Raw genomic sequence first — 88,075 nt, 5'->3', positions numbered from 1 at the left:
CGGTCCGGCGGCTCGGTCGCTTGAGTGGTACTCGGTTCCGGACGCCGGCCGCTGCGGGCGGACACCCCCCACCCCGTCCCCTACGCGCCGTCGGAGACTGCAGGTGCGTCCACCGTCCCCATCCAGGGGAGCGGGGGCCGTGCGCGTCCGAAGGTGCGTCCATCGTCCCCGCTCAGGGGTGCGGGGTCGTGCGCGTCCGAAGGTGCGTGCACCGTCCCCACTCAGGGGTGCGCGGGGCCGTGTAGGTCTGAAGATGCGTCCACCGTCCCCACCCAGGGGCGCGGGGAACTGCGCGATCAGCCCCCGCCCCGAGTGCCTCGAAACGTGCGTCCATCGTCCCCACTCAGGGGTGCGGGGGCCGTGCGCGTCCGAAGATGCGTCCACCGTCCCCACCCAGGGGCGCGGGGAACTGCGCGACCAGCCCCCACCCCGAGTGCCTCGAAACGTGCGTGCACCGTTCCCACTCAGGGGGGCGGGGAACTGCGCGGTCAGCCCCCGCCGGGTCGCGGGCGACGGACAACATCGCGAGGGTGTCAGGCGGTACGGCGGCGTAGTAGGCAGAAGGCGGCTGTCGTCGCGAGTGCGGTGAGAGTCAGGATGATGCCGGTTTCGGCGAGGTGCATCGGCCAGAACTGGGACGGGGAGTGGTAGGTGCCGTCGCGGGTCAGCCACAGGTCCTCGGGCGGCCAGCCGTTGTTCACCGTGGGCCAGAAGTCCTCGCCGTACCGCTCGATGGTCTGGTTGAGGACCACCATCACGGCGACCGAGACCGCGAGGGCCGGCAGTGACCGGCGTAGGGCCAGCCCGGCGAGGGTGCCGACGGCGAGGGCGCACAGGCCGTACGCGACCACGGCGGGGCCGCGCGCGGCGAACACGTCCGGGTAGCTCCAGTTGTCGGTCATCAGGTTCCGGTGCGCCGACCAGGCCCAGCGGTAGACCGGGACGAACACCGCGCCGCCGACCACGATCAGCAGGGCCGGCACGGCGAGCTTGGCGGCCAGCCAGCGGGTGGGTGTGACGGACTGCGTCCAGGCCAGCCGGGCGGTGCCGGACTCCAGTTCACGGCCGATCAGCGCGCCGCCCGCCCAGGCGGCGACGGCCCAGAAGCTGTAGGAGAAGAAGGTGCTGATCCAGCTCATGGGTGCGGCGTAGTCGCCCGCCTCCGTGAGGCCGCAGAAGGTCCCGCCGTTCCGGAGACAGGCCGCCTGGGTCTCGTACACCGAGTCGGCGGTCACCTCGGTCAGCCACACCAGGTAGCAGGTGGTGCCGAGGACGAAGACGGCCCAGACGATCAGGGCCGTCCGGTGCAGCCGCAGCACGGTCCGGACGAGCCCCTTGGGCGCGACGGCTGAGGGGGCTGAGGGGGTGGCCCGGACGGTGCTCATACGGCGGCCGCCCGCCTGCGCAGCACGGCGAACGCGAGGGCGACGGCCACGGCGGTGAGGGCGAGCAGGACGCCGGTCTCCAGGAGCTGGCGGGGCCAGTAGTCAGGGGAGGGCAGGTACTCGCGGGTGAAGCGGACGATGTCGTGCTTGGCGAGGCAGGTGTTGTTCGTGTAGCAACCGGGGTCGCTGATCTCGGCGCCCGTGGAGGTGATTGCCGAGCTGCGGGAGTGCAGCTCCGGCTGCTGGTAGCGGCCCTGGAAGGGCCAGTGGTTGCCTCGGAACGCGTACACCAGGAAGTACGCGAAGCCGCTGAACGCGAGTGCGGGCAGTGTGCGGCGGACGGCCAGGCCTATGAGTGCGCCCAGGGCGAGTCCGAGCAGCGGGGCGGCGACGGTGGCCGGGCCGAGGGAGAAGTACAGGGAACGCGGGCCGATGCCGGCGATCAGCAGGTTGCTGTGGGCGGACCACAGGTGCCGGTACAGGAGGGTCAGGAGGCCTGTGCCCACGATGATGAAAGCCGCGGGGACGGCGAGTTTGGCGGTGAGCCAGCGGGCCGGGGTGACGGACTGGGTCCAGGCCAACTGTGCGGTGCCGGACTCCAGTTCACGGGCGATCAGAGGGCCGCCGGCGAACAGGGCGATGGCGAAGGAAGCGAGGGTGATGAGGGTGTCGGGGTCGTAGAAGAGGTCGTTGTACGCGCCCGAGGTGAAGTAGAGGAGCGGGTCCGAGGTGTAGGCGGCCTCCATGACTCCGCCGCCGTAGCCGAGCTTCTCCAGCTTCCGCGCGGTGGCGTCGGCGCCCGGGCCGGTCAGCCACAGCAGGAGGCCCGCGGTGAACGTCACGAAGGCGAGCCAGATCCACAGGGCGGTGCGGTGCAGGCGCAGGACGGTCCGGACGAGGCCGGGCGTCGCGTGCCGCGTCGCTGAGGCGGGGGCCTTTTCGAGGGTGGGGGCGCTCATGCCGTCACCGTCTCGGGGGTCAGGGTCGTGCTGGGGGTGAGCAGGGCGGGGGCCTGCGGGGCGCGGAGGTGGGCGAGGAGGAGTTCCTCCAGGGAGGGGGTCTCGGTCGCCCAGCCCTCGCCGACCGGGCCGTCGCGGCGGATCAGCGCGGTCAGGCCGCGGCCGGCCGTACGGGACTCGATGACGGTGTGCCCGGCCCGGGTGAGGTCGGCGGGGGTGCCGCGGCCGGTGACCAGGGTGTGCACGGCGAGCAGGTCGTCGATGCCGCCGCCGAGCCGGACCCGGCCGCCGCCCAGGAGCAGCAGGTGGTCGCAGGCGTCGGCGAGCTCCGCGACGATGTGCGAGGACATCAGGACGGTGGTGCCGCGGTCGGCGGCGTCCGCCATCAGGGTGCCCATGAGTTCGTGCCGGGCGAGCGGGTCGAGGTCGGCCATCGGCTCGTCGAGGAGCATCAGGTCGGGCCCCTTGCCGAGGGCGAGTGCGAGTGCGACGCGGGTGCGCTGGCCGCCGGAGAGCCCGCGGATGCGGGAGCCCGGGTCGAGGTCGCCCTGCTCGACGATCCGGGCGGCGCGGGCGGCGTCCCAGCGGACCGGGTTGAGCTCGGCGCCCATGCGCAGGGTCTCGGCGATGGTCAGCTGGGGATACAGCGGCTTGTTCTGGGCGAGGTAGGCGATTCGGTCGCGGGCCTCGCCGGGCGTCCCGCCGAGGACGGTGAGGGTGCCGGCGGTCGGCCGCAGCAGACCGGCCGCTATGGCGAGGAGGGTGGACTTTCCGGCGCCGTTGGGGCCGACCAGCGCGCTGATGCGGCCCGCGGGGAGCCGGAAGGAGCAGCCGTCGAGGGCGGCGGCCTTCCTGCCATACCGCTTGCCCAGGCCGGACGCCTCCAGGGCGGTGGCCGGGGTGGTGCTGGTGGAACTCACTGGTCCCCCTTCGGGAAGTGCTCGTCGAGTACGGCGGTGAAGAACGCGTCGACGTCCTCGCGCCCGAGGCCCGCGGACCGGGCGCGCCTGGCCCAGTCGTCGAGTTCGGAGCGCAGGGGGGTGTCGGCGGTGTGTGCGCCGGCGCCGAGTGTTCTGCGGACGAAGGTGCCGAGACCGCGGCGTGCCTCGACCAGGCCCTCGCGCTCCAGTTCGCGGTACGCCTTGAGCACGGTGTTCGGGTTGATGGCGGTGGCCTCCACGACCTCGCGGGCGGTGGGGAGCTTGTCGCCGGGTTCGAGCAGGCCGAGCCGTAGGGCCTGCTTGGTCTGCTGGACGATCTGCAGGTAGGTGGCGACGCCGGAGCGCCGGTCGATGCGGTACTCGACCACGCGGAACAACCACCCTTTCACTAATTGAGTAGTGAAAGGGTGGTGGAAGGTGGCCGTGAAAGTCAAGCGTGGTTTCGTGAACCGGTCGGCAGGGGTCGTCCGATGAAAGGGCGTGAGGGAAACGAGAAGCGACGGGGATCTGCTGCGGGCCATCGCGGCGGACGGGGACCGGCGTGCCTTCGAGGAGCTGTACCGGCGGTACGCGCCCTGGCTGCTCGCGCGGCTGCGGGGGCGGTGCGCGGACGCGGGGGTCGTCGACGACGTCGTACAGGAGACGTTCCTCGCGGTGTGGCGGGGGACCGCGCGCTATCGCGAGGAGGGTGACGTGGCCGGGTGGCTGTGGCGGATCGGTTCGCGGCGGCTGATCGACGCCCTGCGCGGCGACGGGGCGCGGGGACGGCTCCGCCAGACCCTGTCCCGGCTCCGGCACCGGGACGAGGCGTCCGCTGAGGAACGCGTGCTCGCGGGGGTGGAGCACGGAGACCTCGCGGGCGCCCTCGTCCAGCTGTCACCGGAGCTGCGGGCGGTCCTGCAGGCGACGGTCATCGACGGACTGACCACCCGCGAGGCCGCCGTCCTGCTGGGCATCCCGCCCGGCACGGTCAAGACCCGGGCGATGCGGGCCCGCAAGCAGTTGAGGGAGGCGTTGGCGTGAGTACGGATGTACGACCGCGGGGCGGCGTCGTCAGGCTGCGCGCCGGTGGGGGCTGGTCGCGCCCGCGCGGCGGTAGCCGCAGATTCAATACAGCCCCGCGCCCCTGGGGGGTCGGGGGTGCCGGTGTCGGCATGCGCGGCGGGCAGGACTGGCTCACGACCCGACCGCAGAGCCGTGTGCAAGACCGACCGCAGGCACGATCGAAGGAGGTGGCGGCATGACCTGGCATGTGGCCGAAGAAGATCTACGGGCTTACGCCCAGGGTGAGTTGGCCGGTCCTCTGCTCTGGTCCGCCGACACCCACCTCGCCGCCTGCGCCGAGTGCCGGGGGGTGCTCGGCGAGGTCACCGACCCGGTCGCGCTGGACGCCGGATGGGAGCGGCTGGACGCCGAACTGGACGCACCCCGACCGGGGTGGTTCGAAGCGCTGCTGACGCGGGTCGGGATCGCCGACCACACCGCGCGGCTGCTCGCGGCCACGCCGGTGCTCCGGCGCTCCTGGCTGGCGGCCGTGGTGTTCCTGCTGCTGGCCACGGTCGGCGCGGTGCACACGGCAGGCTCACCCACCCTGTTCCTCGCCCTCGCCCCGCTGCTGCCCCTGGCGGGCGTGGCGCTGTCCTACGGCCCGGCGCTCGACCCGACCTACGAGATGGCCGTCGTCGCCCCCATGCACGGCTTCCGGCTGCTGATGATCCGCACGCTCGCCGTGCTGGTCGCGGGGCTCGGCCTCAACGGGCTCGCCACCCTCGCCCTGCCCGGCTACGGCCTGCGCGCGCTGGCCTGGCTGCTGCCCGCCCTCGCCCTCACCGCGACCGGTCTCGCGCTCACCCCCCGGCTCGGCCCGGTGCTCGCGCCGTCCCTGGTCGGCGGCGCCTGGATCGCCGTACTGCTCGCCGCGCAGGCCGCGCAGCAGACGGCCGCCGACCCGCTCGCACCGTTCACCGCGGCCGGGCAGGGCGTGGCCGGGACCGTCGCCGCGCTCGCCGCCGGGCTGCTCTTCCTCCTCCGTGACCGCTTCGACCTCTTCAACGGGAGCGCCGAATGACCGCCACCGTCTCCGCCTCCGGGCTCCGCCTCCGCTACGGCGGCACCCGCGCCCTCGACGACGTGTCGCTGCGGCTCACGCCGGGCGTCACCGGGCTGCTCGGGCCCAACGGGGCCGGAAAGACCACCCTGTTGAGGGTGCTCGCCACCGCCGTGCCCGCCGACCGGGGCGCCTTCACCGTCCTCGGCCACGACCCCGGCACCTCGCGCGGCCGCCAGGAGGTCCGCCGCTCGCTCGGCTACCTGCCCCAGACCCCCGGCCTCCACCCGGACTTCAGTGCCTTCGAGTTCGTCGACTACGTGGCGATCCTCAAGGAACTCACCGACCGCACCGCACGCCACCGCGAGGTGCGCCGGGTGCTGGACGTGGTCGACCTCGGGGATGTCCGAGGCCGCCGTATCAAGAGGCTGTCGGGCGGGATGCGGCAGCGGGTCGCCCTCGCCGCCGCCCTCGTCGGCGACCCCGGCTTCCTCGTCCTCGACGAGCCGACCGTCGGCCTCGACCCCGAACAGCGCATGCGGTTCAGGGAGATGATCGCCCAGGCCGGAGAGGGCCGTACCGTGTTCCTGTCCACCCACCAGACCGAGGACGTGGCGATGCTCTGCCACCGTGTCCTGGTCATGGCCCGCGGCCGCATCCTCTTCGAGGGCACCCCCGCCGACCTCACCGCCCGCGCCGCCGGCCGGGTGTGGAGCAGCACCGAACGCGCCCCCGACGCGAAGGCGGGCTGGCGCACCGGCACCGGCTCCTTCCGCAACGTCGGCGACCCGCCCGCCGGCGCCGACCTCCTCGAACCCACCCTGGAGGACGGCTATTTGCTCACCCTCGACGACGCGGGCACGGACGCGGAGGTGGCGGCCGCATGAGCCTGGCCATGGAGACGGCGGCCGAGCCCGCCGCCGTGCACGAGGACGCTCCGGGGAGCTCCTGGGCGGCCGTGTTCGCGCTCGCCCGCTTCGAGACACGCGACCTGCTGCGGTACATCCCGGTGCTGGTGACCCTCCTGCTGTACGTCGGATACACCGCCTGGACGCTGTTCCACACGAAGGAGGGCATGGACGCCTTCCCGGCGCTCCAGGACACCGACCGCGGCACCCAGCCCGGGCCCCTGCTGCTGGGCATCGCCCTGTTCGTGTGCGTCAACCGGTGCACGCTGCGCTCCCGTCGGCGCGGTACCGACCGGCAGTTCGACGTGCTGCTCATGGAGCCGTGGCGGCGGACCGTCGCGCACGTCCTGTCGGTCGTGCCGTTCGCCGTCCTGACCGCGCTGGTCGTGCTCGGCGAGTTCACCCGGCAGGCGCTCCGGCCCGGCGCGGTGGGCCACGGCTCACCGGCCGAACTGGCCGTCGGCCCCCTGTACGTGCTGCTGTGCGGCGCCTTCGGCGTGCTGCTCGCCCGGCTGGTCCCGACGACGTTCGCGGCGCCGTTCGGCGTGATCGGCTTCTTCGTCCTCAGCGTCTTCATCTCCGTGGGCACGAACGGCGCGGAGTGGTCACGCTGGCTGTCACCGATCGTGGGCGAGGAGGGCGGCAACACGGTGCTCCCGTCGGATCTCATCGGCCGCCCCGCCGCCGGGCACGCGCTGTATCTGACCGGGCTGATCCTGCTGTTGGCGCTCTGCGCGGTCCTGGCGAGCGGCGGCCGGACGGCGTACCTGAAGGCCGGGACGGTGGGTGCGCTCGCGCTGACGCTGGCCGGGGCGGTGGGCCAGTCCGGGGGCGTGTCACCGGAGTTGACCGCCGCCCGGGAGCGGGCCACGGTCTCCCCGCAGAAGGACCAGTCGTGCGTGAAGCACGGAGGCTCGACGTACTGCGCCTTCCCCGAGTGGACCGGCCGCGCGGGCACCTGGGCGGGTGTCGTGGACCGCGTCCAGTCCCTGGCCGGCGGCACCGCCGCAGAGCAGCCGCTTCTCGTACGGCAGCGGATCGATGCCCGTTACGGCCTGACCGGCGACTCGGCGCTCGACCCGCTCACCGCGCCGCACCAGGTGACCGTGGGCACGCGGTGGGGCGGCAACCGGGTCCCCGAGTTCGCGGTCGCCGTCGGCTATGTGCTGGTCGCCGGTGACGAGTCCAGGGGCGGTGAGCTGTGCGACGGCCGGGTGGTCACCGCGATGTGGCTGGCCCTGGGCGGGGGCACCCACCCGATGACCGACCTCGCCGACGTCCGCATCGACGACAGCGTCACCGGCTCGGCATCCGTTCTCGCCCCGACCGACGGGCTGTCCATGTCGGCCGGACAGACCGATGTCGTACGGGAGTTGCTGCAACGGCCGCGGGGCGAGGTGACGGCTTCCGTGAAGCAGCACTGGTCCGAGCTGACCGCTTCGGGAGTCTCGACGGCCCAGGTGGCGCGCGTGCTGGGCGTCGACGTACCGAAGGGGTCGAAGGACTGTGCCGAGGAGTGACAGTGGAGCCGAGCGGGGGACCGCGGCTCACCAGGCGCGGGCGGTACGGGGAGTGAGCGGGGCGCTGGTGGTGGCCGTGGCCCGCACCATGCCGTGGCGGGCCGTCGGTGCCGGGGCGGTCGTAGGGGTGCTGGTCGTCGGTCTGCCACGGCTGCTGTCCGGGCCGCCCGACACGTGGCTCGGCCTCAGCCTTCTCCGGGCCGCCGCCCTCGTCTTCGCCCTCGGGCTGACCTTCCTCCTGGACGACCCGGCCCGCGGGCTCACCGCCCCCGTCCCCACCCGGCGTTGGATCCGGACCGGGCTGCGGGCCGCGCTGGTGGCGCCGGTCGCCGCGCTGTGGTGGACGGCCGTGCTGGCCCTGCTGCCGCGGCAGTCCCGTCCTCCCCTCGGGGCGATCACCCTGGAGGCCGCGGCGACCGCGGTCCTCGCCCTGGCCGCAGCGGCCGTCGCCGTCCGCTTCACCGACGAACCCGAGCCGGGCCCCTCGGTCGCGGCGGCCCTGCTGACCCTCGCGGTCCTCACCCCGACCCTGCTGCCCACCCGATGGGACCTGTTCGTGGCGGTGGCGGACCCGCACTGGGAGGCGGCGCATGTGCGGTGGGCCGTGGTGCTGGGGTGCGCGGTACTGGTGTGGACGGCGTGTGCGCCGGAGCCGCTGCGCGGCAGGGTGCTGCGGAACGGATCGAGGCCCGGGCCCTCCTTCGAGCGGGGGACGGCACCACCCCCACGGTCCGGTGCGTGAGGGCGTGTTCGACCTCCCCCGCCCTGTGACCCCGAGCGGGCGCTCCCGGTCGGCACCCCTCGATCGACAGAGCCCTCGGGCGTCGATCTAGAATCGCCCTGCCCATGCCGTGCAGCCGCTGTCGTGCCGAGATGCCCAGCATGCGCTGAAGTCGTGGCAGGGCGAGGTGAACGGGGAACCCGGATGGGCGGGGGCGGCGAGCCGTCGACAGGGACGGCCCAACTGCGGGCGCAGATGGGCGCGTTCGTACGCGGTGAAGGGAATCCGCAGGCGCTTGTCGAGGCCGCCCGGGGCGCGGAGCTACTGCTCCCCCTGCTCGGTGAGGGCGCCGTGTGGAGTGCGGAACTGGACGGCATTCGCTGGCTGTTCGCGTTCACCGGCACCCATGAGATGCATGCCTTCCTGCAGCAGAAGTGGGAGGCCGCAGAGGCCGGTGAACTGCCCGCCGAACTGGCCCGGTACGCACGCTACCTCCGTGTGAACGGTGAGGAGCTGCTGCACGAGCTGCTTCCCGCGCTGGTGGGACAGGACCGGGTCCCGACGGGGGTCGTGGTGGATGTGTCCTCCGGACTGCGCGCCTTCCTGCCACCGGTGTCCGGGATCGTCCCGGACGGGATCGCGCTCGACCAGCAGTCCGTCGCCGACGAGGAGGGTGGTGCCGCGTGGTGAGCGGTGGTGGTTACGGGGTCGACCCGCAGATCCTGAAGCAGGTGTCCAAAGGCATCAACGACGCGCTCGACGAGCTGAAGAAGATCACGGACGCGACCGGGGCGACCACGGGTCAGGGTTTCTCCGATCTGTCCCTGCCCCCGAACGCGATGGGCCACTCCGCCGCCTCCCAGAGGCTGGACGACTTCGCCGAGCGCTGGGGCTGGGAAGTCCAGGCGCTCCTGGACGAGGGCAACGAGGTGGCCGGGACGCTGGATCTGAACGCCGGCTACTACCACGAGGCGGAGGAGTACGGCATGGGCGTCGTCAAGGACGTCGTGCTGGCCGGGACCGCGGATCCGTCGCTGACCTCGCAGGACGCGGAGAAGATGTCCTGGAGCCAGGTGGGGGACAAGGCCGGGGACACCTACCGCCCCGACTACTCCATGGCCAGTTTCGAGAACGCCTCCGAGGAGAGCCGGAAGAACCTCTCCGCCACCTGGACCGACGTCACCGAGACCGGCACGGTCGGCACCGAGATCGGGGCGGTGAGGGCCGCTGCCTCCCCGGCCTTCGGCGGTGACGACGACGGGCAGGACTCCGGCGTCGCGGCGAAGGGCAAGTGATGGGCTTCCTCGACGACTTGGACGGCGCCACCCAGGGCCTGCGCGACACCTTCGCCGACGGGGCGCAGTCCGTCACCCACGGCACGTCGGAGCTGCTCGACGCGGTCGGCGCACACGGCTGGGCGGACAAGGCCGACGGAGCCGGCTCCTGGGTGGTCGACGGACTGGGTGCCCGGACCCGCGAGCTGGAGCTGGACGAGACCGACGACCCCGCCCTGCTGGTGCACGGGGACGCGGGCCGGATCCGTGCGTCCGCGGGGCAGTTGAGGAAGCTGGGGGCGGCCTTCGAGCGCACCGGCCTGGCGCTGCGGAAGATGGACCCCGAGGACTGGCACGGACAGGCCGCCGACCGCTTCCGCGAGAAGGTGCGGACCCATCCCGGACGCTGGCTGAAGGCCGCCGACTCGTTCGAGGGCGCGGCCACCGCGATGGACCACTACGCCCACACCGTCGAGTGGGCGCGGGGGCAGGCCCGCGAGGCGGTCGAGCGGTGGAAGCAGGCCCAGCGGCAGACCGAGGCGGCCAGGGCGCGGTACCGGCGCGAGGCCGATGACTACGCACAGCAGATCCTCGCTCTCCAGGTCGCGGGTCTGTCCGGCGGCAAGGACGGGCAGCGGCCTCCGCAGGAGCCCGGACCGTTCCACGACCCCGGGGCCGAGGGCCGCGACTCCGCGGAACACCTGCTGGAGGCGGCCCGCAGGGAGCGCGACAGCGAGGGCGCCCGACTCGCCGAGAAGCTCGCCCGCGGCACGGACCAGGCGCCCGCCGAGCCCGAGGGCCTGGATCGGCTCAAGCGCGAACTCGGCAACACGCTGAAGAACCAGCTGGTCGGCGCCGAGCACAAGCTGGGCGGCGTCATCAAGACCGGCACCGGCATGCTGCGCCTGGCCCGCACGGTCAACCCCCTGGACCCGTACAACCTGACGCACCCGGCCGACTACAGCACCAACCTCACCGGCGTCGCCCGCGGCCTGGTGCACTCCGCCAACCACCCCACCGAGCTGGTCAAGGGCATCGTCGGCGAGGGCTGGAGCACCGACCGCAACCAGGCCATGGGCGCCTTCGCGACCAACTTCGTGGGTGGCGGAGGCGCCGTCGCCAAGGCCGGAGGCAGGGCCGCCGCCCACGGCATGGAAGGCGCCGTCGCCAGGGACACCGCCAAGACCGTCGGCCAGGACCTCGCCGAGGACACCGCCGGAGCCGTCAAGCATGTCGACGACGCCTCCGAGGCGGCCGGGAAGCTCGACCCGGACGACCCGCGCAGTCTGCCCGCGGCCGTCGAGAAGAACATCGACATCGACGGCATGACGCACCAGCCGGTGTGGCGCGAGAGCCACGAACCGCTGTACCGCAACGACAACCGTCATCCCGGGGAGATCTTCGAGCAGGGCTTCCATCCATGGGACCCGTCCAACAACGACCTGTTCGGCTACGTGGAGGGCAACCACAAGTCGGCCTTCGTGGGCACCACCACGGATCCGGACGCGAACTGGGTGAAGGGCTACCGGTACGAGATCGACGCTCCCGGCGGGATCGACGTCAACCAGACCCTGCCGAACAACAAGTACGCCGACACCGACAAGGAGATCGCCTTCGCCGGAGGCATCGACCGCAAGCACATCAAGGGAGCCTGGGAGATCTCCCGCGACGGGACCAAGGGAGAATGGGTGCCCAACCCCCACTACGAGCCGCACGTCCCCCGGACTCCCACCCCCGAACCACCGCCCGCCAGTCGACTGCCCCAAGGATGGACCCGATGAGTGGCCTTGTCCCCGACCACTTCGACATCCTCGCCTTCAACGGCGCCTGGCAGACCGACGCGGTGCTGCGCTGGGAGGGCGACGACCGCGAGCACGACTACACCGTGACCGCCGAAGGCCCCTGGGGGCGGTTCTCCGGCCGGGCGGGTGACTGCTTCGAGGCGCTCGTCCGCGTCCGTGAGCAGCTCGAACCCCTGAGGTGGTTCCTGGGGGTCAACGGTTCCCGGCGCGACACCTGGCCTTCCGGGATGTGCCGTGGCATGGGCGGTTTCCTGGTGTACCGCCTCAGCCTCGTCGCGCCGCTCACCAGCGCCGACCGCATCCAGACGTTCCACCCCGCACCCCGCGAGACGCTGGCCACCATCGCCGAGCAGACCGCCTTCGAGAAGTACTGGCAGACCCTGTGACCATTCCGCCCGCCTCCGCGCCCGCCGTCCCTCCGGTCACCGAGGCCCTGCGCGCCCAGGCCGCACGGCAGCGCGGCGGCTACGTGTACGCGATCGACCCGTACTTCGACCCCGCCGGCACGGTTCCCCCGTACGGCATCGTCGGCGGCTGGTCCGTCGACCCCTTCGGGCAGCTCGTCTCCTTCACGCACAACCCGAAATACCGCCCGTCGCCGGTCGCGCTGGAGTTCCCCGCTCCGCCCACCGCCCTGGACGCCGCCGTGCAGCGAGCGGTCACCGGATACGGCAGCGAGGCGGAACTGCTCACGGCGTTCCGCGACGCCACGCTCCTCCTGTTCGCCGAGGAGGGCCAGGACGGCCTCTACACGGTCGTCGAGGACGACGGCAGCCGCTACGTCCCGGCCTTCACCCACCCCGACCACGCCCCTGACACATGGCACCAGTGGCGGCAGGCCACCGGCCACTTCCTCGCGGCCGCCGGACTCCCGGTCCGGCTCAATCCCGGACACCGCATCAGCCTGACCATCCCGGCCGAGGCAGTGGCGCGGCTCGTCGCAGGCGCCACGCCCGGCGAAGCCGACCCGGACCCCGGCACCCCGCCGTTCCGCGTCGACCTCACCCCCGGCGGACGACCCGCGGTGTACGCACGGCTGATCGGCACCTGCACGATCACCGGCCTCGACACCTCCGACGCCGAGCACGGACCGCCTCTCCAAGAGGCCCTGGCCATGCTCCTGCTCCACCGCGAAGGCGTGCACCCACGAGTCCTGGCCTCCGGACTGTGGCCTCGCGGTGTGACCGAGGATGTCCGTGATGCCTTCGTCGCACGTCTGCGAGCCTGGCTGGGAACCGACCCCGACGGAACCCCGCGGCTCGGTAACGGCACCGACGGCCTGCTGGCCCTCGCGCCCTCCGTCGTCTCCGACCTCGACGTGCTCCGCACCCTCCACCACGAGGCCACCGCGGGCAGCGGCTCAGGCAACGCACCGGTACGGGAACGCCTGCTCAGCGACGCCCTGTCACTGGTCCGCGGCCCCCTGCTCAGCGACCGCCCGGAGGGCCGCTACACCTGGCTCTCCCGCGAGGCCGTCGTGGGCGAGCTGCCCGTACTGGTGGCAGACGTCGCACTGGCTCTGTGCGCCCACCACCTGGAAGCCGGCAATCCGGCGTCGGCGCTCGACGCCCTCAACACGGCCCTGACCGCCGCACCGACGGACGAGCGACTGTGGAACGCACTCCTGCGCGCCACACACGCCACAGGCGACCAGGCCGCGCTCGAATCGGCGGCAGTCACGCTCATCGCCCGCAACCACGAGGTCAGCGGGGGTGCCCAGGGCCTCCCTCCCCGGACCGAGGCCCTCCTCGACGAGCTCTTGCCGTCCTGGCGTCACATCCAGGCCGCTGCCGACTGACTCCCCCTGAAACCGGCGGAGTTCACGTCTCCGTGCGGTACATCAGGTCCGTCTCGTACGTCGTGAAGCCGAGCCGTTCGTAGACCGAGACCGCCGCCTTGTTGTCGGCATCGACGTAGAGCATCGCCGTCGGCAGGCCCTGCGCGGCGAGGTGGCGCAGGCCGATCGTGGTGAGGGCCTTGCCGAGGCCGCCGCCCTGGGTGCCGGGGCGGACGCCCAACACGTAGACCTCGCCGAGCTGTTCGGCCGCGTGGACCTTGGTCCAGTGGAAGCCGATCAGTTCGCCCGCGCGGAAGGCGAGGAAGAAGCCCGCGGGGTCGAACCAGGGCTGGGACGTGCGGTCGTCGAGGTCGCGCTGGGTCAGGGAGCCCTGTTCGGGGTGGTGGGCGAACGCGGCGGCGTTCACCGCGAGCCAGGCGGTGTCGTCCTCGCCGGGGACGAACGCGCGGACCGTCACGTCGGCCGGGAGCACCGGGTCGGGCAGCTCCAGGCCGGTCAGGGGGCGCCGCATCTGCCGTAGCTCGCGGAAGAGGGTGAGGCCCAGGACCTGGGCGAGATGGCGGGCCGCGCTGTGGCCGCCGTGGGCCCACACCCGCAGCCGCTTGCCGGAGGCGGCGAGGAGGGCCGAGCCCAGGGCGCGGCCGTGGCCGTGGCCGCGGTGGGCGGGGTGGACGACGAGCTCGGCCGCCGGCGCCTCCACCGGGTCGGTGTCCTCCAGCTGGGCGTAGCCGGCCAGCTCGCCGCCGATGTTCAGGAGCAGATGGGACACGCCGTCGCGGGGGCCGCCCCGCAGCTGCAGCCTGCCCTGTTCGGACACCGCCTGCTGGCCGTCGGCCTGCGCGGCCTCGGTCAGCAGCGCGAGGACGGCCTCCGTCTGCTGCGGGGAGAGCGCCGAAAGGGTCTCGATGGAGCGGGAGATGCCGGGGCTTGCGGTGTCGTCGCTGGTCATGGCTACGAGGGTAAGGGGAGATACGGGCAAAGCGGCGGCAAAGAAGCAACCAGGATGTAACCATGAAACCCCTGTCGCGCTACGCGCGTTGACCCTAGGCTGCGCCGGAACGGGGCCACTCCCAGCACTCTCACATCCGGAACACAGGGGGGCGCATGCCAGCCATGTCCCAGCAGCAGAGCCGCAGACGTATGTACCGACTCGTGGCCGCGGCCGCCGGTCTCGCCACCGTCGGCGCCCTCGCCGCCGCACTGCCCGCGGGCGCGCACGACAGCAACCACGGCAAGCCGCTGCCGAGCCGCTACCAGGACGTCCAGCTGCTGTCGTTCAACGACCTGCACGGCAACCTGGAGCCGCCGTCCGGCTCCTCCGGCCGGGTCACCGAGCTCCAGGCCGACGGCACGACGAAGACGATCGACGCGGGCGGTGTCGAGTACCTCGCCACGCACCTGCGCGAGGCCCGCAAGGGCAACGCGTACTCCGTCACCGCCGCCGGTGGCGACATGGTCGGCGCGTCCCCGCTCATCTCCGGTCTCTTCCACGACGAGCCCACCATCGAGGCGCTGAACAAGCTCGACCTCGATGTGACGAGCGTCGGCAACCACGAGTTCGACGAGGGCGCTGTCGAGCTGGCCCGCCTCCAGAACGGCGGCTGTCACCCCACCGCCGGCTGCTACACCGACAAGAAGTTCAAGGGCGCCGACTTCCCCTACCTCGCGGCCAACGTCCTGGACGAGAAGACCGGCAGGCCGATCCTCAAGCCGTACTGGGTGTGGAAGAAGAAGGACGTCAAGGTCGGCTTCATCGGCGTCACCCTGGAGGACACCCCGGGTGTCGTCTCCGCCGAGGGCGTCAAGGGCCTGAAGTTCAAGGACGAGGTCGAGACGATCAACAAGTACGCCAAGGTGCTGCAGAAGCAGGGCGTGAAGTCGATCGTGGCGCTCATCCACGAGGGCGGGCAGCCGGCCTCGGGTTCGTACAACTACAACTGTGACTCCCCGGGCGCCGGCGACGGTATCTCAGGGCCGATCGTCGACATCGCGAAGAACGTCTCGCCGTCCGTGGACGCGCTGGTCACCGGCCACACCCACGCCGCGTACGTCTGCACCATCCCCGACCCGTCGGGCAAGCCTCGCATGGTCACCTCGGCCGCCTCCTTCGGCCGCCTCTACACGGACACCACGCTGACCTACGACCGCTTCACCGGCGACATCGCCCGTACGGCCGTGAAGTCCGCGAACCACGTGGTCACCCGGACCGTCGCCAAGGCGCCCGACATGACCGACCTCATCGGCAGGTGGAACACCCTCGCGGCACCCATCGGCAACCGCGCGATCGGCTACATCTCCGCCGACGTCCCGAGCACCGGCACCGAGTCCCCGATGGGCGACCTCATCGCCGACGCCCAACTCGCGTACGGCAAGGGGCTCGACCCCGAGACCGACCTCGCGCTGATGAACCCGGGCGGGGTCCGGGCGGGCCTGACCTACGCGGCCAAGGGGACCGAGGGCGACGGTGTGGTGACGTACGCCGAGGGCTTCACCGTGCAGCCCTTCTCCAACACCGTGAACCTCCAGGACTTCACCGGCGCCCAGCTCCTCAAGGTGCTCCAGGAGCAGGTGAGCGGATCGAACACGGCCTCGCCGAAGGTCCTGCAGCCGTCGGCGAACCTCACGTACACGCTCGACCTGACGAAGACCGGCGCGGAGCGGATCGTCCTCGGCTCCGTGAAGCTGAACGGCGCTGCCGTCGACCCGGCGGCCACCTACCGCGTCGCGACCAACAGCTTCCTCGCGGGCGGCGGCGACGGCTTCACCACGCTGGGCCAGGGCACGAACGACCTCGTCGGCGGCGACGACCTCGCCGCCCTCGTGGAGTACCTGACGGCCAACTCGTCGGCGAGCGGCCCGATCGCACCGCCGGTGGCGAACCGGATCACCGTCGTGAGCTGAGTCGCACACACCGGGCAGAGGTTGCGGGTGGGGGGCGTGCGCATGATCGGATGGATCGATGCGTTCCCCCCACCCCACACCTGCGCAGCCCCATCCGTACTCCTACGAAGAGCCTGGACAACCGGCCCCGCCGAACCACCGCCGCAGTCGTCGGCGCCCTCGGCGGGGCCGCGTCGCGTTGAAGGCGGTCGCCTCCCTGGCCGTGCTCGCCGCCTTCCTCACCCTCGCCGACCGCTGGGCCGTCCTCTACGCCGAGCACAGGGCCGCGGACACCCTCAAGGACCGGCTACGGCTGACCGCGGCGCCCGAGGTGGAGATCGGCGGCTTCCCCTTCCTGCCCCAACTCGCGGGTCGGAGCCTGGACTCGGTGAAGGTGACCGTCCCGGACGTGGCCGCCGACCGGATCACGCTGGCCTCGGTGTCGGCGACGGCCCACGACGTACGGCTCGACGGCGACGGGCCGACCTCCGTGCGCGGACTGAGCCTTCCCGAACTGCACGGGGACGCCCTGCTCTCCTTCGCCGACATGGACCGTGAACTCGGCGCGTCCCAGGTGACGTTCAGGGAGGCGGGCCACGACCGGGTCGCGGTGCGCGGCACCTTGCCGGTCGCCGGGCACGATCTGCGGCTGCGGGCCGATGTGCGGGTGGCGCGGGACGGGGAGCGGGGTGTCGGCACCCGGATCGGCGGCATGCGCCTGGACATCGGCGACCTGGCGACCTACCGTCCGGGCAGCCGTGCCTCACAGGGCCTGCATCTGACCCGCGAGTCCGCCGCCGAAGTGGCCCGCGAGACGCGCAGGGCGAGGGCCGTGCTGGCGGTCCCGTCGGTCGTGCGGGCGCTGGGCGTGCCCGACTCCACCGTGCGCGAGGCGCAGCGCTCCGACACCGCGCTGTCGCGCCTGACCGGTCGCCCGGAGTTCGTACGGCAGGCCATGCGCCTCAACCTCCTCGACCTCGCCCTGGCCCACCCCGAGCTCCTGGAGCGCCTGGGCCTCGACCCCGCGCTCCTCGACGCCCTCTCCCGGCTGACCCGCCCGGTCCTGGCCGACCGGCTCTCCCTCGGCTTCCAGCTGCCCGAACCACCCAGCGGCGACCTGCGGCTGCGGGGCGTGCACGTCGAGAAGGACGGCATCCGGGTGCGGATCGAGGGCTCTGGGCTGGCGGTCGGTCCGTAGGTCCGCAGACGTCCGCCTTTAAGCTCTGGGTCAGCCCGGATCTGGTCCTGCGCCGCTGAGCGAACGCCGGTGCCGTCGTCCCCGCCCGGGGCACGTCAGGACGCGGTCGGCGTCCAGTCGCCCAGCCAGTCCGCGATCTCCTGGCCGGTGGCCTGCGCGTCGGTCAGCTGCGGCCGGTCGGCGGAGGCCGCACCCGAGCCGGCGCCGGTGTTCTTGTACTCCGCGAACCGGTCGTCCTTCCAGGAGAAGCCGCTCATGTCGGTCCACGGCGTGGACCTGATCGCGGCGCTCAACGACGTGTTCCGGACCGTCGTCTGCGGGTCGAGGCTCGCGTCACCGCCGGCGTGCCAGGGGCGGCCCAGGTAGAAGCTCGCGGAGGAGACGTCCCCGTTCACCGTCGAGTTGGCGATGAGGATGCCCTTGCGGCCCGCGGCGGTGCTGGGCGCGGTGATGTACCCGGCGGAGGTGCCGTTCCAGCGCTTCTTCAGCGTGATGACGGACTTGTCGATCACCGCGGTGGCCCGTCCGAAGATGAAGTCGACGTTGCCGATGACATAGGAGTTGGTCATGTAGACCCGGCCCAGCTTCTCCTTGGCCGCGGTGTCCACGAGCAGCGTGTCCTGGTCGCCGCTGACGATGACCCCGTCGAGGAACACCTTGTCGGCGGCGGTGCGCAGGGCGACCGCCTGGCCCGCGATGTCCTGGTGGGCGCCCTCGTCGAAGTCGTTGGAGATCGTCAGGTTGCGGGCCTGGAAGTCGTCGGCCTCGACGGCGACGGTGGCACTGCCGCCCGTCCCGTAGGTGCCCGATCCGTCGGGCTTCTGTGTGCCGGACGCGTTGTTGTAGACGATCACCGTGTCGTTACGGCTGCCGCCGGACCCCTGGATGGTGACGTGCGGCTTGTTGGACGGCACCTTGACGAGTTCGCGGTACGTCCCCGGCTTCACGGAGATCACCACGCGGGAGGGGTTGTTCGCCGGTACGGCGTTCACGGCGGCCTGCACGGTGGAGTACTGCCCGCTGCCGTCCTTGGCGACGGTGAGCGTGGTGGCCGCCGCCGCCTTCGTGGTGGCCGTCGTACCGATGGAACTACGGGGCCCGGCACCGGACTTGAGGAGAGCGGGCACATTGGCGGTGGCGTCGGGCGTGTAGGCGTAGTACGTCTTCGGATCGAAGGCCGTACCCCCGCTCTCGTTGCGCCCGCTCGTCCCGACGAACGTGTTGCCTTTCTGGACGACGGTCGCGGTGCTGTCCTTGATGACGGGGTTCTTGATGCCCTGGAAGTACGAGTTCTCCAGCACCATCTTCGTCGCGCCGCGCGAGTAGTTGCCGTAGGCGGAGTTGATGTCCGTCCCGGCGACGTCCTCGAGGAAGTTGTTGTAGAGGTGTGCGTGGGCGGCGTTGTCGGTCGAGGGGTTGCGCTGCTCGGTCTCGCGGATCCAGTTGTGGTGGATGGTGATGTCGGTGACGACGTTCTCCGTCCAGCCGATGCCGAAGGCCTTGTTGTCCTGGCTGAGCTTGTTCCAGGAGACCGTCACGTACGTGCTGTCCTTGCGGACGTCGATGAGCCCGTCGGCCATGTGGCGCAGGTCGTTGTGGTCGATCCAGACGTGGTGGGCCCCGTCCATCTGGATGGCGTCGAAGTCGTGTTCCTTGTCGTTCCACACGCCCTGGTAGGCGTCCCGGATGGTGAGGTTCCGGATGATCACGTTGTGCACGCCGGACCCGAGGAAGAAGCCGCCGCCGACGATCTGCCCGGAGGTCCCGGACCCGACGATGGTCTTGTTCGACTGGACCTTGATCTCTTTCCCGACCGGGTTCATGGTGATGGTCGCCGCGACGACGATGACGTACGGCTCGCTCGCCGTCGCGTACTTCTCCAGGTCGGCGAGCGTCTTCACGGTGACGATCTGACCGTCCCGCCCGCCGTAAGTCCCGTTCTGCCCGAGCGCGTTGACGGAGGCGAAGCCGTCCGCGGTGGCGGTGGCCCAGGCGGGGGCTGCGGCGGTGGTGGCGGCGGAGGCCTTGGGCTGGGAGCCGGGGAGGAGGCCGTAGCCGAGCCCTCCGGCGGCCGTCAGGGCGAGGGGAACACCGAGGGCGAGAGCGGTGGTTCGGCGTCGTCGATGCTGGGCCATGGGGGGAATCCGTTCCGTGCGGGGGGTAGGGACCGCAGAGCAGTCGCCGCCCCCCGCACGGAAGGTTGCCGCCCGAACCGGCCTACTTCGCGCAGGACTTCGGGTCGAGGTTCTCCTGCCACTTGTCCTCACGGCCGTCCGGCTGCCCGTTCGGCAGGAGCTTGTCGGAGACGCCGTCGATGTAGTACCCGTACGAGTAGACCGTCTTCCAACTCGCGTCCCGGCCACGCCAGGTGTGCGTGGTGACCTCGCCGTCGCCCTTGTTCCACTGGTAGTCCTCGACGTAGAACACCGGGTTCACGCGGACCACGCGCTGGTACGGCGTCCAGGTCGTCGCCACCTGGGTGCAGGGCGGTATCGACTTCTCGCTGCGCCGCTCGAAGGACGAGCTCTTCTCCCAGCCCCACTCGTAGCCCGCGCTGCCGCCGACGGTGCCGGAGAAGATGCTCTTGGCCAGCGAGAGGCTGATGCTGGCGCCGACGCTCTTCTTGGCGAACGTCTTGGTGCTGTACCCGCTGACGAAGGTCACCTTGTCCTCGGTCGTGCCGTGGTTGCCGGTCCACTCGGAGGTGCGCACGGGCTCGCCCTTCACCGACCACGTCGACGCCTGCGCGTATCCGCACCAGCCGCGGAACGTCTCCCACGGCCCGGCGGGCATCCACAGCCCGATGACGTCCCGCAGGTACTCGTCCCGGGTCTTGAACGCGCCGGTGTCGACGTTGTACGCGCCGTAGACGCCGGTCAGGCTGCTCTCCTGGCTGCACAGCCGGTCCAGCATCACATCGGTGTTCCCGGGGTCCACGCCCCGGACGTTCTGCGCACCGCCGGGACCGGCGGCCTGCGCGGTCCCGGAGCCGGCCAGCACACCGGCCAGCGCGAGGGCCGTGGAGGCGGCAACGAGGGCTGTTCTCTTCAGAGTTGACGTGCGGATGAATCGCATGGGGGTGGCTCACTCCCGAGTGCTGAGCACAGGTGCGTGGGGGCACCTGTCTGACAGCGCTGGAACATGGCAGAGAACCCGCGAGTAGGGTCGGAAGTGCGTGAGGGGTGACAGGACATTGACAGAAAGCGGTCCGATCTTGTCGCCCTTTGCCCGTTCTAGGGTGCCGGGCTCTCCGGCGGCGGAATCGGGGCCCCCGGCAGTCGTACGGTCGCGATCGTGCCGCCGCCCTCGGCGTGGTCCAGCGTCACCTGGCCGCCGGCCTGTTCGACCGTGCGGGCGACGATGGAGAGGCCGAGGCCGGAGCCGGGCAGGGCACGGGCGCTGGGGGAGCGCCAGAAGCGGTCGAAGACGTGCGGGAGTTCCTCGGCGGGGATGCCGGGGCCGTGGTCCCGGACGGTCAGCACACCGCCGCTGAGCTGCACCTCGATGGTGCCGGCCGCAGGGCTGAACTTCACCGCGTTGTCGAGGATGTTGACCACGGCGCGTTCCAGCGCGGCCGGTTCCGCCCGCGTGAACCAGGGTTTCAGCGAGGCGTTGATCGTCAGCTCCGGTCCCCGCAGTCGCGCCCTGCGCAGGGCCGACTCCACGGTGTCATCGAGGGACACCACCTGCACACGCTCACCGCGCTGCCCCTCGGACCGCGACAGCTCCTGCAAGTCCCCTATCAGGGAGGCCAGTTCGGTCATCTGCGCCTTCACGGACGCGAGCAGCGCCTTGCGGTCGGCCTCGGGGATGGGCCGGCCGGTCTCCTCGCTGCGGGTGAGGAGTTCGATGTTGGTGCGGAGGCTGGTGAGCGGGGTGCGCAGCTCGTGACCGGCGTCGGCGATCAACTGCTGCTGGAGCTCGCGGGAGTTGGCGAGGGAGGTCGTCATCGAGTTGAAGGACCTTGAGAGCCGGGCGACTTCGTCCTCGGCGGCGTCCTCGACGGGGATGCGGATACTGAGGTCTTCGGTGCGGGCCACCTGTTCGACGGCCTCGGTCAGTTTGTCCACGGGGCGCAGGCCCGCACGGGCGACGGCGAGACCGGCCGCGCCGGCGCCGAGGACTCCCACGCCGGATACGAGCAGGAGGATGAGGGCGAGTTCGTTGAGCGTGGACTGGGTGCCTTTGAGCGAGGTCGCGACCATGAGGGCGGCCGGCTGCGAGGTGACGGTGTCGATGCCCTTGTAGACCGTCAGGACCCGGACCGCGTTGCCGTCCGCGTCGGTACCGTTGCGGTAGATGCCCTTGTTGGGGTCGGCTTCCTTGATCACGCTCTTGTCGGAGCCGGTGACCTTGACCGTGCCTTCGGAGTACCGGGGGACGCAGGTGGTGCCGTTCTGCCTGACCAGCTGCACATAGCCGTTCCGCGGCTGGAACTCGTCCTTGCCGGTGTCGCTTTCCTGCGAGGCGCCGGCGCACACGATCACCCCGTCCGGGCCCACGCCACGTCCGAGCATCTTCTCAAGGTCGTTGTTCACCTGCTCGTACAGCTTCCCCTGCACGATGAACCAGCAGGTCACCGACACCGCCGCCACCGCGAACGCCACCGCGGCCGCCACGAGCAGCGCCAGCCGCGACCGGATCGGAAGCGACCGATAACGCCGTAGGACCCTGTTCACTCCGCCCCGCCCTGCCGCAGCACATACCCCACGCCCCGGACCGTGTGCACGAGCCGCGGTTCGCCGCCCGCCTCGGTCTTGCGGCGGAGGTACATGACGTACACGTCCAGCGAGTTGGACGAGGGCTCGAAGTCGAAGCCCCACACCGCCTTCAGGATCTGCTCGCGGGTGAGGACCTGGCGCGGGTGGGCCATGAACATCTCGAGGAGGGTGAACTCGGTGCGGGTCAGCTCCACCGGCCGCCCCGCCCGGGTGACCTCACGCGTCGCGAGATCCATCCGCAGGTCGGCGAAGGTGAGCGCCTCGTCGTCCTCGGCGGACCCCGCACCGGCCGCCGCCGCGTACGAGCTGCGTCGCAGCAGGGCCCGGACCCGGGCGAACAGCTCGTCCAGCTCGAACGGCTTGACCAGGTAGTCGTCGGCGCCCGCGTCGAGCCCGGTGACCCGGTCGCCGACCGTGTCGCGGGCCGTCAGCATCAGGATGGGGGTCGTGTCACCCGCGCCGCGGATACGGCGGGCGGCCGTCAGCCCGTCCATGCGGGGCATCTGGATGTCGAGGACGACCAGATCGGGCTGGTAAGCGGTCGCCTTGTCGAGGGCGTCCGCGCCGTCCACGGCGACCTCCGTGTCGTAGCCCTCGAAGGCGAGGCTGCGCTGGAGTGCTTCGCGCACCGCCGGCTCGTCGTCGACGATCAGGATGCGCTGGGGGTCACGGTCGCCTTCGGCGGGGCTCATGGCTTCGGATTCCTCGGGTGCGGTGGGACGACAGGGGGCTGAACGGTCTGAGCGTTTTCAGCCTCGCACGGTTCCCGGCCGGTGCGTGATGGGCGGAGTGCTTCAGCCGCGGGCGGCGGCACGCCGACGGCTGCGGGTGGCGGTCACCCCGCGGTGGGCCACCGCCACGGACGCCACCTCGGGCGCCCGCGTCACCGGCGGGTGCAGTGCGTACGCCACCTCGAGAGCCAGGGCGAACCCGGCCGCGTCCGTGCCGGCCACCGTGTGCGAGACCTGCTTGATCATGACGTACTCCTTACGAGGGTCGGGGTGTCAGCTGTCGGCGCCGCCGGCCCGCAGGGTGGCCAGGTCGGACTTGACGGTGTTGATCGGGATGGAGAAGCCGAGTCCCGCGCTTCCGGCCGTGGAGGAGTCCGAACCGGCGGAGTACATCGCCGAGTTGATGCCGATGATGTTGCCGTTCATGTCGATGAGCGCGCCGCCGGAGTTGCCCGGGTTGAGGGACGCGTCGGTCTGGATGGCCTTGTACGTCGTCGTGGACGAGCCGGTGTCGCCGTTGAACTGCCGGCCGCCGAACTCGAACGGCCACTGATCGCCGCCGCCCTGGCCCTGGCCCTGACTCTGCCCCTGGCTCTCCTCCGTCGCGACGGTCACGTCCCGGTTCAGGGCCGAGACGATGCCGCTGGTGACGGTGCCGGTCAGGCCCTCGGGGGAGCCGATCGCCACGACCTCGTCGCCGACCTGGACGCCGTCGGAGTTGCCGAGGGTGGCCACGGACAGGCCGGAGGCGTTCTCCAGCTTGATCAGGGCCAGGTCCTTCTTGCTGTCGGTGCCGACGACCTTCGCGGTGTAGGTCTTGCCGTCGCTGGTGCTGACCTTGACGGAGGTGGCGCCGGAGATGACGTGGTTGTTGGTGATGATCTCGCCGTCGCTGGTGATGATCACGCCGGACCCGGTGGATTCACCGGCGTTCGAGGTGGCGTTGATCTCGACGATGCTCGGGCTGACCGCCTTGGCGACCCCGGAGACCGTGCCCTTGGCGGAGGACGGCACCACGCTGGTGCTGGTGCTGCTGGAGGAGGCGACCGTGTCGTTGCCGGTCAGCTCCTGGATGCCGTAGGCGGTGCCGCCTCCTATGGCCGCGGCGACGATCGCGACGGCGGCGAGGAGGGCGAGGGGGCCGCGGGTGCGCTTCTTCGGCGCGGGCTCCGCCGGGATCGCGGTGAGGAGTGCCGTACCACCGCCGTCACCACCGTAGGAGCCGCCGTAGGTGTTGCCGCCGCCGTACGCGGCCTGCGGGGCCGGAGCCGCCGCCTGCGCGGGCTGCATGGGGGGCTGGGCCGGCGGGGGCGGCCACTCGGGGTTCACGGGCGACGAAGCGTGCTGCTGCTGGGCGCCCTGGAGGGGGTTGTCGTACTGCTCGTACTCGCCGTCGCGGCGGAAGCTCTCGGTCATGACAGAAAGCTTGTCCCGCGACCATGAGAGCTCCCTGAGTGCTCCCTGAGAAGCCCGGCAGAACCTCGTATGCCCGATATAAAGGCGCCGCTGGCCTTTGGCGGGAGGTTCTCAGACGCCCTTGAGGGAACTCACTCGCAGCCGCAGGAGCGCCGCACGACCAGCTGCGACGGGAACACCTTCAGCCGCTCGCGACGGGAGCCCGCGACCCGCAGACCGTCGTCCAGCACCAGATCCACCGCGGCCCGGGCCATCGCCGACCGGTCCGACGCCATCGTCGTCATCGGCGGGTCCGCGAGCGCCGCTTCCTTGATGTCGTCGAACCCGATGACGGCCAGCTCCCCCGGCACGTCGATCCGCAGCTCGCGCGCGGCCCGCAGCAGGCCGATCGCCTGGTCGTCGGTGGAGCAGAAGAACGCCGGCGGCCGCTCGGGCCCGGCCAGCACTCCCAGTGCCACCTGGTAGGCGTCGTAACGGTTGTACGGCGCCTCGAAGAGCCGCCCCTCGGTGGAGATCCCGGCCGCGTGCATGGCCCGCCGCCAGCCCTCGACGTGGTCGGAGACCGGGTCGCCGACGGAGGGGGTGTCGGCGGTGCCGCCCATACAGGCGACGTACGCGTAGCCGTGCCCGAGCAGATGCTCGACGGCGTTCTGCGCGCCGGTGACGTCGTCGAGGACGACCGCCACGTCGTCGATCGCCTCCGGTCGTTCGTGCAGCAGTACGACCCGCGCGTCCCATGCGTCGATCTCGGCGGCGGCGTTGTCGTTCAGGGCGTGGGAGACGAGGATCAGCCCCGAGACCCGCATCCCGAGGAACGCCCGCAGATAGTGGACCTCGCGCTCGCCGATGTAGTCGGAGTTCCCGACGAGCACCATTTTTCCGCGCTCGGACGCGGCCTGTTCGACCGCGTGCGCCATCTCCGCGAAGAACGGCTGGCGCGCGTCCGGCACGATCAGGCCTATGAGATCCGTGCGCCGGGACGCCATCGCCTGGGCGACCCGGTCGGGCCGGTAGCCCAGCTCCTTGATCGCGGCGAGGACACGCTCGCGCGTGGCCGGGGCGACCGGCCGGGGTCCGTTGTTGATGACATAACTGACTACGGCGGTGGACGTTCCCGCCAGTCGCGCCACATCATCCCTGGTTACCTTGGCCACGCGCGGAGTCTACGCGGATGGACCAGCTCTGGGCAGGGCGTGCAGGAGCGCCCGTGCCCCCGCGAAGGCCTACCGGTAAGTACGCCTGTGCGGGAGCCATGCCCAGCCGGGAGCCCGCTATGCCTCGGCCGGTACCTCGGAGGCGTCCAGGGCGGCGCTCTCGTCCGTCTCGTCCGGGTTTGCCGGGATCGCGGCACCGGAAGCGGCGGCCTTCGCCTTGGCCTCCTCGCTCGCGGCGGCCCCGCCCTTCTCGGGCGTAACGAATCGATAACCGACGTTGCGGACGGTCCCGATCAGCGACTCGTGCTCGGGGCCGAGCTTCGCGCGCAGCCGTCGTACGTGCACGTCGACCGTGCGGGTGCCGCCGAAGTAGTCGTAGCCCCAGACCTCCTGCAGCAGCTGTGCGCGCGTGAAGACGCGGCCCGGGTGCTGGGCGAGGTACTTCAGGAGCTCGAACTCCTTGAAGGTGAGGTCGAGGACCCGGCCCTTGAGCTTGGCGGAGTAGGTCGCCTCGTCGACCGACAGGTCGCCGTTGCGGATCTCCATGGGGGAGTCGTCGTTGACGATCTGCTGGCGGCCCATGGCGAGACGCAGACGCGCCTCGACCTCGGCAGGGCCGGCGGTGTCGAGAAGGACGTCGTCGATGCCCCAGTCGGCGGTGACGGCGGCGAGGCCGCCCTCGGTGACGACGAGGATGAGGGGACAGCCGGGTCCGGTGGAGCGCAGGAGCTGGCACAGGCTGCGGACCTGGGGCAGATCGCGGCGTCCGTCGATGAGGATGACGTCCGCGCCGGGGGTGTCGACGAGGGCGGGGCCCTCCGCCGGGGCCACACGCACGTTGTGCAGGAGCAGGCCGAGGGCCGGCAGCACCTCCGTCGACGGCTGGAGGGCGTTGGTCAGGAGCAGCAGAGAACTCATAAGTCTGGTTCCTCCTCGGTCCCGCGAGGGTCGTAGCTTTCGTATACGGGAGATCCGAAAGCACAAAAGGACCCGGGGGCTGCGTTGCCCGAGTCCTCTTCCGAGGAGAATAGCCCACATGAGCATGGATCCGGCAGGTCGTGTGGCGCGTTCCACGGAGCGTCCGCACTCTGAGACGCGCAGAACTGCACCTATACGGACGTTTCTGTGCACTGCCGATGGCGTGACGATCGATTCCGTATACGATCCGCCGGCCGCCGTATACGACGCTTCCGCGTCACCTTCCCGTATCCCGGTGTTCGTGGTCGCGCACGGTTTCACCGGCGATGTGGATCGTCCTCATGTTCGCCGGGTGGTCGAGGCGTTCACGCGGTACGGGGCCGTGGTCACGTTCTCCTTCCGCGGCCACGGAGCCTCCGGCGGGCGTTCCACGGTCGGCGACCGCGAGGTGCTGGATCTGGCCGCCGCGGTGGCGTGGGCGCGCGGACTCGGCCACACGCGTGTGGCGACCGTCGGCTTCTCGATGGGCGGTTCTGTGGTGCTGCGGCACGCGGCGCTGTACCGGCCGGACGGCGGTCCGGGCGGCGGTCCGGACGGGCCGGGGCGCGAAGGGCACACGGACGCGTACGCGGACGCGGTGGTTTCGGTCAGTGCACCGGCCCGCTGGTACTACCGGGGTACGGCCCCTATGCGAAAGCTCCACTGGCTGGTGACCCGCCCCGCGGGCCGCGTGGTGGGCCGCTACGGATTCCGTACCCGCATCCACGACCGCGAGTGGGACCCGGTCCCCCTCTCCCCGGTCGAGGCGGTCCCGAGGATCGCCCCCACCCCCCTGCTGATCGTGCACGGCGACCGCGACGGCTACTTCCCCCTCGACCACCCCCGGATGCTTGCGGAGGCCGCCGGCGGCCACGCCGAACTGTGGATCGAGCCCATGGGTCACGCCGAGCACGCGGCCGACGACGAGCTGCTGGGCCGGATCGGGGACTGGGCTGTCACAGCGGCCGGTTAGCCTGGCCCCTGTACACCACCGATCGATTGAGGAAGCGGATGCCAAAGGTCACGGTGCGCTACTGGGCCGCCGCGAAGGCCGCGGCCGGTCTCGCCGAGGAGCCGTTCGACGCGGCCACGCTCGCCGAGGCGCTGGACGCGGCGCGCGAGCGACACCCCGGCGAACTCGTGCGCGTCCTGCGGCGATGCTCGTTCCTCGTCGACGGTGACCCCGTGGGCACCCGCGGACATGAGACGGTACGGCTGGCCGACGGCGGCACGGTCGAGGTGCTTCCGCCGTTCGCAGGAGGGTGACGATGACGAACCAGCCGTACGAGGGCTACGACCAGTACCCGCAGCAGGGCTGGCCGGCCCACGCCCAGCAGGGCTACGACGAGCAGCAGGCCGCCCAGCAGTACACCCAGCAGTGGCAGGGCCAGACCTGGGAGACCCAGGTCCACGCACCGCTCCCGGCCCCCACGGACCCGGCGTACGCCCAGCAGCAGCCGCAGGTCCCCGAGCCCACGCCCGGCGACGGCTACGGCCCCGCCACCGTCGCCGGGAACCCCCGGGTCACGGACGCCCAGCGGGCCCGTCTCGAAGGCCGCTCACCGGTCATCGAGCCCGGCATGCAGCCGGCGGCGCTCACCGCGCTCCTCGGACTGCTGCTCGCCGGAACGGCGGCCGTCGGGTCGTACGCCCTTCTGATCCCCCTCGTCGCCCTCCAGGCCGTCACCGCGGCCGGCTGGTTCCGGCTGAACGGCATGTGGCCGGCCCGGCAGGGCATCGCGCTGGCGTTCCTCGGAGCGCTGGCGGCGGACGCGGTGCTGCTCGTCGCGGGCCGGTCGAACGGGCCCGCGGCGATCCTCGGCACGCTCGGCGTCTGGGTCCTGCTCAGCCTGGTCCTCCAGCTCCGCTCGCACGCCGACGCCGACGAGCGGATGTACGGCCTGATGGCGACCGTCGCCTCGGCGGCACTCGCCATCGTCGCGACCGGATACCTCGCGGCCGACCGCGACGCGGTCTCCGTGGGCGCGGCCGCCGTCGCCGTCGCCGTCCTGGCCCGCGCGCTGCCGCTGCCGACCCCGGCCTCCGTGGTGGTCTCCCTGCTCGCCGCGGCGGGCGCGGGCATCGCGGTCGGCGGGATGACGGGCCTCGGCGCGAAGGGCGCGCTGCTCGGCGCGGGCGCCGCGGTGTGCGCCCTGATCGGCCACCGCGTCGCGAGCTACGACTACCCGTCCCGCTTCGTCCACTTCACAGCAGGCGTGGCCCTGCCCCTGTCCGCGGCGGCCCCGGCGGTGTATGTGCTGGGGCGGGCGATCGGCTGAGGCCAGGGGGCTCCGCCCCCTGGACCCCCGCTCCTCGAACGCCGGAGGGGCTGGAGGGTGCGAGTTACTGCCGCCGCTTCTTCCCGTCCAGTTCGTCCCACCAGTCGTCGGACTTCGGGTCGCCGGAGGGGTCGTCCCACCAGCGGTCGTCGGGGCCGCGGCGGTTGGCGGCCATCGCGGCGAGCGGGGGGATCACCATGGCCACCACGCACATGCCCACGGCCACCGGCATCGACCAGAGCCGTACGACTCCCCAGGCCAGGACGAACAGCCCGATGCAGGTGCCCATCATGGCGAAGTAGACGTGACGCCGTCGTGCCAGCATGAGTCCAGCGTAGGCCCGGAAAGGCCGGAGGGCCGTACCCCAGGACAGGGGTACGGCCCTCCGGTCGAGCTGGATGCCTCAGACCGCGATCGCGACCTCGGCAAGGCCGCCCTGCTGGGCGACGACCGTGCGGTCCGCGGTGCCGCCCGGAACCAGGGCGCGGACGGTCCAGGTGCCCTCGGCCGCGTAGAAGCGGAACTGGCCCGTCGCGGAGGTCGGGACCTCCGCCGTGAACTCGCCGGTCGAGTCCAGGAGGCGGACGTAGCCCACCACAGGCTCGCCGTCACGCGTCACCTGTCCCTGGATCGTGGTCTCACCGGGCTTGATCGTCGAGGCGTCCGGGCCGCCGGCCTTCGCTCCACACATGTCTTCTCCAAAAGAGGGGTCTGACCGGAAGGAAGGCCGGTCGGGTGGGACTTGAGGGTCTTACTTGTTGGCGCCGAGCTCGATCGGGACGCCGACGAGGCTGCCGTACTCGGTCCAGGAGCCGTCGTAGTTCTTGACGTTCTCGACACCGAGCAGCTCGTGCAGCACGAACCAGGTCAGGGCCGAGCGCTCACCGATGCGGCAGTACGCGATGGTGTCCTTGGCGAGGTCGACCTGCTCCTCGGCGTAGAGCTCCTTGAGCTCGTCGTCCGACTTGAAGGTGCCGTCGTCGTTCGCGTTCTTCGACCACGGGATGTTGCGGGCGGACGGGACGTGGCCCGGACGCTGCGACTGCTCCTGCGGCAGGTGGGCGGGGGCCAGGAGCTTCCCGCTGAACTCGTCGGGCGAGCGGACGTCGACCAGGTTCTGCGAACCGATGGCCGCCACCACGTCGTCACGGAACGCGCGGATGGACTTGTTCTGCGGCTTGGCCTTGTAGTCGGTCGTGGCGCGCTCGGGCACGTCCTCGACCAGCTCGCGGGCGTCCAGCTCCCACTTCTTGCGGCCGCCGTCGAGAAGCTTGACGTTCTCGTGGCCGTACAGCTTGAAGTACCAGTAGGCGTAGGACGCGAACCAGTTGTTGTTGCCGCCGTAGAGGACCACCAGCGTGTCGTTGGCGATGCCCTTCGCCGACAGGAGCTTCTCGAAGCCCTCCTGGTCGATGAAGTCGCGGCGGACCGGGTCCTGCAGGTCCGTGGTCCAGTCGATGCGGATCGCGTTCTTGATGTGGTTCTTCTCGTAGGCGGACGTGTCCTCGTCCACCTCCACGATCGCGATGTCGGCGTTGTCGAGGTTGGCCTCGACCCAGTCAGCGTCGACCAGGACGTCGCTGCGGCTCATGCTCTTTCTCCTCCGGGGCAGTTGCGGCGGGGCGTGCGGAAGGGTGCGCGGGGCGCACGGATGCCTGGGAGTCCAGGGCGGGGGATGCGGAGGCCGGTGCCGTCCGCTCAGAAGGGGCGACAGAGCATGGCGGCGACGCGGCACAGGTCTACTGCCCGCCGCTTCGTGAGATCCGCCTGTCGCTTCATAGTGGTCGATCGTAGGGACGGACATACCGGCATGTCACCGGTGTGTCGCATGCTGAGACGCGATCGTCCGGGATGTGGGATCAAAAAGCCGCCCGGGCCGTGTCCCCACGGTTCCCGGGCGGATGTACTCGTCATCACATCTACGGGGCGGACGTCACCGTCTCGCCTGTCGGACCTACGGCGTCCGGCCCGACGCTCGTCCTACCCTGCCAGCTTGACGTTCGAACCCCGCACCGTGATCTCCACACCGTTCGCACCCGCCTCGACCTTGTCGAGCTTGATGCCGCCGGGCAGACCCTCGATCTTCTGGTCGAAGTCGGTGATCGAACGGACGTCGGTGTCGGCGAGGGTGATGTTGCCGAAGCTGGGGATCGAGTCGGCGCGCACCCGGACGGTGTCCCCGTCGACGACGGAGACGGTGCCGAGCACCGAGACGGGCTGCTTCAGGGCGCTCACCTCGATGTCGACCTTGATCTTGCCGTTGCCGCCGTCGGACAGGCCGACGACCCTGGCGGTGACACCCAGCGGAAGCTGCGTCTCCTGGGACTTGGCGGCCTTCAGCAGCTGGTCGTAGGCGATGCTCGCGGTGCCGGACGCGGTGGAGGCGGTGGCGGAGCTGTAGTCGCCGGAGAACGCGACGCCCTCCATGGCGGCGTTCAGGTCGTCGATACGGATCGTGCCGCCGCTGGTACCGGTGTCCGCGTCGTAGTCCTTCATGCCGACCTCGACGTCGTCGAGTTCCCCGCCCGCGACCTGGGTCAGGAACGGGAACCCCTTGATGTCCACGCTCGGCGTCGTCGTCAGCCCCTCCTGCGTCTTCAGCCGGTCCGCCACCTCGCCCTCCGCGAAGTGGACCGCCAGACGGTCGGCGGCGACGAACAGCCCGCCGAGAATCACGGTGATGATCAGAAGTATTCGCAGGGCGCGCATGCGGTGGGTCCCCCAGGGGCGGCGGTCTTGTCGACGGACGGGTGGCCTTGCAGCGTGAGACTAACCCCGCCGGGTAAGGGACCCCGCGAATTGTCGATCAGCTGTGACAGGAGGTGCGGGCCCGGTGTCCGCGAGACTCTCCACCGTGGTGCTCGACGCGCGGGACGCGCACGAGCTCGCCGGGTTCTACCGGCGCCTGCTCGGATACGTCGTCCGCAGCGAGGAGCCGAACTGGGTACTCATCGGTCCGCCGGCCGGCACCGAGGGCACGTCCCTGTCGTTCGAGACCGAACCCGCGTACGTCCCGCCGGTCTGGCCCACCCGCGACCCCGGTGACCAGCAGATGATGCTGCACCTGGACATCGAGGTCGATGACCTGGAATCCGAGACCGCGCGGGCGCTGGCCGAGGGGGCGCGGCTCGCCGAGTACCAGCCCCAGGACGACGTCTGCGTGCTCTACGACCCGTCCGGGCACCCCTTCTGCCTCTGGACCCGGACGCCTCAGTAGACGAGCGCCTGCGTCCCGTCGGCGAGTGCCTCCTGTACGAACACCTGCGCCCCGGCGATCCGTACGCCCTCGATGACGTCCTTCTCCGTGATGTCCCGGCGGGCCGCGCACTGGGTGCACAGGGTGAGCCGGCCGCCCGCGATGATCGACTCGAGCAGATCGGGCAGCGGGGCCGCGTGCGGCAGTTCGAACTCGGCGGCCCGGCCCGGCAGGGCGAACCACGCGGACTCCCCGGTCAGCCACAGCGAGACGTCGACCCCGCTGGCCACGGCCACCGCCGCCACCGTGAACGCCTGCGAACAGCGCTCGGGGGCATCGGCACCGGCGGTCACCTTGATCACGAGCTTCTTCGCCATGCGGGCAGCGTAGTGCGTACGGCGTCGAAATCCCGGCCGGCGGGTGTCGGTCCGCGCTGACGGGGCCCGGGTCGTGAGCGTTGCCGATGTGGCCTGATCGTGATCAACCTGCCGTACAACTCTGGGCGTTGACCAGGAGTCTCTTGTGGAGCGCGCATACGGAATGCGCGCTTCACGCCTTGTGAGGGACCCATTGGAAGTGCCCGAAGAGACAGCCGGTGTGCGCCGCCGGGGTCGTACGACACTGCTGATCGCCGCCGCGGCCGTACTCGGTGTCGTCGCCGGGAGCTGTACCGGCTACCTGATCCAGGCAGACCGGGAGCCGACGAAGCTCGCCTCGCTCTCCCAGCCGACGCTCACCCAGGCCAAGGGCCCGGCGCCGGAACCGCTGCCCGCTTCCCAGGACCGCCGGGTGACGACCGACGGTGACCTGCGCAAGCTGCTGCTGAAGAAGCCGGCCGGAGCCAAGGACGGCGCCTGGGTGACCGCCGACCGCTGGATGACGCTGGCCGAGACGGCGGAGACGTACGACGGACCGGACAAGGCGTTCAGCTCCCTCATCTCCCAGGAGTTCCGCCGCGCGGCCGACACGGGCTGGCAGATCGGCAGCACCTACAACGTCGAGATCCGCCTCGTCCAGTTCCGGCAGGAGGAGGAGCTGGAGGCCTCCGACGCGGTCGACAACGAGAACGAGTTCGAGGACTCCGAGGCCGGCACCAAAAGCTGGTCGGTGCCGGGGGACGTGAGCGCCATGGCGTACGTCCACACGAAGCCGGAGACCAAGGCGGGCTACCTGCCGGAGTACAAGGCCGAGGCCGTCGCCCGGCGGGGGGACGTCTTCATGAAGATCTTCGTCTGGGACACCAAGCCCATTCCGAAGGCGAAGATCATGGATCTGGCCGAGCGGCAGGTGAAGAAGCTGTGAGCGAGAACCAGAACGAGCACGAGAACGAGAACCAGCAGGTGGGTGACGTCGGCCCCGCCGAGCTCCCCGCCTCCAGCGAGCCCATCGACTCCGTCGAGCCCGTGACGCCCGCGAAGAAGCCGGTCCGCCGTGGCCGTATCGCCACGGTGGCCGGGTCCGTGGCGCTGGCCCTGGCGGTCGTCGCGGGCGTCGGCTGGACCGCGGTCACCGTCGACGGCGCCGACCGCGACGCGGGCGACCCCGTGTGGGAGTTCCCCAAGGCCGGTGCCGACGAGGCGAAGGCCGCGCCGGCGACGGGGCTGTCGGCGATGCTCGTGCCGTACGACGCCGGCGGGTGGAGCCGGGGGCCCGACATCGGGGAGTACGGGAACGACGTCCAGCTCGACGGTGACCAGGCCACCGCCCTGCGCAAGGAGTCGCTGAACGGTCTGCCCCGCAGCCGGCGCAAGGCGCTGGAGAAGCAGATCGACAAGCAGCGCCTCACGGGAATCGCGATGCGCAGCTACCTCAGCACCGACGAGCTCGCCCCCGTCTACACGGACGAGGCCTCCGCGGTGACCATCCAGCTGATGCAGCTGGACAACAAGGCGGCGGCGCGGGGGATCGCGGAGTTCCAGAACGAGTTCTTCGACGCGTTCGACTCCGCCCTGCGTGACGGGCCCCGCATCGAGGGCCACAAGGACGCCCGCTGCTTCCTGCTGCCGAACGACGCCGACGTGAAGCTGGACACGATGTACTGCTCCGCGCTGCAGGGCAACGTCCTGGTCAGTCTCACCGCGGACAGCGGGAAACCGATGCGGCAGAAGGGCATCGCGATGCTCATGGGCAAGCAGCTCGACCGCATAGCGGAGCCGGGGGAGTCGGTATGACCGAGCGGACAGAAGAGAAGACCGACCAGCCCGAGAGCTCCGGCCTGCCCGAGCAGAGCGCGCCGCAGGAGCCGGCACTCGCCCCCGCCCCCAAGGACCGCCGCGTCCTGCGGGCGACCCTGCGCTGGACCGCCGCCGTGCTCACCTTCGCGGTGGTCGGGGCGGGGACGGCGTACGGGATCACGGGGATGGCGCGGACGGATGTACCGGGGCTGTCGACGGAGTCGGACGGGCGGTGGGATTACCCGACGCTGACGAAGCCGCCGTTGCCCTCCGGCAGCCCGGGACCGCTCGCCAAGGACAACAAGGCCGGCAGCCACTACGCCGACCTGCGTTCCCTGCTGCTGCCCGCGCCCAAGGGGGCGACCCTCGACAAGGCGCTGCGCGGAACCGACGGCTGGCTGCCGACGAAGGTCCTCCTCGCGGAGTACGCGCAGAAGGCGGACCGCGAGGAGCTGGGGCAGAAGCTCTCCGACAACGGTCTGCGGCACATCGCGGCCCGCGGCTGGACCACCCCCGACGGCACGCGCACCCGGATCTACCTGCTGCAGTTCGACACCGCCGCAGTCGTCGACGACCTGTGGAGCGGGGGCATCGTCCAGCTCGGCGGTCCCGGCTACGACCTGCGCGGCGCCCCCGACTCGACCGCCGACGACGAGTTCCCGACCGCGGCCCGGATCGAGGACATCAGCGCCGCCGCCTACGCCGAGTCCAAGCCGTACGGCACCGAGCAGGTCCGCCATGCCTACCTGGGCGCCGGCGACGTCCTCGCCCTGGTCGTCCAGTCCCGCAAGGGCTCAGCGAACCCCGTCCCCTTCCACCAGACGATGACCCTCCAGAGCCAGCTGCTGGACTGAGGAGACCTCGCACGGTTCCCCGGGTCCCGGCCGCGTAAGCTGGGGCCCGGCCCTGTGTACATGTACCGCACCACGCTCATCCGAGGAGCACCCCGTGGAGATCTTCTTCGAAGCCCTGCTGGTCCTGGTCTGCGTCGGCGTTCTCGCCTTCGCCGGACTGACCGTGAAGAAGCTGTACCAGGGCCAGCGCTGACCCCCGTCGAGGAACTGCCACTCATGATCGAGATCCCGTCCGACCTCCACAAGGACCTCCTCCCGCTCGCCTTCCTGCTCGGCAACTGGGCGGGCGCGGGCGTGCACGACTTTCCGGGCTCGGAGAAGTGCAACTTCGGCCAGGAGGTGACCTTCGGCCATGACGGCCGGGACTTCCTGGAGTACCGCTCCCACACCTGGGTGCTGGACAACGACGGCAACAAGATCCGCCCGCTGGAGACCGAGCACGGCTTCTGGCGCATCGACGCCGACCGCAAGGTCGAGGTGACGATGGTCCGCGACGACGGCGTCGTCGAGATCTGGTACGGCGAGCTGGCCAAGCAGAAGCCGCAGATCGACCTGGTGACGGACGCGGTGGCCCGTACGGCCGCCTCCGGCCCGTACAACGGCGGCAAGCGGCTGTACGGCTACGTCAAGAGCGACCTCATGTGGGTCGGCGAGAAGCAGACCCCCGAGGTCGAGCTGCGTCCCTACATGTCGGCGCACCTGAAGAAGGTCGTCACCCCGGAGGAGGTCGAACGCTGGGCGAAGGCCCTCCCGGACGACATGCCGGACGACGGGATCGCGTTCTTCAAGTAGTTCTAGACTTCCCGGTGTGGTGAGCACCGATTGGAAGAGCGACCTCAGGCAGCGCGGCTACCGGCTGACGCCGCAGCGTCAGCTTGTCCTCGAAGCTGTGGACACCCTGGAACACGCGACCCCCGACGACATCCTCATCGAGGTGAGGAAGACCGCGTCGGGGGTCAACATCTCGACGGTCTACCGGACGCTGGAGCTCCTGGAGGAGCTCGAGCTGGTCAGCCACGCCCATCTCGGGCACGGGGCGCCGACCTACCACCTCGCCGACCGCCACCACCACATCCACCTGGTCTGCCGCGACTGCCAGAACGTCATCGAGGCGGACGTGAAGGTGGCCGCCGAGTTCACCGCGAAGCTGCGTGACACCTTCGGTTTCGAGACCGACATGAAGCACTTCGCGATCTTCGGCCGCTGCAAGGACTGTTCTCTCAAGGCTTCAACTACCGAGTCGTAGGCTGGACACATGAAGAGCCCCCTGCTGTCCCTGCCCGGCGCCGTCCCCGCCGAGGGCGTGGACGAAGGCGTGGCCGCGCACTACGGCGACCTGTTCCGCGAACAGCGCGCCCTCGCCGCCGGCACCGGTTTCGTCGACCTCTCGCACCGCGGGGTCGTGTCCGTCAGCGGTGACGACCGTCTCAGCTGGCTGCACCTGCTGCTCACCCAGCACGTCAGCGACCTCCCCACCGGCCAGGCCACCGAGGCGCTGGTCCTCTCCGCACACGGCCACATCGAACACGCCCTGTACCTGGTGGACGACGGCACCACGGTCTGGGCGCACGTCGAGCCCGGCACCCAGGGCGCGCTGATCGCCTACCTGGAGTCGATGAAGTTCTTCTACCGGGTCGAAGTCGCCGACCGCACCGACGAGTTCGCGGTCGTGCACCTGCCGGCCGGTTCGATCGCGGAGGTACCGGAGGGCGCCGCCGTACGCGAGATGCCGTACGGTCGTGATCTCTTCCTGCCGCGCGCCGACCTGGAGTCGTTCGCCGGGAAGTCGGGTCCCGCGGCCGGTCTGCTCGCCTATGAGGCGCTGCGTGTCGAGCACCACCGCCCGCGTCTCGGCTTCGAGACCGACCACCGCACCATTCCGCACGAACTGGGCTGGATCGGTACGGCCGTTCACCTCCAGAAGGGCTGCTACCGGGGGCAGGAGACCGTCGCCCGCGTCCAGAACCTGGGCAAGCCTCCGCGGCGCCTGGTCTTCCTGCACCTGGACGGCAGCGAGGTGCACCTGCCGCCCGCCGGGACCGACATCCGCCTCGCGGACGAAGGGCCCGACGGCCGCAAGATCGGTTTCGTGACGACGTCCGTACGGCACCACGAGCTCGGCCCGGTGGCGCTCGCCCTGGTCAAGCGGAACGTACCGCCGGACGCGCGGCTCGTCGTCGACACGACGGCCGCGGCGCAGGAAGTGGTCGTGGAGCCGTAGTGGCGCCGTAGTACGCGGTCACGTGCCGGAGCAGTTCTCGCCGCCCTGGTCGAGCGTCACCCACACCGAGTCCTGGTGGACCGTGTCGGTGCCCGGCGGGAGGCGGGTGCCGACCAGGCCCGCCACGTCCGCGCCCGGGTCCGCCGGGACCAGTTGGACGCCGCCGTAGGTCCTGGCGCCGAGCAGGTAGTCGGAGGTGGCGTCAGGGACGAGTACCGCGGCGATCTCGAAGCTCGCCCCCCGTTGCGCCGGGAAGTCGCCGATCTGCGGGCAGGCGTCCCAACTCGACGGACCGGCAGCCCCGTTGCCCTGCCTGACGATGTGGGCCCGGCCCAGCAGGTACAGAGCGGCCTCGCCCTTTTTGTGGCTGACCAGCCACAGGCTGTGATGCGGCGGGATCACCGCGACGCCGTAGACCTTCTGGTGGTGCTGGACCGAGGCGGCCTGCTGCGGGTACCGGATCTCGACGGAGGCCGTGCGGGCGGCGGACGGCGACGGCGGCACCGTCGGCTTCTCCTCGTCGGCTGCTCCGCCGAGGCCGGCGAGCGCGGAGACCACCGCCGCGATTCCGGTCAGACCGCCGAGAGCGGTGATCAGGAAACCGGTCAGCAGTACCGTGCGCGGGATGCTCTGCGGTCCTGACAACGTTTCCCGGCCGGCGTCGGAAGGTGCGTCGGGGTCGTGGGCGTGGTCGTGTTCCTGAGGTTCCTGGGGTTCCTGTGACGTGATGTGTGTACGCATGCCGTGTCCTGACTTTCCCCGTCGTGAGCGCCCCGCCCCCCGTGCGGGGCGCTCTCCATGTCCAGGGTGGGCCCTTCCGGGAAACACAGGGCGTGTATGCCGTTGACAACCCATAATTTGGCAACGGGCAGCGATCGTACGGACACGGGGAGCAAGTGTTCGGCGAACGAGGTGACGACATGCCCCGGGGGAGGCGCCATGACACCGGAAGAGGAATTCGCCGAGGCGCTGCGCATGCGCAGAAAGGCCGCCGGACTCTCGCTCGGCGACCTCTCACGGCTCGTCAACTACAGCAAGAGCTATCTCAGCAGAGTGGAGAACGGCGGCCGGCCGCCCGGCCCCGCCCTGGCCCAGGAGTGCGACACCGCCCTGCACGCCGAGGGCGAGCTGCTGGGGCTGCTGCCGGAGCGAGCTGATCGGGTTGAGCGGACTGACCGGGTTGAGCGGTCCAAGCGGCCCAGTCGGACTGGTCGCGCTGATCCAGTGAAGCGGCCCGCCGCCGACCCGGCCGACCTCGCCACCGGCGACGGATTCGGCGCCGAGTTCGACCAGTTGATCCGGCGCGGTGACGCCCGCCATCTCCTCGGCGACATGTACGAGGCCGGCCGCCTCTACCTCGCGGCCTACCGGGCCGCCGGGGGCGACGACCTGGCCCGGGCCCACGCCGTGGTGCGGTGCGCCCGCCGCTGGTCGGACCCGGGCCAGGTCGACCGGGACCTCCTCGCGCGCATCGACGAGAGCCTGCAGGCGCTGGCCGGCCGCGAGGACCTCCCGGCGGTGGAGCTGCGACTGCGCCTGACCGCGCACCGCGCCAAGAAGCTGGTCATGGGCGTCGGCGACGACACCGCGGTCCCCGGGGCCGAGCCCGGCACCAGTGTGGGGCGGGCCCGCGGAGTCCTCAGGGAGCTGCGGGACCGACTGCCGGGCATCAGCGCGGAGACCCACTGCGAGGTCCTCACCGAATGCCGGTGGGCCCTCTACGACTTCGCCCCCGCCGGCGAACTCCTCGCGCTGTCGGCCGAGTTACGGGACGTGGCCACCCGCTCCCGTTCGATGTACTTCATGGGCGAGGCCCTCGTCGCCCTCGCCATCGACCAGTTGCGGGTGGGCCGCGTGACCGCCGCCGACGCGACCGTACGACGCCATCGCGAACACGCCGCCCACCGGCACAGTACGCTCGCGCGCTGGCAACAGGGCACGCTGGACGCTCTGATGAACCTGTGGCAGGGCGAGTTCGCCGCCGCCGAGGAATGGATACTCGGCGAGTCCAGGACGATCGCCGAGGCCATGGAGACCGACCTTTCGGTGCCCGCCGACACCCTCAGCCAGACCTGCCTCGGCCAGGCCTACTGGCTCCGGCACGAACAGGGCCGGATGGCGGACCTGTTCGGCTCCCCGCTCATGTCCGGCGTCCGGCGCCGCGACTACTTCCCGGTGTGGCGGGCGGGCCTCGCCCTCGCCCTGTGCGAGACCGGCCGTCACGAGCAGGCGGCCGACCAGGTGCTGTCCTTCGCCGCGGACACCGGGGGGTTCACCAGGTTCCCGCCGAGCGGCTGGGCCCTGCCCACGGCGGCCGTACTCGCCCAGACCTGCGCGGAGTTGGCCGCGCGGGACGTACGCCTTCAGGAGTTGCTGCCGTACGTCCCACCCCTGCGCGCCCTCCTGGACGCACACCCCGGTGACCTCGTGCTCGCGGGCTGGCCGACCGTCCTGCTGGGGCCCGCCGCACGCTTCAGCGGACTGCTGGCGCTGGTCGCGGGGGAGCCGGAGACCGCGCTCGGGCACCTGCGCCGCGCGGTGCGGCTGGCCCAGCACTCGCCGGCGCAGATGGCGCGCCTGCGCCTCGACGAGGCCCGCGCGCGGCTGCGGGCGGACTCCGTCGCGGTACGGGCCGGTGCTCGCGGCCTGGCCAGGACCGCGCTCACCACGGCCGGGGAGCTCGGCATGGCGGCGGTGGCCCGGGACTGCCGGGAGTTCCTGCTCACCTGCCCGGAAGAGGGGTGACGGGTGACACCCCCGGCCGGGCCGTGACGCGTCACATCTCCAGAAGCACCGTGAAGGGACCGTCGTTCGTCAGGGACACCCGCATCTGGGCGCCGAAGCGTCCGGTGGCCACCGTCGCCCCCAGTGCGCGCAGTTGGGCGACGACCTCCTCGACGAGGGGCTCGGCGACATCGCCGGGGGCGGCGGCGTTCCAGGTCGGGCGGCGGCCCTTGCGGGCGTCGCCGTACAGCGTGAACTGGCTGATCACGAGCAGCGGGGCGTCGATGTCGCTGCACGACCTCTCGTCGTGCAGCATGCGTACCGACCAGAGTTTGCGGGCCAGTTGGGCCGCCTTCTCCTTGGTGTCCTCGTGGGTGACCCCGACCAGGACACACAGTCCCTCGCCGCTGATCTCCCCGACCGTCTCACCGTCGACGACGACGCTCGCGCCGTCCACCCTCTGCACCACTGCACGCATACGACCATCATGCCGGGCCCGCGGAACGGTACTGCGCGCGGGTTCGTTTCTGATCCTTAACCCCCCATCTGGGGCTGTTCAGGGCCGTTCGGGGGCACTCGGTCACATAGCGGCCACTTGGGGTGGCACGATGCTTCCACACGCCGGTCGAGGGGACGATAGAGGCGCATGAGCACACCGAGTACCGGGCAGCATTCCGGGCCCGTCCGCGGGGCAGGCCCCGAGACACCGCGATCGCAGGGCGCTGCCCGCGGGGCGAACCCGGAGTCCCCCCGACCACCCGCGCAGCGAACGGACAGCCACCTGCTGCCCTCGGAGCCGCCCGAGCACGCCCTCCCCACGCTGAGCCTGCCCGAACTGCGCACCCTGCGCCGGGACGCCCAGCGGGACGAGGCGGACCTCAGCTATGTCCGACGGCTGCTGCAGGGCCGTATCGACATCCTCCGCGCCGAACTGGCACGCCGTTCCCCGACGGGGGCGGGGGCCTTTCCCGACGCCGGCGAGGGGCCGGTCGTCGCGCGGCTCCCGGAGATCCTCACCGACGCCCCCGCCCGCCACCGTTCCTCGGCCCGCCACGTCACGCTGGGCACGCCGTACAGCGAGGAGTACCGGCTGCTGGCCGCGGAGATGCTCGCCGAGGTCGAACTGTCGGACCTCGACGCACGGACCGACCTGGAGCTGAACACCGCGATGGGGCGACTCGTGCGGTACGAGCAGCAGGTGTCCGGGCGACGCCAGCGGCTGCAGCGGACGGCGGACGAGTGCAGCGGGGAGATCACCCGGCGGTACCGGGAGGGGGAGGCGCAGGTGGAGGACCTGCTGACGTAGGGCGGCGAACGGGGCGACTCCAGCGCCGGGAATGTGCTGACCCCGGCGCAGGCAATCCGATGGCCACAGCGCCGGGAGCGAGCCGTCCACAGCGCTGCCAACGAGGCGGCGGGCGCGGCGGACGAGGCACCCGTAGCGCCGAAAACGAGGCGACACCTCACCCTCGCCGACCTACCGTGACCCCATGAGCGACCGAGCCGACATCGACGTCCGTCCAATCACCGAGGCCGAGTTTCCCGAGTGGCTTCGGGCGGTGCACGCCGGATTTCTGCGGGGACCGGTCGTTTCGGAGGCGGAACTGGAGGCGCGGAGGGGGCAGTTCGAGCCCGGTCGGTACCTCGGTGCCTTCGAGGGGGATCGCTGTGTGGCGACCTTCCGGTCCTTCGCGCAGGAGGTCACGGCGGTGGGCGGCGGGTTCGTGGCCGCCGACGCGATCACCGGTGTCACCGTGACCGCCACCCATCGTCGGCGCGGTCTGCTCACCCGCATGATGAACGGCGACCTCGCCGTCGCGAAGGAGCGCGGGGACATCGTGGCGACGCTGATCGCCGCCGAGTACCGGATCTACGGCCGCTACGGCTTCGGCCCCGCCACCTCGGCCGCCGAGTGGACGGTCGACATACCCCGTACCGGCCTCGACCGGCGTGGGCCGGACCTGCGGGACGGCGGCCGTATCGACCTGGTGGGCCCCGACGACGTACGCAAGCTCGCCCCCGAACTGCACGACCGGATGCGCCGGGTCACGCCGGGCGCCGTCAGCCGCGGTGACTGGTTCTGGCAGATCGAGACGGGGGTCCTGCGTGTCGACCCGAAGTGGACCGAGCCGTACTTCGCGGTGTACCGGGCGGCGGACGGGACCGTCGAGGGGCTGGTGGCGTACGAGGTGGACGACAAGTGGGGTGACGCCAAGCAGCCGTTGAACACGGCGAGTGTGCGGGGGACGCTCACCTCGACGCCGGCCGCAGAGCGGGCCCTGTGGCACTACCTGTGCTCGATCGACTGGGTCACGCAGGTCAAGAGCGGCCCGCTCGCTCCCGACGCCCTGCTCCCGCACCTCCTGCCCGACGCGCGCGCGGCCAGGATCACCACGCAGGCGGACTGGCTGTGGGTGCGGCTCCTGGACGTCGTACGGGCGCTGGAGGCGCGGACCTACGAGGCCGAGGGCGTGCTGGTGCTGGAGGTCGTGGACCGGGCCGGACTGGCCGGTGGCCGGTACCGGCTGGACGCCTCGCCCGACGGGGCCTCCTGCACGCCGACGACGGAGAGCGCCGATCTCACGCTGGACGTGGGGGAGTTGGCGGCGCTCTGGCTCGGTGACGAGTCGGCGGTGCGGCTGGTGGCGCTCGGGCGGGTGCGGGAAGAACAAGCGGGCGCCGGCCGGAAGGCCGACGCCCTGCTGCGTACATCCAGGCGTCCTTGGTGCCCGGACATGTTCTGAGGTCTCCTTCCTGCCGACGACGGCTGACTGTTCATCCGTAGCGGTGCTGTTCAGTTGTGACTGTGCTGGTGAAGCTCTTCGGTTGTCGGTGTTCAGTTGTGGCTGTGCAGACCGACCGGGCTCCCGGCTCCCCTCCGGAAGGGAGCCCGATCAGCCGGATTCCGGGCCCGACGGGGCGGGCGTCATCCGGGCATCATCCGGACTGGGCGAGCAGCATCACGAGGATGACCGCCCCGATGCCACCGATCGCGACGTTCTTGGACTTGATGCCGGCGGTCAGTGCGACGAGCGCGACGATGCCCATCGCACCCCACTTCCACTGGACGAGTGCCTCGAAGCCGACTGCGAGGGCGGCGATGGCGACAGCGACGAACGGCATGACGGTCCCCCCTTCGGGACGGTGGCCCCTGTCGGCCGCCGAGTTGGCCAACCCTGGGAAGGTTTGACCATGTTTCTCAAGGTTGCTCAAGTTGGCGACCAACTTCACTGTACTTATCTCCGCTTGGATGCGGCTCATAACCACCTTCCGGTGAACTGCCCAAAGATGGCGAGAAGTTGTAGTGTTTGGCCGTGGACCCGACACACACCTCCGTCAATGGACGGAAGAGGTCACAGCGGCCACATACGTCACACGAGGTGGCCGACGAACTCCGCGCCCGGATCCGGTCCGGCACGCTGCGGCCAGGTCAGCGCATGCCCACGCAGGCGCGGCTGGCCGACGAGTTCGGCGTCGAGCGCGGGGTCGTACGGCAGGCGCTGCACCTGCTGCAGGCGGAACACCTGCTCACCAACGTGTCCAAGGGAAGCCCGGCGACCGTCGCCCCCGACCTGGGCGTCCATCGGGCGCTCACCGGCCCCGCGGCCACGCCGCAGCCCACGACGGTCGCCCTCGGCCCCCGGATCGCCTCCGCCTTCGCGGCCCCGCACGTCGAGATAGAGGCACTGTGCCTGACGTCGGTGTCCCTCAACCTCGCCATCGGCGAGGGGCTGCGCCAGATCCACGCCGGACGGCTGAATCCGGCCAAGATCGACGTGCGTGTCCTGCTGCCGGGCCGGGACATCGACCTCGCCTTCCCGGTTCCGGTCGAGGGCCGCACCGACGACGGCCCGGTCCACGAGCGCTGGCTGGCCCAGCGCAACGCCCAGGGCCAGGTCCTGAGGCACAACCTGCTCGCGCTGCGCGCCACGCACGGCATCGACGTACACGTCTCCTTCCGCGCCCTGCCCTTCACGCCACCGGTGAAGCTCTACCTGCTCAACGGCGAGGAGGCGCTCTTCGCCTACTACACGCTGTCGCGCAGCAAGGCGGAGATCGACCACGAGCCCATGGAGCTCTACGACTCCGCCGGCACGCAGTCGATGCTGTTCGCCTTCGAGCAGGGCGCCGGCCTGCGGGACACGACCTTCGTGGAGCAGTCCCACCTCTGGTTCAACGCACTGTGGGAGACGATCAGTTCGGAGTTGGAACTCACGAACTGATGTCTCCCACACCGGCTGACGGATGCGCTTTTCACTCACAGGGCCGGTCCCGCGACCAGCAGGGCGAGCACGACCGCTCCGGTCGAACTGATCGCGGGGTTCTTGGCCTTGATGCCGATGGTGAGCAGCAGCATCCCGATGATGCCGCTGGCGCCGTACTTCCACTGCAAGGTCTGCTCGACACCGACTACGAAGACGGCGGCGAGGAGGGCGAGGGCCGGCATGTTGGTTCCTCCTTCGGGCTTCCGGGCGGACAGGGCGGGCGCGGAGGTAAAACTTCGACCAACTTAACCAAGTTGGTTACCAACTCTGACTATGTTGTCCCCACTTGGTGGTGGTTGATAAACAACTTCCGTACAACTCCCCATAGATGGATTGGAGTTGTAACGTTTGGTCGTGACCCAGGAGAACGTGGCAGTGAACGGCAGCAGAAGGCTCTCGCCCCAGGAAATCGCCGACACCCTGCGGGAACGCATCCGCGGCGGTGACCTCAAGGCGGGCGACCGCCTGCCCACCCAGGCCGAACTCGCCGAGGAGTTCGGAGTGGAACGGGGCACGGTCCGCCAGGCGCTGCGCGCACTGCAGGAGGACGGGTTGCTCAGCAACGTGAGCAAGGGGAGCCCGCCGCGGATCGCGGAGCGGGTACCGGTGACGGGTGAGCCGCAGCCGACGATGGTCGGCCTGGCGCCCCGCCTGTCGGAGGCGTTCACCGCCCCGCACGTCCGGATCGACGCGGCCTGCCTGACGGCGGAGACCCTGATGGTGGCCCTGGGCGAACCACTCCGACTCATCCACGAGGGCACCATCCACCCCGAGTCGATCGACGTCCGCATCCTGCTGCCGTCCCGGGACATCGCCCTGGCCTTCCCGGTCCCGGTCGAGGTTCTCGACGACGACAACCCGGTCCACCAGCGCTGGCTGACCCAGCGCAACGCCCAGGGCCACGTCCTGCGCCACAACCTCCAGGCCCTGCGCTCGTCCCACGGCATCGACGTCAACGTCAGATTCCGTGCACTGCCGTTCACACCGCCGGTGAAGCTGTATCTGCTGAACGGCACGGAGGCGTTGCTCGCGTACTACATGGTCACGCGCCGCGAGGAACTCTCCGACAGCGGAATGCTCGACATGTACGACGTCCTGGGCTCGGCTTCCCTTCTCTTCTCCTTCGACGAGAACGCCGGCCAACGCGACGCCGCATTCGTGGAGCAATCGCAGAAGTGGTTCAACGCCCTCTGGGAAACCATCACCACGGACCTGACACTCTCCTAGTGACTCCTCAGAAGACGCACACTGAACCGGTGACAGCAGAGACAGCACGACTCGCATCACTGGTCGCCTCCGCCCGGTACGTGCTCTGGGACATGGACGGGCCGATGTGCCGGTTGTTCGCGGGGTATCCGGCGCACGAGATAGCCGATGAACTGGTCCGGATGATCGACGGGTTGGGCATGGGCGCACTGCTGACCAAGCAGGAACGATCCGGCGACGATCCGCACGTGGCGCTGCGGGGTGTCCATGAACGGCATCGCGGAAGCGATCTGGTCCTCGCGCTGGAGGAATGGCTCACCCGGCGCGAACTGGAGGCCGTCCCCAAGGCGATGCCCACTCCGCACGCCGATCCGTTGATCAGGACGTGGTCGACGTTCGGCGTCAGGTTCGCGATCACCACCAACAACGCCGCCCTCGCGGCGACGGCGTACGTCGAGAGCCGTGGGCTGACCGGCTGCTTCCCGTACATCTACGGCCGTACGCCGAACCTGGATCTGATGAAACCGAACCCGCACTGCCTGGAAGAGGCCATCAAGGCCATGGGAGCCGTGCCATCGGCCACGCTGATGATCGGCGACGCGGACACGGACCTCCTGGCCGCACAACAGGCGGGGGTGTCGTTCCTCGGCTACGCGCGTAACGAGGACAAGGAGCGGATCCTGAGGCGTGCGGGCGCAGAGGTGGTTGTGCGCTCGATGGAGCAGATCTTGGACGTCCTGCGCAGCCTTCCCTGAGCTGTCGGCTGCACCGCAGGCACGTAACCGGTCCACCATGCCGTCCACTCCCCGTCCACTTCGATGAAGCTGATCAAGTACCGGTCCAATTGGACTGGCTTCTGTGAATGTGGTTGTGCCCTGGCCGGTTGATCGACTAACCAGCCTGTCAAATCTGGTCTGTTGGATCGGCAGATTTGACTGCATGCGGACCGAAACCGGTTTGAGTGGCCGGTACTGGAGGTACCGTCGCGGTGTGAGCGAAGAACGCGGCAAAGGAGCCAGCATCCTGGCAACGCTGCGGTCCCGTATCGCCGATGGCGAGTACCGGCCGGGCTCCAACCTGCCTGCGCAGCGTGCTCTGGCCGAAGAATTCGACGTCTCGCGCGACACGATCCAGCGTGTTCTGAACGAGCTGAGGATCGAGGGCTGGATCGAGTCCCGCCGGGGCAGTGGCTCGAAGGTCCGGGTGACGCTCCCCATACACGTGACGACGCAGACCAAGGTGCCGCCCGGCCGCATAGCACTCGGACCGTTTGTCGCCCGAGCCTTCGCTCAGCCAGTTGTGGAGCTGGACGTCTTCACCTTCACCTCGGAGAGCCTCGACACCCACATGCGGGTGCAGGCCGAGGCGATCCGTAGTGGCTTGATCCCTGCCCCCGAGCGCATCGCGCTCCGGATACTGCTGCCCTCGGACGAGATCGAGCTGCCGTATCCGCGGGCGAGGACGCCAAAGGACCCCGAGGCTGACGTGAAGGAGCTGAACAGGATCCTCCAGGCTCGGACTCGGGAGATCATCCGTCGGCATACTTCCTCTCTCCGCAACGCCCTGCGCAATCTCCAAAGCGACGGATTCGTGGCCGACGTGGAAGTGAAGGTCCGTGAGGTCCCGCTCGTTCCGACGCACAAGCTGTATTTGCGGCGTGGGGTCGAGGGGCTGCTCGGCCCGTACAAGATCGTGGAGCGCACGATCCTGATGGACGACGACACCGAGATCGACGCCTGGGACGTCCTGGGGCTGGGATCTACGTTGATACGGCTCGCTCATGACGAGGGTGATCCCAACGCCATCGGCTCCGTGTTCATGCAAAGCTGGCAAGACTGGTTCGATTCCTGTTGGCACCGCTACGACCCGTCCTGATTGCGTTGCTGTTCGTTACAATTCTCGAACGGTGTGAAGCCAAGGAGTGAAGTCTGTTTCAACTGGGTAGCCAGTTCTGAATAACCGCCCGACTCGGGACACTTGAGCACTACAGTGTGGTCCCTCTGTTGCTGCGCATAAAAATCGGAGGCGCCGCATAGTTGCTCAGGAGTGCCCGTGGGTAGTCCGTCCGGTCCCGCTACCGCGTTCGCGGGGCGGGCGGCCCGTGAGGCGCTCGGTGAGCTCGTGTCTCGTGCCAAGGCCGCCGGAAGGCGTACTCGTGGGCATCACAACCTGAACTACGTTGTTCCGGCCCCACCCTGGCTCGAAGCGCTGGTGGACCATGAATTCGTCATGGTGCGTCAGCGTCAGCGATCTGCGTTGCCCGTGGTGATCCGCACATGGCAGGACGAAGCGGAGATCCTCAAGGCGATCAGTGGTGCCCTTCCGCATGTACCGCGATGCCTACTGAAGTACGGCGACGTCGCGCTCATGAGTTACGTGGACGGCGTCCCCCTGTCGAGCGTCTGCCCGAACGGCAAGCCGGTGGACCAGCATCTGGTCCGGGCTCTGGCCGAACTGCTGGCGGACATGACACAGGTCGGCCGAAAAGAACTGCCGCCCCTGCCGCAGTCCTGGCCCCGCTCCAGCCGTGACAGCCGGGCCTTTCTGCGTACGCTGGCCCTGTCCACGGAAACACAGGTCCGCCAGCGCAACTGGGACAGGTTCGGTGGCCTGTTCGCGATGCTCGGCATCCCCGAGGACGCCATGGTGCGCTTCGCGGAACGTGTGCCCGCGATGATCAGTCGCCCGTTCAGCCTCCTGCATACAGACCTGCACCGCGACAACGTCATCGTGTCCTACGAGGCAGGGCCCCCGTTGATCTGCGTGGACTGGGAACTGGCCACCTACGGCGATCCGTTGCACGACCTCGCCACCCATCTTGTGCGCATGCGCTATCCAGATGACCAGTGGGACGAGGCAGTCGACGCGTGGCGGTCGGCGATGATGGAACGTCGTGCCAAGGCCGTCAACGGTCTGGAGCGCGACCTGCGGCACTATGTCGCCTTCGAGCGTGCCCAGTCGGTCTATCCGGACGTGATGCGCGCGGCGACCTCCCTTGGTGAATCGTTCGATCAGAGGGACCTGGACGCCGCGACCGAAGCGGTGTTCTGGGCGCTGCAAGCGGCCGAGGAGCCGCTGCGACTGAAGAACGTTCCGGACGAGAAGGCCATTGAGCGCATTCTCTTCCGCTGGAACGTGTCGCACGGCAAGCGCCACAGCCGTGACCGCGCGGTGTCATCGATCTCATGGATCCGTGATGATCGGGTCCCCGAACATCCGAAGTTCCCTGAGTCCGCAGTGCAGGAGGCCCTCTTCGAGGAGGGCGCCGCCTCGGCCGACCGGGTGTTCAAGGGAACGGCACACCTCAGTACCGCGGTGCGGGTAGAAGGGGTGTCTTACCCGGTGATGGTGCGGCGCAAAGTGGGTGCCGGCAGCCCCCGGGAGCGTCGGTTCCTGAGGGAGCACGCCGTGCTCCGGGCGATCGAGGATTCGGGTGTGGCGGTGCGCGCGCCACGCGTGCTGGCGTTGGGGACCAGCGAACTCGGAGACGAGTTCACCATCCATTCCTTCGAGGGGGCGAAGGGGGCGATCCGGTCACCCGAGCACCCTGCTGGTGGTCTTCTGCCGCATGAGGCGGACGACCTCGTGCAGCAGCTTCACGCCCTCACGCAGGTCGATTGCGCGAAGTTGACGGAGGACTCGTACACACCGGACTCGGGGTTCCACGAGCAACTGTGCGACGAGCTGATCCGCATGGTGTCGGATCTACCGAAGGAGACCCTTCAGTTGGCGGGGCAACTCGGGCTTCCGAAAAGCAGCTTCCGCCTCGAACAGATCCTCGGCCGGCACAAGGTGACTCCTCGACGTGCCGTACTCCTTCACGGAGACCTCAATCCGTGGAACATGATCCGCCGCGAGGACGGCACGGGACTGACCCTGATCGACTGGGAGATGGCCATGGTCGGCGATCCTCTTTACGACCTCGTCCGCCACATGCACCTCACCCCTACTCTCCCTGAGATCCGAACGCGCCTGTTCGACCGGTGGTCGCAGCTACTGCCGGAGGATTGCACCAGGGGTTGGGATCTCGACTGGCGCGTGTACCGCTGGATCGAGACCGTTCGTTCGGCCTACGTGGACCTGGACCGGCTGGTGACCAGGGACAGCCTCGAAGCTCCCAACGTCGCTCGTGCGGTGGACACCTACGCCATGACCTTGACCGCGGCGACCGCGACGCTGGGACTCGAGGCCAAGTCGACGGTCAACCCCTTCCTCACGCTCGCGCTACCGCATGCGGAGCAGGGGAACGTGACGGCCGAGATCTACGCCGAGGCGTGACGAAGAAGTCGGCAGGCAATTCGGTCCAGTGGACTGGCTACCGCCGCAAACTGGGTGCCCTGGCTTCTGCGCCAGGCCGAGTTGCCTGAAACCGGTTTGGTATGTGACGGGTAGCGGTAGGGGCGGCGTGTGAGTACCGGGAGTGTGGCTGACGAAGGCGGCCGGAAGTTCCAGGAACTGAAGAGCGCCTTGCTCGCGGACATCACAGAGGGCGAGTACGACGAAGGAGCCCTTATGCCGTCGCAGCGCGATCTCGCCGCGAGGTATCAGGTGTCACGCGACACCGTCCAGCGGGTGCTTCTGGTCCTGGTTCGCGAAGGCTGGATCGAGGCGCGTCAGGGCAGGGGCGCGGTGGTGCTGCGCACACAGACGATGAGGTCGAGTGCTCGCAGGTACCCTGTCGCGCGACGCGTGACCCTCGGACCGCTCATCGCTTCGGCATTCACCGCGCGCGATGTCGTACTGGACGTCTTCACCCTCACGTCGGAGGTCCTCTACACCCACGTGCGGGCACAGGAGGAACTCATCCGGGCCCGGGAGATCCAGCCCACCACGATCACCATCCGCATGCTGGTGCCGTCTGACGACCTACCACTGCCCTTTCCGTACGCGCCGGACGACCGGGCTGACGACAGGCCGCAGGAGCGCCTTCAGGGCATCAGGAAGTACCACACGGACAATCTCGTCCGTCGCCTCCAGGAGCTGGACAGGGACATCGACGGGCTGCGTGCCACGGTGGAGATCCGCCGGGTCCCTCTCGTGCCCTACTCGAAGCTCTACCTCTTCAACGGGGCTGAGGTGGTGACGGGGCCGTATGTGCCCTCCGAGCGGCCTATCACTCTCGATGACGGAACCTGCCTGGACGTCGTCGATGTCATGGGCTTCGACTCCACGTTGACCCATTGCGCCAAGGACGCCGACCCGGACTCCCAGGACTCGCTGATCGTGAGCAGTTGGCAGAGTTGGTTCGACTCGACGTGGCGGCTTCTGGCGACGTAACGAAGTGGGCACGGGGTTGTCAAGAGCTGCGGCACGTCCCGGACATGTTGGGCAGGTCTCGTCCCAAAGGACGCACCATGGCCATGCGAAGGGACGCGTCCCGCTATCGTGTGCATCCATTTGCCTGGATAGGCATCGTTTTCGATGCTTAGAACTAGCATTTCAGGAGCATCAGTGGCGATCGGAGCCTGGCCTGACCGCGGGGGCGAAGTCCGGAGTGCCGTTCTCTCGGCGTTTCGCCGGAACGGATATCTCTCTGAGATCTCCGTGGGAGCCCTGGTCGCCTCCCCCGGGGTCGCGGCCGACGTCCTGGCCAAAACCTGTCCGAACGACAAGCCGGTCGATTCCCTGGTCATCGCCGTACTGACCCGGTTCCTGGCCCAGTTGCCCCTCGTGCGCAAGGAGGTGCTGCCCGCGCTACCGACCGAGTGGCCGCGTAACGAGAGGGGCAGCAGGGAGTATCTGGACACGCTTGTTCGGTGTACCAGGCAGCGGATGCTCGAACCCAACTGGACTGCTCTTGGCGGGCTGTTCGCGGTGCTGGGCGTGCCCGGTGACGCCTTGGAGCGATTCGCCGAGCGGGTTCCCGCGATGGCCCGCCGTCCTTACGGGCTCCTGCTGACGAACCTCGGTCGGGACAACACCGTCGTCCTGGAGGGTCCCAGGCTCTCGGTGGCTCGTCTCGACTGGACCTCCGCGTCGTATGGTGACCCGTTGTCCGGACTGGCCGGCCATGTGGTGCGGATGCGTTATCCCGAGGACCAGGTGGACGAGGTCCTCCAGGAGTGGGCTCGCGAGATGCAGCGCACGAAGCCGTCGGCCGTCAGAGGTCTCGGCCGGGACCTTGGGTACTACCTCGACTTCGAGCGCATCCACGCCGGTTACGAAGATGTGATCCGGGCGGCGAAGTCGCTTGGCGACTCGGTCGAGGACTCCCTGCTGACAGCAGCGGCCGACGACATCGGTACGGCTCTGGAGCGCACGGCCAGCCTGTTCGGGATGTCCGAGGTGCCGTCCGAGAAGGAGATCGCGGATGCCCTGTACCGATGGCAGACGGCACGTATCGCGTGGGAGTCCGGAGAGTTGCCGGCTGTGCGGTTCCAGTGGCGGCGCGACAAACGGGTACCGGAGCGGGACGACTTCCCGCCCGAGCTGGTACGTCGTGCGCTGGCGATGGAGGGCCGCGCCCCGGCCGACCGGGTCTTCCGCGGGACGGCGCATCTCAACGCCGTCGTCCATCTGGAGGGCTGTGCGGACCCCGTGGTGGTCCGTCGGGAGACCTCGGCCGCGCCTCGACGTGAGAAGGCGTTGCTCACGGAGCATGCCGTCCTCCAGGTCATCGAGCGGTCCGGCGCGCAGGTCCGGGCGCCGCGCATCCTGGCTCTGGGGTACGACGATCGTGGGCGACACGTCGCGATCCACACGTACGAAGGACCCGGGGACGGGGCTCCTCAGCACCCCGTGGACGGGTTGTTGCCCGCCGAGGCGGACGAACTCGTCGATGGACTCGCCGCGCTCGCAAAGGTGGACCACTCGTCCCTGCCGGGCGGCGGGCCAACGGCCGACTTCTACGGCTGGCTGACCGCGCGTCTCGCCGATTTCGTCGACGAACTCCCCGCCGAGACCCTGGCGGCAGCCAGAGAAGGGGGCCTGCCGAACGGTGACGTGCTCCGGCAGATCCTCGGCCGCTACAAGGTGATGGAGCGTGCCCCCGTCCTGCTGCACGGCGACCTCAATCCCTGGAATCTGGTGCGTGCAGGGCGCCAAGGAGGACTGACCATCATCGACTGGGAGATGGGGATGATCGGTGACCCCCTCTACGACCTGGTCCGCCATCTGCATCTGACGCCGACGACCACCGAGATGCGAACGCGGATGTTCGAACGCTGGAGCAGGAAGCTTCCTTCCGAGTGTGTCGAGGGCTGGGAGCGGGACTGGCGCGTCTACCGCTGGATCGAGCAGACACGGTCGGCCTACGTCGACCTGGACCGGATGACCACAGGGGCCGCACTCGGTGTCCCGAACGTACGGCGGGCCTTCGACGCGTACGAGATGACCCTCTCGGCAGCCACGGGCTCGCTGGGACTGCGCAGACGGGTCGCGTCGCGAGTCCCGCCCCGCTCAGGGAGCCCTGACCCCGGTCCCCGCACCGGTGCGTAGGCTCGCCCCATGACCGAGCCCAGCCTGCGTGAGCGCAAGAAGCAGCAGATGTACGAGTCGGTGTCGGGGATCGCCGTCGGGCTGTTCCTGGAGAAGGGGTTCGACGCCGTCTCCGTTGCCGAGGTGGCCGCCGCCGCGGAGATCTCCAAGCCGACCCTGTTCCGGTACTTCCCGGCCAAGGAGGACCTCGTCCTTCATCGGATCGCCGATCACGAGGACGAGGCGGCGCGGGTGGTGGCCCAGTCGCAGGAGGCGCCCCTCGTCGCCCTGCGGCGGCATTTCCTCGACGGGCTCGAGCGGGAGGATCCCGTCACGGGGCTCAACGACCACCCGAACGTCCTCGCCTTCCACTCGCTGCTCTACGGCACCCCCGCCCTCGTCGCCCGTGCCCACGGCCACCTCGAGCGGCAGGAGGCCGCGCTCGCCGAGGCTCTCGGCGGGGACCTGGACGCTCGGCTGGCGGCCGGGCAGATCATCGCCGTGCGGCGGGTGCTCGCCATGGAGAACTGGCGGCGGATCGCGGCGGGGGAGTCGGTGGAGGACGTGCGGGGGGACGCGGTGGCGGCGGCGGAGAGGGCGTTCGGTTCGCTGGAACGCGCGCTCACCGCTTATGGGGCCCGGTAATAAATTTAACTCGGTTACGTTATTCGGTACGCTTGGTGGAATGACCTCCACCGAGCCCGGTCTCCGCCAGGAACTCCACCAGGAACGCGCGCACCACGACCTCTGCCGCGCCGCCCTCGCCGCCATGGTCGACGGCGCGCAGGAGCGGGTCGTCGTCGGCGAGGACGTATCCGCCTCCGGGGCCGACGCCGAAGTGCTCGGGTACCAGTTGCGCAGTCAGGCCAAGGAGATGCGGGAGCTGCCCGAAGGGCCTTTGTTCTTCGGGAAGTTGGACTTCGACCGCGGGGAGCACGGCGGGCAGGGTTACCACCTCGGGCGGCTGCGGATCAGCGAGCATCCCGCCGCCCCACCCCTAGTCGTCGACTGGCGGGCCCCCGTCTCCCGCGCCTTCTACCAGGCGAGCCCGCAGGACCCGCAGGGCGTCGCCGTGCGGCGGCGGTTCGGGTGGGCGCCGGGCAGCAAGGGGGAGTCCGCCGACCTCACCGGGCTGGAGGACGAGCACCTGAGCAGGGGGGAGTCGGGGCCGAGCGCCATCGTCAGCCGTGAGATCGAGCGGCCCCGCGTCGGACCCATGCGGGACATCGCCGCGACCATCCAGCCCGAGCAGGACACGCTCGTACGAGGGGACCTCGCCGTTTCCGTGTGCGTCCAGGGTGCTCCGGGGACCGGCAAGACCGCCGTCGGGCTGCACCGGGCCGCCTATCTGCTGTACACCCACCCGCAGCGCATCCGGCGTGGCGGCCTCCTCGTCCTCGGGCCCAACCGGACCTTCCTCTCCTACATCTCCCAGGTCCTTCCCGCGCTCGGCGAGACCGGCGTACGGCAGTCCACGCTCCACGACGAGATCGCCCGCCATCCGGTCAAGGGGACCGACAGCCGTGCCACCGCCGTCCTCAAGCACGATCCCCGGATGGCCCAGGTGCTGCGCCGGGCGCTCTACGCGCGCGTGTCGACCGAACAGGTCAACTCCCTGGAGATCAAGGACGATTCATACCGATGGCGGGTCGGCGCCGGTGAACTGGCGCGGATCGTGGCGGACGTACGGGAGGAGGAACCGCCGTACGGGACCGGGCGGGAGCGTGTGCGCGGTCGTGTGGTACGCGGTGTGCAGTTGCAGGCCGAGCGACGGGCCGGGCCGCAGAGCGGGGCGTGGGTGCAGCGGGTCTCGCGGTCCCGGGCGGTCGGGGCCTTCCTCGACGTCGTGTGGCCGAAGGTGCGACCCGAGGAGCTTCTGGCCGAACTCCTCACCGACCAGGCCGCGTTGGCCGGCTCCGCCGACGGGATCCTCGACCGCGACGAGCAACGGACCCTGCTGTGGGCCAAGCCGCCTCGGTCGTGGAGGTCGGCGCGCTGGTCGGCCGCGGATCTCGTGCTGCTCGACGAGATCGCCGGGCTGATCGAGCATCCCGAGGGATACGGCCATCTCGTCGTCGACGAGGCCCAGGACCTGTCGCCGATGGAGTGCCGGGTGATCGCCCGCCGGGCCCGTTTCGGGTCGCTGACCGTGCTCGGCGACCTGGCGCAGGGGACCACGCCCTGGGCGGCCCGCTCCTGGGACACCGTCCTGCGTCATCTCGGCAAGCCGGACGCGGCCGTCGTGCCGCTGACCATCGGGTTCCGGGTGCCGCAGGCGGTCGTAGGGCTCGCCAACCGACTCCTGGAGAGGCTGGACGTGGAGGTGCCGGCGGGGCGGTCCCTGCGCGGGGACGGGGAGTTGAGGGTGCGGGAGACGGGCCCGGGTGAGCTGGCGGACGCGGTCGTGGCCGCCGTACGGGACTCCCTCGCGTACGAGGGGTCCGTCGGGGTCGTCGCGGCCGACGCCGACGTGGAGGGGGTGCGCCAGGCCCTCGACGCGGCCGGGATCGCCTTCGCCGGGCCCGACGAGCTCGGGGCGCGGGTGAGTGTCGTACCGGCCGGTGACGTCAAGGGACTTGAGTACGACCATGTCGTGGCCGTCGAGCCCGCCGCGATCGCGGAGGCGGAGGAACGCGGACTGCACCGGCTGTACGTCGTGCTGACCCGGGCGGTGTCGCGGCTGGAGGTGGTGCACGGGCGGCCGTTGCCGTTCTAGCGCGACGGCCGCCCGCGGCCGCGTGTCAGGCGCCGGTGAGGAGCGGGATCAACTGCTCTTCCTCGTACGACAGATGGGCTTCAAGCTCGGTCGTCAGGCGGTCGACCTCCGTGCGTACGGAGGCGGGGTCCGGGTCGGTGAGCGCGGCGCGCAGCTTCTCCACCAGGGCCGCGATCCGCTCGTGTTCGGCGCGCAGGCGGTCGAGGACCGGGAGCGTTCCGGGGTGGCGGTCGGCCAGGAACGGGAACATGGCCAGGTCCTCACCGGTGTGATGGTTGTGCAGTCCCTGGCAGAACGTCAGGCAGTTCACCCGGAGTTGGGCGCCCAGGGTCGATCCGCCCTTCTCGTACGCCGCCATCTCCTGGCGGATCAGGGTGAGTTCGCGGCGGAAGGCGTCGTGGACGAGCTTGATGGCCTCGCCCGGAGAGGAGGCGTTGATGTTCGGTGGGCCGGGGCGGGAGATCTCGTGCAGGGCGACCACGGGGATGGCCCGGTCGGTCTTCTCCTGGTACGCGGCCCAGCCGCGGTCCGCCTCCACGGCCCGTGCGAACGCCTGGTCCCGCTCCTCGCCGGCCAGTGCGACGGCGTTCGCCTCGTAGGTGAACACACCGCTCTCGACGGTGACTTGAGGGTGTGCGACGAGGTTGCGGTACCAGTCGGGATGGCGAGGGGAGCCGCCCGCAGAGGCGATCACGAGGATGCGGTCGCCGCCGTCGGGAAGGTAGCCGACGGGGGTGGTGTGCGGGGTGCCGGTGCGGGCGCCGGTGGTGGTGAGCAGGATCAGGCGTCCGCCTTCGAAGGGGCCGCCGACCCGGCCGTGGTTCGCGCGGAACTCCTCGATGATCTGCCGGTTGAAGTCGTGGATGGGGTGGGGCACTCTCACTTCTTTCTCTCGCTGGTCTTCATGGAGGCGAAGGCGGAGAGAAAGGGGCGGGCTCCTGGCCCGCCCTGGCCTCATTCAGAGGCCGGGAACCCAACTCGCTCACGGCACAAGGCCGACCCGGCAGTCATGTGGGCACGGTAACGTCCGGGGCGTGATCGAGACCACCGAGTTTGCGGACATCCCCACGACCACTCTGGCCGATCTGCTGGGCCGCGAGCGCGTCATGGACATCGAGATCCGGCCGCTGTGGGGGCCGGTGCCGAGAGTCGCGGGGCCGGCGTTCACCGTACGGTGCCCTCCCGGCGACAACCTGATGCTGCACGCGGCGATCCACCGGGCGGAGCCCGGCTCGCTGATCGTGGTCGAGTCGGGGGACCTCGACTACGCGCTGGCGGGCGGAAACGTCTGCGCGGTGGCCCAGCGCCGGGGGATCGTCGCGTTCGTCGCCGACGGGCTGATCCGCGACCTCGCCGAGGTGCGGGAGGCCGGCTTCCCCGTGTTCGCCCGGGGCGTCATCCCGATCCCAGCCGCCAAGAAGGCCGTAGCGCCGCTGGGTGAGCCGGTGCGGTGCGGTGGGGTGCGGGTCGAGGCCGGTGACGTGGTGGTCGCCGACGAGGAGGGGGTCGTCGCCGTCCCCGCGGCGCGTCGGGCCGACATCCTGACCGCCGCCCGCGCCAGGCTGGCCGAGGAGGCCGCCGAGACGCTCGACGAGTGGGAGGCCGCGCACCGGGCCCGCGTCGACGAGCTTCTCGCGGCGGGCGGATTCGAGGGCTGACCGGCCTTGACACTGCTCTTCCTCGACGTCGACGGGACGCTGCTGCCGTTCGGGGCGGGACCGTATCCGGTGTACGAACCAGTGCCCGGGCCGGTGTTCCCGCTGTCCGGGACCGGCACCGGTCATCCGCTGCTGAACCGCGTCGACCCCGCACTCGGCGCCCGCCTCACGTCGCTGGGCTGCGAGGTGGTGTGGGCCACGACCTGGATGGACGATGCCGTCACCTGTCTGGCGCCCTGGCTCGGACTGCCCCGGCTCCCGCTGGTGGACTGGCCCGGATCGGACGAGGAAGAGCCTGCCGGTCTGCACTGGAAGACCCGTTCCCTCGTCTCCTGGGCGTCCAGCCGCCCCTTCGTCCGGCTCGACGACGAGATCACCAGAGCCGACCGGAACTGGGTGGCGGCCCACCATCCCGCTGAGGCTGATCGAGGAGTGGCTCGGCGCACGGTAGGGCGATATCGGGTGGTCGGCCCGGGCCCGTTCCCCCTACGGTCGCTCGCATGGCTGACGAGGGCTTCACTCACCCGCGGCTCGCCGCGATCTACGATCCGCTCGATCCCGGTCGCGGCGACCTCGACGCCTATCTCCGGATGGCGGAGGAGTTCGGGGCCAGGCAGGTGCTGGACATCGGCTGTGGGACAGGGGTGTTGGCGTTGCTGCTGGCCGCACGGGGGATCGGGGTCGTGGGTGTCGACCCCGCACTGGCCTCGCTCGACGTGGCCCGGAGGAAGCCGGGCGCCGAGCGGGTGCACTGGATCCACGGTGACGCGACCCGACTCCCCCCGCTGAGCGTCGACTTGGCGACCATGACGGACAACGTCGCGCAGCAGATCGCCGCATCGGATGCCTGGCGGAAGACACTGCGGGGCGCTCACGCGGCACTACGGCCCGGCGGGCGGCTGGTGTTCGAGACGCGGGACCCGGCCCGGCGGGCCTGGGAGGAGTGGAACCGGGAGCTGACGTACGCCGTGACGGACGTGCCCGGTGCCGGGGTGGTGGAGAGCTGGGTCGAAGTCACCGCGGTGGAGGGGCAATTGGTGTCGTTCCGGTGGACCTATGTGTTCGCCGCGGACGGACAGGTGCTGACCTCGGACTCGACGTTGCGCTTCCGGGAGCGGGAGGAGATCGCGGCGGAACTGCTCGCGCAGGGGTTCGTCGTGGAGGACGTATGCGATGCGCCGGACCGGCCGGGCAGGGAGTTCGTGTTCGTGGCGCGGCGCCCGTAGCGGTGGTGGCGGGGGATGTCACATTCGCGCGGCCGCCGGTGTCTTCATGCCGAACCGGTCATCATCCAAGGAGGACACCATGGCGCTTCGCGTTCCGAAGGCCGAGCTCGCCCCCGAGCTCAGGGAAAGCATGATTCAGCAGTTCGGTGCCGTGTTCGAGCCCGCCGAGGTGAGCTGGCACAACCCCCAAGTCGTCGAGGCTGCGGGCGAGTTCGGGGAGAAGGTGCGTGCCTGGGACACGGCCGACGAGAGCCTCAAGACCTTCGCGCACATGGCCGTCGCGGCACAGGTCGGATGCAGCTGGTGCCTCGACATCAACTACTTCCAGGCGCAGAACCAGAAACTGGACCTGACCAAGGCCAGCCAGGTGCCGCGGTGGCGTGAGTCGGAGGTGTTCACGCCGCTGGAGCGGGACGTGCTGGAGTACGCCGAGGCCATGACGGACACGCCGCCGACCGTCACCGACGAGTTGTCGGAGAGGCTGCTCGACCGGCTCGGCCCGGCGGCACTGGTCGAGCTCACGGCGGCCATCGCCTTCGCCAACCTGTCGACCAGGAACAACACGGCCCTCGGTATCACCTCGCAGGGCTTCTCCGACGCCTGCGAGATCCCGTTGGTCATGGGCCCCGGCTCCGGTGCGGCACCGTCGGCATGACCGACCCCTTCGTCACCCACCGCAGCCTGCTGTTCACCGTCGCCTACGAGATGCTCGGCTCGGCGTCCGACGCGGAGGACGTGCTCCAGGAGTCCTGGCTGCGGTGGGCGGACGTCGACCGCTCGCAGGTGCGGGAGCCACGGGCGTACCTCGTCCGGATCGTCACCCGGCAGTCGCTCAACCGGCTGCGGACCGTGTCCCGCAGCCGCGAGGACTATGTCGGTGAGTGGCTGCCGGAACCGCTGCTGACCAGCCCCGACGTCGCCGAGGACGTCGAGCTTGCGGAGAGCGTCTCCATCGCCGTGCTGACGGTCCTGGAGACGCTCGGGCCCACCGAACGCGCGGTGTTCGTCCTCCGCGAGGTCTTCGACCTGCCGTACGGCGAGATCGCCGAGGCCACGGGGAAGTCGGTGGCCGCGGTACGGCAGATCGCTCGGCGGGCCCGTGATCATGTGGCGGCCCGACGGCCCCGGGTGCGGGTGAGCCGGTCGGAGCAGCGGGCCGTGGTGGAGCGATTCCTTCTCGCACTGCGCACCGGACAGTTGCAGGAGTTGATGGAGGTCCTCGCACCGGATGTGGTCATGATCGCCGACGGCGGCGGGCTGGTGAACGCGGTGCTGGTGCCGGTCCACGGGGTCGAAACGGTGGCGAAACTGCTCGCGCGCGCCAACCAGTTGGTGGTCACGTTCGAGGCGACGAGCGTGTGGCTGAACGGCGAACCCGCGGTACGGCTCGACTTCGACGGCGAGACGTCCACGGTGAGCCTCGCGGTGGAGGACGGGCGGATCACCCGGATCTACGTGGTGAGAAACCCCGAGAAGCTGTCGCGACTGGACGAGCCGGCCGAACTCAGCAGGTGAGTGAGGTGTCCGGCCGCCCGCACCGACGACAGCGCACGGCCCCGACCGGGCGAACCGGTCGGGGCCATGCGCGGTCACTCGGCCCGCATCACCTGGCGGGGTGGATGCGCGGGTGGATGTCCGGGTGGGTCAGCGGCGGGAGCCGTCGCGGTCGTGGCCGTTGTGACCGTCGTGGCGGTCGTGGCCACGGTGGTGGCGGCCCCAGGACTCGTCGTCGACGAAGCGGCCGTGGTCGTTGCGCAGGGTGGCCGTGTCGGAACGGTCGTCCCACACGTAGTCGCGGCGGTCCTGGAACAGGTCGGTGGCGGTGTCGTGACCCTGGCCGGTGTGGATGCGGACCGTGGCGCGGCCGTCGAGACGGTAGTGGTGGAAGGTGTAGGTCTGACCGTCCTTGTTCCTCAGGGTCCAGCCGTCGAGGTTGACCGTGCGGCGCGTGGTGTTCTTGAGCTCCACCCACTCCTTGTTCAGCGAGTGCCGCGAGCGGTCGTCACGCCCGGGAGAGTCGTACTGCACCGCGCTGATCTCCACCTTCGCCCGCTCGGGCCGGGCGTGGTCGGCCGCCGACGCCGGCAGCGCCACCGCCCCGACGATGGCGGCGGCGGTGAGAGCCGCGGCGGAGATGCGACGGGCGGTCACAGTGGAAGAAGACACAAAGCCCCCTGGCTGTACGAGCACCCACCTGTCCCGGGCCCTGACAGCGGACCGGGTGGAACGGGTTGGTGCGGTGTGCGGGTGGCGGCCGGTCGGCCGCGCCCTCACACCATGGCCGCGTCGTGCAGGTTGTGAAAGCAATACGGGCGCTCCGTTACCGTTCGCCCATGTCGTTGTAATTCTCGTGTGTAACGTCCATTTATGTGGCGAATGCGCCAGGTTGACGCTCCTGCGCTCCGGCAACCCTTATGGGCCTTGATCCGAAGTCTCCGACCGCCAGTCCGCGCCACCCTGGTCCCAGCTGGATCGTCACCCGAAAGTGAGTAACAGGGAGGCGGATGGTCCCGCTGCTCGGCCCGCGCGAGCGTCATGGGCGGGCAGATGCCCGGCGGAGGAGCTCGGTGCGATCGGGGGCGAGGAGGAAGGGCAGCAAGGCTCGCAGAGCGGTGGCGAAGGCGCGGACACGAAGTGCGGCCAGCCGGGCGCTGCTTGCGGTGCCGGGCAGATGGTTGACGGCTCCGAGGCCGCACTCGGCGTAGAGCTGAGCAAAGTCTGCGCGGGCCTTGGGGCCGGAGTCCCTCAAGGCGTAGACGCTCGCGAGCACTTCGGCTTCGTTCTTCCAGAAGTAGTGGTAGACGGTGATCCGCAGGCCGTGACCGGCAAAGTCGAAACCGCCCTCGATGTCGTGGGGCCCGGCAAATCCCGCGTCCGTCAGGAACCCGAAGACCTCCCGCCCGAGCCGGCGGACCGCTTCCTCCGGCGTCTCCCGCTTGCCCATCCAGCCATCGTCCGGCGGACCGGTCGCCTCCGCCAGACCCGGGAAAGGCATGGGAAAGGCATGGGACGAGCAAGCCGGTATCGAGAGCGTGCCTTGCCCCGTCTCGGTCGACCCGAGCCATCGCGAGGCAGCGGGGCCGGCTCCTTGACCTCGAGCAAAGTCGAGGTCTTGGCGTGCCGTGGACGTGATCAACGGCTGACGACAGGGAGAGATGACGATGATCCTCGTGACCGGCGCGACCGGGAACATCGGGAGTGCCTTGCTGAGGGGGTCGGCCCTGTCCGGTGCCGCACCTGTGCGAGGTCTCACCGTGCTGTGGGACAGGTCTCGTTCCCCGAGGGGGTGGAAGCCGTTGAGGGCGATCTCGCCCAGGTGGAGTCCCCTGAAGGCCGCGTTGGAGGGGGTGCGCTCGCTGTTCCTCTCACGCCGTTGGTCGTGTTGCCTCCGGCAGGGGTGTCCGGTCGCGCCTGGAGGGTGGTCCCTCTCCCAGGAGGCGCTCACCAACACGCGCAAGCACGGCGGACCGACACGTCGTGTGACACCTACGGCTTGGCCGACGAGGTGACCGGCGATCCGGCTGGGATCGCGGAGTCCGGCACCCCCGCGTAGTCGGGCAGCTCGACGCCGTTGATCGCGCGCCCGACCAGCTCGGTGAACCATTCGCCGGCGAAATCAGGGCGCGGCTCGGCGTCCGGCCCGGGGACCTCGCGGCTGCGGGCGTTCAACCGGCCGATCTCCTGGTTGGCCTCGACGAACGAGCGCATCCGCGCCTCGTAGCGGGCGAACCCGGCCTCGGGGTCCCAGCCGGCAGCGGCCAGCTCTCCGGCCAGCAGGTAGGCACCGACCAGGGCCAGCCCGGTGCCCTGTCCGGACATCGGCGACGAGCTGAACGCCGCGTCCCCGAGCAACCCCACCCGTCCGCTCGACCAGCGGTCCAACACCACCTGGGCGACCTGGTCGAGGTAGAAGTCCGGGGTGTCGTCCAGGTGCGCGAGGATGTCCGGGGTCAACCAGCCCAGGCCCGCCATCCGTTCACGCAGCAGGCGCTTCTGGGCCGCGACGTCACGGTGGTCGACGTCGAAGTCGGCCGAGGGGACGTAGAACATGGCCATCGCCCGGGTGGCGTCCTGGATGGGCCGCAGCAGGGCGGAGCGCCCGGACTCCTGGTCCTGGTACTCGAGAAGCCAGCGGTCCAGCCCGAACTCGTTGGGCACACTGTAGAAGGCCAGCACGTGCCCGAGATGGCGGAGGAACCGCTCATGCGGCCCGAAGACCATCGCCCGCAGCTCCGAGTGCAGCCCGTCGGCCCCGACCACCAGGTCGAAGCGCCGCCTGTCGCCGCCCGCGAAGACCACGTCGACCCCGTCCGGGTCCTGGGCGAGCTCGGCGATTCGGTCGCCGAAGATGTACTCGACGCCGTCGCGGGTGTCGTCGTAGAGCACCTGGGACAGGTCCCCGCGCAGGATCTCGATGTCCGCGATGAAGCCGTCGCCACCGTCGTCGTCCGCGCGGAAGGTCTCCAGCACCTGCCCGTCCGCGTCCACGGTGTGCGCGCCGGCGGTGTCGGTGCACGCGGCCCGCACCTCCGCGTCCAGCCCCATGAGCCCGATCACCTCCTTGGCGACCCCGCGCGCGTCCACCGCCTGCCCGCCGGGACGCAGCTCGGGAGCCCGCTCCACCACGGTCACCTCGGCTCCCCGCCGGCGCAGCCAGTGGGCCAGCGCGGGTCCCGCGATACTCGCTCCCGCCACCAACACCCTGGGACCGTTCCCCCGTGTCCCCGGCCCGCCGGTCCGGACGGTGTGCTCCCGCTCGGAGTCGTCGACGCTCATCACAGCCTCCATCTGGCTTCCTCCCGCGCCGGAACGTCCCCGGCGCAGGCCCACCGCTGTCGGTGCATCCAGCCGTATCGACCACGGATCCGCACAGAACTCATCGGTCACGGCAGACATTGATGAGAAACGCCACGGATGTGGGGCTTCACGTTGATGGTGCTGGGTGAGCAACCCGGCCCGCGAGGCGAGGGAGGTCAGGAGTGCGCGCTCCGGAAGGCGAGGTACCGGCTGAAGGCTTCGTGGCTGTCGGGGGTGAAGCGCCACTCCAGCAGGGCCGACCGCAGCTCCGGCTCGGTCAGCCAGCCATGCCAGGCGACCTCATCGGGATCGGGCACCACGGCGTCCGGCACCACGGCTTCGTGCACGCCGAGCCAGTGAGGGCTCAAGCCGCTGCGGTTGACGAACGTGAACAGCAGGCGCGGCAGCGCACGAATGCCCAGCTCTTCGGCCAACTCCCGCGCGGCGGCCTGTTCGTAGGACTCGCCGACATGTGCGGCGCCACCGGCCTCGACCTCATAGAGCCCGGGGAAGCGCGACACCTGCTCCGACCGCCGATGGACGAGGGTCCGGCCACGATCATCACGACACACCGTCACGGCGACCCGATGCAGCCACCCCTCCCGGATGGCCTCCCGACGGCTGACCACCCCCAGCACACGATCTTGACCGTCGACACGCTCCACCAGTTCATCCACGCCGCACACCCTGGCAGAGCCCACTGACAACGCCGTTTCCCGGCGACTCGCCGAACCGGACCAAGAGCACCTGCGGAGGAGCGGCGTGTCCTTTGACAGCGAAGTCAGTCGGGCCGAAGTCGCTGACCTGCGCGGACCAACGACGTACCTCCAGGCAGCGGTAGTTCCGCGCGATAGCGGGCTCACGCGGCGCTACGAGGTTCACGGCGCCGGTACGGCACCGATCTGCTGCATCACCCCGAGGAGGTCGGGCTGACCGCGTTCGCCGACGATCCGGCCGTCGGCCAGGTAGTAGAAGTTCATGGCCTGCACCGAGATCTTGTTGCCGCTCGCCGGGATCCCGAAGAACTCACCGTCGTGGGTTCCCCGCATGGTGAACCGCGCGGCCACGGTGTCGCCTTCGGCGACCGTCTCCTCCAGCGTCCACTGGACGTCGGGGAAGGCGCCGCGCATCATCCCGATGACTTCCATGTACCCGTCGGGCCCCCGCAGTGGTTCCGGGTGGCTTGGCGCGTGGAACACCGCGTCCGGAGAAATGACCTCGCGGGCGAGATCCTCGTTGCCCGTGTTGATGAACTCGACGAAACGGTTCATGACTGACTCGGTGGACTGCGACGGCATCTTGCTGTGCCTCTCCGGAGACGTTTGGGCGGGCACCGGCGACCGTAACATCGAATCGATGTTCACATCGATTCGATGTTCACGTGCGAAGGTGGACTCATGCTGGAACTCGCGATACTCGGCTTCCTCGCCGAGGGACCCCTGCCCGGACACGAGCTGCGCCGCCGCGTCTCACAGCTGACCGGTTACACGCGGCCGGTCAGTGACGGCAGTCTGTATCCGGCGATCAACCGTCTGACCAGGGCGGGCTTGATCGAGCGGCGCGCCGACCCGGCCGCGGGGGCGGCCCGGTACGTGCTCAGCCTGACCGCGGCCGGACGGGCCGACATGCTTCAGCGTCTACGAAAGCCCGCCGACCACGAGATCACCGACTTCACCCGGTTCTACGTCGTACTGGCCTTCCTCTCCCACCTGCCCGAAGTGGCCGAACAGCACGCGGTGCTGCGCAGACGGCTGGAGTTCCTGGAAGAACCGGCGAGCTTCTTCTACGACAACGAGCGGCCCCTGCGTGCCGAGGAGATCGCCGACCCCTACCGGCGGGGCATGCTGCTCACCGCCCGCGCCACCAGCCGCGCCGAACGGAGCTGGCTGCGCGAGGCCCTCGGGGAGGAACCGCCCGTATTCGACACCGGATGCACCGACAGCGATCCGCATGCGCCCGCCGCTCCCGCGAACTGACCGCCCCCGGAGGAACCTCGATGCTTGCTTCCTGGTACGACGCCCAGGGCTCTGCCGCCGATGTCCTGCACGTCGGTGAACTCCCTGATCCCGTCCCCGGCCCCGGCGAGGTCCGTGTCCGCGTCACCGTCTCGGGCGTCAACCCCGGCGACACCAAGAAACGGCGCGGCTGGCTCGGCTCGTCCATGCCCTGTCCACGGGTGATCCCGCACAGCGACGCCGCCGGAGTGATCGACGCCGTGGGAGACGGGGTCGACGCCCGCCGCGTCGGACAGCGGGTCTGGGTATACGGCGCCCAGTCCTACCGCCCCTTCGGCACCGCCGCCCAGTACACCGTCGTACCCGACCACCAAGCCCCATCCCTGCCCGACCACCTCAGTGACGAGCTGGGCGCGAGCCTCGGCATCCCCGGCATCACCGCCCACCGCACCGTCTTCGCCGACGGCCCGGTCGACGGCCGACCGGTCCTGGTCCACGGAGTTCTCGGCGGCGTCGGATCCCTGGCCGCCCAGCTTGCCCACTGGGCCGGCGCGACCGTGATCGCGACCGTCCGCCGCACCGTAGACCTCGACCGCGTCGACCCGGCCGTCGTCTCCCACGCCGTCGCCCTGGACACCGGCGACCCCGCCTCGGCCATCCGCTCGTACGCGCCACGGGGCGTCGACCGGATCATCGAAGTCGCGCTGTCGGACAACGCCGATCTCGACAACGCCGTCGCCGCCGACAATGCCGTCATCGCCGCCTATGCCACCCGCACGGACCGCACCGAGATCCCCTTCTGGCCGCTGCTGTTCAACAACGTCACCCTGCGGCTGCTCGGCAGCGACGACTTCCCCGCCGAGGCCAAGCGCCAGGCCGCCCGCGACCTCACCTCCGCCGCCGCCGTCGGCGCCCTCACCGTCGACGTCCGCGACCGCTACCCGCTGGACGACATCGCCAAGGCCCACGACCATGTCGACGCCGGCGGTGGCCACGGCCGCATCCTGCTCACCATGCCTCAATAGCGCAGACTCGGAACACCGGCCCGTCACCAGCAACCCCCGTGTCATTGACGGCTACTGGATTGCTCACCTCACACGGCCAGGTTCACTGTGGGATCTGTGGGCGGCGGACCGTATCGGGACGCACGTCCAGGACCACACCGGTGCCGTCCCGACGGCGCACGAAGTAGTCCGGCGTATGGCTGGTCCGCCGGGCCCGGTCACCGGACGCCACGAGAGCCGGAACGGCTGAGAGATCGTCGTCACCACACTCGGACCGGAGTCCAGCCGCAGCAGCTCACCGAGTTCCACCCACGGCTCGTAACCCACCAACTCGGCACACGTGGCAGCCCAGTACCAGCCGGGAAAACATCGCTGACCGCGGTACGTCGTCGGCCACATCACCTCAAGCGGCCCCTCATGCAGCTCACCGCCAGCGTCGACGTACCCCAGCCGGACGTCCTCAGACTCCACCAGACACCCCCACCCGGCGATGCAGAGTGGCATGGCGCACTTTTGCAAGCGGGTGCTTGCAATAGTTAGCGGGGTTGGGGCAAGGTAGGGGCATGGCATCGCTGAACGTCGGCAATCTCGGTGAGTATCTGCGTGACCAGCGGCGCACCGCGCAGCTGTCGCTCAGGCAGCTCGCCGATGCCGCCGGGGTGTCCAATCCGTATCTGAGTCAGATCGAGCGCGGGCTGCGCAAGCCGAGCGCGGAGGTGCTCCAGCAGGTCGCGAAGGCCCTGCGGATCTCCGCCGAGACGCTGTATGTGCGGGCCGGCATCCTCGACGCCGAGCGGGACCGGGACGACGTGGAGACACGTGCGGTCATCCTCGCCGATCCCACGCTCAACGAGCGGCAGAAGCAGGTGCTGCTCCAGATCTACGAGTCCTTCCGCAAGGAGAACGGCTTCGAGATCGCTCCGGCGGGCGCGGCTCCCGCGCAGAACGACTCGCAGGACGACTCTCAGAACGGCAGCACGGCGGGCGCCCAGAAGGACCTTCAGGACAGTGACGTCCCGGACGGCGACACCACCGTGCGACCCCGCAGGACCCGTAAGCCCCGCAAGACCGACGGCAGCGACGCCGACCCGCAGCAGACGGCCAGTTGAGCCACGTCACCACGACGTGGTCCGACAGTGCGCCGGCAGGCATCGCGGGAACCGAAACCCTCAGCAGAAAGCGACCCGGGAGGACCATCACCATGGCCATCACCGACGACATCCGCAAGGCCGTCACCGACCCGACCCCGCTCTACTTCCTCGCCGGCGCCGGTGACCTGGCCTTCCAGGAGGCCAAGAAGGTGCCCGGCCTGGTGGAGCAGCTGCGCGCCGAGGCTCCGGCCCGTATCGAAGCGGTGCGCGGCACCGACCCGAAGGCGGTCCAGGAGAAGGCCCAGGCCCGTGCCAAGGAGGCCGGCGCCAGGGTCAAGGAGACGCAGGAGACCCTCCAGACCAAGGTCGGCGAGTTCATCAGCAGCCTGGACGGGGACATCAAGAAGCTCGGCACCACCCTCGACGCTGATCTGAAGAAGCTCGGTGAGTCCGCCCAGGACCTCGCCCTGCGCAGCGTCGGTGTCGCCGCCGAGTACGCCGTCAAGGCCCGCGAGACCTACGAGAAGGTCGCCGAGCGCGGCGAGCAGACCGTGAAGACCTGGCGTGGCGAGGCCGCCGAGGAGATCGAGGAACTGGCCATCGCCGTCGAGCCGAAGGCCGAGCCGGGCGAGATCAAGGTGGCGACCCCGCCCCCGACCCCGACGTCGGTCGCGCAGCCCACCGAGGCCGCCGCCCCCGCCGCGGTGAAGAAGCCCGCCACCGCCAAGAAGGCCACGCCGCGCAAGACCACGGCGAAGAAGGCGACCCCGCCCGCCAAGTAAGGCGCCGAGGGAGCTGGACTGCTGGACAAACCGGACGGCTGGACACCTGGACGGGCCGGGCACTTACCGAGTGCCCGGCCCGTTCTGCGGGTAGCGAGCTAGCGGGAACGGGAACCGGTACGGTGACCGCGTAATCGTGTGATGACGAGCCGAGTCGGGTGGTGGACGTTGTGCTGATGCAGGGGTTCGCAGGGTTTCTGGGGCTTCTCTACCTCGCCATGCTGATTCTCGCCGTGGCGGCGCTGGTCATGGCCGCCCTGTTCCGTGGCGACGCCTACCGGGCGGCCGACAAGCAGAACAAGGGTTTCTGGCTGATCATCCTCGGCATCGCGGTCGTCGTGAACTTCCTCGTGCCGGTGCTCTTCCTGCAGATCGCGGGCCTCATCGCCACGATCGTCTTCTTCGTGGACGTCCGTCCGGCCCTCAGGCAGGTGTCGGGGGGCGGCAAGGGCTGGGGCCGACGCGGTGGCGGCGGAAGCAGCAGCGACGGCCCGTACGGCCCTTACAACGGCGGCCGCTGACCGCACCGACCCAGCTGGATCCAGCTGGGTGGCCCGGCGGGGAGGCCCCGCTCAGCCCTCCCGGTCGAGCAGCAGCACCGCCACGTCGTCCGCCAACTCGCCGCCGTTGAGCGACCGCACCTCGTTCACCGCGGCCCGCAGCAGTTCCTCGCCGCGCAGCCCTTCGGACAGCTGGCGACGGATCATGGAAACCATCCCGTCCTGCCCGAGCCGTTCCCGGCCCTGTCCGACATGCCCCTCGATCAGCCCGTCGGTGTAGAGCATCAGACTCCACTCGGCCCCCAGTTCAACCTGCATCCGGGGCCACCGGGCCCCCGGCAGCAGGCCCAGCGCGGGGCCGTTGTTGTCGTACGGCAGCAGCCGCGCGGGCCGCCCCGGCCGGGCGATCAGCGGTGAGGGGTGGCCGGCGAGACACAGCCCCGCCCGGCGCCCGTCCGGCGCTATGTCGACCGTGCACAGGGTCGCGAAGATCTCGTCGTCGGAGCGCTCGTGCTCCAGCACCTCCTGGAGCGTGCCGAGCAGCTCGTCCCCGCACAGCCCCGCCAGCGTCAGCGCACGCCAGGCGATCCGCAGCTCCACACCGAGCGCCGCCTCGTCGGGACCGTGCCCGCAGACGTCACCGATCATCGCGTGGACCGTCCCGTCGGGAGTCCGTACGACGTCGTAGAAGTCCCCGCCGAGCAGGGCCCGTGACCGGCCCGGCCGGTACCGCGCGGCGAACCGCAGTGACGATCCCTCCAGCAGCGGCGTGGGCAGCAGCCCGCGCTCCAGGCGCCGGTTCTCCTGGGCCCGCAGCCGTCCCTCGGCGAGCCTGCGCTCCGCCGTGTCGGAACGCTTCCGCTCCACGGCGTACCGGATCGCCCGGCTCAGTAGCCGCCCGTCCAGCTCGTCCCGGAAGAGATAGTCCTGGGCGCCCACCCGGACCGCCTCCGCGCCGCGCTCGGAATCGCCGGACGCGGTGAGCGCGAGGACGGCGTGCCGGGGCGCGAGCTCCAGGACATGGCGGAGTACGGCGAGCTCGTCGTCGTCGGCCGTGCGGCCGGGCGCGGGCAGCGCGAGGTCGAGCAGGATGCAGTGCACGTCGTCCGTGAGCAGCCGCTCCGCCTCGGTGAGGTTACGGGCGGTGCGGACACGCATCGGCCTGCCGGTCGGGTCCAGGAGTTCGGGGACGACCGTGGCACCGCGGGGATCGTCCTCGATCACCAGCAGCGTCAGTTGGGTGGCGGTGTTGTTGTCGACCGTGGCTTCCTTGCGCGGGGTGGCTTCCTTGGAGGGGCCGCCCTGGGGTGCGGCCTGCGCCTGACCACTCTCCACGGCCGGGATCGCTCGCTGCCGCGGTATGGGTACGGGCATGGTCTCGGATTCCTTCCCTCCCCCCGAGGGCACGGTGGGGCGAGGGGTCTCGATCCACCGACGGGGACCATAGCGGGTGCCGGGGCGGGAAAGGAATGGCGTGCGGCACACGGTTCGGCCGGTGGCCACTGTCATATGCCGCTTTCTGTACCGCAGTTGGACAGGGGACGGGTGTCGGGGGGATGACGAACGTCACGTTCGCGGGATGTTTGCGGAGCCCTCGGGCGTGCCCCGCGTCACATGACGCAGGTCGCAGGTCGCAGGTCACGCGCCGGGGCTCTCACGTGGCCCCCGGTCGGGCTCACGCGTCCGGCCGCACCACCCCGAGTATCGGCATCGACCCGGCCCCGGCGATCGTCACCGTCCGCCCCGGCCGCGGGGCGTGCACGATCGCGCCGTCGCCGAGGTACATCGCCACATGGCTGGCGTCGTCGAAGTAGATGATCAGGTCGCCGGGCCGCATGTCCTTGACGTCGACATGCCTGAGCTGCTTCCACTGCTCCTGCGAGGTCCGCGGAATCGGCTTGCCGGCGCTCGCCCAGGCCTGTGAGGTCAGGCCGGAGCAGTCGTACGAGCCCGGGCCCTCGGCGCCCCATTCGTACGGTTTGCCGATCTGGGTCGTCGCGTACGCGACGGCGGTCTTCCCGGCCTGGCTCGCCCTGCCGTCGATCTCGTCGAGGATGCCGGAGTCCAACCAGGCGGACTGCGCCTTGTGGGCGGCCTGTTCCTCCAGCTCGGCGAGACGCTCCTTCTCCGCCGTCTCCAGCTGGGACTCGAGCTTCTCGGCCGCCGCGATCTGCTGCTCGACCTGCTTCTTGGCGGCCGCCTTCGCCTTGCGGCCCGCCTCCAGTTTCGTCCACTGGGCCGAGGCGTCGTCGGCGTACTGCTTCAAGTCCTGCTGCGTCCGGGTCAGTTCCGCGATCAGCGCCTTCGTGGCGCGCTGGCCCTGGAGGACGCGTCCGGTGCCGTCCAGGAACTCCTGCGGATCGTCGCTCAGCATCAGCTGGGCCTCGTCCGGCAGGCCGTTGGTGCGGTACTGGGCGGCGGCCGCGGCACCCGCGCGGGCCTTGAGCTGCTTCAGCTTCTCCTGGCCCTTGACGATCTTCTTGGCCAGCGCGACGATCTGCGCCGACTGCTGCTCGGCCTTCTCCTCGGCGGCGTTGTAGGCGTCGGTCGCGACGGCCGCGTCGTGGTAGAGCGCGTCGAGCTGTTTGCGTACGGCTTCGATGTCCTTGTTGGTCACGGTGGTCGTCGGCGAAGCCGTGGGTGACGGCGTGGGCGTCGGACTCGGGGCGGCGAAGGCGGCGCCCGGTGCCGAGAGCACGACCACCGCGCCGATCACGGTCACGGCCGTAGCGATCAGACCGCGCTTGCCCGTCCCCATACGCTTGCCCCCAAAGCTGATTTACCGTCAGTAACTTACGGCGCTCGGGGGATCGTGCCACGTCAGGGCCGAAAGCGACAGAGGCAGGCCTTCCCGGCGTATCCCTCCGCATCCCGGCGCTTGTTGGTGCCTCCCCCTCTCCTCACCCCTCGAAGACGATCTCCCCGACTGTGTGACGAACGACTCACAGAGATCGTTCCCGCGGGCCGAACTGCCGGACAGCCCAGTGGGTTCGCGGGCGGGGAGTGCCGGAGTTCACGGCAGCCGCACCCCGCGCGGCGCCAACGCGCCCCACGGCACCGTCACTTCCCCCTGCCGCCACCGTGAAGGCCCGTCCACCACCGGCCAGTCGGCCGTCAGCGCCCGTACGGCCCGGATCCACCGCTGCCGGGCGCCGTACGACGCGTAGGGTGCGGCGGCGGCCCACGCGCGGTCGAAGTCGCGCAGGAAAGCGTGCACCGGCTCACCCGGGACGTTGCGGTGGATCAGTGCCTTCGGCAGCCGCTCGGCGAGGTCCGAAGGCCGCTCCAGCGACCCCAGCCGGGTCGCGAAGGTGACCGTCCGCGGCCCCTCCGGACCGAGCGCGACCCACACGTGCCGGCGCCCGATCTCGTCGCAGGTCCCCTCGACGAGCAGCCCGCCGCGGGATCCCCGTGCCGGGTCGGCCGGTGCCAGCCGGGCACACAGCCGCTCCCATACGGCGGCCACCTCGGCCTCGTCGTACTGGCGCAGCACGTTGGCCGCCCGGATCAGCAGGGGCCGCTGCGGGACCGGGATCTCGAACCCGCCGTGCCGGAAGACGAGCCCGTCCCGTTCGTACGGCCTCGCCGCAACCACCCTGGCCGGTTCGATCTCGACGCCGACCACGCGCGTGCGTGGAGCCACGGTCCGGAGCCGGTGCAGCAGCTCGACGGCGGTCCAGGGCGCGGCGCCGTACCCGAGGTCGACGGCGACCGGATCGGCGGCGCGACGCAGCTCGGCGCCGTGCGTCGCCGCGATCCAGCGGTCCATGCGGCGCAGCCGGTTCGGGTTGGTCGTCCCGCGCGTGACCGTGCCCACGATGGGGGTCCCCCCGCTCGAGCGAAGCCGAGAGTGGGGGAGGGAGGCGGCACGGGACGTCATGCCCACGAGGGTATGCGGCGGTTACGGGGCGGCCAGGTGCCGACGCCAGTAGGTGGGCCGCCAGTAGTACAGGACGGTGAGATCGGCGGGGTGCTGGGCGGCGTCGCCCCGGCCGGGCACCCGCTCGTAGGGATCGCGTTCCGGGTCGAGGGGCCGCCAGCCCGGATCCAGGGGTTCGTCCGCCCTGGGAGGCGCCACGTAAGGCCTGAGGTCCTCGCGGACCGCGCCGTACCGCCGGTGGTTGGCCTGGGCCTGCAGCAGACTGACGCCTCCGTTGGCACCGAACTCGGACCAGGGGTAACGGAGTTGGAACGGATCGTCCTCCCAGTAGCAGACGCTGCAGATCTCGTGGCTCCAGAGGTCGCCGAACATCTGGTGCCCGCAGGCGGGACACGGGTACCAGCCGCCGGGCGGCGGTCCCTGCGGCGAGGCCGGTTCGGGGGTCGCACCGCCCGAGATGCAGGCCTCCAGAGCCTCCGCCTCGGCGAGGTCGGCCAGGTGCTGCGCGCGGACGGCGTCCTCCTGAGAGGTACGACGATCTTCCGGTCCGGTCATGCGGTGATCGTAGGCAGCTTCCTGCCCCGCCCCCGTTGAATTCCTGACACCCATCGACTTCTCGACGCACCCCGATCTCGAACGGTTGAGCGATCCCCGGTAATACCTAGGCAAAAACACTCCCGCCCGGAATGGGAATGCCTTCCTCCGGTGTTGCACCCCCTTGGAGGGCTCCGAACCCTCCGAAGGGCATGCCCGCAGCAAGGAGGAACGCCACGTGAGCCAGTACGTCAGCAGGCTCCAGCGTCGCTCCCAGGCCGCACCCCACCGGTTGCGCCTGCACCGCCGCCCCCGCCGCGTCGCCATGCTCTCCGTGCACACCTCACCGCTCCACCAGCCGGGCACCGGCGACGCGGGCGGCATGAACGTCTACATCGTGGAACTCGCCCAGCGCCTCGCCGCGATCAACATCGAGGTCGAGATCTTCACGCGCGCGACGACCGGCGGCCTCCCGCCCACTGTCGAGATGGCCCCGGGCGTCCTGGTCCGCCACGTGGACGCGGGCCCCTACGAGGGCCTCAACAAAGAGGACCTCCCCGCCCAGCTCTGCGCCTTCACGCACGGCGTGATGCAGGCCTGGGCCGGCCACCGCCCCGGCCACTACGACCTGGTCCACTCGCACTACTGGCTTTCCGGCCACGTCGGCTGGCTCGCCGCCCAGCGCTGGGGCACCCCGCTCGTGCACGCCATGCACACCATGGCCAAGGTGAAGAACGCCAACCTGGCCGACGGCGACACCCCCGAGCCCGCCGCCCGTGTCATCGGTGAGACCCAGATCGTCGCCGCCGCGGACCGCCTCATCGCGAACACCGCCGAGGAGCGCGAGGAACTCGCCCGGCACTACGGCGCCGACCCCGCCAAGGTCGCCGTCGTCCACCCCGGCGTGAACCTCGAGCGCTTCCGCCCCGCCGACGGCCGCGCCGCCGCCCGCGCCCGCCTCGGCCTCCCGCAGGACGCCCTGATCCCCCTCTTCGCGGGCCGCATCCAGCCGCTGAAGGCCCCTGACGTACTGCTCCGCGCGGTGGCCGTCCTCCTCGACGAGCGCCCCGACCTGCGCACCCGCCTCCTCGTCCCCGTCGTCGGCGGCCTCAGCGGCAGCGGCCTCGCCAAACCCGAGGGCCTGCAGAAACTGGCTTCCCGACTCGGCATCGCGGATGTCGTACGGTTCCACCCGCCCGTCGGCCAGGAGCAGCTCGCCGACTGGTTCCGGGCCGCGTCCGTGCTGGTCATGCCCTCCTACAGCGAGTCCTTCGGCCTGGTCGCCATAGAGGCCCAGGCGGCCGGCACCCCGGTGCTCGCGGCGGCGGTCGGCGGGCTGCCGGTGGCCGTGGCCGACGAACGGACCGGTTTCCTCGTACGAGGACACGATCCGGCCGCCTACGCGCGCGTGCTGCGCGACTTCGCCGACAACCCGGAGCTCACGGCCCGCATGGGCACGGCGGCCGCCCTGCACGCCCAGTCCTTCGGCTGGGACACCGCGGCCGCGGCGACGGCGGACGTCTATGTGGCCGCGGGCCAGTCGTACCGCCGTCACGTACGCTCCCACCATGGCTGATGCGCAGAAGGTCATCGAGGGGGTTCTGAAGGACGCCGAACTGGAGTGGGAGAGCCCCGCGCCCGGCAACTACGTCGTCCAGCTCCCCGGCACCCGCAAGCTGAAGACCACCGTCTCGCTCCTCGTCGGCCGCCACTCCCTGTCGCTGAACGCCTTCGTCATCCGCCACCCCGACGAGAACGAACCCGGAGTCCACCGCTGGCTCCTGGAGCGCAACCTCAAGCTGTACGGCGTGAGTTACGCCGTCGACCGGCTCGGTGACGTCTACGTCGCGGGCAAGCTCCCTCTCGCCGCGATCACCGCCGACGAGGTCGACCGCCTCCTGGGCCAGGTCCTGGAGGCGGCCGACGGCAGCTTCAACACCCTGCTGGAGCTGGGTTTCGCCACCGCGATCCGCAAGGAGTACGAGTGGCGCGTGGCCCGCGGTGAATCGACGCGCAACCTGGACGCGTTCACGCATCTGACCCAGCCCCGCAGAACCGGCCCGCAGGACTGACCGGAGGCCGAGGGCCGAGGGCCTGTCCGGCGGATCATGCCGGCGGCGCGGGGCCTGGTGCGCCCTCCCGCGCTGACAAGGCGCCGTTCCTTGGAGCCGGCCTGATCCGCCGGACAGGCCTAGTGCTCGCCCGGCGGCAGTGAGTCGGTGGGCTGGGGATCGTCGGTCGGCTCGCTGGTCGGTCCGTCGGGATCCGCGGGCGGGGCCGGCTTGTCCAACTCGTCCGCGAAGGCCCGCAGCGCGTCGGCCAGTTCCTTCTTGGTGGGCAGCTCGTCGATCTTCCTGTCGAGCTCGGTGATACGGCGGTTCAGCTGCTCCAGCTCGCTCGGGGCGGAGGGCTCGTCCGTGGGGCCGTCCGACGGAACCGGGGGGTCGTCCACGGACGTGGAGGTCGGGCTCGGGCTGGGTTCGCCGCCGCTGCCCCCGCTGTCGCCGCTCCCGCCGGAACCCTCGTCCGACCCCGAGGAGGCCGACACGCTCGGCTGGGGGGCACCGGGGTCGTCGTCGGAGCTCGCGGCGAGGGCACCGCCGACACTGACGGCGACCAGGACGGCCGCCCCGGCGACGGCGGCGGAGAGACGTCTGAACGGTAAGGAGTTCTGTCTGTCATCCATGCCGGCGACGCTAACCGCCGGCGATCACCGGACGGACGTCTTCCGTCGATCTCCTCGCGCTCACCCGGTAGCGGCCCGGCGGCACCCCCACCAACCGCTTGAAATGCCGGGCGAGATGGGCCTGGTCGTGAAAACCGGTGAGCGCGGCGACATCGGCGGGACCGCGCCCCGCGAGCAGCAGAGCCCGGGCCCGGTCGACCCGCCGCGAGGTCAGGTACTGATGCGGTGCGATGCCGTAGGCGGTACTGAACGCCCGTACGAGATGCGCCGGATGGGCCTGTACGACGCCGGAGGCATCCTCCAGGGAGAGCCCCTCCACCACCCGCTCGTCGAGGAGTTCGCGCAGCCTGCGGGCCAGAGCGGGGTCGCGGCGCGGCGGCTCGGTGTGGAGCCGCGGCCGCAGGAGGGTCCGGAGCCGGTCGCCGATGAGGGTGAGCCTGCTCTCGGCCTCGAACTCCTCACCGGGCCGGGCCAGCGCGCTGTGCAACTGCCCCACCCGGCGCCGCAGTACGGGATCGCGCAGATCGGGACCGTCGACGGCGGGCCCGATGAGCTCGTCGCCCAGATGCGTCCCGTCGAGGTAGACGACCCGCTTGCGGAAGCCTTCCGGGCTCGCCGGGGAGCCGTTGTGCGGGACGTGCGGCGGCAGCAGGGACACGGTGTCGTCCGGGGTGCCGTGCTCGTGCCGGTCGAGGTCGTACCGTACGGCCCCGTCGTCCACGATGAGCAGCGTCCACGCCTCGTGCACGTGCATCGGGTAGGCGTACTCGGTGAAGCGGGCGTGAAAGACCTCGGTGACGCCCGGGACGGCGGGGCGCCAGGCGGTGACCTCACGCCGGGTCGTTTCGCTGGCCGCCATGCAAAGAACGTACAAGACGAGTCCGTACGACGGCCGCCAGTCTCGTCGTATGAACGATGAACCCCTCCGCTTCGACACCAAGATCGCCGTCCTGCTGCGCGAGGACCTGGAGACCTGGCAGCGGCTGAACGTCACCGCGTTCCTCGTCAGCGGCCTGGCCGCCGAGGTCCCCGAGGTGATCGGCGAGCCCTACGAGGACGCCGACGGCGTGCCCTATCTGCCGATGTTCCGGCAGCCGGTGCTGGTTTTCGAGGGCACCAAGGAGACGCTGACGGCCGCCCACGCGCGCGTGCTGTCCCGCTCGCTCCCGCGCGCGCTCTTCACCGGCGACCTGTTCGCGACGGGCAACGACCGGGACAACCGCGCGGCGGTACGGGCCGTCACGACGGCGGAGCTGGACCTGGTGGGTCTCGCGGTGTACGGGCCGCGCAACGCCGTGGACAAGGTGCTCAAGGGCGCACGGATGCATCCGTGACCCCTGCAGGGCCTGAAACCTCGACCGCCTGGACCGCCTCCACTACGACGGTCTCGGCGGGCCCCTCCTTCGGCAGCCGGCGCATAAGGACGCCGTATCCCGCCGCCGCCACCGTCCCCACGACCGCGCACAGGCCCCACAGCCACTCCGCCCCGAGCCGGTCGATGACGAAACCGGACATCAGGGGCGCGACGAGGGCGGCGACCGACCAGGACAGGGTGTACATGCCCTGGTAGCGGCCGCGCCCGTGGGCGGGGGAGAGGCGGACGACGAGCCCGGTCTGTATGGGTGCGTTGATCATCTCGCCCATGGTCCACACGCACACCGTGAGGGCGAAGAGGCCGACCGATCCGGCGAAGGCCGTGAGCCCGAAGCCGTATCCCGCGAGCAGGGACGAGACGACGAGCAGCCGCCGGGGATCCCGGTCCTGGATGAACCGCGTCACCGGGATCTGCAGCGCGACGATCAGCACCCCGTTGAGAGCGATGGCCAGGCCGTAGTCGGCAGGCGTGAACCCGGCCTCGCCCATCGCGACGGGCAGCCCGAGGGAACCCTGCTGGAAGATCACGGCGACGAGGAAGGACAGCCCGACGACACTCATGAACCGCCCGTCGCGCAGGACCGTGCCGAGACGGACGTCGTCGGCCGCCGCCGCGGCCTTCTCCGCCCCGGGCCGGGACTCGGGCAGCTTGAGGAAGACGACGACCGCGCAGACGGCGGTCATCCCGGCCTCGATGAGGAAGCCTGCGAGATAGCTGAACTCGGCGATGAACCCGGCGGCCGCGGTGGAGACGGCGAAGCCGAGGTTGATGGCCCAGTAGTTGAGCGAGAACGCCCGGACGCGGTCCTCGGGCCGCACGATGTCGGCCATCATCGCCTGCACGGCCGGCCGGGAGGCGTTGGAGGCCATGCCGACCAGGAACGCGACGGCGGCGATGGTGACGGGGTGGTGCACGAACCCGAGGAGCGCGACGGAGACGGCGGTCGCTGACTGCGCGACGAGTAGGGTGGGCCGCCGCCCGAGCCGGTCGGTCATGACCCCCGCGCCGATCGACGAGACCACTCCGCCCAGGCCGTACAGCGAGGCGACGACCCCGGCGTAGGAGGCGGAGTAGCCGCGGTCGAGGGTCAGGTACAGGGCCATGAAGGTGGCGACGAAGGCACCCAGCCGGTTGACGAGCGTGCTGGTCCACAGCCACCAGAACGCGCGGGGCAGCCCGGAGACGGTCTCGCGGGTGGCGCGTCTCAAGGTGGCGAGCGGCATGACGGATCCCCCACGGATGTAAGTAGCCCAAACGGTGAGCACAACTTACGAAGACGGAGTGCCGCCAGGCCACTCGATTAACGGATCCCGTCAACCGTTCCGTTCACCGTCCATCTGTCGAGCGGGCACGCAGGGGACCGAAACCGTGGATTACGCTCATACGCATGGCCGACGCACCGTACAAGCTGATCCTCCTCCGCCACGGCGAGAGCGAATGGAACGCGAAGAACCTGTTCACCGGCTGGGTGGACGTCAATCTCAACGAGAAGGGCGAGAAGGAGGCAGTCCGCGGCGGCGAGCTCCTGAAGGACGCCGACCTCCTCCCCGACGTGGTCCACACGTCCCTCCAGAGGCGTGCGATCCGCACGGCCCAGCTGGCCCTCGAGTCCGCCGACCGCCACTGGATCCCGGTCCACCGCTCCTGGCGCCTGAACGAACGCCACTACGGCGCCCTCCAGGGCAAGGACAAGGCCCAGACCCTCGCGGAGTTCGGCGAGGAGCAGTTCATGCTGTGGCGCCGCTCCTACGACACCCCGCCGCCCCCGCTCTCCGACGACTCCGAGTTCTCCCAGGCGGCTGACCCGCGCTACTCCTCCATCCCTCCGGAGCTGCGCCCCCGCACGGAGTGCCTGAAGGACGTCGTCCTGCGCATGCTCCCCTACTGGTACGACGGCATCGTCCCCGACCTCCTCACGGGCCGCACAGTCCTGGTCGCGGCCCACGGCAACAGCCTCCGCGCCCTCGTCAAGCACCTCGACGGCATCTCGGACGCCGACATCGCGGGCCTGAACATCCCGACGGGCATCCCGCTGTCGTACGAACTCGACGCCGACTTCAAGCCGCTGAACCCGGGCGGCACCTACCTCGACCCCGATGCCGCCGCGGCAGCGATCGAGGCGGTCAAGAACCAGGGCAAGAAGAAGTAGGTTTTGTGATCATGCCCCTGACCTGCGCACATGGCGCAAGTCAGGGGCGTTTTCATGGTCCGGGCCCGGGCCCGGACCCGGCTGCTCGGCATGAGGAACAGCGGGGAGTCAATCGACCATCCACCGCGCGTCTGCGTCCCGTCCCGCCGCCGCAGCTCAGCCAGGTGATCCGCTACAAGGCGCCTCTGCTTCCCAAGCCGAGGGCTTCAGGCGAATGTCTCCGGCCCGTCGCTTTTTCATCGTTCAGTGCGCTACTGATCTCCAGAAGACGGTCGGCAGGCAGAGCGAAGGCGTTGCCGGGGTTTCGGTATGAGTGCCCCCCGTCGTTGATGCGGACGCCGTCTGCCAACCTCCAGTGAGCGGGGGCCCATTGGCCCTGATTCTCAAGGAGCGTCCTCGCCACGTCGGCGGGCTCCTCGATCAAGGTGAGAGCGGTGAGCGCGGTGGTGAGGGCGACGGGCGCGTCGTCGGGAAGTTGCGCGTCACCGAGGGTGGGGAAGAGCAGCAAGAGACGGGCATCGGGATCCTCAACGCCCTCGGTCGCCGACTGGCGAGCAGCAGACAGCAACTCCGGCCAGGCCATGCCGGGCCCCATGAAATGACCGTCATCCACGGCGAGGGTTTCCGCCGCGGACCACGCTGAGTGATGTATCAGGTAGTCCACTCCGCGGTCGCCTTCGATGTTGCGGTAGACGACGTGGATCGTGTGCCCGGAGAGCAGAGGCAGACTGAACACCGGCCACTCTCGCTCGGCGGACAGCACGCGATAGAGCTCCATGGCCGCGTCCCAGTCGGCGCCGAACGCGGTCCGCTGTGCGTCCTCCCCGAGCAAAGAGGCGCCGAGGTGCACGGGCCAGAACAACGGATCGTCCAAGTAAGGAGTGCCGTGCACCAGAGGGCCGTCTTCGTATCCGGGGATCTTCAGCACCTGTAGATGGTGGCACGAGCAACTGACAACACCCTGGGTTCGAGGTTCGGCCGCACCGTCCTTCGGTTGCGCGAGCGGTTATGCGGGTGGGCGGTCGGTCTGGGTGAAGCGGTCGAGCCATTGACTGGGGAGGGTGCGGAGGCGTTCGGTGTTCAGTCGGTAAATCCGTTCCCGTCCGCGGAGGGTGACTTCGACCAGGCCGGCTTCTTCGAGTTGGTGCAGGTGGCGGGTAGTGGTGGGCCATGAGCAGTCGAAGCGTTGGGCGATGGCGCCGGAAGTGAGTTCGCCGTCGTGCGCGTGCAGGACCGACAGGATGGCGCGGCGGGTGCGGTGGGCCAGTGCGCCGAACACGGCGTCCAGCTCTTCCAGTTCGGCGACCCCGCGGGGTCTGGGCGTGCTCACGCGCCCAGATCGATGCGGTGGAAGAGCGGGAAGCTCATACCGGGCACGTTGTGGGTTACTGAGCGTTCTTCGACGAGTGCCTTCATCGGTTCCCAGATTTCGATCAGGTCTGGGTGTTCGTGTGCGGGGCGCATGCCCTCGGCCTCCCAGGTGAAGATCTCGACGTAGGTCAGGGGTCCTTCTGCGTTGCGCAGCACGATCGGCGGTTCGTCGGTGACCAGGCCGAGTGTGTGGAGGGTGGGCCAGTGTCGTTTGAGTAGCTGGACGAATTCGTCCTCGACGTCTGTACGGACTTGGTAGGTCCAGATGCAGGTCTGGCGGGTCGCGTTATTGTTAGTCATACGGCTAAGTGTTAGCTGGTTGGCTAATTGAGGTCAAGTGGCGTGGCGGGGTTGGCCTTTGGCCGTGCGGTCGTAGAGGGCCGTGGCCGGATCGCTGTCCTTCCACCGCCACCGGATACCGATGCCGACCAGCGCAGACACCGTGCTGGTCCTGCAGTTCGACGGCAAGGGCATCGCCATGCGCCCCGAAGCCCTGCGGCCGGCGACGCCGGGTGCGCGGCCGACGCCGACAGGTTTCTCCTTGGCCATCGACGGAGCCCGACCGTCGGTTGGGCCCCGGGCCATACCCGGGCCGCCCCCAGACAGAGCCGGGGATGCAACTGCTCTACAGAGCTGGACACCTCGGAAGCCGGCCGCGCGTCTGAGACCCTGGCCACGCCCACTGACAACGCGCCCCACCAGCACGACCACCGACGCCCGATGCCCGCACCACAAGCGCCCCCGGATCGAGCGGGGAACAGCGGGGAATCGCGGTGAACAGCCGCTTCCAACGAGATCTTGGCCCGGCCGTTCGCGCTGGTCAGTGCCCCAAGCAGCCGTAGATGCCCGTAGCTTCCCAAGCTGAGGTACCAGTACGCTGCCACCGGGAGGCACCAGCACGGACGAGGAGCGTCGTGGAGCTATCGCCACCGATGTTGAACCGTCTCGCGAACAGCAGCCTCGGAGCCGTCCCGGCGGCCGCCGCTGTGGCCTACGCAGCACAAGCCAGTACCGGCTTCTCGCGGCTCACGGCCTGTTTCGCCGGCATGGGGTTCGTGATCCTCGCCGTGAGGGGATACCGGCTCGGCGTGACGTGTGAGCGCGAAACACTCTCAATCCGTGGCTACCTGCGCACACGCGTGATTGCGCGAGAGCGCATCTCTGAGATCACGGACTTCCCCGCCGTCAGATGGACGGCTCGCAAGGGGAGGAAGCGATGGACCCCTATCACTGCGTTCATGACGAGCCCGAGCGAAGCCTCGGCAACCCGCCTTCACAAGACCCATGTCACCAGGAGGTTGCGGCGGTGGGCGGGACCCCAGTGACGGCCGACGTTCGACTGACCGCCCGAAGTGAGAATGAGCCCCGGTGAGAATCGTCCCCGCCCGACCGGGCGATCTGCCCCAGCTGCTGGCCTTCCGGACGGAGGCCGCGGGCTGGCTTTCCCGCCTCGGAACCGACCAGTGGCAGTTTCCCTACCCGGCGGCGAAGCTGCTGGAGACCGTCGAGGACGGCACCGTCTTCATGGTCCTGGACGGTTCGGCGACGGCGGCGACCGTCACCGTGACCCCGGAGGCGCAAGCCGGTCTCTGGACGGAGCAGGAACTCTCCGAGCCCTCCATGTTCATCAACAAGCTCTCCGTGGCGCGGACGCACGCCGGGCGGAACATCGGCGGGCGACTGCTGGACTGGGCCGGCGACCGCGCCTGTCGAGCCGGCGCGACATGGCTCCGGCTCGACGCGTGGACGACGAACGAGGACTTGCAGGCGTACTACCTCCGCCAGGGTTTCCAGCACGTCCGTACGGTCCTGGACGGCGGCGCGATCAACGGAGGCCCGAGGGTGTCGGGTTGGCTCGCACAGCGGCCGACACACCCGACCGACCACGGCTTCGCGGACGAGACCCCGGAGCCCGGACGCCTTGACGGCGGCTAGGACGAGCACCCCCCTGCCGCACCGTCTCCCTACGGCACCGGCTGTCCCTGCGGGGGCAGGTTCCCGCTGCCCCCAGCGGGAACGATGGGCCGGCGTGGTGTCATCTCCCCGGCCAGCCACTCCAGGTTCTCCCACACCCGGGGCTCACCGTGCCGGCGCCGCTGTTCCTCGATCCAGGGCCGGTAGTTGTTCCAGACGGAGATGACGATGCCGCCCCACGCCTCGTCGATGACCTCTCGGTCGAAGGCGTCCGTCTGGGCGCCGACAGCCAGGAAGTTGAACGCCGTGAGGTAGGCCGTGATCAGTTTCGTCGCTCGTTCGTCGTCGGCCAGCGACAGGCTGACCAGGGCCGCGATGGCCTCGTGATCCCGCTCGTGCGGTATCCCCTCGTCGAACAGCGCCTTGCGTCGTTCCATGTTGGCCGTGAGGTATTCCATGGTCGCCTGCTTGCGGCGTCTGTCGTGGTCCTGACCCGTGCTGCGCGACAGCATGAGCAACTGCCAAGCCAGTGCGGCGAAAGCGACGACACTGACGACCAGTGAACCGAACGAAACAACCAAGGACCACTGCTCATACGACGTCACGGGCGGAAACCTTACGGAAGGCCCGCTGCTGACGGGGTCCTTTTCGACATCAAGGCTCCCGTACGCAGACGTACGGCCGCACACCCCGCTCCGAGCCCGCGCGTATCCGCAGCGAAAGGCCGTCTGCTGAGGCGGCCGGTCCATGCCGAGGTACGCCATCCACTCGTCCGGGCACAGGCGCACCGCCGGGATCTCACGCGGCGGGAAGCCCGCCCGGCAGGAACAGCCGAGGTGGCGCCGGTCTCACGTCCACCGTCTGCCTCGTCGTCATGAGAAGAAGCCGGCCCAGTACTCGTCAGGACCGCACGCGAAATCGCCGGGGCGATCCGACCAGCGATCGAAGCCGACGGGCGGCTCGTCGGCAACCGGGTTCGCCGCGTTGACCGCTCGACCGCGCCTGCGGATGGTTCAGCCGGAACCTCCCGCGGTTTCGGAGCAGCCGCAGTCACATCACCGGCGGTGTCAGCCTCCCCGCCCGCATGCCGCGCGTCCGCTCAGTGCTCCGGAATCCGTTCCACGGGCGGGGGCGTGCGGCTGTAATGGGCTCCCCTGGTGCCGTAGTGGGCGAGGTGCAGGGTCTCCCCGTCGAGTTGGAACTCCGCCGGGGGCGGGTTGGGGACGGAGATCCACGGGTGGGACCGGCCGTCGATGCGGAGGGGCTCCCGGGGCTGGTTCCAGCCGTCCGCGCGGTTCTGGGCGTCTTCGCGGGACCACGGGTTCTGCAGGGTCCGAGGGGCGGCCGGATCGTGCAGATGGCCGTTGAGGCTGCGCACGAGACCCTCGCTGTAGACGCCCTTGACCCGGAAGTTCTCCAGGTCCTCAGCGCGCACGACCATGTTGACGTACCGGCGGGCGTTGCCCCGGTGCCGGCCGACCGCGGGCCAGCGGCAGTGGCCGGGGTCCCACCGGACGCGGGGGAGCCACAGCAAGGTGCCCGCGGAGAAGTGCCGGGTGCCGTGCTGGATGTCGAGGCGTCCCTCGCCGTGCGCGGTTTCCCGCGTGACGTTGGCCACCAGGCACCAGCCCAGCAGCCCGTCCGGTGTCTCGTCGTCGGTGGGGTCTTCGTCTGTCACGCCCAGAATTCTGCGCCGGTGACCGGACGCGGGAAAAGCTCATTTCGGTGTGAGCCGAGCCGACCGGAGCGAACCGCGTCGGCCTCCCCGGTCGTCTGCAGCTCGCCCTCAGCTCGCCCTCAGCTCGCCCTCAGCTCGTCCTCCGGTCGTCCTCAGATCGCCTTCAGGCCGTCGGACGCAGGCTCTCGTACCCCACGAACTCGAAGACACGCGTGCCCGGTCGGAGCGGAACCGGGTCCCCGTCGAAGCGGTGCATGCCGACCGACTGGACCTGTACGCCGTCCGGGTCCGCGGCCGTGAGCCACTCGCGGGTGAAGCCCCGCTGCTCGAACCACTCGCAGATCTGCGGGACCCGGTCGGGGGACTTGCGGTGCCGGGTCCAGATGACCCGGCCGCCGGAGCGGCACAACTGCCTGCACGCCTCGACCGTGCGCTCGATGTCCGCGTCCGAGATGTTGCCGAACACCCCGCAGAGCAGGACGAGATCGGCCGGAACCAGGTCGGCGCAGTGGTCGAGAAGGGCGGCGTCAGCCGTGCGTACCTCGACGCCGTCGAGACCGGCCGCGCGGGCGGAGTCGGTCGCCACGGCCACGTTCGCCGGGTCCAGCTCCACCAGCCGGGCGCGGACGTCCCGGCGGCGTGGGTGCGTGGGCAGCACGCCCAGCAGGTCGCGGCCCTGGCCGGCGCACAGGCTCACCACGCGCACCGGGCCGGGCGGGGCTTCGTCCAGAGCCAGGCGGATACGGTCCTGGACCCACAGCAGACGACGAGCCAGCGGTGACTCGGGGGTGTCGTAACGGTCGTGCCACTTCTGCCAGTCCATGCGCGGGACCCTACGAGAGGCCCAGGAGCCGCTCCAACCGATATTCGCGGGGCCGGGTCGGGCCATCGGGTCAGACCGAGAACGGCACCGCGTGGATCTCGTCCGCCTTGTGTCCCGCCCGTTCGTGGATGCGCTGGACGGCCTCGGCCGAGGGGGCCTCGGAGAGGCAGTAGACGGTTCCCGACTCGGGGTCCGCCCACGCGTGCTCGAAGTGCACGCCCTCTTCGCCCTCGATGGCGAGGTCCGCCTGGTGGGCCTGGTTCAGCTGGTCCGCCGTGATGCCCTGCATCCCGTGGTGTACGTCCATGAAGCGCGACATGACCGCACCTCCTGTCCTTCCGACTCCCTCCATGCTGCGCCTCCCGCACGGCCGGGGCGACCGTTGCAGCCACGCGGACCCCATGACGAAGGGCCCCGGTACCCACACCGGAGCCCTTCACCGCCGTACGAAAACGTCGTACTCCAGTCAGCCGTACGACACTCAACCGCACTGACACGGATTGCCCGACTGGCACCCGCACCCGCAGCCCGAGCCGCAGCCGCACGCGCCGATGACCGTCAGGGTCCTGATCGCGGCGGGCTGCTCTGTCGGGCGTTGCTGCGTGGGGTCGGGCTGGGGAGCGCTGGGGGATTCGGCCATGGGTCTGGGTCCCTCCTCGAGGCGAGGGCCTGACGTCCCGACGGTCGGATCAGGCCCTGTACCCATTGGATGCCCACTCCCCTGGGCGCATCAACGGCGCACAGAGGCTTGTGCAGGCCCGGACGGGATCCCTCAACACCCGACGCCTGGCCGAGGGCTCAGGCGCCCTCGACCCCCGTCGGCGGCTGGATGTCCGCCTGGAGGTCGTCGGCGTGCTCACCCGTGACCAGGTACACCACCCGCTTGGCCACCGACACCGCGTGGTCGGCGAACCGCTCGTAGTAGCGGCCGAGCAGCGTCACGTCGACCGCCGTCTCGATGCCGTGCTTCCACTTGTCGTCCAGCAGGTGCTGGAAGAGCGTGCGGTGCAGCAGGTCCATCTCGTCGTCGTCCGACTCCAGCTGGAGCGCGAGGTCGACGTCCTTGGTGATGATGACCTCCGCCGCCTTCGCCATCAGGCGCTGGGCGAGCTGGCCCATCTCCAGGATGGTCGCGTGCAGGTCGTGCGGGATCGCGCGCTCCGGGAAGCGGAGCCGGGCGAGCTTCGCCACATGCTGGGCGAGGTCGCCGGACCGCTCCAGGTCGGCCGACATGCGCAGGGACGTGACGACGATACGGAGGTCCGTCGCCACCGGCTGCTGGCGGGCCAGAAGCGCTATCGCCTTGGCCTCCAGGTCGTGCTGGAGGTCGTCCACCTTCTGGTCGGCCTCGATCACGCTCTCGGCCAGCTTCAGGTCGGAGTCGAGTATCGAGGTCGTGGCGCGTCCGATCGCCGAGCCGACCAGCCGGGCCATCTCCACCAGACCGTCGCCGATCGAATCAAGTTCCTCGTGGTACGCGTCCCGCATTGTCGGTTCCCTCTCGTACGTCATTCCTGTGGGTTCCAGGGGCCATAACCGGCCGTGAAACCGGTGCTGCGTACCCCACGCTCCCACGTTCGGGCCTGTACGCGTCCGTTTCCGCCCTCCCAAATGAACCACTACTGGCTCCAAGGTGAACTCTGGGCGACGAGTGTTCGAGCTCGCACTCGTACCGCTGTGGCCAGGACCGATCCCATGCCTAACCTGGAGGCATGGACGTGAACGCGGCAGTCGCCGCAGCAGCAGCGATCGCCGGTGTGCTCACCGGTGTCATCGCCATGCTGGCGTTCCGCTGGAGCGAGCGGGAGCAGAAACGCCCCACCCGAACCTCCCTGCACACGGACCCCGTGCTTCCGCCGGGCGTGGACACCGTCCTGTCCGTGCTCCGCTCCTCGGCCGTCGTCCTCGACGAGGCCGACGCCGTCGTCAAGGCGAGCTCCGCCGCGTACGCCCTCGGGCTGGTCCGCGGCGGCAAGCTCTCCGTGGAGCCCATGCTCCAGATGGCCCGGGACACCAGGCGGGACGGCGAGATACGCCAGGTGGAGCTGGACCTTCCGAGGCGCGGAACCGGTCGCGGGGAGGCCCTCGCGGTCTCCGCGCGCGTGGCGCCTCTCGGCTCCCGGCTGGTGCTGCTCCTGGTGGAGGACCTCACCGAGGCCCGGCGGATCGAAGCGGTACGGCGTGACTTCGTCGCGAACGTCAGCCATGAGCTCAAGACCCCCGTCGGCGCGCTCTCCCTCCTCTCCGAGGCCGTCATGGACGCCTCGGAGGACCCGGAGGCCGTGGAGCGCTTCGCCGGCCGTATGCAGATCGAGGCCACCCGGCTCACCAGTCTGGTCCAGGAACTCATCGACCTCTCCCGGGTGCAGAACGACGACCCGCTGGAGGACGCCGAGCCGGTCCGGGTCGACGAGCTGGTCGCCGAGGCCATCGACCGCTGCCGGCACCAGGCGGGCACCAAGCAGATCACCATGGCCGCCGCCGGAGCGGCCGAGCTGCGGGTCTGGGGCAACCGCGGCCAGCTCGCCGCCGCTCTCGGCAACCTCGTCGAGAACGCCGTCAACTACTCGCCCGCCCGCACCCGCGTCGGTATAGCCGCCCGCCGGGTGACCGCGCCGGGCGGCGACCGTGTCGAGGTCGCCGTCACCGACCAGGGCATCGGCATCTCCGACAAGGACAAGGAGCGCATCTTCGAGCGCTTCTACCGCGTGGACCCGGCCCGCTCCCGCCAGACCGGCGGCACGGGCCTCGGTCTCGCGATCGTCAAGCACGTGGCCGCCTCGCACGGCGGGGAGGTCACGGTGTGGAGCTCGGAGGGACAGGGCTCCACGTTCACCCTCAGACTGCCGGAGGCGGGCGCGGCCCGCGACCGCGCGCTCCAGCACCCCGACCTCGACGACGAGGACGGGCATTCCACCCACGAGTCGGCTTCTTACGACCCGCTTCCCGCCCCGGAGGTCCTTCCGTGACCCGAGTGCTCGTCGTCGAGGACGAGGAGTCCTTCTCCGACGCCCTTTCCTACATGCTCCGCAAAGAGGGCTTCGAGGTCGCCATCGCGGCCACCGGCCCCGACGGACTCGACGAGTTCGAGCGCAACGGCGCCGACCTCGTCCTCCTCGACCTGATGCTGCCGGGCCTGCCCGGCACGGAGGTCTGCCGTCAGCTGCGCGGCCGCTCCAACGTCCCCGT

Annotated in this window: 93 protein-coding genes and 4 pseudogenes (1 of these 97 cut by a window edge); 53 read left to right on the top strand and 44 right to left on the bottom strand. The window is 70.2% G+C overall.

Annotated features, from left to right (window positions below; genetic code table 11):
• Nucleotides 1-533: 533 nt before the first annotated feature.
• The 4 genes from ACFYRX_RS40780 to ACFYRX_RS40765 are packed head-to-tail and all read right to left on the bottom strand — an operon-like array spanning nt 534 to nt 3,653.
• Complete coding sequence (locus ACFYRX_RS40780) at nt 534-1,385, bottom strand: hypothetical protein (RefSeq protein WP_389111689.1); 852 nt, start codon at nt 1,383-1,385, stop codon at nt 534-536.
• On the bottom strand, nt 1,382-2,344 hold the full coding sequence (locus ACFYRX_RS40775; RefSeq protein WP_389111687.1) for a hypothetical protein: 963 nt from the start codon (nt 2,342-2,344) through the stop codon (nt 1,382-1,384). The genes ACFYRX_RS40780 and ACFYRX_RS40775 overlap by 4 nt, the downstream gene beginning before the upstream one ends.
• Nucleotides 2,341-3,264: an ABC transporter ATP-binding protein gene (locus ACFYRX_RS40770; RefSeq protein WP_389111686.1), complete on the bottom strand. Its 924-nt coding sequence runs from the start codon at nt 3,262-3,264 to the stop codon at nt 2,341-2,343. The genes ACFYRX_RS40775 and ACFYRX_RS40770 overlap by 4 nt, the downstream gene beginning before the upstream one ends.
• Entirely contained in the window at nt 3,261-3,653 is a 393-nt protein-coding gene (locus tag ACFYRX_RS40765) for a GntR family transcriptional regulator (RefSeq protein WP_389111684.1), read from the bottom strand. Before ACFYRX_RS40765 ends, ACFYRX_RS40770 begins: the two co-directional genes overlap by 4 nt.
• 112 nt (nt 3,654-3,765) lie before the next feature.
• On the opposite strand from ACFYRX_RS40765, the gene ACFYRX_RS40760 reads away from it, so the two are divergent.
• The 11 genes and pseudogenes from ACFYRX_RS40760 to ACFYRX_RS40710 all read left to right on the top strand — a co-directional run.
• Nucleotides 3,766-4,308 (top strand): RNA polymerase sigma factor, encoded by a 543-nt coding sequence (locus tag ACFYRX_RS40760; protein WP_389111682.1) that lies wholly within the window; start codon nt 3,766-3,768, stop codon nt 4,306-4,308.
• 217 nt (nt 4,309-4,525) lie between these two features.
• Nucleotides 4,526-5,353, top strand: coding sequence for a zf-HC2 domain-containing protein (locus ACFYRX_RS40755; protein WP_389111680.1), 828 nt, complete (start codon nt 4,526-4,528; stop codon nt 5,351-5,353).
• Nucleotides 5,350-6,219: an ABC transporter ATP-binding protein gene (locus ACFYRX_RS40750; protein WP_389111678.1), complete on the top strand. Its 870-nt coding sequence runs from the start codon at nt 5,350-5,352 to the stop codon at nt 6,217-6,219. Before ACFYRX_RS40755 ends, ACFYRX_RS40750 begins: the two co-directional genes overlap by 4 nt.
• Entirely contained in the window at nt 6,216-7,760 is a 1,545-nt protein-coding gene (locus ACFYRX_RS40745) for an ABC transporter permease (RefSeq protein WP_389111677.1), read from the top strand. Before ACFYRX_RS40750 ends, ACFYRX_RS40745 begins: the two co-directional genes overlap by 4 nt.
• A gap of 88 nt (nt 7,761-7,848) precedes the next feature.
• Nucleotides 7,849-8,502: an ABC transporter gene (locus tag ACFYRX_RS40740; protein WP_389111746.1), complete on the top strand. Its 654-nt coding sequence runs from the start codon at nt 7,849-7,851 to the stop codon at nt 8,500-8,502.
• Nucleotides 8,503-8,655: 153 nt separating this feature from the next.
• Nucleotides 8,656-9,171 carry a hypothetical protein gene (locus ACFYRX_RS40735; RefSeq protein ID WP_389111675.1) on the top strand — a complete coding sequence of 172 codons (516 nt, stop codon included), beginning with the start codon at nt 8,656-8,658 and terminating at the stop codon, nt 9,169-9,171.
• The gene (locus ACFYRX_RS40730; RefSeq protein ID WP_389111674.1) at nt 9,165-9,776 is read left to right on the top strand and encodes a hypothetical protein; all 612 of its coding nucleotides are present in this window, start codon (nt 9,165-9,167) and stop codon (nt 9,774-9,776) included. Before ACFYRX_RS40735 ends, ACFYRX_RS40730 begins: the two co-directional genes overlap by 7 nt.
• On the top strand, nt 9,776-11,536 hold the full coding sequence (locus ACFYRX_RS40725; RefSeq protein WP_389111673.1) for a putative T7SS-secreted protein: 1,761 nt from the start codon (nt 9,776-9,778) through the stop codon (nt 11,534-11,536). Before ACFYRX_RS40730 ends, ACFYRX_RS40725 begins: the two co-directional genes overlap by 1 nt.
• The gene (locus ACFYRX_RS40720) at nt 11,533-11,943 is read left to right on the top strand and encodes a hypothetical protein (protein ID WP_389111671.1); all 411 of its coding nucleotides are present in this window, start codon (nt 11,533-11,535) and stop codon (nt 11,941-11,943) included. The genes ACFYRX_RS40725 and ACFYRX_RS40720 overlap by 4 nt, the downstream gene beginning before the upstream one ends.
• Nucleotides 11,940-12,476, top strand: a pseudogene (locus ACFYRX_RS40715) (type VII secretion system-associated protein); the annotation flags it as partial. The gene ACFYRX_RS40720 and the pseudogene ACFYRX_RS40715, both read left to right, overlap by 4 nt.
• A gap of 3 nt (nt 12,477-12,479) precedes the next feature.
• Nucleotides 12,480-13,355 (top strand): annotated as a pseudogene (locus tag ACFYRX_RS40710) (BTAD domain-containing putative transcriptional regulator); the annotation flags it as partial.
• 22 nt (nt 13,356-13,377) lie between these two features.
• Here ACFYRX_RS40710 and mshD read toward each other — a convergent pair.
• On the bottom strand, nt 13,378-14,304 hold the full coding sequence (gene mshD, locus ACFYRX_RS40705; protein ID WP_389111669.1) for a mycothiol synthase: 927 nt from the start codon (nt 14,302-14,304) through the stop codon (nt 13,378-13,380).
• 155 nt (nt 14,305-14,459) lie between these two features.
• Here mshD and ACFYRX_RS40700 point away from each other — a divergent pair, with 155 nt between their 5' ends.
• Complete coding sequence (locus tag ACFYRX_RS40700; protein ID WP_389111667.1) at nt 14,460-16,256, top strand: bifunctional metallophosphatase/5'-nucleotidase; 1,797 nt, start codon at nt 14,460-14,462, stop codon at nt 16,254-16,256.
• Between the two features lie 58 nt (nt 16,257-16,314).
• Nucleotides 16,315-17,433, top strand: a complete 1,119-nt coding sequence (locus tag ACFYRX_RS40695; RefSeq protein WP_389111664.1) for a DUF2993 domain-containing protein — start codon at nt 16,315-16,317, stop codon at nt 17,431-17,433.
• A 95-nt stretch (nt 17,434-17,528) separates the two neighbouring features.
• On the opposite strand, the gene ACFYRX_RS40690 is transcribed toward ACFYRX_RS40695, so the two are convergent.
• The 8 genes from ACFYRX_RS40690 to ACFYRX_RS40655 all read right to left on the bottom strand — a co-directional run bounded on the left by ACFYRX_RS40690 (nt 17,529) and on the right by ACFYRX_RS40655 (nt 26,373).
• On the bottom strand, nt 17,529-19,568 hold the full coding sequence (locus tag ACFYRX_RS40690; RefSeq protein ID WP_389111661.1) for a pectinesterase family protein: 2,040 nt from the start codon (nt 19,566-19,568) through the stop codon (nt 17,529-17,531).
• Between the two features lie 82 nt (nt 19,569-19,650).
• Nucleotides 19,651-20,508: a hypothetical protein gene (locus ACFYRX_RS40685; protein ID WP_389111659.1), complete on the bottom strand. Its 858-nt coding sequence runs from the start codon at nt 20,506-20,508 to the stop codon at nt 19,651-19,653.
• A 158-nt stretch (nt 20,509-20,666) separates the two neighbouring features.
• Nucleotides 20,667-22,112 carry a sensor histidine kinase gene (locus ACFYRX_RS40680; protein ID WP_389111657.1) on the bottom strand — a complete coding sequence of 482 codons (1,446 nt, stop codon included), beginning with the start codon at nt 22,110-22,112 and terminating at the stop codon, nt 20,667-20,669.
• Nucleotides 22,109-22,846, bottom strand: coding sequence for a response regulator transcription factor (locus ACFYRX_RS40675; RefSeq protein ID WP_389111655.1), 738 nt, complete (start codon nt 22,844-22,846; stop codon nt 22,109-22,111). Before ACFYRX_RS40675 ends, ACFYRX_RS40680 begins: the two co-directional genes overlap by 4 nt.
• 102 nt (nt 22,847-22,948) lie before the next feature.
• Nucleotides 22,949-23,131, bottom strand: coding sequence for a hypothetical protein (locus ACFYRX_RS40670; protein ID WP_389111652.1), 183 nt, complete (start codon nt 23,129-23,131; stop codon nt 22,949-22,951).
• A 27-nt stretch (nt 23,132-23,158) separates the two neighbouring features.
• On the bottom strand, nt 23,159-24,301 hold the full coding sequence (locus ACFYRX_RS40665) for a S1C family serine protease (RefSeq protein ID WP_389111649.1): 1,143 nt from the start codon (nt 24,299-24,301) through the stop codon (nt 23,159-23,161).
• Nucleotides 24,302-24,432: 131 nt separating this feature from the next.
• Entirely contained in the window at nt 24,433-25,455 is a 1,023-nt protein-coding gene (locus ACFYRX_RS40660; RefSeq protein WP_389111646.1) for a LacI family DNA-binding transcriptional regulator, read from the bottom strand.
• 117 nt (nt 25,456-25,572) lie between these two features.
• Nucleotides 25,573-26,373, bottom strand: a complete 801-nt coding sequence (locus tag ACFYRX_RS40655) for a response regulator transcription factor (protein WP_389111643.1) — start codon at nt 26,371-26,373, stop codon at nt 25,573-25,575.
• A gap of 118 nt (nt 26,374-26,491) precedes the next feature.
• Here ACFYRX_RS40655 and ACFYRX_RS40650 point away from each other — a divergent pair, with 118 nt between their 5' ends.
• The 3 genes from ACFYRX_RS40650 to ACFYRX_RS40640 are packed head-to-tail and all read left to right on the top strand — an operon-like array spanning nt 26,492 to nt 28,691.
• Nucleotides 26,492-27,385, top strand: coding sequence for an alpha/beta hydrolase (locus ACFYRX_RS40650; protein WP_389111641.1), 894 nt, complete (start codon nt 26,492-26,494; stop codon nt 27,383-27,385).
• A gap of 38 nt (nt 27,386-27,423) precedes the next feature.
• Nucleotides 27,424-27,678 carry a MoaD/ThiS family protein gene (locus ACFYRX_RS40645; protein WP_123761663.1) on the top strand — a complete coding sequence of 85 codons (255 nt, stop codon included), beginning with the start codon at nt 27,424-27,426 and terminating at the stop codon, nt 27,676-27,678.
• A 2-nt stretch (nt 27,679-27,680) separates the two neighbouring features.
• Complete coding sequence (locus tag ACFYRX_RS40640; protein ID WP_389111638.1) at nt 27,681-28,691, top strand: hypothetical protein; 1,011 nt, start codon at nt 27,681-27,683, stop codon at nt 28,689-28,691.
• A gap of 64 nt (nt 28,692-28,755) precedes the next feature.
• Here ACFYRX_RS40640 and ACFYRX_RS40635 read toward each other — a convergent pair whose 3' ends face one another.
• From ACFYRX_RS40635 to ACFYRX_RS40620, 4 genes are all read right to left on the bottom strand, one after another.
• Nucleotides 28,756-29,016 carry a DUF3099 domain-containing protein gene (locus ACFYRX_RS40635; RefSeq protein ID WP_389111636.1) on the bottom strand — a complete coding sequence of 87 codons (261 nt, stop codon included), beginning with the start codon at nt 29,014-29,016 and terminating at the stop codon, nt 28,756-28,758.
• Between the two features lie 78 nt (nt 29,017-29,094).
• Nucleotides 29,095-29,382, bottom strand: coding sequence for a DUF1416 domain-containing protein (locus ACFYRX_RS40630; RefSeq protein WP_007382995.1), 288 nt, complete (start codon nt 29,380-29,382; stop codon nt 29,095-29,097).
• Between the two features lie 60 nt (nt 29,383-29,442).
• The gene (locus tag ACFYRX_RS40625; protein ID WP_389111633.1) at nt 29,443-30,282 is read right to left on the bottom strand and encodes a sulfurtransferase; all 840 of its coding nucleotides are present in this window, start codon (nt 30,280-30,282) and stop codon (nt 29,443-29,445) included.
• Between the two features lie 389 nt (nt 30,283-30,671).
• The gene (locus tag ACFYRX_RS40620; RefSeq protein WP_389111630.1) at nt 30,672-31,400 is read right to left on the bottom strand and encodes a DUF2993 domain-containing protein; all 729 of its coding nucleotides are present in this window, start codon (nt 31,398-31,400) and stop codon (nt 30,672-30,674) included.
• 124 nt (nt 31,401-31,524) lie between these two features.
• Between ACFYRX_RS40620 and ACFYRX_RS40615 the strand changes: the two genes are divergently transcribed.
• Complete coding sequence (locus ACFYRX_RS40615) at nt 31,525-31,908, top strand: VOC family protein (protein ID WP_389111627.1); 384 nt, start codon at nt 31,525-31,527, stop codon at nt 31,906-31,908.
• On the opposite strand, the gene ACFYRX_RS40610 is transcribed toward ACFYRX_RS40615, so the two are convergent.
• Nucleotides 31,902-32,264: a DsrE family protein gene (locus tag ACFYRX_RS40610; RefSeq protein ID WP_389111624.1), complete on the bottom strand. Its 363-nt coding sequence runs from the start codon at nt 32,262-32,264 to the stop codon at nt 31,902-31,904. The genes ACFYRX_RS40615 and ACFYRX_RS40610 overlap by 7 nt on opposite strands.
• A gap of 199 nt (nt 32,265-32,463) precedes the next feature.
• Between ACFYRX_RS40610 and ACFYRX_RS40605 the strand changes: the two genes are divergently transcribed.
• The 6 genes from ACFYRX_RS40605 to ACFYRX_RS40580 all read left to right on the top strand — a co-directional run bounded on the left by ACFYRX_RS40605 (nt 32,464) and on the right by ACFYRX_RS40580 (nt 37,136).
• A complete protein-coding gene (locus ACFYRX_RS40605) occupies nt 32,464-33,189 on the top strand; it encodes a hypothetical protein (RefSeq protein ID WP_389111621.1) in 726 nt (241 codons plus the stop codon).
• Nucleotides 33,186-34,058, top strand: a complete 873-nt coding sequence (locus tag ACFYRX_RS40600) for a hypothetical protein (protein ID WP_389111619.1) — start codon at nt 33,186-33,188, stop codon at nt 34,056-34,058. The genes ACFYRX_RS40605 and ACFYRX_RS40600 overlap by 4 nt, the downstream gene beginning before the upstream one ends.
• Nucleotides 34,055-34,915 (top strand): hypothetical protein, encoded by an 861-nt coding sequence (locus tag ACFYRX_RS40595; protein ID WP_389111617.1) that lies wholly within the window; start codon nt 34,055-34,057, stop codon nt 34,913-34,915. The genes ACFYRX_RS40600 and ACFYRX_RS40595 overlap by 4 nt, the downstream gene beginning before the upstream one ends.
• Nucleotides 34,916-35,131: 216 nt before the next feature.
• Nucleotides 35,132-35,707: an FABP family protein gene (locus tag ACFYRX_RS40590; RefSeq protein ID WP_389111614.1), complete on the top strand. Its 576-nt coding sequence runs from the start codon at nt 35,132-35,134 to the stop codon at nt 35,705-35,707.
• Between the two features lie 16 nt (nt 35,708-35,723).
• Nucleotides 35,724-36,161, top strand: coding sequence for a Fur family transcriptional regulator (locus ACFYRX_RS40585; protein WP_389111611.1), 438 nt, complete (start codon nt 35,724-35,726; stop codon nt 36,159-36,161).
• 9 nt (nt 36,162-36,170) lie between these two features.
• Complete coding sequence (locus tag ACFYRX_RS40580) at nt 36,171-37,136, top strand: YgfZ/GcvT domain-containing protein (protein ID WP_389111608.1); 966 nt, start codon at nt 36,171-36,173, stop codon at nt 37,134-37,136.
• A gap of 18 nt (nt 37,137-37,154) precedes the next feature.
• On the opposite strand, the gene ACFYRX_RS40575 is transcribed toward ACFYRX_RS40580, so the two are convergent.
• Nucleotides 37,155-37,877, bottom strand: coding sequence for a hypothetical protein (locus ACFYRX_RS40575; RefSeq protein ID WP_389111606.1), 723 nt, complete (start codon nt 37,875-37,877; stop codon nt 37,155-37,157).
• A 198-nt stretch (nt 37,878-38,075) separates the two neighbouring features.
• On the opposite strand from ACFYRX_RS40575, the gene ACFYRX_RS40570 reads away from it, so the two are divergent.
• A complete protein-coding gene (locus ACFYRX_RS40570) occupies nt 38,076-39,881 on the top strand; it encodes a helix-turn-helix domain-containing protein (RefSeq protein WP_389111603.1) in 1,806 nt (601 codons plus the stop codon).
• A 31-nt stretch (nt 39,882-39,912) separates the two neighbouring features.
• Here ACFYRX_RS40570 and dtd read toward each other — a convergent pair whose 3' ends face one another.
• Nucleotides 39,913-40,338, bottom strand: a complete 426-nt coding sequence (gene dtd, locus ACFYRX_RS40565; protein WP_389111600.1) for a D-aminoacyl-tRNA deacylase — start codon at nt 40,336-40,338, stop codon at nt 39,913-39,915.
• A gap of 168 nt (nt 40,339-40,506) precedes the next feature.
• On the opposite strand from dtd, the gene ACFYRX_RS40560 reads away from it, so the two are divergent.
• Together ACFYRX_RS40560 and ACFYRX_RS40555 are read left to right on the top strand one after the other, a co-directional pair.
• Complete coding sequence (locus ACFYRX_RS40560) at nt 40,507-41,166, top strand: aerial mycelium formation protein (protein WP_389111598.1); 660 nt, start codon at nt 40,507-40,509, stop codon at nt 41,164-41,166.
• 184 nt (nt 41,167-41,350) lie between these two features.
• Nucleotides 41,351-42,604, top strand: coding sequence for a GNAT family N-acetyltransferase (locus ACFYRX_RS40555; protein WP_389111596.1), 1,254 nt, complete (start codon nt 41,351-41,353; stop codon nt 42,602-42,604).
• A 193-nt stretch (nt 42,605-42,797) separates the two neighbouring features.
• On the opposite strand, the gene ACFYRX_RS40550 is transcribed toward ACFYRX_RS40555, so the two are convergent.
• A complete protein-coding gene (locus ACFYRX_RS40550; protein WP_389111594.1) occupies nt 42,798-42,983 on the bottom strand; it encodes a hypothetical protein in 186 nt (61 codons plus the stop codon).
• A gap of 185 nt (nt 42,984-43,168) precedes the next feature.
• On the opposite strand from ACFYRX_RS40550, the gene ACFYRX_RS40545 reads away from it, so the two are divergent.
• On the top strand, nt 43,169-44,083 hold the full coding sequence (locus ACFYRX_RS40545) for a winged helix-turn-helix domain-containing protein (protein WP_389111591.1): 915 nt from the start codon (nt 43,169-43,171) through the stop codon (nt 44,081-44,083).
• A gap of 35 nt (nt 44,084-44,118) precedes the next feature.
• Here the strand turns inward: ACFYRX_RS40545 and ACFYRX_RS40540 are convergent, their stop codons facing one another.
• Entirely contained in the window at nt 44,119-44,307 is a 189-nt protein-coding gene (locus tag ACFYRX_RS40540; protein ID WP_389111588.1) for a hypothetical protein, read from the bottom strand.
• 166 nt (nt 44,308-44,473) lie between these two features.
• Between ACFYRX_RS40540 and ACFYRX_RS40535 the strand changes: the two genes are divergently transcribed.
• The 8 genes from ACFYRX_RS40535 (at nt 44,474) to ACFYRX_RS40500 (ending at nt 55,463) form a co-directional block, all read left to right on the top strand.
• Nucleotides 44,474-45,352, top strand: a complete 879-nt coding sequence (locus tag ACFYRX_RS40535) for a winged helix-turn-helix domain-containing protein (protein ID WP_389111586.1) — start codon at nt 44,474-44,476, stop codon at nt 45,350-45,352.
• Nucleotides 45,301-46,086 (top strand): HAD family hydrolase, encoded by a 786-nt coding sequence (locus tag ACFYRX_RS40530; protein WP_389111583.1) that lies wholly within the window; start codon nt 45,301-45,303, stop codon nt 46,084-46,086. Before ACFYRX_RS40535 ends, ACFYRX_RS40530 begins: the two co-directional genes overlap by 52 nt.
• Nucleotides 46,087-46,321: 235 nt before the next feature.
• Nucleotides 46,322-47,206 (top strand): GntR family transcriptional regulator, encoded by an 885-nt coding sequence (locus ACFYRX_RS40525; protein WP_389111580.1) that lies wholly within the window; start codon nt 46,322-46,324, stop codon nt 47,204-47,206.
• A 177-nt stretch (nt 47,207-47,383) separates the two neighbouring features.
• Nucleotides 47,384-49,609 (top strand): phosphotransferase, encoded by a 2,226-nt coding sequence (locus tag ACFYRX_RS40520; protein WP_389111578.1) that lies wholly within the window; start codon nt 47,384-47,386, stop codon nt 49,607-49,609.
• Nucleotides 49,610-49,738: 129 nt separating this feature from the next.
• Nucleotides 49,739-50,608 (top strand): GntR family transcriptional regulator, encoded by an 870-nt coding sequence (locus ACFYRX_RS40515; protein WP_389111575.1) that lies wholly within the window; start codon nt 49,739-49,741, stop codon nt 50,606-50,608.
• 267 nt (nt 50,609-50,875) lie between these two features.
• The gene (locus ACFYRX_RS40510; protein WP_389111573.1) at nt 50,876-52,768 is read left to right on the top strand and encodes a phosphotransferase family protein; all 1,893 of its coding nucleotides are present in this window, start codon (nt 50,876-50,878) and stop codon (nt 52,766-52,768) included.
• 9 nt (nt 52,769-52,777) lie between these two features.
• Nucleotides 52,778-53,392, top strand: coding sequence for a TetR family transcriptional regulator (locus ACFYRX_RS40505; protein ID WP_389111571.1), 615 nt, complete (start codon nt 52,778-52,780; stop codon nt 53,390-53,392).
• 40 nt (nt 53,393-53,432) lie between these two features.
• Nucleotides 53,433-55,463, top strand: coding sequence for a HelD family protein (locus ACFYRX_RS40500; protein WP_389111568.1), 2,031 nt, complete (start codon nt 53,433-53,435; stop codon nt 55,461-55,463).
• A gap of 25 nt (nt 55,464-55,488) precedes the next feature.
• On the opposite strand, the gene ACFYRX_RS40495 is transcribed toward ACFYRX_RS40500, so the two are convergent.
• Complete coding sequence (locus ACFYRX_RS40495; protein WP_389111565.1) at nt 55,489-56,340, bottom strand: nitroreductase/quinone reductase family protein; 852 nt, start codon at nt 56,338-56,340, stop codon at nt 55,489-55,491.
• Nucleotides 56,341-56,497: 157 nt separating this feature from the next.
• On the opposite strand from ACFYRX_RS40495, the gene ACFYRX_RS40490 reads away from it, so the two are divergent.
• The 5 genes and pseudogenes from ACFYRX_RS40490 to ACFYRX_RS40470 all read left to right on the top strand — a co-directional run bounded on the left by ACFYRX_RS40490 (nt 56,498) and on the right by ACFYRX_RS40470 (nt 59,862).
• Nucleotides 56,498-57,121, top strand: coding sequence for an RraA family protein (locus ACFYRX_RS40490; protein ID WP_389111562.1), 624 nt, complete (start codon nt 56,498-56,500; stop codon nt 57,119-57,121).
• Nucleotides 57,122-57,127: 6 nt separating this feature from the next.
• A pseudogene (locus ACFYRX_RS40485) lies at nt 57,128-57,544 on the top strand (hypothetical protein); the annotation flags it as partial.
• A gap of 77 nt (nt 57,545-57,621) precedes the next feature.
• The gene (locus ACFYRX_RS40480; protein WP_389111559.1) at nt 57,622-58,347 is read left to right on the top strand and encodes a class I SAM-dependent methyltransferase; all 726 of its coding nucleotides are present in this window, start codon (nt 57,622-57,624) and stop codon (nt 58,345-58,347) included.
• Nucleotides 58,348-58,426: 79 nt separating this feature from the next.
• Nucleotides 58,427-59,002, top strand: coding sequence for a carboxymuconolactone decarboxylase family protein (locus ACFYRX_RS40475; protein WP_389111557.1), 576 nt, complete (start codon nt 58,427-58,429; stop codon nt 59,000-59,002).
• Complete coding sequence (locus tag ACFYRX_RS40470) at nt 58,999-59,862, top strand: RNA polymerase sigma-70 factor (protein ID WP_389111555.1); 864 nt, start codon at nt 58,999-59,001, stop codon at nt 59,860-59,862. The genes ACFYRX_RS40475 and ACFYRX_RS40470 overlap by 4 nt, the downstream gene beginning before the upstream one ends.
• A gap of 129 nt (nt 59,863-59,991) precedes the next feature.
• Here the strand turns inward: ACFYRX_RS40470 and ACFYRX_RS40465 are convergent, their stop codons facing one another.
• Nucleotides 59,992-60,513 (bottom strand): lamin tail domain-containing protein, encoded by a 522-nt coding sequence (locus ACFYRX_RS40465; RefSeq protein WP_389111552.1) that lies wholly within the window; start codon nt 60,511-60,513, stop codon nt 59,992-59,994.
• A 367-nt stretch (nt 60,514-60,880) separates the two neighbouring features.
• Nucleotides 60,881-61,342: a hypothetical protein gene (locus ACFYRX_RS40460; protein WP_389111549.1), complete on the bottom strand. Its 462-nt coding sequence runs from the start codon at nt 61,340-61,342 to the stop codon at nt 60,881-60,883.
• A gap of 166 nt (nt 61,343-61,508) precedes the next feature.
• Here ACFYRX_RS40460 and ACFYRX_RS40455 point away from each other — a divergent pair.
• Nucleotides 61,509-61,721 (top strand): annotated as a pseudogene (locus ACFYRX_RS40455) (NAD(P)H-binding protein); the annotation flags it as partial.
• A gap of 112 nt (nt 61,722-61,833) precedes the next feature.
• Here ACFYRX_RS40455 and ACFYRX_RS40450 read toward each other — a convergent pair.
• The 3 genes from ACFYRX_RS40450 to ACFYRX_RS40440 all read right to left on the bottom strand — a co-directional run bounded on the left by ACFYRX_RS40450 (nt 61,834) and on the right by ACFYRX_RS40440 (nt 64,415).
• Nucleotides 61,834-63,123 (bottom strand): FAD-dependent monooxygenase, encoded by a 1,290-nt coding sequence (locus ACFYRX_RS40450; protein ID WP_389111547.1) that lies wholly within the window; start codon nt 63,121-63,123, stop codon nt 61,834-61,836.
• Nucleotides 63,124-63,320: 197 nt separating this feature from the next.
• Nucleotides 63,321-63,830 (bottom strand): NUDIX hydrolase, encoded by a 510-nt coding sequence (locus tag ACFYRX_RS40445; protein ID WP_389111744.1) that lies wholly within the window; start codon nt 63,828-63,830, stop codon nt 63,321-63,323.
• 192 nt (nt 63,831-64,022) lie between these two features.
• Nucleotides 64,023-64,415, bottom strand: a complete 393-nt coding sequence (locus ACFYRX_RS40440; RefSeq protein WP_389111544.1) for an ester cyclase — start codon at nt 64,413-64,415, stop codon at nt 64,023-64,025.
• Nucleotides 64,416-64,541: 126 nt separating this feature from the next.
• Between ACFYRX_RS40440 and ACFYRX_RS40435 the strand changes: the two genes are divergently transcribed.
• The 5 genes from ACFYRX_RS40435 to ACFYRX_RS40415 all read left to right on the top strand — a co-directional run bounded on the left by ACFYRX_RS40435 (nt 64,542) and on the right by ACFYRX_RS40415 (nt 68,497).
• Nucleotides 64,542-65,120, top strand: a complete 579-nt coding sequence (locus ACFYRX_RS40435) for a PadR family transcriptional regulator (protein WP_389111541.1) — start codon at nt 64,542-64,544, stop codon at nt 65,118-65,120.
• Between the two features lie 20 nt (nt 65,121-65,140).
• A complete protein-coding gene (locus ACFYRX_RS40430; RefSeq protein ID WP_389111538.1) occupies nt 65,141-66,124 on the top strand; it encodes an NADPH:quinone reductase in 984 nt (327 codons plus the stop codon).
• A 542-nt stretch (nt 66,125-66,666) separates the two neighbouring features.
• Nucleotides 66,667-67,212, top strand: coding sequence for a helix-turn-helix domain-containing protein (locus ACFYRX_RS40425; RefSeq protein WP_389111535.1), 546 nt, complete (start codon nt 66,667-66,669; stop codon nt 67,210-67,212).
• Nucleotides 67,213-67,304: 92 nt separating this feature from the next.
• Nucleotides 67,305-67,976, top strand: coding sequence for a hypothetical protein (locus tag ACFYRX_RS40420; protein WP_389111533.1), 672 nt, complete (start codon nt 67,305-67,307; stop codon nt 67,974-67,976).
• Nucleotides 67,977-68,146: 170 nt separating this feature from the next.
• Complete coding sequence (locus ACFYRX_RS40415) at nt 68,147-68,497, top strand: DUF2516 family protein (RefSeq protein ID WP_389111742.1); 351 nt, start codon at nt 68,147-68,149, stop codon at nt 68,495-68,497.
• A 51-nt stretch (nt 68,498-68,548) separates the two neighbouring features.
• Here ACFYRX_RS40415 and ACFYRX_RS40410 read toward each other — a convergent pair whose 3' ends face one another.
• The 4 genes from ACFYRX_RS40410 to ACFYRX_RS40395 all read right to left on the bottom strand — a co-directional run bounded on the left by ACFYRX_RS40410 (nt 68,549) and on the right by ACFYRX_RS40395 (nt 72,911).
• The gene (locus tag ACFYRX_RS40410; RefSeq protein WP_389111530.1) at nt 68,549-69,850 is read right to left on the bottom strand and encodes a PP2C family protein-serine/threonine phosphatase; all 1,302 of its coding nucleotides are present in this window, start codon (nt 69,848-69,850) and stop codon (nt 68,549-68,551) included.
• 301 nt (nt 69,851-70,151) lie between these two features.
• Entirely contained in the window at nt 70,152-71,234 is a 1,083-nt protein-coding gene (locus ACFYRX_RS40405; protein ID WP_389111527.1) for an NlpC/P60 family protein, read from the bottom strand.
• Nucleotides 71,235-71,489: 255 nt separating this feature from the next.
• Nucleotides 71,490-72,293, bottom strand: coding sequence for a class I SAM-dependent methyltransferase (locus ACFYRX_RS40400; protein WP_389111524.1), 804 nt, complete (start codon nt 72,291-72,293; stop codon nt 71,490-71,492).
• Nucleotides 72,294-72,377: 84 nt separating this feature from the next.
• Nucleotides 72,378-72,911, bottom strand: a complete 534-nt coding sequence (locus ACFYRX_RS40395) for a CPCC family cysteine-rich protein (protein WP_389111521.1) — start codon at nt 72,909-72,911, stop codon at nt 72,378-72,380.
• A gap of 217 nt (nt 72,912-73,128) precedes the next feature.
• Between ACFYRX_RS40395 and mshA the strand changes: the two genes are divergently transcribed.
• Complete coding sequence (gene mshA / locus ACFYRX_RS40390) at nt 73,129-74,466, top strand: D-inositol-3-phosphate glycosyltransferase (protein WP_389111518.1); 1,338 nt, start codon at nt 73,129-73,131, stop codon at nt 74,464-74,466.
• On the top strand, nt 74,459-74,962 hold the full coding sequence (locus tag ACFYRX_RS40385) for a YbjN domain-containing protein (protein ID WP_389111515.1): 504 nt from the start codon (nt 74,459-74,461) through the stop codon (nt 74,960-74,962). Before mshA ends, ACFYRX_RS40385 begins: the two co-directional genes overlap by 8 nt.
• Before the next feature lie 119 nt (nt 74,963-75,081).
• On the opposite strand, the gene ACFYRX_RS40380 is transcribed toward ACFYRX_RS40385, so the two are convergent.
• Nucleotides 75,082-75,576 (bottom strand): hypothetical protein, encoded by a 495-nt coding sequence (locus ACFYRX_RS40380; protein WP_389111512.1) that lies wholly within the window; start codon nt 75,574-75,576, stop codon nt 75,082-75,084.
• A gap of 10 nt (nt 75,577-75,586) precedes the next feature.
• Nucleotides 75,587-76,435 carry an AraC family transcriptional regulator gene (locus ACFYRX_RS40375; protein WP_389111509.1) on the bottom strand — a complete coding sequence of 283 codons (849 nt, stop codon included), beginning with the start codon at nt 76,433-76,435 and terminating at the stop codon, nt 75,587-75,589.
• A gap of 49 nt (nt 76,436-76,484) precedes the next feature.
• On the opposite strand from ACFYRX_RS40375, the gene ACFYRX_RS40370 reads away from it, so the two are divergent.
• Entirely contained in the window at nt 76,485-76,910 is a 426-nt protein-coding gene (locus ACFYRX_RS40370; protein ID WP_389111506.1) for a DUF2000 family protein, read from the top strand.
• Here the strand turns inward: ACFYRX_RS40370 and ACFYRX_RS40365 are convergent.
• Complete coding sequence (locus ACFYRX_RS40365) at nt 76,885-78,174, bottom strand: MDR family MFS transporter (RefSeq protein WP_389111503.1); 1,290 nt, start codon at nt 78,172-78,174, stop codon at nt 76,885-76,887. The genes ACFYRX_RS40370 and ACFYRX_RS40365 overlap by 26 nt on opposite strands.
• 164 nt (nt 78,175-78,338) lie before the next feature.
• Here ACFYRX_RS40365 and ACFYRX_RS40360 point away from each other — a divergent pair, with 164 nt between their 5' ends.
• A complete protein-coding gene (locus ACFYRX_RS40360) occupies nt 78,339-79,100 on the top strand; it encodes a phosphoglyceromutase (RefSeq protein ID WP_389111500.1) in 762 nt (253 codons plus the stop codon).
• Nucleotides 79,101-79,272: 172 nt separating this feature from the next.
• Here ACFYRX_RS40360 and ACFYRX_RS40355 read toward each other — a convergent pair whose 3' ends face one another.
• The 4 genes from ACFYRX_RS40355 to ACFYRX_RS40340 all read right to left on the bottom strand — a co-directional run bounded on the left by ACFYRX_RS40355 (nt 79,273) and on the right by ACFYRX_RS40340 (nt 81,020).
• A complete protein-coding gene (locus tag ACFYRX_RS40355) occupies nt 79,273-80,028 on the bottom strand; it encodes a hypothetical protein (RefSeq protein ID WP_389111497.1) in 756 nt (251 codons plus the stop codon).
• A gap of 78 nt (nt 80,029-80,106) precedes the next feature.
• A complete protein-coding gene (locus ACFYRX_RS40350) occupies nt 80,107-80,430 on the bottom strand; it encodes an ArsR/SmtB family transcription factor (protein ID WP_389111494.1) in 324 nt (107 codons plus the stop codon).
• Entirely contained in the window at nt 80,427-80,771 is a 345-nt protein-coding gene (locus ACFYRX_RS40345; RefSeq protein ID WP_389111492.1) for a hypothetical protein, read from the bottom strand. Before ACFYRX_RS40345 ends, ACFYRX_RS40350 begins: the two co-directional genes overlap by 4 nt.
• A 33-nt stretch (nt 80,772-80,804) precedes the next feature.
• On the bottom strand, nt 80,805-81,020 hold the full coding sequence (locus ACFYRX_RS40340) for a hypothetical protein (RefSeq protein ID WP_389111750.1): 216 nt from the start codon (nt 81,018-81,020) through the stop codon (nt 80,805-80,807).
• A gap of 819 nt (nt 81,021-81,839) precedes the next feature.
• Here ACFYRX_RS40340 and ACFYRX_RS40335 point away from each other — a divergent pair.
• Nucleotides 81,840-82,406, top strand: a complete 567-nt coding sequence (locus ACFYRX_RS40335) for a GNAT family N-acetyltransferase (RefSeq protein ID WP_389111489.1) — start codon at nt 81,840-81,842, stop codon at nt 82,404-82,406.
• Between the two features lie 29 nt (nt 82,407-82,435).
• Here ACFYRX_RS40335 and ACFYRX_RS40330 read toward each other — a convergent pair whose 3' ends face one another.
• From ACFYRX_RS40330 to phoU, 5 genes are all read right to left on the bottom strand, one after another.
• The gene (locus ACFYRX_RS40330; protein ID WP_389111486.1) at nt 82,436-82,990 is read right to left on the bottom strand and encodes a DUF4760 domain-containing protein; all 555 of its coding nucleotides are present in this window, start codon (nt 82,988-82,990) and stop codon (nt 82,436-82,438) included.
• A gap of 494 nt (nt 82,991-83,484) precedes the next feature.
• Nucleotides 83,485-84,063: a hypothetical protein gene (locus tag ACFYRX_RS40325; RefSeq protein ID WP_389111483.1), complete on the bottom strand. Its 579-nt coding sequence runs from the start codon at nt 84,061-84,063 to the stop codon at nt 83,485-83,487.
• A gap of 163 nt (nt 84,064-84,226) precedes the next feature.
• Nucleotides 84,227-84,886, bottom strand: a complete 660-nt coding sequence (locus tag ACFYRX_RS40320) for a class I SAM-dependent methyltransferase family protein (RefSeq protein WP_389111480.1) — start codon at nt 84,884-84,886, stop codon at nt 84,227-84,229.
• A gap of 70 nt (nt 84,887-84,956) precedes the next feature.
• Nucleotides 84,957-85,205, bottom strand: coding sequence for an SCO4226 family nickel-binding protein (locus tag ACFYRX_RS40315; protein WP_389111478.1), 249 nt, complete (start codon nt 85,203-85,205; stop codon nt 84,957-84,959).
• Between the two features lie 479 nt (nt 85,206-85,684).
• The gene (gene phoU / locus ACFYRX_RS40310; RefSeq protein WP_389111475.1) at nt 85,685-86,374 is read right to left on the bottom strand and encodes a phosphate signaling complex protein PhoU; all 690 of its coding nucleotides are present in this window, start codon (nt 86,372-86,374) and stop codon (nt 85,685-85,687) included.
• 224 nt (nt 86,375-86,598) lie between these two features.
• Here phoU and ACFYRX_RS40305 point away from each other — a divergent pair, with 224 nt between their 5' ends.
• Together ACFYRX_RS40305 and ACFYRX_RS40300 are read left to right on the top strand one after the other, a co-directional pair.
• Nucleotides 86,599-87,855 carry a sensor histidine kinase gene (locus ACFYRX_RS40305; RefSeq protein ID WP_389111472.1) on the top strand — a complete coding sequence of 419 codons (1,257 nt, stop codon included), beginning with the start codon at nt 86,599-86,601 and terminating at the stop codon, nt 87,853-87,855.
• Nucleotides 87,852-88,075, top strand: partial view of a response regulator transcription factor gene (locus tag ACFYRX_RS40300; protein WP_007382946.1) — the 5' end (the start) only. It continues 457 nt past the right edge of the window; 224 of the gene's 681 nt are visible here — the first part of the coding sequence; its start codon is at nt 87,852-87,854; its stop codon lies beyond the right edge, outside the window. Before ACFYRX_RS40305 ends, ACFYRX_RS40300 begins: the two co-directional genes overlap by 4 nt.

It is taken from the genome of Streptomyces sp. NPDC005374 (assembly GCF_042872225.1).
Lineage (GTDB): Bacteria > Actinomycetota > Actinomycetes > Streptomycetales > Streptomycetaceae > Streptomyces.
The sequence above is the reverse complement of the archived record's forward strand: the minus strand, read 5'-3'. Positions and strand labels throughout refer to the sequence as shown.

Coding starts and splice junctions, on each gene's coding strand:
- ACFYRX_RS40500 (WP_389111568.1), top strand. CDS start 53,433: ATGACCTCCACCGAGCCCGGTCTCCGCCAGGAACTCCACCAGGAACGC.
- ACFYRX_RS40340 (WP_389111750.1), bottom strand. CDS start 81,020: ATGGCCAAGGAGAAACCTGTCGGCGTCGGCCGCGCACCCGGCGTCGCC.
- ACFYRX_RS40430 (WP_389111538.1), top strand. CDS start 65,141: ATGCTTGCTTCCTGGTACGACGCCCAGGGCTCTGCCGCCGATGTCCTG.
- ACFYRX_RS40685 (WP_389111659.1), bottom strand. CDS start 20,508: ATGCGATTCATCCGCACGTCAACTCTGAAGAGAACAGCCCTCGTTGCC.
- ACFYRX_RS40425 (WP_389111535.1), top strand. CDS start 66,667: ATGGCATCGCTGAACGTCGGCAATCTCGGTGAGTATCTGCGTGACCAG.
- ACFYRX_RS40625 (WP_389111633.1), bottom strand. CDS start 30,282: ATGAGCCGCAGCGACGTCCTGGTCGACGCTGACTGGGTCGAGGCCAAC.
- ACFYRX_RS40315 (WP_389111478.1), bottom strand. CDS start 85,205: ATGTCGCGCTTCATGGACGTACACCACGGGATGCAGGGCATCACGGCG.
- ACFYRX_RS40635 (WP_389111636.1), bottom strand. CDS start 29,016: ATGCTGGCACGACGGCGTCACGTCTACTTCGCCATGATGGGCACCTGC.
- ACFYRX_RS40745 (WP_389111677.1), top strand. CDS start 6,216: ATGAGCCTGGCCATGGAGACGGCGGCCGAGCCCGCCGCCGTGCACGAG.
- ACFYRX_RS40640 (WP_389111638.1), top strand. CDS start 27,681: ATGACGAACCAGCCGTACGAGGGCTACGACCAGTACCCGCAGCAGGGC.
- phoU (WP_389111475.1), bottom strand. CDS start 86,374: ATGCGGGACGCGTACCACGAGGAACTTGATTCGATCGGCGACGGTCTG.
- ACFYRX_RS40580 (WP_389111608.1), top strand. CDS start 36,171: ATGAAGAGCCCCCTGCTGTCCCTGCCCGGCGCCGTCCCCGCCGAGGGC.
- ACFYRX_RS40450 (WP_389111547.1), bottom strand. CDS start 63,123: ATGAGCGTCGACGACTCCGAGCGGGAGCACACCGTCCGGACCGGCGGG.
- ACFYRX_RS40550 (WP_389111594.1), bottom strand. CDS start 42,983: ATGCCGTTCGTCGCTGTCGCCATCGCCGCCCTCGCAGTCGGCTTCGAG.
- dtd (WP_389111600.1), bottom strand. CDS start 40,338: ATGCGTGCAGTGGTGCAGAGGGTGGACGGCGCGAGCGTCGTCGTCGAC.
- ACFYRX_RS40595 (WP_389111617.1), top strand. CDS start 34,055: ATGACCGAGCGGACAGAAGAGAAGACCGACCAGCCCGAGAGCTCCGGC.
- ACFYRX_RS40775 (WP_389111687.1), bottom strand. CDS start 2,344: ATGAGCGCCCCCACCCTCGAAAAGGCCCCCGCCTCAGCGACGCGGCAC.
- ACFYRX_RS40590 (WP_389111614.1), top strand. CDS start 35,132: ATGATCGAGATCCCGTCCGACCTCCACAAGGACCTCCTCCCGCTCGCC.
- ACFYRX_RS40620 (WP_389111630.1), bottom strand. CDS start 31,400: ATGCGCGCCCTGCGAATACTTCTGATCATCACCGTGATTCTCGGCGGG.
- ACFYRX_RS40655 (WP_389111643.1), bottom strand. CDS start 26,373: ATGAGTTCTCTGCTGCTCCTGACCAACGCCCTCCAGCCGTCGACGGAG.
- ACFYRX_RS40440 (WP_389111544.1), bottom strand. CDS start 64,415: ATGAACCGTTTCGTCGAGTTCATCAACACGGGCAACGAGGATCTCGCC.
- ACFYRX_RS40720 (WP_389111671.1), top strand. CDS start 11,533: ATGAGTGGCCTTGTCCCCGACCACTTCGACATCCTCGCCTTCAACGGC.
- ACFYRX_RS40610 (WP_389111624.1), bottom strand. CDS start 32,264: ATGGCGAAGAAGCTCGTGATCAAGGTGACCGCCGGTGCCGATGCCCCC.
- ACFYRX_RS40370 (WP_389111506.1), top strand. CDS start 76,485: ATGAACGATGAACCCCTCCGCTTCGACACCAAGATCGCCGTCCTGCTG.
- ACFYRX_RS40690 (WP_389111661.1), bottom strand. CDS start 19,568: ATGGCCCAGCATCGACGACGCCGAACCACCGCTCTCGCCCTCGGTGTT.
- ACFYRX_RS40555 (WP_389111596.1), top strand. CDS start 41,351: ATGAGCGACCGAGCCGACATCGACGTCCGTCCAATCACCGAGGCCGAG.
- ACFYRX_RS40420 (WP_389111533.1), top strand. CDS start 67,305: ATGGCCATCACCGACGACATCCGCAAGGCCGTCACCGACCCGACCCCG.
- ACFYRX_RS40305 (WP_389111472.1), top strand. CDS start 86,599: ATGGACGTGAACGCGGCAGTCGCCGCAGCAGCAGCGATCGCCGGTGTG.
- ACFYRX_RS40385 (WP_389111515.1), top strand. CDS start 74,459: ATGGCTGATGCGCAGAAGGTCATCGAGGGGGTTCTGAAGGACGCCGAA.
- ACFYRX_RS40755 (WP_389111680.1), top strand. CDS start 4,526: ATGACCTGGCATGTGGCCGAAGAAGATCTACGGGCTTACGCCCAGGGT.
- ACFYRX_RS40700 (WP_389111667.1), top strand. CDS start 14,460: ATGCCAGCCATGTCCCAGCAGCAGAGCCGCAGACGTATGTACCGACTC.
- ACFYRX_RS40570 (WP_389111603.1), top strand. CDS start 38,076: ATGACACCGGAAGAGGAATTCGCCGAGGCGCTGCGCATGCGCAGAAAG.
- ACFYRX_RS40650 (WP_389111641.1), top strand. CDS start 26,492: ATGAGCATGGATCCGGCAGGTCGTGTGGCGCGTTCCACGGAGCGTCCG.
- ACFYRX_RS40380 (WP_389111512.1), bottom strand. CDS start 75,576: ATGGATGACAGACAGAACTCCTTACCGTTCAGACGTCTCTCCGCCGCC.
- ACFYRX_RS40435 (WP_389111541.1), top strand. CDS start 64,542: ATGCTGGAACTCGCGATACTCGGCTTCCTCGCCGAGGGACCCCTGCCC.
- ACFYRX_RS40395 (WP_389111521.1), bottom strand. CDS start 72,911: ATGACCGGACCGGAAGATCGTCGTACCTCTCAGGAGGACGCCGTCCGC.
- ACFYRX_RS40365 (WP_389111503.1), bottom strand. CDS start 78,174: ATGCCGCTCGCCACCTTGAGACGCGCCACCCGCGAGACCGTCTCCGGG.
- ACFYRX_RS40780 (WP_389111689.1), bottom strand. CDS start 1,385: ATGAGCACCGTCCGGGCCACCCCCTCAGCCCCCTCAGCCGTCGCGCCC.
- ACFYRX_RS40675 (WP_389111655.1), bottom strand. CDS start 22,846: ATGAGCCCCGCCGAAGGCGACCGTGACCCCCAGCGCATCCTGATCGTC.
- ACFYRX_RS40670 (WP_389111652.1), bottom strand. CDS start 23,131: ATGATCAAGCAGGTCTCGCACACGGTGGCCGGCACGGACGCGGCCGGG.
- ACFYRX_RS40695 (WP_389111664.1), top strand. CDS start 16,315: ATGCGTTCCCCCCACCCCACACCTGCGCAGCCCCATCCGTACTCCTAC.
- ACFYRX_RS40575 (WP_389111606.1), bottom strand. CDS start 37,877: ATGCGTACACACATCACGTCACAGGAACCCCAGGAACCTCAGGAACAC.
- ACFYRX_RS40460 (WP_389111549.1), bottom strand. CDS start 61,342: ATGCCTTTCCCGGGTCTGGCGGAGGCGACCGGTCCGCCGGACGATGGC.
- ACFYRX_RS40410 (WP_389111530.1), bottom strand. CDS start 69,850: ATGCCCGTACCCATACCGCGGCAGCGAGCGATCCCGGCCGTGGAGAGT.
- ACFYRX_RS40725 (WP_389111673.1), top strand. CDS start 9,776: ATGGGCTTCCTCGACGACTTGGACGGCGCCACCCAGGGCCTGCGCGAC.
- ACFYRX_RS40630 (WP_007382995.1), bottom strand. CDS start 29,382: ATGTGTGGAGCGAAGGCCGGCGGCCCGGACGCCTCGACGATCAAGCCC.
- mshD (WP_389111669.1), bottom strand. CDS start 14,304: ATGACCAGCGACGACACCGCAAGCCCCGGCATCTCCCGCTCCATCGAG.
- ACFYRX_RS40540 (WP_389111588.1), bottom strand. CDS start 44,307: ATGCCGGCCCTCGCCCTCCTCGCCGCCGTCTTCGTAGTCGGTGTCGAG.
- ACFYRX_RS40505 (WP_389111571.1), top strand. CDS start 52,778: ATGACCGAGCCCAGCCTGCGTGAGCGCAAGAAGCAGCAGATGTACGAG.
- ACFYRX_RS40375 (WP_389111509.1), bottom strand. CDS start 76,435: ATGGCGGCCAGCGAAACGACCCGGCGTGAGGTCACCGCCTGGCGCCCC.
- ACFYRX_RS40740 (WP_389111746.1), top strand. CDS start 7,849: ATGCCGTGGCGGGCCGTCGGTGCCGGGGCGGTCGTAGGGGTGCTGGTC.
- ACFYRX_RS40480 (WP_389111559.1), top strand. CDS start 57,622: ATGGCTGACGAGGGCTTCACTCACCCGCGGCTCGCCGCGATCTACGAT.
- ACFYRX_RS40360 (WP_389111500.1), top strand. CDS start 78,339: ATGGCCGACGCACCGTACAAGCTGATCCTCCTCCGCCACGGCGAGAGC.
- ACFYRX_RS40645 (WP_123761663.1), top strand. CDS start 27,424: ATGCCAAAGGTCACGGTGCGCTACTGGGCCGCCGCGAAGGCCGCGGCC.
- ACFYRX_RS40320 (WP_389111480.1), bottom strand. CDS start 84,886: ATGGACTGGCAGAAGTGGCACGACCGTTACGACACCCCCGAGTCACCG.
- ACFYRX_RS40750 (WP_389111678.1), top strand. CDS start 5,350: ATGACCGCCACCGTCTCCGCCTCCGGGCTCCGCCTCCGCTACGGCGGC.
- ACFYRX_RS40665 (WP_389111649.1), bottom strand. CDS start 24,301: ATGACCGAGAGCTTCCGCCGCGACGGCGAGTACGAGCAGTACGACAAC.
- ACFYRX_RS40560 (WP_389111598.1), top strand. CDS start 40,507: ATGAGCACACCGAGTACCGGGCAGCATTCCGGGCCCGTCCGCGGGGCA.
- ACFYRX_RS40405 (WP_389111527.1), bottom strand. CDS start 71,234: ATGGGGACGGGCAAGCGCGGTCTGATCGCTACGGCCGTGACCGTGATC.
- ACFYRX_RS40475 (WP_389111557.1), top strand. CDS start 58,427: ATGGCGCTTCGCGTTCCGAAGGCCGAGCTCGCCCCCGAGCTCAGGGAA.
- ACFYRX_RS40470 (WP_389111555.1), top strand. CDS start 58,999: ATGACCGACCCCTTCGTCACCCACCGCAGCCTGCTGTTCACCGTCGCC.
- ACFYRX_RS40345 (WP_389111492.1), bottom strand. CDS start 80,771: ATGACTAACAATAACGCGACCCGCCAGACCTGCATCTGGACCTACCAA.